96 protein-coding genes and 6 pseudogenes (2 of these 102 cut by a window edge) are annotated in these 114,448 nt (G+C 70.2%); 48 read left to right on the top strand and 54 right to left on the bottom strand.

The features are described from left to right. Window positions 1-1,541, bottom strand: partial view of a thiamine pyrophosphate-binding protein gene (locus ABD932_RS19015; RefSeq protein WP_345014188.1) — the 5' portion only. It extends 100 nt beyond the left edge of the window; 1,541 of the gene's 1,641 nt are visible here — the first part of the coding sequence; it begins with the start codon at window positions 1,539-1,541; its stop codon lies off the left edge, out of view. Beyond that, window positions 1,538-2,323, bottom strand: a complete 786-nt coding sequence (locus ABD932_RS19010) for a cyclase family protein (RefSeq protein ID WP_345014187.1) — start codon at window positions 2,321-2,323, stop codon at window positions 1,538-1,540. Before ABD932_RS19010 ends, ABD932_RS19015 begins: the two co-directional genes overlap by 4 nt. Window positions 2,324-2,481: 158 nt before the next feature. Between ABD932_RS19010 and ABD932_RS19005 the strand changes: the two genes are divergently transcribed. The 11 genes from ABD932_RS19005 (at window position 2,482) to ABD932_RS18955 (ending at window position 15,909) form a co-directional block, all read left to right on the top strand. Next, the gene (locus ABD932_RS19005) at window positions 2,482-3,597 is read left to right on the top strand and encodes a GDSL-type esterase/lipase family protein (RefSeq protein ID WP_345014186.1); all 1,116 of its coding nucleotides are present in this window, start codon (window positions 2,482-2,484) and stop codon (window positions 3,595-3,597) included. A gap of 35 nt (window positions 3,598-3,632) precedes the next feature. Then, on the top strand, window positions 3,633-5,264 hold the full coding sequence (locus tag ABD932_RS19000; protein WP_345014185.1) for a cellulase family glycosylhydrolase: 1,632 nt from the start codon (window positions 3,633-3,635) through the stop codon (window positions 5,262-5,264). Between the two features lie 177 nt (window positions 5,265-5,441). Continuing rightward, complete coding sequence (locus tag ABD932_RS18995; protein WP_345014183.1) at window positions 5,442-6,485, top strand: ABC transporter substrate-binding protein; 1,044 nt, start codon at window positions 5,442-5,444, stop codon at window positions 6,483-6,485. Between the two features lie 88 nt (window positions 6,486-6,573). Further along, window positions 6,574-7,578, top strand: coding sequence for a FecCD family ABC transporter permease (locus ABD932_RS18990; RefSeq protein ID WP_345014181.1), 1,005 nt, complete (start codon window positions 6,574-6,576; stop codon window positions 7,576-7,578). Beyond that, window positions 7,575-8,660, top strand: a complete 1,086-nt coding sequence (locus tag ABD932_RS18985; protein WP_345014179.1) for a FecCD family ABC transporter permease — start codon at window positions 7,575-7,577, stop codon at window positions 8,658-8,660. Before ABD932_RS18990 ends, ABD932_RS18985 begins: the two co-directional genes overlap by 4 nt. 153 nt (window positions 8,661-8,813) lie before the next feature. Beyond that, window positions 8,814-9,068, top strand: coding sequence for an EF-hand domain-containing protein (locus ABD932_RS18980; protein WP_345014177.1), 255 nt, complete (start codon window positions 8,814-8,816; stop codon window positions 9,066-9,068). 606 nt (window positions 9,069-9,674) lie between these two features. After that, a complete protein-coding gene (locus ABD932_RS18975; RefSeq protein WP_345014175.1) occupies window positions 9,675-10,538 on the top strand; it encodes an alpha/beta hydrolase in 864 nt (287 codons plus the stop codon). Window positions 10,539-10,695: 157 nt separating this feature from the next. Continuing rightward, complete coding sequence (locus ABD932_RS18970) at window positions 10,696-12,504, top strand: methylmalonyl-CoA mutase family protein (protein ID WP_345014173.1); 1,809 nt, start codon at window positions 10,696-10,698, stop codon at window positions 12,502-12,504. Then, window positions 12,504-14,696, top strand: a complete 2,193-nt coding sequence (gene scpA, locus ABD932_RS18965; protein WP_345014171.1) for a methylmalonyl-CoA mutase — start codon at window positions 12,504-12,506, stop codon at window positions 14,694-14,696. The genes ABD932_RS18970 and scpA overlap by 1 nt, the downstream gene beginning before the upstream one ends. Then, a complete protein-coding gene (gene meaB / locus ABD932_RS18960; protein WP_345014169.1) occupies window positions 14,693-15,679 on the top strand; it encodes a methylmalonyl Co-A mutase-associated GTPase MeaB in 987 nt (328 codons plus the stop codon). The genes scpA and meaB overlap by 4 nt, the downstream gene beginning before the upstream one ends. 86 nt (window positions 15,680-15,765) lie before the next feature. Continuing rightward, on the top strand, window positions 15,766-15,909 hold the full coding sequence (locus ABD932_RS18955) for a hypothetical protein (protein WP_345014167.1): 144 nt from the start codon (window positions 15,766-15,768) through the stop codon (window positions 15,907-15,909). Between the two features lie 59 nt (window positions 15,910-15,968). On the opposite strand, the gene ABD932_RS18950 is transcribed toward ABD932_RS18955, so the two are convergent. Further along, complete coding sequence (locus tag ABD932_RS18950; RefSeq protein WP_345014165.1) at window positions 15,969-16,784, bottom strand: methyltransferase domain-containing protein; 816 nt, start codon at window positions 16,782-16,784, stop codon at window positions 15,969-15,971. Window positions 16,785-16,959: 175 nt separating this feature from the next. Here ABD932_RS18950 and ABD932_RS18945 point away from each other — a divergent pair, with 175 nt between their 5' ends. Both ABD932_RS18945 and ABD932_RS18940 read left to right on the top strand, forming a co-directional pair. Continuing rightward, entirely contained in the window at window positions 16,960-17,967 is a 1,008-nt protein-coding gene (locus ABD932_RS18945) for a pectate lyase family protein (protein ID WP_345014163.1), read from the top strand. 74 nt (window positions 17,968-18,041) lie between these two features. Continuing rightward, the gene (locus ABD932_RS18940; RefSeq protein WP_345014473.1) at window positions 18,042-18,668 is read left to right on the top strand and encodes a hypothetical protein; all 627 of its coding nucleotides are present in this window, start codon (window positions 18,042-18,044) and stop codon (window positions 18,666-18,668) included. Window positions 18,669-18,754: 86 nt separating this feature from the next. On the opposite strand, the gene ABD932_RS18935 is transcribed toward ABD932_RS18940, so the two are convergent. Then, window positions 18,755-19,636, bottom strand: coding sequence for a PhzF family phenazine biosynthesis protein (locus ABD932_RS18935; RefSeq protein ID WP_345014161.1), 882 nt, complete (start codon window positions 19,634-19,636; stop codon window positions 18,755-18,757). A 171-nt stretch (window positions 19,637-19,807) separates the two neighbouring features. On the opposite strand from ABD932_RS18935, the gene ABD932_RS18930 reads away from it, so the two are divergent. Continuing rightward, entirely contained in the window at window positions 19,808-20,164 is a 357-nt protein-coding gene (locus ABD932_RS18930; RefSeq protein ID WP_345014159.1) for a hypothetical protein, read from the top strand. Window positions 20,165-20,444: 280 nt separating this feature from the next. Here ABD932_RS18930 and ABD932_RS18925 read toward each other — a convergent pair whose 3' ends face one another. Further along, window positions 20,445-21,008, bottom strand: a complete 564-nt coding sequence (locus ABD932_RS18925) for a GlcG/HbpS family heme-binding protein (protein WP_345014157.1) — start codon at window positions 21,006-21,008, stop codon at window positions 20,445-20,447. Between the two features lie 244 nt (window positions 21,009-21,252). Here ABD932_RS18925 and ABD932_RS18920 point away from each other — a divergent pair, with 244 nt between their 5' ends. Then, the gene (locus ABD932_RS18920; RefSeq protein ID WP_345014155.1) at window positions 21,253-22,464 is read left to right on the top strand and encodes a sensor histidine kinase; all 1,212 of its coding nucleotides are present in this window, start codon (window positions 21,253-21,255) and stop codon (window positions 22,462-22,464) included. Beyond that, window positions 22,461-23,102 (top strand): response regulator, encoded by a 642-nt coding sequence (locus ABD932_RS18915; protein ID WP_345014153.1) that lies wholly within the window; start codon window positions 22,461-22,463, stop codon window positions 23,100-23,102. Before ABD932_RS18920 ends, ABD932_RS18915 begins: the two co-directional genes overlap by 4 nt. Window positions 23,103-23,104: 2 nt before the next feature. Here ABD932_RS18915 and ABD932_RS18910 read toward each other — a convergent pair whose 3' ends face one another. Next, the gene (locus ABD932_RS18910) at window positions 23,105-23,632 is read right to left on the bottom strand and encodes a hypothetical protein (RefSeq protein ID WP_345014151.1); all 528 of its coding nucleotides are present in this window, start codon (window positions 23,630-23,632) and stop codon (window positions 23,105-23,107) included. A gap of 281 nt (window positions 23,633-23,913) precedes the next feature. Between ABD932_RS18910 and ABD932_RS18905 the strand changes: the two genes are divergently transcribed. From ABD932_RS18905 to ABD932_RS18880, 6 genes are all read left to right on the top strand, one after another. Further along, window positions 23,914-25,203: an ABC transporter substrate-binding protein gene (locus tag ABD932_RS18905; protein ID WP_345014150.1), complete on the top strand. Its 1,290-nt coding sequence runs from the start codon at window positions 23,914-23,916 to the stop codon at window positions 25,201-25,203. A 6-nt stretch (window positions 25,204-25,209) separates the two neighbouring features. Continuing rightward, entirely contained in the window at window positions 25,210-26,190 is a 981-nt protein-coding gene (locus ABD932_RS18900; protein ID WP_345014148.1) for a carbohydrate ABC transporter permease, read from the top strand. Then, window positions 26,190-27,086 carry a carbohydrate ABC transporter permease gene (locus ABD932_RS18895; protein WP_345014146.1) on the top strand — a complete coding sequence of 299 codons (897 nt, stop codon included), beginning with the start codon at window positions 26,190-26,192 and terminating at the stop codon, window positions 27,084-27,086. The genes ABD932_RS18900 and ABD932_RS18895 overlap by 1 nt, the downstream gene beginning before the upstream one ends. Further along, a complete protein-coding gene (locus ABD932_RS18890) occupies window positions 27,083-29,644 on the top strand; it encodes a beta-galactosidase (RefSeq protein WP_345014144.1) in 2,562 nt (853 codons plus the stop codon). The genes ABD932_RS18895 and ABD932_RS18890 overlap by 4 nt, the downstream gene beginning before the upstream one ends. A gap of 11 nt (window positions 29,645-29,655) precedes the next feature. Continuing rightward, window positions 29,656-30,909, top strand: coding sequence for an ROK family protein (locus ABD932_RS18885; protein ID WP_345014142.1), 1,254 nt, complete (start codon window positions 29,656-29,658; stop codon window positions 30,907-30,909). A gap of 64 nt (window positions 30,910-30,973) precedes the next feature. After that, window positions 30,974-31,567: a 2'-5' RNA ligase family protein gene (locus tag ABD932_RS18880; RefSeq protein ID WP_345014140.1), complete on the top strand. Its 594-nt coding sequence runs from the start codon at window positions 30,974-30,976 to the stop codon at window positions 31,565-31,567. 110 nt (window positions 31,568-31,677) lie between these two features. Here ABD932_RS18880 and ABD932_RS18875 read toward each other — a convergent pair whose 3' ends face one another. Together ABD932_RS18875 and ABD932_RS18870 are read right to left on the bottom strand one after the other, a co-directional pair. Beyond that, window positions 31,678-31,953, bottom strand: coding sequence for a DUF6355 family natural product biosynthesis protein (locus ABD932_RS18875; protein WP_425587489.1), 276 nt, complete (start codon window positions 31,951-31,953; stop codon window positions 31,678-31,680). A 237-nt stretch (window positions 31,954-32,190) separates the two neighbouring features. Then, the gene (locus tag ABD932_RS18870; protein WP_250084385.1) at window positions 32,191-32,571 is read right to left on the bottom strand and encodes a winged helix-turn-helix transcriptional regulator; all 381 of its coding nucleotides are present in this window, start codon (window positions 32,569-32,571) and stop codon (window positions 32,191-32,193) included. Window positions 32,572-32,690: 119 nt separating this feature from the next. On the opposite strand from ABD932_RS18870, the gene ABD932_RS18865 reads away from it, so the two are divergent. Next, the gene (locus ABD932_RS18865; protein WP_345014135.1) at window positions 32,691-33,098 is read left to right on the top strand and encodes a RidA family protein; all 408 of its coding nucleotides are present in this window, start codon (window positions 32,691-32,693) and stop codon (window positions 33,096-33,098) included. 24 nt (window positions 33,099-33,122) lie between these two features. On the opposite strand, the gene ABD932_RS18860 is transcribed toward ABD932_RS18865, so the two are convergent. Together ABD932_RS18860 and ABD932_RS18855 are read right to left on the bottom strand one after the other, a co-directional pair. Next, window positions 33,123-33,995: an NAD(P)H-binding protein gene (locus ABD932_RS18860; RefSeq protein ID WP_345014133.1), complete on the bottom strand. Its 873-nt coding sequence runs from the start codon at window positions 33,993-33,995 to the stop codon at window positions 33,123-33,125. After that, window positions 33,992-34,420, bottom strand: a complete 429-nt coding sequence (locus ABD932_RS18855; protein ID WP_345014130.1) for a nuclear transport factor 2 family protein — start codon at window positions 34,418-34,420, stop codon at window positions 33,992-33,994. Before ABD932_RS18855 ends, ABD932_RS18860 begins: the two co-directional genes overlap by 4 nt. Window positions 34,421-34,512: 92 nt before the next feature. On the opposite strand from ABD932_RS18855, the gene ABD932_RS18850 reads away from it, so the two are divergent. Beyond that, window positions 34,513-35,097 carry a TetR/AcrR family transcriptional regulator gene (locus tag ABD932_RS18850; RefSeq protein ID WP_345014128.1) on the top strand — a complete coding sequence of 195 codons (585 nt, stop codon included), beginning with the start codon at window positions 34,513-34,515 and terminating at the stop codon, window positions 35,095-35,097. Window positions 35,098-35,446: 349 nt separating this feature from the next. Here the strand turns inward: ABD932_RS18850 and ABD932_RS18845 are convergent, their stop codons facing one another. The 3 genes from ABD932_RS18845 to ABD932_RS18835 all read right to left on the bottom strand — a co-directional run bounded on the left by ABD932_RS18845 (window position 35,447) and on the right by ABD932_RS18835 (window position 40,783). Beyond that, window positions 35,447-36,367 (bottom strand): helix-turn-helix domain-containing protein, encoded by a 921-nt coding sequence (locus ABD932_RS18845; RefSeq protein ID WP_345014471.1) that lies wholly within the window; start codon window positions 36,365-36,367, stop codon window positions 35,447-35,449. Window positions 36,368-36,516: 149 nt separating this feature from the next. Continuing rightward, window positions 36,517-37,320: an aminoglycoside adenylyltransferase domain-containing protein gene (locus tag ABD932_RS18840; protein ID WP_345014126.1), complete on the bottom strand. Its 804-nt coding sequence runs from the start codon at window positions 37,318-37,320 to the stop codon at window positions 36,517-36,519. A gap of 88 nt (window positions 37,321-37,408) precedes the next feature. After that, window positions 37,409-40,783: a pyruvate carboxylase gene (locus ABD932_RS18835; RefSeq protein ID WP_345014124.1), complete on the bottom strand. Its 3,375-nt coding sequence runs from the start codon at window positions 40,781-40,783 to the stop codon at window positions 37,409-37,411. A gap of 176 nt (window positions 40,784-40,959) precedes the next feature. Between ABD932_RS18835 and ABD932_RS18830 the strand changes: the two genes are divergently transcribed. Beyond that, window positions 40,960-43,035 (top strand): SpoIIE family protein phosphatase, encoded by a 2,076-nt coding sequence (locus ABD932_RS18830; RefSeq protein ID WP_345014122.1) that lies wholly within the window; start codon window positions 40,960-40,962, stop codon window positions 43,033-43,035. Between the two features lie 182 nt (window positions 43,036-43,217). Next, entirely contained in the window at window positions 43,218-45,674 is a 2,457-nt protein-coding gene (locus tag ABD932_RS18825) for a SpoIIE family protein phosphatase (RefSeq protein ID WP_345014120.1), read from the top strand. A 50-nt stretch (window positions 45,675-45,724) separates the two neighbouring features. Here ABD932_RS18825 and ABD932_RS18820 read toward each other — a convergent pair. Continuing rightward, a pseudogene (locus tag ABD932_RS18820) lies at window positions 45,725-45,964 on the bottom strand (glycogen debranching protein); the annotation flags it as partial. Between the two features lie 102 nt (window positions 45,965-46,066). Continuing rightward, entirely contained in the window at window positions 46,067-48,154 is a 2,088-nt protein-coding gene (locus ABD932_RS18815; RefSeq protein WP_345014118.1) for a glycoside hydrolase, read from the bottom strand. A 215-nt stretch (window positions 48,155-48,369) separates the two neighbouring features. On the opposite strand from ABD932_RS18815, the gene ABD932_RS18810 reads away from it, so the two are divergent. Together ABD932_RS18810 and ABD932_RS18805 are read left to right on the top strand one after the other, a co-directional pair. Further along, window positions 48,370-49,506, top strand: coding sequence for a LacI family DNA-binding transcriptional regulator (locus ABD932_RS18810; RefSeq protein WP_345014116.1), 1,137 nt, complete (start codon window positions 48,370-48,372; stop codon window positions 49,504-49,506). A 160-nt stretch (window positions 49,507-49,666) separates the two neighbouring features. Next, on the top strand, window positions 49,667-50,524 hold the full coding sequence (locus ABD932_RS18805; protein WP_345014114.1) for an SDR family oxidoreductase: 858 nt from the start codon (window positions 49,667-49,669) through the stop codon (window positions 50,522-50,524). 1 nt (window position 50,525) lies between these two features. Here ABD932_RS18805 and ABD932_RS18800 read toward each other — a convergent pair. From ABD932_RS18800 to ABD932_RS18780, 5 genes and pseudogenes are all read right to left on the bottom strand, one after another. Continuing rightward, window positions 50,526-51,366 (bottom strand): annotated as a pseudogene (locus ABD932_RS18800) (IS5 family transposase). Window positions 51,367-51,476: 110 nt separating this feature from the next. Beyond that, entirely contained in the window at window positions 51,477-52,217 is a 741-nt protein-coding gene (locus ABD932_RS18795; RefSeq protein WP_345014112.1) for an alpha/beta hydrolase family protein, read from the bottom strand. A 222-nt stretch (window positions 52,218-52,439) separates the two neighbouring features. Continuing rightward, a complete protein-coding gene (locus tag ABD932_RS18790; protein WP_345014110.1) occupies window positions 52,440-53,195 on the bottom strand; it encodes a haloacid dehalogenase type II in 756 nt (251 codons plus the stop codon). Between the two features lie 151 nt (window positions 53,196-53,346). Further along, window positions 53,347-53,895, bottom strand: coding sequence for a DUF1062 domain-containing protein (locus tag ABD932_RS18785; RefSeq protein ID WP_345014108.1), 549 nt, complete (start codon window positions 53,893-53,895; stop codon window positions 53,347-53,349). 212 nt (window positions 53,896-54,107) lie between these two features. Continuing rightward, window positions 54,108-54,266, bottom strand: coding sequence for a hypothetical protein (locus ABD932_RS18780; RefSeq protein ID WP_425587477.1), 159 nt, complete (start codon window positions 54,264-54,266; stop codon window positions 54,108-54,110). A gap of 57 nt (window positions 54,267-54,323) precedes the next feature. On the opposite strand from ABD932_RS18780, the gene ABD932_RS18775 reads away from it, so the two are divergent. The 4 genes from ABD932_RS18775 to ABD932_RS18760 all read left to right on the top strand — a co-directional run bounded on the left by ABD932_RS18775 (window position 54,324) and on the right by ABD932_RS18760 (window position 60,118). Beyond that, the gene (locus tag ABD932_RS18775) at window positions 54,324-55,139 is read left to right on the top strand and encodes a hypothetical protein (RefSeq protein ID WP_345014106.1); all 816 of its coding nucleotides are present in this window, start codon (window positions 54,324-54,326) and stop codon (window positions 55,137-55,139) included. Window positions 55,140-55,422: 283 nt separating this feature from the next. After that, window positions 55,423-57,516: an NAD-dependent DNA ligase LigA gene (gene ligA / locus ABD932_RS18770; RefSeq protein WP_345014104.1), complete on the top strand. Its 2,094-nt coding sequence runs from the start codon at window positions 55,423-55,425 to the stop codon at window positions 57,514-57,516. Between the two features lie 442 nt (window positions 57,517-57,958). Next, window positions 57,959-58,681, top strand: coding sequence for a hypothetical protein (locus ABD932_RS18765; RefSeq protein WP_345014102.1), 723 nt, complete (start codon window positions 57,959-57,961; stop codon window positions 58,679-58,681). Between the two features lie 309 nt (window positions 58,682-58,990). Then, window positions 58,991-60,118, top strand: a complete 1,128-nt coding sequence (locus ABD932_RS18760) for a ligand-binding sensor domain-containing protein (protein ID WP_345014100.1) — start codon at window positions 58,991-58,993, stop codon at window positions 60,116-60,118. A gap of 296 nt (window positions 60,119-60,414) precedes the next feature. On the opposite strand, the gene ABD932_RS18755 is transcribed toward ABD932_RS18760, so the two are convergent. Next, complete coding sequence (locus ABD932_RS18755; RefSeq protein WP_345014098.1) at window positions 60,415-61,620, bottom strand: glycoside hydrolase family 64 protein; 1,206 nt, start codon at window positions 61,618-61,620, stop codon at window positions 60,415-60,417. A 255-nt stretch (window positions 61,621-61,875) separates the two neighbouring features. After that, window positions 61,876-62,130 (bottom strand): annotated as a pseudogene (locus ABD932_RS18750) (hypothetical protein); the annotation flags it as partial. A gap of 307 nt (window positions 62,131-62,437) precedes the next feature. Here ABD932_RS18750 and ABD932_RS18745 point away from each other — a divergent pair. After that, on the top strand, window positions 62,438-64,432 hold the full coding sequence (locus ABD932_RS18745; RefSeq protein ID WP_345014096.1) for a spermine/spermidine synthase domain-containing protein: 1,995 nt from the start codon (window positions 62,438-62,440) through the stop codon (window positions 64,430-64,432). A 188-nt stretch (window positions 64,433-64,620) separates the two neighbouring features. Here ABD932_RS18745 and ABD932_RS18740 read toward each other — a convergent pair whose 3' ends face one another. The 3 genes from ABD932_RS18740 to ABD932_RS18730 form a co-directional block, all read right to left on the bottom strand. Further along, entirely contained in the window at window positions 64,621-64,863 is a 243-nt protein-coding gene (locus tag ABD932_RS18740) for a hypothetical protein (protein WP_345014094.1), read from the bottom strand. Between the two features lie 88 nt (window positions 64,864-64,951). Beyond that, complete coding sequence (locus ABD932_RS18735) at window positions 64,952-65,488, bottom strand: hypothetical protein (protein WP_345014093.1); 537 nt, start codon at window positions 65,486-65,488, stop codon at window positions 64,952-64,954. 274 nt (window positions 65,489-65,762) lie between these two features. Further along, window positions 65,763-66,878 (bottom strand): PP2C family protein-serine/threonine phosphatase, encoded by a 1,116-nt coding sequence (locus ABD932_RS18730; RefSeq protein ID WP_345014091.1) that lies wholly within the window; start codon window positions 66,876-66,878, stop codon window positions 65,763-65,765. Between the two features lie 145 nt (window positions 66,879-67,023). Between ABD932_RS18730 and ABD932_RS18725 the strand changes: the two genes are divergently transcribed. Next, window positions 67,024-69,777, top strand: a complete 2,754-nt coding sequence (locus ABD932_RS18725) for a SpoIIE family protein phosphatase (RefSeq protein ID WP_345014089.1) — start codon at window positions 67,024-67,026, stop codon at window positions 69,775-69,777. 64 nt (window positions 69,778-69,841) lie between these two features. Here ABD932_RS18725 and ABD932_RS18720 read toward each other — a convergent pair whose 3' ends face one another. The 5 genes from ABD932_RS18720 to ABD932_RS18700 all read right to left on the bottom strand — a co-directional run bounded on the left by ABD932_RS18720 (window position 69,842) and on the right by ABD932_RS18700 (window position 77,765). Further along, window positions 69,842-71,011, bottom strand: coding sequence for a substrate-binding domain-containing protein (locus ABD932_RS18720; RefSeq protein WP_345014087.1), 1,170 nt, complete (start codon window positions 71,009-71,011; stop codon window positions 69,842-69,844). Window positions 71,012-71,076: 65 nt separating this feature from the next. Continuing rightward, a complete protein-coding gene (locus tag ABD932_RS18715) occupies window positions 71,077-72,144 on the bottom strand; it encodes an ABC transporter permease (RefSeq protein ID WP_345014085.1) in 1,068 nt (355 codons plus the stop codon). Further along, window positions 72,141-73,694, bottom strand: a complete 1,554-nt coding sequence (locus tag ABD932_RS18710; RefSeq protein ID WP_425587476.1) for a sugar ABC transporter ATP-binding protein — start codon at window positions 73,692-73,694, stop codon at window positions 72,141-72,143. Before ABD932_RS18710 ends, ABD932_RS18715 begins: the two co-directional genes overlap by 4 nt. A gap of 98 nt (window positions 73,695-73,792) precedes the next feature. Then, window positions 73,793-76,660, bottom strand: a complete 2,868-nt coding sequence (locus ABD932_RS18705) for a SpoIIE family protein phosphatase (protein ID WP_345014082.1) — start codon at window positions 76,658-76,660, stop codon at window positions 73,793-73,795. A gap of 127 nt (window positions 76,661-76,787) precedes the next feature. After that, complete coding sequence (locus tag ABD932_RS18700; RefSeq protein WP_345014081.1) at window positions 76,788-77,765, bottom strand: cyclase family protein; 978 nt, start codon at window positions 77,763-77,765, stop codon at window positions 76,788-76,790. A 237-nt stretch (window positions 77,766-78,002) separates the two neighbouring features. Between ABD932_RS18700 and ABD932_RS18690 the strand changes: the two genes are divergently transcribed. Continuing rightward, window positions 78,003-78,665, top strand: coding sequence for a pyridoxamine 5'-phosphate oxidase family protein (locus ABD932_RS18690; protein ID WP_345014079.1), 663 nt, complete (start codon window positions 78,003-78,005; stop codon window positions 78,663-78,665). Window positions 78,666-78,818: 153 nt separating this feature from the next. On the opposite strand, the gene ABD932_RS18685 is transcribed toward ABD932_RS18690, so the two are convergent. The 3 genes from ABD932_RS18685 to ABD932_RS18675 form a co-directional block, all read right to left on the bottom strand. Continuing rightward, window positions 78,819-80,537 (bottom strand): acyl-CoA dehydrogenase family protein, encoded by a 1,719-nt coding sequence (locus tag ABD932_RS18685; protein WP_345014077.1) that lies wholly within the window; start codon window positions 80,535-80,537, stop codon window positions 78,819-78,821. An 86-nt stretch (window positions 80,538-80,623) separates the two neighbouring features. Then, a complete protein-coding gene (locus tag ABD932_RS18680) occupies window positions 80,624-81,190 on the bottom strand; it encodes a PadR family transcriptional regulator (protein WP_345014075.1) in 567 nt (188 codons plus the stop codon). A gap of 347 nt (window positions 81,191-81,537) precedes the next feature. Continuing rightward, the gene (locus ABD932_RS18675; RefSeq protein WP_345014073.1) at window positions 81,538-81,951 is read right to left on the bottom strand and encodes an arsenate reductase ArsC; all 414 of its coding nucleotides are present in this window, start codon (window positions 81,949-81,951) and stop codon (window positions 81,538-81,540) included. Between the two features lie 91 nt (window positions 81,952-82,042). Here ABD932_RS18675 and ABD932_RS18670 point away from each other — a divergent pair, with 91 nt between their 5' ends. From ABD932_RS18670 to ABD932_RS18660, 3 genes and pseudogenes are all read left to right on the top strand, one after another. After that, entirely contained in the window at window positions 82,043-82,351 is a 309-nt protein-coding gene (locus ABD932_RS18670) for an ArsR/SmtB family transcription factor (protein WP_345014071.1), read from the top strand. After that, window positions 82,348-83,127: an aquaporin gene (locus tag ABD932_RS18665; protein ID WP_345014069.1), complete on the top strand. Its 780-nt coding sequence runs from the start codon at window positions 82,348-82,350 to the stop codon at window positions 83,125-83,127. The genes ABD932_RS18670 and ABD932_RS18665 overlap by 4 nt, the downstream gene beginning before the upstream one ends. Continuing rightward, window positions 83,124-83,273: pseudogene (locus tag ABD932_RS18660) on the top strand (FAD-dependent oxidoreductase); the annotation flags it as partial. The gene ABD932_RS18665 and the pseudogene ABD932_RS18660, both read left to right, overlap by 4 nt. A gap of 154 nt (window positions 83,274-83,427) precedes the next feature. Here the strand turns inward: ABD932_RS18660 and ABD932_RS18655 are convergent. Then, window positions 83,428-83,805, bottom strand: a complete 378-nt coding sequence (locus ABD932_RS18655; RefSeq protein ID WP_345014067.1) for an ArsR/SmtB family transcription factor — start codon at window positions 83,803-83,805, stop codon at window positions 83,428-83,430. A gap of 287 nt (window positions 83,806-84,092) precedes the next feature. Here ABD932_RS18655 and ABD932_RS18650 point away from each other — a divergent pair, with 287 nt between their 5' ends. Together ABD932_RS18650 and ABD932_RS18645 are read left to right on the top strand one after the other, a co-directional pair. Then, on the top strand, window positions 84,093-85,475 hold the full coding sequence (locus ABD932_RS18650; protein ID WP_345014065.1) for an NAD(P)-binding domain-containing protein: 1,383 nt from the start codon (window positions 84,093-84,095) through the stop codon (window positions 85,473-85,475). 28 nt (window positions 85,476-85,503) lie between these two features. After that, complete coding sequence (locus ABD932_RS18645) at window positions 85,504-85,971, top strand: ArsI/CadI family heavy metal resistance metalloenzyme (protein ID WP_345014063.1); 468 nt, start codon at window positions 85,504-85,506, stop codon at window positions 85,969-85,971. 163 nt (window positions 85,972-86,134) lie between these two features. Here the strand turns inward: ABD932_RS18645 and ABD932_RS18640 are convergent. The 7 genes and pseudogenes from ABD932_RS18640 to ABD932_RS18610 all read right to left on the bottom strand — a co-directional run. Continuing rightward, window positions 86,135-87,265: pseudogene (locus ABD932_RS18640) on the bottom strand (MATE family efflux transporter); the annotation flags it as partial. 204 nt (window positions 87,266-87,469) lie between these two features. After that, window positions 87,470-87,832, bottom strand: a complete 363-nt coding sequence (locus ABD932_RS18635) for a hypothetical protein (protein ID WP_345014061.1) — start codon at window positions 87,830-87,832, stop codon at window positions 87,470-87,472. 210 nt (window positions 87,833-88,042) lie between these two features. After that, window positions 88,043-88,309 (bottom strand): DUF4235 domain-containing protein, encoded by a 267-nt coding sequence (locus ABD932_RS18630; protein ID WP_345014059.1) that lies wholly within the window; start codon window positions 88,307-88,309, stop codon window positions 88,043-88,045. Beyond that, window positions 88,306-88,776, bottom strand: a complete 471-nt coding sequence (locus ABD932_RS18625) for a DUF3618 domain-containing protein (RefSeq protein ID WP_345014057.1) — start codon at window positions 88,774-88,776, stop codon at window positions 88,306-88,308. The genes ABD932_RS18630 and ABD932_RS18625 overlap by 4 nt, the downstream gene beginning before the upstream one ends. Then, window positions 88,773-89,195 carry a phage holin family protein gene (locus ABD932_RS18620; protein ID WP_345014056.1) on the bottom strand — a complete coding sequence of 141 codons (423 nt, stop codon included), beginning with the start codon at window positions 89,193-89,195 and terminating at the stop codon, window positions 88,773-88,775. The genes ABD932_RS18625 and ABD932_RS18620 overlap by 4 nt, the downstream gene beginning before the upstream one ends. A gap of 147 nt (window positions 89,196-89,342) precedes the next feature. Next, a complete protein-coding gene (locus tag ABD932_RS18615) occupies window positions 89,343-89,891 on the bottom strand; it encodes a phosphatase PAP2 family protein (protein WP_345014054.1) in 549 nt (182 codons plus the stop codon). 75 nt (window positions 89,892-89,966) lie between these two features. Beyond that, a complete protein-coding gene (locus ABD932_RS18610) occupies window positions 89,967-91,028 on the bottom strand; it encodes a YihY/virulence factor BrkB family protein (RefSeq protein ID WP_345014052.1) in 1,062 nt (353 codons plus the stop codon). A gap of 236 nt (window positions 91,029-91,264) precedes the next feature. Between ABD932_RS18610 and ABD932_RS18605 the strand changes: the two genes are divergently transcribed. From ABD932_RS18605 to ABD932_RS18595, 3 genes and pseudogenes are all read left to right on the top strand, one after another. Next, complete coding sequence (locus ABD932_RS18605) at window positions 91,265-92,155, top strand: SDR family oxidoreductase (protein WP_345014050.1); 891 nt, start codon at window positions 91,265-91,267, stop codon at window positions 92,153-92,155. 424 nt (window positions 92,156-92,579) lie between these two features. Next, window positions 92,580-92,762: pseudogene (locus ABD932_RS18600) on the top strand (hypothetical protein); the annotation flags it as partial. 161 nt (window positions 92,763-92,923) lie between these two features. Next, window positions 92,924-94,462 carry a glycoside hydrolase family 43 protein gene (locus ABD932_RS18595; protein WP_345014047.1) on the top strand — a complete coding sequence of 513 codons (1,539 nt, stop codon included), beginning with the start codon at window positions 92,924-92,926 and terminating at the stop codon, window positions 94,460-94,462. Between the two features lie 35 nt (window positions 94,463-94,497). Here ABD932_RS18595 and ABD932_RS18590 read toward each other — a convergent pair whose 3' ends face one another. Together ABD932_RS18590 and ABD932_RS18585 are read right to left on the bottom strand one after the other, a co-directional pair. Continuing rightward, entirely contained in the window at window positions 94,498-94,704 is a 207-nt protein-coding gene (locus tag ABD932_RS18590) for a hypothetical protein (RefSeq protein ID WP_345014045.1), read from the bottom strand. Window positions 94,705-94,881: 177 nt separating this feature from the next. Continuing rightward, window positions 94,882-95,796 carry a LysR family transcriptional regulator gene (locus tag ABD932_RS18585; protein WP_345014043.1) on the bottom strand — a complete coding sequence of 305 codons (915 nt, stop codon included), beginning with the start codon at window positions 95,794-95,796 and terminating at the stop codon, window positions 94,882-94,884. A 282-nt stretch (window positions 95,797-96,078) separates the two neighbouring features. Between ABD932_RS18585 and ABD932_RS18580 the strand changes: the two genes are divergently transcribed. Beyond that, the gene (locus tag ABD932_RS18580; protein ID WP_345014041.1) at window positions 96,079-98,379 is read left to right on the top strand and encodes an FdhF/YdeP family oxidoreductase; all 2,301 of its coding nucleotides are present in this window, start codon (window positions 96,079-96,081) and stop codon (window positions 98,377-98,379) included. A 294-nt stretch (window positions 98,380-98,673) separates the two neighbouring features. On the opposite strand, the gene ABD932_RS18575 is transcribed toward ABD932_RS18580, so the two are convergent. The 3 genes from ABD932_RS18575 to ABD932_RS18565 form a co-directional block, all read right to left on the bottom strand. Then, on the bottom strand, window positions 98,674-99,885 hold the full coding sequence (locus tag ABD932_RS18575) for a S8 family peptidase (protein ID WP_345014039.1): 1,212 nt from the start codon (window positions 99,883-99,885) through the stop codon (window positions 98,674-98,676). Window positions 99,886-100,281: 396 nt separating this feature from the next. Next, complete coding sequence (locus ABD932_RS18570; protein ID WP_345014037.1) at window positions 100,282-101,226, bottom strand: LLM class F420-dependent oxidoreductase; 945 nt, start codon at window positions 101,224-101,226, stop codon at window positions 100,282-100,284. Then, window positions 101,223-102,008, bottom strand: coding sequence for an ABC transporter ATP-binding protein (locus ABD932_RS18565; protein ID WP_345014035.1), 786 nt, complete (start codon window positions 102,006-102,008; stop codon window positions 101,223-101,225). Before ABD932_RS18565 ends, ABD932_RS18570 begins: the two co-directional genes overlap by 4 nt. A gap of 271 nt (window positions 102,009-102,279) precedes the next feature. Here ABD932_RS18565 and ABD932_RS18560 point away from each other — a divergent pair, with 271 nt between their 5' ends. Together ABD932_RS18560 and ABD932_RS18555 are read left to right on the top strand one after the other, a co-directional pair. Further along, window positions 102,280-103,305 (top strand): ABC transporter substrate-binding protein, encoded by a 1,026-nt coding sequence (locus tag ABD932_RS18560; protein ID WP_345014033.1) that lies wholly within the window; start codon window positions 102,280-102,282, stop codon window positions 103,303-103,305. A 40-nt stretch (window positions 103,306-103,345) separates the two neighbouring features. Beyond that, window positions 103,346-104,194: an ABC transporter permease gene (locus ABD932_RS18555; RefSeq protein WP_345014031.1), complete on the top strand. Its 849-nt coding sequence runs from the start codon at window positions 103,346-103,348 to the stop codon at window positions 104,192-104,194. 252 nt (window positions 104,195-104,446) lie between these two features. Here the strand turns inward: ABD932_RS18555 and ABD932_RS18550 are convergent, their stop codons facing one another. The 3 genes from ABD932_RS18550 to ABD932_RS18540 all read right to left on the bottom strand — a co-directional run bounded on the left by ABD932_RS18550 (window position 104,447) and on the right by ABD932_RS18540 (window position 108,017). Next, a complete protein-coding gene (locus ABD932_RS18550) occupies window positions 104,447-105,505 on the bottom strand; it encodes a vWA domain-containing protein (protein WP_345014029.1) in 1,059 nt (352 codons plus the stop codon). Between the two features lie 458 nt (window positions 105,506-105,963). Then, a complete protein-coding gene (locus tag ABD932_RS18545) occupies window positions 105,964-107,286 on the bottom strand; it encodes a cytochrome P450 (RefSeq protein WP_345014027.1) in 1,323 nt (440 codons plus the stop codon). Between the two features lie 332 nt (window positions 107,287-107,618). After that, window positions 107,619-108,017, bottom strand: a complete 399-nt coding sequence (locus tag ABD932_RS18540) for a hypothetical protein (RefSeq protein ID WP_345014025.1) — start codon at window positions 108,015-108,017, stop codon at window positions 107,619-107,621. Window positions 108,018-108,198: 181 nt separating this feature from the next. Between ABD932_RS18540 and ABD932_RS18535 the strand changes: the two genes are divergently transcribed. After that, entirely contained in the window at window positions 108,199-109,440 is a 1,242-nt protein-coding gene (locus ABD932_RS18535; protein WP_345014023.1) for a cytochrome P450 family protein, read from the top strand. Here the strand turns inward: ABD932_RS18535 and ABD932_RS18530 are convergent, their stop codons facing one another. From ABD932_RS18530 to ABD932_RS18510, 5 genes are read right to left on the bottom strand one after another with little or no spacing between them, the layout of a single operon-like run. Further along, window positions 109,441-110,799 (bottom strand): cytochrome P450, encoded by a 1,359-nt coding sequence (locus tag ABD932_RS18530; RefSeq protein ID WP_345014021.1) that lies wholly within the window; start codon window positions 110,797-110,799, stop codon window positions 109,441-109,443. Beyond that, window positions 110,796-111,398: a GTP-binding protein gene (locus tag ABD932_RS18525; RefSeq protein WP_345014019.1), complete on the bottom strand. Its 603-nt coding sequence runs from the start codon at window positions 111,396-111,398 to the stop codon at window positions 110,796-110,798. Before ABD932_RS18525 ends, ABD932_RS18530 begins: the two co-directional genes overlap by 4 nt. Next, window positions 111,376-111,735: a DUF742 domain-containing protein gene (locus ABD932_RS18520; protein ID WP_345014016.1), complete on the bottom strand. Its 360-nt coding sequence runs from the start codon at window positions 111,733-111,735 to the stop codon at window positions 111,376-111,378. The genes ABD932_RS18525 and ABD932_RS18520 overlap by 23 nt, the downstream gene beginning before the upstream one ends. Continuing rightward, window positions 111,732-112,145 carry a roadblock/LC7 domain-containing protein gene (locus tag ABD932_RS18515; RefSeq protein ID WP_093911285.1) on the bottom strand — a complete coding sequence of 138 codons (414 nt, stop codon included), beginning with the start codon at window positions 112,143-112,145 and terminating at the stop codon, window positions 111,732-111,734. Before ABD932_RS18515 ends, ABD932_RS18520 begins: the two co-directional genes overlap by 4 nt. Beyond that, entirely contained in the window at window positions 112,142-113,521 is a 1,380-nt protein-coding gene (locus ABD932_RS18510; protein WP_345014011.1) for an ATP-binding protein, read from the bottom strand. The genes ABD932_RS18515 and ABD932_RS18510 overlap by 4 nt, the downstream gene beginning before the upstream one ends. A gap of 284 nt (window positions 113,522-113,805) precedes the next feature. Between ABD932_RS18510 and ABD932_RS18505 the strand changes: the two genes are divergently transcribed. Further along, window positions 113,806-114,448, top strand: partial view of an AraC-like ligand-binding domain-containing protein gene (locus ABD932_RS18505; RefSeq protein WP_345014009.1) — the 5' portion only. 314 nt of this gene lie beyond the right edge of the window; the window shows 643 of its 957 coding nt (coding positions 1-643); its start codon is at window positions 113,806-113,808; its stop codon lies off the right edge, out of view.

Below are 114,448 nucleotides of genomic sequence, written 5' to 3'. Positions count from 1 at the left end.
TCCGCCACGGCCTTCAGATCGGCCTGCGTCCGCACGGTCACCGCCTCGAAGCCGTAGCCCCGCCCCACGGCGGCGATGTCCGTCGGCGGGAAGCGGACGGTGTCCAGCGGGTACCCGTCGGGGCCGAAGTGGTGCACCTCGGCGCCGTACGCCTCGTCGTCGTACACCACGACCACCATCGGCAGCCCGAGCCGCCGCACCGTGTCGAGCTCGACGGCCCCCATCAGCGCGCCGCCGTCCCCGAGCGCGGCCACCGGCAGCCGGTCCGGCTGGGCCAGCGCCGCCCCGATCGTGGTCGCCAGGCCCAGCCCGATCGACTGGAACGCCTGCGTGAAGCAGAAGCCCTTCTCGTCCGGCACCGACAGGTACGCGCTCGGGTAGCCCATGAAATTGCCCGAGTCCACGCCGACGACACGCTCCGTGGGCAGGATGTCGTCGAGCGCGATGCTCAACGTCCGCGGGTCGATCCGCTCCCGCGTGCTCGTGTCCTCGTACGGCACGTCGCGCAGGCGCACGCGTGCCGCGAGAGCCGCACCGGTCTCCGGGCTCCGGTAGCCCTGCCGCCGCTCACCGCCCGCCTCGAACACCTGCCGCGCGGTGAGCCGGACGTCACCGGTGACACCGAGGTGCACCGGCCGGTGCGCGCCGAGTGCGGACGGCTCGTCGTCGACCTGTACGACGGTCGCGTCGGCGCCGATCAGGCTGCCGTGCCGCATCGTCCACATGTTGAGGGCGCAGCCCCAGCCGACGATCAGGTCCGCTCCCCTGATCAGTTCGCAGGCCAGGGGCGAGGCGAAGCCGCCGGAGATGTCCAGCGACCAGGGGTTGCCGTGGAAGAGCCCGCGCGCGACGGCCGAGGTCGCGAGCAGCGCGCCGTGCTGGTCGGCGAGTGCCTCCAGTGCCGCCCGGCTGCCCGGTCCGCGCGATCCCCGGCCGGCCACGAAGACCGGCCGCCGGGACCGCCCGAGCAGTTCCGCCAGAGCCGTCACGCCTTCCGCGTCCGGCTCGACCGCGGCCCGTTCCGGCGGTGGCGCCGCCTGCGCCAGGGCGTCGTCCGGCACGTCCGACGCCTGCACCGGCAGGGGGAGGTTGAGCAGGACGGTACGCCGCTCGCGCACCGCCAGCCCCACCGCCGCGCACGTCTGCTCGACGGCCTCCTCCCCCGACGTCACCCGAACCGTGACCGCACCCACCGCGCGGGCCAACGCCTCTTGGTCGACATAGAAGTTGGAGCGGGGCTCGGTCACCTCGGCGGCGAGCACGACGAGCGGCGTACGGCTCTTGGCCGCCTCCGCGATCCCGGTCATCGCGTTCGTCAGCCCGGGACCCTGGTGCACGCTCACGACCGCGACCTCGCCGCTCGTGCGGGCGTACGCGTCGGCCATCGTCGCCGCGCCGCCCTCATGGCGAGCGGCGACGAACCGCGCCCCCGCCGCGACCATGGCGTTCGTGACGTGGAAGTTGCCCGATCCGACCACTCCGAAGACCTGGCCGATCCCGGCCGCGCACAGCGCCCGGCCGACCGCTTCCGCGACCTTCATGAGCGCTCCACCAGCGCCAGCACGCGCGCGGGAGCCCCGGAGCCGGTGACGATCGGCAGCGGACCCGCGATGACGACCGAGCCGGTCGGCGGCAGCGCGGCGAGGTTCCTCAACTGCGTCAGACCGTATTTGTCACTGCCCATGAGGTAGGAGTGGCAGGGATAGGCGGGGTCGAAGGAGTGCGCGCCCCCGGCGTCCGTACCCACCGTCTCGACGCCGAGGCCGATCACCGGCGCCTCCTCGGCGACCCAGCGGGCGGCTTCCGCCGACAGGCCGGGGGTGTGCGGGCCGTTCTCGTCGGCGTTGAGGAACGCCTCCTGGGACTCCGAACGGGCGTCCCAGCCGGTGCGCAGCAGCAGCCAACCGCCTTCGGGCAAGGGTCCGTTCTCGGCCTCCCACGCCTTCACGTGGTCGATCTCGACCAGGAAGTCGGGGTTCTCGGCGACCTCGGCGGTGAAGTCCAGCACCGCCGCCGGTGCGATCAGCCTGCGGGCCGGCACCGAGGCCACGTCGGTGAGGTCCTTGCCGGTGACCCAGTGGTTCGGGGCGTCGAAGTGGGTGCCGGTGTGCTCGCCGCTGCGGAAGTTGTTCCAGTACCAGGCCGGGCCCCGGTCGTCGTAGCGGCTGATCTCCTCCAGTTCGAAGACGGCCGTCTGCCCGAACTGGGGCGGTAGTTGGATCACCGGAGTCGAGGACGACAAGGGCGAGGTGAGGTCGACGACCTCGATCGCACCACTGCGCAGGCCGGATACCAGCGCGGCAAGGACGGACGGCTCGGGCATGGACGCCTCCTCGGTCGGTTCTCTCAACTCACAGCATCGCAGCCGTACTTCCCGCCTCTTGACGCGTCAATGACAACGATGGCTTGATGTTTTATGGGAGCGCTCCCACCCCACGCGCGCGGAGCGCGCCGACAAATGCGGCCAGGGAAGGGAACACCATGCGCGGCACCCGCCACTTATTCTCGCGGATCACCCCGCTGCTCGCCCTGCTCCTGCCCGTCGGCCTCACGCTCGCGCCACGAGCCGCGGCCGCCACGGAGGCGGCGACCTCCGTGCGCATCATGCCGCTGGGCGATTCGATCACCGGCTCGCCCGGCTGCTGGCGGGCGGCGCTGTGGAACCGGCTGCAGTCCGCCGGACACACGGACATCGACTTCGTCGGCACCCTCGGCCCGCAGGGCTGCGGACAGCCGTACGACGGTGACAACGAAGGCCACGGCGGCGAGTTGGTCACCAACGTGGCCGACCAGAACCTGCTGCCGGGCCGGCTGGCGGCCACGCTGCCGGACATCGTTGTCATGCACTTCGGCACGAACGACGTGTGGAGCGCCATCGCCCCCGACCGCATCCTCGGCGCCTACACGAAGCTCGTGGAGCAGATGCGGTCCTCCAACCCGGACATGAGGATCCTGGTCGCGCAGCTCATTCCGATGAACCCGAGCAGTTGCACGGGCTGCGCGCAGCGCGTCGTCGACTTCAACGCACGGATCCCCGAGTGGGCCCGCGCGACGAGCACCAGCCGCTCCCCCGTCACCGTGGTCGACCAGTGGACAGGCTTCGACACGACCACCGACACCTATGACGGTGTACACCCCAGCGCCTCCGGCGACGAGAAGATCGCCGCCCGGTGGTATCCGGCGCTGACGGCGCTGCTCGACGCGGAACCGGGGGATCCGGGAGACCCCGGAGATCCCGGCGATCCCGGTGACCCTGGCGATCCCGGTGAGCCTCCCGCCTGCACCGCGTCCTTCCGCGCTGTCTCCGTCTGGCAGAGCGGCTACCAGGGCGAGGTGACGGTGACCAACGCTTCCGCCACCGCCGTCTCGGGCTGGACCGCGACGGTCGTACCGGCCGACGGCGCACGCCTCACCCAGGTCTGGAACGGCACCTTCACCACGGCCGCCGACGGCACGGTCACCGTCACGCACGCGGGCTGGAACGGCGCCCTCGCGCCCGGTGCGAGCGCCGGCTTCGGATTCATCGCCAGTACCCCGGCAACGGCCAATGCCCCGTCGGCGACTGTCACTTGCACGGCGCGCACCGCGTCATCCTGACGCATCGTCACCCCACCTCACCCTTGGGAGCCGCCATGAGACCCCGCACCCGCACCACCCCACGAGTGGCCGCCGTCGTGGCCGCCCTCCTGGGGCTGCTCGCCCCGTTACTCTCCTTCGCCACCCCTGCCCAGGCGGCGACCACAGGCATCCACATCAGCAACGGCCGTCTACTGGAAGGCAACGGCAACGATTTCGTGATGCGGGGCGTCAACCACGCCCACACCTGGTATCCGAACCAGACGCAGTCGCTGGCCGACATCAAGGCACTGGGCGCCAACACCGTCCGGGTGGTCCTCGCCGACGGCCATCGCTGGACCGCGAACAGCGCCTCGGACGTGGCGAACGTCATCTCCCAGTGCAAGGCCAACCGGCTCATCTGTGTCCTGGAGGTGCACGACACCACCGGCTACGGGGAGGAGGCCGCGGCCGGGACCCTCGACCAGGCGGCCGACTACTGGATCGGTCTGAAGAGCGTCCTCGAGGGCCAGGAGAACTACGTCGTCATCAACATCGGCAACGAGCCCTGGGGCAACACCAATCCCGCCGGCTGGACCGATCCCACGATCGCCGCGATCAAGAAGCTGCGGAACGCCGGCTTCGCGCACACGATCATGGTGGACGCGCCCAACTGGGGCCAGGACTGGCAGGGCGTCATGCGGGACAACGCCAAGTCCGTCTACGCCGCCGACCCCACCGGCAACCTGATCTTCTCGATCCACATGTACAGCGTCTACGACACGGCCCAGGAGATCACCGACTACCTGAACACCTTCGTCAACGCCCAACTGCCCATCCTCATCGGCGAGTTCGGCGGCCCTCCCGACCAGTACGGCGACCCGGACGAGGACACCATGATGGCCGCCGCCCAGCAGCTCCGGCTCGGCTATCTGGCCTGGTCCTGGAGCGGCAACACCGACCCGATCCTCGACCTGGCGGTCAACTTCGATGCGAACCAGCTCAGTTCGTGGGGCCGGCGCGTCTTCAACGGCGCCAACGGCATCGCCGCCACCTCGAAGGAAGCCACCGTCTACTCCTCCGGCGGTGGCGACACCACTCCCCCGACCGCTCCCGGGACGCCCACCGCCTCGGAGGTGACCTCGTCGTCGGCGAAGCTGACCTGGGCCGCCGCCACCGACGCGACGGGCGTCACGGGCTATGACGTGGTGCGCGTCGACGGCACGAGCGAGGTCGCGGCCGTCAGCACGACCGCCGCCTCCGCCACGGTCACCGGCCTCGCGCCGTCGACCTCGTACACCTTCGCCGTCTACGCCCGTGACGCCGCCGGCAACCGCTCGCCGCGTTCCGGCGCGGTGACGGTCACCACCGCCTCCGCCGGATCGCCGGCGAACTGTGGTGTCGCCTACCGGGTGACGAACGAGTGGCCCGGCGGATTCCAGGGCGAGATCGTCCTGCGCAACACCGGCAGCTCGGCGATCAACGGCTGGACGCTGCGCTGGATCTTCCCGGTCAGCCAGCGCATCAGCCACCTGTGGGGCGGCACCGCGACGCAGAGCGGCGCCGAGGTGAGCGTGGCCTCCGTGTCGTACACGGCGTCGATCGCCCCGGCGGGTTCGGTCACCCTGGGCTTCACGGCCACGAAGGGCAGCACCAACCCCAGCCCGGCGGCCTTCACGCTCAACGGCTCCGCCTGCTCACCGACCTGACCCGCCCCTGCGCCGGCCTCCTTGGCGCCCTGTCGGCACAGGGCGCCAAGGCAGCGCACGTCGGCATCACAGGACCGTGACAGGGACCACACAGACTCACGTGTAAGGCACACGAAAGGCCCCGATAAGGTGAGGCTGGCCTAATGGCCGACCATGTACATCCAAGGGAGCCTTGCCATGCTTCACCGGCGCCGCGGCACTGCCGCCGTCGCTCTTGCCGTCGCCGCCGCCCTGTCCCTCGCGGCCTGCGGCGGCTCCAACGACGGCGCGGACAACGCGGGTTCCGGGGCCGGAGCCGGCGACAAGAAGGACGTGGCCAAGGGCGGCAAGGACTTCGCGTCCGCCGCGAAGAAGACCGCCGAGATGGGCACCGATGCCAAGGCGGGTCAGTGGCCGCGCACCATCGAGCACGCCATGGGCGAGACGGTCATCAAGTCGCAGCCCAAGCGTGTCGTGGTCCTGGACGTCGGCGAGCTCGACAACGTCGTCTCGCTCGGCATCAAGCCGGTCGGTCTCGCCCCCACCGAGGGCTCCCCCGAGCTGCCTTCCTACCTGAAGAAGGACGCCGGCACCCCGCAGAACGTCGGCACCATCAACAACCTCAACCTGGAGGCGATCGCCGGCCTCAAGCCGGACCTGATCCTCGGCAGCCAGCTGCGCGCCGCGGACAAGTACGACGAGCTGTCGAAGATCGCGCCCACCGTCTTCTCCATCCGCCCCGGCTTCACCTGGAAGGAGAACTACCTCCTGAACGCCTCGGCGCTGGACAAGACCGCCGAGGCCAAGGCGAAGCTCGCGGCGTACGACAAGAAGGTTGACGAACTCGACGCCGAGCTCGGCGCCGACAAGCCGACCGTGTCGATGGTCCGGTTCATGCCCGACGGGGTGATCCGGCTCTACGCCAACGCCTCGTTCATCGGCACCATCCTCAAGGACGCCGGCATCCCGCGCCCGAAGAACCAGGACATCGAGGACCTGGCCGCCGAGGTCAGCGCCGAGAACATCGACCAGGCCGACGCGGACTACATCTTCACCGGCGTGTACGGCGACCCGAAGGCCACCGACAAGTCGCGCGCCCAGGGCAACCCGCTGTGGAAGAACCTGAAGGCGGTCAAGGCCGGTCACGCGTACGACGTCCCGGACGAGACCTGGTACCTGGGCCTGGGCGTCACCGCGGCCGGCGAGGTCCTCACGGACCTGGAGAAGTACCTGGCCGAGTAAGGCACTTGACGCCCTCGCGCCAAGACACGGGCTCGCGTCCTCGCGCCCGGCGCAACAGCCAAGAACGAGCAACAGCAGAAGGAACCGCATGTCCCGTGCCACCCGGCGACGCCTCGCCTGGACGGTCACGGGCATGCTCATGCTGTTGCTGGCCGTTCTGCTCAGCCTCGCCCTCGGCAGCCGCCAGATCCCACCGGGCGAGGTGTTCGACGCCCTGCTGCACGGCGGCACCGGTGACAACGCGCAGGTCGTGCGCTCACTGCGGGTCCCCCGCACGGTCATCGGCGTGATGGTCGGGCTGGCCCTGGCGGTCGCCGGAGTGGTCATGCAGGGCATCACCCGCAATCCGATCGCCGAGCCCGGCGTCCTCGGCGTCAGCCAGGGCGCCTCGCTGGGTGTCGTCTGCGCGATCGCGTTCCTCGGGGTGCACACGCCCGCCGGCTACGTCTGGTTCGCGTTCGCCGGTGCGGGGCTCGCGGCGGTGGCCGCGTACGCCGTGGCGGGCAGCGGACGCGGCGGCGCCTCGCCGGTCAAGCTGGCGCTGGCCGGGGCCGCGATGAACGCGTTCATCGCCTCCGTGGTCTCCGCCATCGTCACGACCGACGCCCGCGCCCTGGACGAGTTCCGCTTCTGGGACGTCGGCTCGATCGGCGGGCGGGACGGTGCGGTCGTCGCGCAGACATGGCCGTTCCTGCTGGTGGGGCTGGTGCTGGTCGTCGTCGTGGCCCGGGGTCTGGACGCCCTCGCGCTCGGCGACGACGTGGCCAGGGGGCTAGGTCATCGGGTGGCCCTGACGCGGGCCCTCGGCGCGCTCGCCGCGACCGTGCTGACCGGTGTCGCCGTCGCGGTCGCCGGTCCGATCGCGTTCGTCGGGCTCGCCGTCCCGCACATCGCGCGGGCGCTGGTCGGCGCCGACCACCGGTGGGTCCTCGTCCTGTCCGCGCTGCTGGGCCCCACGGTGATCCTGGTGTCGGACGTACTCGGCCGTGTCGTCTTCGCGCCCTCGGAAGTGCCGGTGGCCGTGATGACCGCGTTGCTCGGCGTGCCGTTCCTGGTCGCGCTGGTACGGAGGAAGGCGACGGTGGCGGCGTGACACGGCCTCTTGAGCGAACGAGCCCGGCGCCCGGGCGGCTGCGCCCCGCCGGCTACACGGTCGTCCGCATCGGGGACCGCAGCTTCCTGCTGCACCGCCGGGCGAGTGCGGTCGCGCTGCTGCTGGCCGCCGTGGTGGCGGTGACGGCCGTCGTGTCCCTGTGCGTCGGCGAGTCGTACGTCTCCCCGACGGAGGTCGTTCGCGTGCTGCTCGGGCAGCCGAGCCCCGACGAGCTGGTCGTCGGCACGCTGCGTCTCCCCCGTCTGGTGACGGGTCTGCTGGTCGGTGCGGCCTTCGGTGTCTCCGGCGCGCTGATCCAGGCAGTCGCGCGCAACTCCCTGGCCAGTCCCGACGTCATCGGTGTCACGCATGGTGCGGGCGCGGCCACGGTGACGGCGATGACCTTCGGGCTCACGTCGTACGCCGTCCTGCCGTACGTCTCGGTCGTCGGTGGGCTCTCGGCCGCCGCGCTCGTCTATGCCTTCGCCTGGCGCGGCGGCCTGCATGCCACGCGTTTCGTGCTGGTCGGCATCGGTGTGTCGATCGCGCTGGGTTCGCTGACCCGGCTGTTCCTCACCAAGGGCGACTATCTGGTGGCCCAGCAGGCCAAGGTGTGGCTGACCGGCTCGCTCAACGGCAGGGGGTACGACCAGGCCGCGCCCCTCGCCTGGGTCCTTCTGGCGCTGGTCCCGGCCCTGCTGTGGGCGGCACACGCGCAGCGCATGGTGTCCCTGGACGACAGCACGGCGACCGCGCTGGGCGTACGGCTCGGTCCGGTCCGGCTGGGGCTCACCGCGATCGGGGTGGTGCTGGCGTCGGTGGCGACCGGTGCCGCGGGCCCGGTCGACTTCGTGGCGCTGCTCGCCCCGCAGATCGCCCACCGGCTGACCCGTACCGCCCAGATTCCGCTGCTCTCCTCCGCCCTCACCGGCGCCGGGATCGTCCTCGTCGCGGACCTGCTGGCCCGGCGTCTGTTCTCCCCGGTCGAGCTGCCGGTCGGCGTGCTCACGGCGGCGGTCGGGGCGCCGTATCTGATGTGGCTGATCGCCCGGACCCGGGCTCGCTCGGCCGGCGGCACCTGACCGACCGCGCGGACGGAGGCCGGGAATCGCCGCTGCGCACGGACGGCCTGCGGCGGAAGGCCCGCGGAGGCAACCTGGAGGGGTGCGCAGGCGTCTTCGTCTTGGAGCGGGGTGGGCAGGCCGCCTGCCGACATCAGGAACGAGGGTGGCACGATGAGCGAGAAGGCCCGCAAGCTGTTCGAGGCACTCGATCTCGACCACAACGGGACCCTGACCCGCGCAGAGGTGATCATCGCCCTGCGGACGAAGGGGCCGTCCCTGGCCGCGTCGGGCGACCTGCCGTTCTGGGCCGTGGGAGACGAGAACGCCTCCTCCGCGCTGTTCGACGCCGCCGACCAGAACGGGGACGAGGAACTGACCCTGGAGGAGTTCGCCGCGGTGGTCGACCGCCGGTTCGGCTGGAGCTGACGACTCGGTTCCGGCGGTCGCCGACCCACTTCGACCAGCAGGCGGTGCGCGGTCTGATCGCCACGACCAACAGCCCCGCCAAGGAGCGACGGCTACGTCCTGGCCGAAGCCCGTGCAGCCGCCGGCGTCGACCGCGTCCTGTTCTGAGTCCGCCCCGCCGACACCGCGAGCATGACCCGGACCGTCTCGCTGTTTTGAGCTGGCGCAGAGTGAGAGCGGTTTCCACGGAAATCGTGTCGAACGCGAGGCTCGAATTACCGGATCCGGACTCACCGGTGAATACGACGGGTGCGCCTCTCGGCGGTTCGACCGACACGTCTCGGAGTTTATGCTGACGGGCTCCTTAAACGACGAGGCAATTCCGTACTTTCTCGGCGGTAGCACCGCGTTACCGCTGGTGAATGCCCATACGATGGCCGGATTTCGACATTTGACCGGCACATCGAGACCCCACTTCGGCGGGACGGAGTGCAGCCCTATGCGGAATTACTCATTCATGTGGCGCGAATGATCTTCCCTTGACTAGGGTCGGACTCCGATACCGGGCAACCGCCCGCGTGCCGCCGATGCCGCCCATGCCGTTCAGGCCAGAGAGTGAGCAGACAGATGCAACCGACCTTCGTCCTGGTTCACGGGGCCTTCGCGAACTCCTTCTCCTTCGCGCCCCTCCAGGCCGAACTCGGCCTCCTCGGGCACCGTTCGGTCGCGGTGGACCTGCCCGGGCACGGATTCGCGGCGACCTATCCGCAGGCCTATCAGGCTCCGCAGGATCCCGAAGGGCTCGCCGCCGCGCCCGGCTCGATCAAGGGCGTGACGCTCGCCGACAACGCGGCGCACCTGATCGGGATCCTGGAGCGGGCGAAGCAGAACGGCCCCGTGATCCTCGTCGCGCACAGTCGCGGCGGCGTCACGGCCACCGCCGCGGCCAACGCGCGACCCGACCTCATCGACCGCATCGTCTACGTCTCGGCCTGGTGCCCGGTCAACCTCGACGTCGGCGACTACTACGCGGAGCCGGAGATGGCCACGGTCGACCCGACTTCCCTGGCGCTCGCGATGGCCGGGAACCCGGCCGACCTCGGTCTGCTCCGCGTCAACTTCCGCACCGCGGACCCGGCCGCCCTCGCCGCGTTCAGGGCGGCGTTCTTCGCCGACTGCACCGACGACGAGTTCCTGACCTTCCTCAACACCTTCCAGCCCGACGAGAACCTGGACGTCGGCACCTCCGCCGACCGGGCGCAGGCCGCGACCTGGGGCCGTATCCCGAAGACCTATGTGCGGCTGGCCGACGACGCGAGCCTGCCGCTGGCTCTCCAGGACCGGCTGATCCGCGAGGGCGACGCGCTCACCCCGGACAACCCGTACGACGTCCGCACCCTCGAGGGCAGCCACCTGAAGTGGCTGGTCCACCCGGCATCGGCAGCCCAGGTCCTGGGCGACCTCGCCGAGCTCGTGACGGCCGCGCGATGACGCCCCGCGCAGGCTCGGCGCGCGAGCGAACCGGCTGTCCGTGCCCGATCCGTCCGGGCTCCGCGGCGGGAAGAGGCCGAGGTCACAGCGGAGGAGAGGGCAAGGTCACAGCCGTGCCCTCTGCTGCTCCTTTGGGCCTCTGGCCTAGCATCCGAGCATGACGGTCCTGCCTGACGACGGGCTTGAGCTGGCCGCCGAGTTCCCTGACGTGTCCCATGATCAGTGGCAGCGCCTCGTTGCGGGCGTACTGCGCAAGTCGGGCAAGGACGTCGAGGGTGCTCAGGCCGAGGAAGCCCTGTCCACCGCGCTGGAGGACGGGCTGCGCACCCGGCCTCTGTACACCGCGCACGACGCCGCGCCCGACCCCGGCCTGCCCGGGTTCGCTCCCTTCGTGCGCGGCAGCCGCGCAGAGGGGAACACGGTCGGCGGCTGGGACGTACGCCAACGGCACACGACGGCCGACGGCGGCACCGTCCTCGCGGACCTGGAGAACGGCGTCACGTCCCTGTGGCTGGCCGTCGGCGAGGGCGGCATCCCGGTGGCGTCGCTCGGCGGAGCGCTGGAGAGCGTCTACCTCGACCTGGCCCCCGTCGTCCTCGACGCCGGGCGCGAAGTCGAGCCCGCCGCCCGTGAGTTGCTGCGGCTGTACGAGGAGCGGGGCGTCGCCAAGGACGTGGCGCGCGGCAACCTGGGCGCCGATCCGCTCGGCCACGAGGCCCGTACGGGGCAGTCGTACGACTTCTCACCGGTAGCCGCTCTGGCGCGGCTGTGCGCCGAGGAGTACCCGGGGCTGCGCGCCCTGACGGTGGACGCGCTGCCGTACCACGAGGCCGGCGGCTCGGCCGCCCAGGAGCTGGGCAGCTCGCTGGCGACCGGCGTCGCGTACCTGCGCGAGCTGACCGAGGCCGGGCTGAGCGTCGAACAGGCCTGTGCGCAGCTGGAGTTCCGGTACGCGGCGACCGCCGACCAGTTCCTGACGATCGCCAAGCTGCGAGCCGCGCGCAGGCTGTGGGCGCGGGTCGCCGAGGTCTGCGGGGCACCGGGCGCCGGGGCGCAGGTCCAGCACGTCGTGACCTCGCCGGTGATGATGACGCGCCGCGACCCGTGGGTGAACATGCTGCGCACGACCATCGCCACGCTGGCGGCCGGGGCGGGCGGCGCCGACTCCGTCACCGTGCTGCCCTTCGACCACGCCCTCGGTCTGCCGGACGCGTTCGCGCGGCGTATCGCCCGCAACACCTCGACGATCCTCATCGAGGAGTCGCATCTGGCCCGGGTCATCGACCCCGCGGGCGGCTCCTGGTACGTGGAGCGGCTCACCGACGAACTCGCGCAGGCGGGCTGGGAGTTCTTCCAGCGGATCGAGCGGAGCGGCGGCCTGGCGGCCTCCCTTCGCTCGGGGCAGCTCGAGCAGGACCTCACCGAGACCTGGCAGGCCCGCAGCGGCAAGCTCGCCAAGCGGCGCGAACCCATCACCGGTGTCAGCGAGTTCCCGCACCTGGGCGAGAAGGCCGTGGAGCGGGAGCCCGCGCCCGAGCAGCCGTCCGGCGGGCTGCCTCGCGTCCGCCGCGACGAGGCGTACGAGGAACTGCGCGCCCGCTCCGACGCCCACCTGGCCGCGACCGGCTCCCGCCCGCGGATCTTCCTCGCCGCCCTGGGCCCGGCGGCCGCCCACACCGCCCGCCTCACCTTCGCCTCGAACCTCTTCCAGGCGGGCGGCATCGAGGCCGTCACCGAGGGCACCTTCGAGGACAGCGGCGCCACGGAGGCCTGTCTGTGCTCCAGTGACGCCCTGTACGAGGAGCAGGCGGAGACCGTGGCCGCCGAGCTGAAGGCCTCCGGCGCCTCGCACGTGTTCCTGGCGGGCCGTCCCGGGCAGTACGCCGGTGTCGACGCGTACGTCTTCGCGGGCTGCGACGCCGTAGCCGTCCTGTCCGCCACCCTTGACCGCATGGGAGTGTCCTGATGACCGCCCCCCTTGGCCCTTCCATCCCCGACTTCTCCGGGATCGAGCTGGGGACTCCGGCTGTCGACGGCGGCACCGACGAATGGCGTACGGCCGTCAAGCGGGCGGCCGGCGGGGACGACCTGCTGTGGGAGACCCCGGAGGGCATCCCGGTCAAGCCGCTGTACACCGGGCAGGACCTGGAGGGCCTGGACTTCCTGGGCACCTACCCGGGCGCCACCCCGTATCTGCGGGGCCCGTACCCCACGATGTACGTCAACCAGCCGTGGACGATCCGCCAGTACGCGGGCTTCTCCACGGCCGAGGAGTCCAACGCCTTCTACCGGCGCAACCTGGCGGCCGGCCAGAAGGGCCTGTCCGTCGCCTTCGACCTGCCCACGCACCGCGGCTACGACAGCGACCACCCGCGGGTGACCGGTGACGTCGGCATGGCGGGCGTGGCAATCGACTCGATCTACGACATGCGGCAGCTCTTCGACGGCATCCCGCTGGACAAGATGACCGTGTCGATGACGATGAACGGCGCCGTGCTGCCGGTGCTGGCGCTCTACATCGTGGCGGCGGAGGAACAGGGCGTACCGCCCGAGAAGTTGGCCGGGACCATTCAGAACGACATCCTCAAGGAGTTCATGGTCCGCAACACCTACATCTATCCGCCGAAGCCGTCGATGCGGATCATCTCCGACATCTTCGCCTTCACCTCGCAGCGGATGCCCCGCTACAACTCCATCTCCATCTCCGGCTACCACATCCAGGAGGCCGGCGCGACGGCCGATCTGGAGCTGGCGTACACGCTCGCGGACGGCGTGGAGTACATCCGGGCGGGCCGTGAGGCCGGTCTGGACGTGGACGCGTTCGCGCCCCGGCTGTCGTTCTTCTGGGCGATCGGCATGAACTTCTTCATGGAGGTCGCCAAGCTGCGCGCGGCGCGCCTGCTGTGGGCGAAGCTGGTGAAGCAGTTCGACCCGAAGAACACCAAGTCCCTTTCCCTGCGCACCCATTCGCAGACCTCGGGCTGGTCGCTGACCGCGCAGGACGTGTTCAACAACGTCACGCGCACCTGCGTCGAGGCCATGGCGGCCACGCAGGGCCACACCCAGTCGCTGCACACCAACGCCCTCGACGAGGCGCTCGCGCTGCCCACCGACTTCTCCGCGCGCATCGCCCGCAACACGCAGCTGCTGATCCAGCAGGAGTCCGGCACCACCCGGGTCATCGACCCGTGGGGCGGCAGCGCGTATGTGGAGAAGCTGACCTACGACCTCGCGCGCCGGGCCCGGCAGCACATCCAGGAGGTCGAGCAGGCGGGCGGCATGGCCAAGGCCATCGACGCGGGCATCCCGAAGCTGCGCATCGAGGAGGCCGCGGCCCGCACCCAGGCCCGCATCGACTCCGGGCGCCAGCCGGTCATCGGCGTCAACAAGTACCGCGTCGAGTCCGACGAGCAGATCGACGTCCTCAAGGTCGACAACTCCTCCGTGCGCGCCCAGCAGATCGCCAAGCTGCGGCGGCTGCGCGCGGAACGGGACGAGCAGGCGTGCCAGGACTCGCTGGACGCGCTCACCCGGGCCGCCGGCGGCGAGGGCAACCTGCTGGAGCTGGCGGTGAACGCGGCCCGCGCCAAGGCGACCGTCGGGGAGATCTCCGACGCCCTGGAGAAGGTGTACGGCCGGCACGCGAGCCAGATCCGTACGATCTCCGGCGTGTACCGCAACGAAGCAGGAGAGTCCCCGTCCGTGGACCGCACCCGCGCCCTGGTGGACGCCTTCGACGAGGCCGAGGGCCGCCGCCCGCGCATCCTGGTCGCCAAGATGGGCCAGGACGGCCACGACCGCGGCCAGAAGGTGATCGCGACCGCCTTCGCCGACCTCGGCTTCGACGTCGACGTCGGCCCGCTGTTCCAGACCCCGGCCGAGGTGGCCCGCCAGGCCGTCGAGGCGGACGTGCACATCGTCGGGGTGTCGTCGCTGGCCGCCGGACACCTCACCCTCGTACCGGCGTTGAAGGAGCAGCTCGCCGAGGAGGGCCGCGAGGACATCATGATCGTGGTCGGCGGGGTGATCCCGCCGCAGGACGTCCCGACCCTGCTGGAGATGGGCGCGGCGGCCGTGTTCCCGCCCGGGACGGTGATCCCGGACGCGGCGTACGACCTGGTCAAGCGACTGTCGGACGACCTCGGGCACGACCTGTGATCGATGTCGACGCGTATGTGAAGGGCGTACTCGACGGGAAGCGGGCGATCATCGCGCGCGCCATCACCCTCGTCGAGTCCACCCGCCCCCAACACCGGTCGCTGGCACAGGAGTTGCTCACCGAGCTGCTCCCGCACAGCGGCCGGGCGCGGCGGATCGGCGTCAGCGGGGTGCCGGGCGTGGGCAAGTCGACGTTCATCGACGCGTTCGGCTCGATGCTGACGGGGCTCGGACACCGGGTGGCGGTGCTCGCCGTCGACCCCTCCTCCAGCCGCACCGGCGGCTCGATCCTCGGCGACAAGACGCGCATGGAGCGCCTGGCCGTGGACCCGGCGGCCTTCGTGCGACCCTCCCCCACGGCGGGCACCCTGGGCGGGGTCGCCAAGGCCACGCGCGAGTCGATCGTGGTGATGGAAGCGGCCGGCTACGACGTGATCCTGGTGGAGACGGTCGGCGTCGGCCAGTCCGAGACCGCGGTCGCGAACATGGTCGACACCTTTCTGCTGCTCACCCTCGCCCGCACCGGCGACCAGTTGCAGGGCATCAAGAAGGGCGTCCTGGAACTGGCCGACGTGCTCGCCGTCAACAAGGCGGACGGCCCGCACGAGCGCGACGCCCGGGCGGCGGCACGGGAGCTGGCGGGCGCGCTGCGGCTGATGCACGGCAAGGATCCCGTCTGGACGCCGCCGGTGCTCAGTTGCAGCGCCCGCGAATCGACCGGTCTGGACACGGTCTGGGAGCGCCTGGAGCAGCACCGCACCCTGCTCGACTCGACGGGCCGACTGGCCACCAAGCGCCGCGACCAGCAGGTCGACTGGACGTGGAGCATGGTCCGCGACGAACTCCTCGGCCGGCTGCACGCCGACCCGGCGGTACGGGCCCTCGCACCGGGTCTCGAACAGCAGGTCAGGGACGGCGCGTTGACGCCGACACTGGCGGCCGAGCGCATTCTGGGGGCGCTCGGGAGCTCCGGGGCTGCCTGAACCTCCGGACCTCTGGGGGGTGGCTGAGGCTGCGGTAGCTTGCCGCGTCGCGGTCGTCGAGCAACAGGCCAGGCACCCAGCTCGCGTTGACCGTCCTGGACGTCGTACGCCTCGGCTACGGCGTACGCGCCACGATCACCGTCGCCGAGGGCCCACACGACAGCCTTCACATCCGCTTCCTGGACACCTTTCCGACCGGCTCGAACAGCAAGCGGCAGCAGGCAGGTTGAGCCCTGCATGGAAAGGGCTTCGGCACCCCACCCACCGTGATCCCGGCTCGGGGCGGACCTCAACCCACCGGGCGGCGCCCCCAGGCGGAGATCATCGGCGATGTCGCCAGATCGAGGCCGCCCGCACCAACGTTGGCCAGGTGGCGGTCGATCTCCTCGTCCGTGGCAAGTCCCGCGGCGACGAGCTTGCCGCGGATCTGACGGACGGTGGCCTCCTCCAGCTCGGTGCACGCGGGTGACGTCATCGGGAAGTAGGCGTCGGCCTCGACATCGGCCAGGCCGGCCTCGCGCAGCAGCCGCGGCAGTCGGCGCCCGTACGCCAAGTCGGCGCCGCGCTGTCGAAGCAGCTCGCGGAAGCCGTGACGCAGCCTGTTGGCCAACTCCTGTTCGGGGCCGTACTCGTCGGGGCAGATCAGCGGCTGCAGCGCCGGGTCGGCGTCCTCCAGCACCAGCCATCCGCCGGGGCGAAGCGCCTGGACCATCGATCGCAGGGCCTTGTCGCGGTCGGCGACGTGGACGAGCACGAGCCGGGCGTGGATGAGGTCGAACGGTCCCCCGGCCGGGGGCGCCTCGGCCGCAACGTCGTGGCGCAGCACCTCGAAGCCCGACGCCTCCCGCATCCAGGAGGTGTCGATGTCGGTGGCCACCACGTGCCCGCTCGGGCCGACTCGCTCGGCCAGCCAGGCCGGCACGGTGGCCCCACCGGCGCCGACCTCCCAGCATCGCCAGCCCTCGCCGACCCCGACCGTCTCGAAGTGCCGGAACGTCGACGGGTCGAAGAGCGCCGACAGCGCGGTGAACCGCTCCCCGGCCTCGGCCTGGCGATTGTCCAGAAGGTAGTCCTTGCCGGAAGTGTCGCGCCCGTCCCGTGCCATGGGCCGATCATCGCACGCGGGCCATGGCTCGGTTGTGCGAGGGATCGGGCGGCGACTTCGTTGACATGCCCAAAACATCTGATTAGCATCCGGGCAACTTGGAAAGCGCTTTCCCTCTTCTCGAGCGTCTCCGCACGACCCGATCAGATCCGCCCACCCCCACGGGAGGACCCGCATGAGGTCGTCGTCACGCGCCGCACGCGGCGTTCCCGCTCTCGCGCTCGCCCTGTTGCTCGGCGCGGTGGCGGTGCCGGCCGGCACCGCCGCCGAGAACGCGCCGACGCCACGGGCGGAGACATCCCCCACCGGCTTCGCCGCCGTGGCCGCGCTGGGCCAGAACGGCACGACCGGCGGAGCGGGCGGCCCGACCGTGACCGCCACCACCACCGAGCAGTTCCTGGAGTACATCGACACCACGGGCCCGCTGGTCATCCGGGTCCAGGGCACGATCGACATCACCAGCAAGCAGGGCGTACGCCCGAACAAGACGATCGTCGGCGTCGGATCCTCGGCCGTCGTCAACGGCGGCGGCCTGGACTTCTACCGCTCCTACAACGTCATCGTGCGGAACCTCCGATTCACGAACGCCGAGGACGACGCCGTCAACATCGGCCAGGAGTCCCACCACATCTGGATCGACCACAACGAGTTCGTCGCCCCGGTCGACGGAGCGGTCGACATCGTCCGCGGCTCCCAGTACGTCACCGTGTCGTGGAACTGGTTCAACAAGACCGACAAGAGCATGCTGCTGGGCCACTCCGACGCCAACGGCAGCCAGGACGCCGGGAAGTTGAAGGTGTCCGTCCACCACAACTTCTTCGACGGCTCACGGCAGCGGCACCCGCGGGTGCGGTTCGGCGAACCGGTGCACGTCTACAACAACTACTACAAGGGCAACGCGATCTACGGTGTCGCGTCGACCATGGACGCGGGCGTGCTGGTCGAGGGCAACTACTTCGACGCCGTCCCCCACCCCTGCTACTCCGCCGGCGGCTACGACGAGTCAGGACCGGGCCGACTGGTCCAGCGCGACAACGTCTTCGCGGGTGCCGGTGTCGGTGCCTGCGAGACCAACGGCACCGTGACCGAGCCGCGCACCTACTACTCGTACGCGCTGGACCCGGCAGCCGACGTGCCCGCTCTGGTCCGGGCCGGGGCGGGAGTAGGGAAGATCGGCACCTGAACCACCGTCGCCCCCCCACACGCGACGGCCAACCCCCCACAGGAGGAACCCCGATGAGTGCACGACGAGTCCCGATGCCCCCTCGGCACACGCCCATACCCTGGCGCAGCAAGGCGGTCGTCGCCGCCCTCGCGGCCGCCCTGCTGACCGGCCCGGGCATCGCGCAGGCCACCCCGCAGACCGCGCCGGCATCGGCGTCCCAGGATCAGGTGACGGCTGCCGCCACCATCACCTGGACCCTCGAACGGGCAAGCAACCCCACCCAGGACCAGCTGACGGCCTACGACCTCATCACGAAGGCCATGAACGCCGCGGTCGCCCGCTACAACAACCTCAGCGACCTGGGCAAGACCATCACCGTCCGCTACGACCCGGGCGTGCCCACCGCCGACGGCAACATCAACGGCACCATCCGCTTCGGCAACCGCAGTTACATGAACGAGCGGACCGCGCTGCACGAGATCGCCCACACCATCGGCGTGGGAACGAGTTCGGGCTGGTCCCGCCTCGGTGGCAGCGGCACCTGGACGGGTGCGCAGGCCACGGCACTGGTCCGGCAGTTCGACGGTTCGAGCGCCAAACTGTCCACGGGCGGCGGCCACTTCTGGCCGTACGGCCTGAACTACGACAACGAGTACTCGAACACGGCGGCCGACCGCCATGTCCAGATCGTCGCCGCCATGGTGCGCGACGGGCTGTGAGCCGAGGCTCGGTTCGCCGAGCCGGTGCGCTCACCTCCTGCCCGGCACCGGGCAGGAGGTGGGCCACGGCCGGCCGCGCCGCACGCCTAACGAGGAATGCGCGTGCCCGTGCCGCTGACGCGGACCTTCGGGTCACCGGCGTGCAGGGTCACGGTGAGCAGGCCCGGCCTGCCCATGTCCTCGCCCTGGTGCAGGGTGAGCACCGACTCCGCGGGCACCAGGGCGAGTTCGCGGGCGTAGGCGCCGAAGGCGGCGGCCGCGGCACCGGTGGCCGGGTCCTCCACGACGCCGCCGATCGGGAAGGGGTCACGAACGTGGAAGACGGTGTCCGTGGCACGCCACACCAGTTGCACGGTCGTCAGGTCCAGCTTCCGCATCAGCGTGGCGAGGCGCTCGAAGTCGTACGAGAGGTCCGCGAGCCGTTCCCGGGTTCCGGCGCCGAGCACCAGGTGCCGGTTTCCGGCGAAGGCGATGCGGGGCGGCAGCAGCGGGTCGAGGTCGGCCGGCGGCCAGCCCAGCGCCGCCAGTGCCTCGGCCAGTTCCTCCGGGGCGATCTCCTCGATCCGGGGATCCACACTCGTCAGCGTCGCCCGGAGCGTGCCGTCCGCGCCGTCGGTGACGGTCACCGGCACCGTGCCCGCGCGGGTGGCGAAGACCAGGTCTCCCGGCCCGATCCGCTCGGCCAGCGCCACGGCGGCGGCGATGGTGGCGTGTCCGCAGAAGGGCACCTCGGCGCGCGGACTGAAGTACCGGACGGTGAAGGCCCGACCGGCCTCCCCGGCCAGCCCCTCGGGCGGGCCGGTCAGGAACGCGGACTCGCTGTATCCCAGCCGGGCGGCGATCGCCAGCATCGCGGCGTCGTCGAGCCCGGAGGCGTCGAGGACCACGCCCGCCGGGTTGCCGCCGTCCGGGTGGGACGAGAACGCGGTGTAGTGCAGCACATCCGTGACCTGCTCATCGATCTTCATGCCGTACGACAACCAGCGCACCCGATCACGAATTCCCGGCCGCGTGCCGTCCCGTGCGAGAAGCACGGGCGGCGTTTCCGCCCAGCAGTTCGGCAACCCCCTCGACAACCGTTTCGAGGCAACCCCCCTCCGGCGCACCGAGCGCCCGGACCCGAGAATTCGGAGTTCTTCATGGGGCTTCGTCCCGCTCTCCGCCGTACCCGCGCCACCCGCGTCTCCGCCCTGGCCGCAGGGCTCGCAGCGGCAGGCACGCTGACCCTCGCGACCTCCGCGTCGGCCGCGGCCCAGGCCGATGTCACCGCCACCCTGCGCGTCACGATCACCGACGGCGACTCGGTCATGACCCAGACGGCGGGCGTCTACACCTGCCACAGCGACTTCACCGTCGGCCGGGCGAAGGACATCTCCGTCACCGTGCCCGCCGGCCAGTGGGTCCAGGTCTTCAGCAGCCACGGCTGCTACGACTCCCTCACCATCAGCGGCGCCACCATCGAGACCGACGGACAGGTCATCAACTTCACGTTGTGACACGATCCGTGGCTTCCGCATCGAGCTGGACGAGATCCGCGCGGTGCTGTTGGAGGACCCGGACGTGCGGGCAGCGGCCGTGGCGGTCCCCCGGGACGACCACCCGGGCGGCTGAGGCCCCACGCCGATCTCCCGTCCCGTGGGGCGTCGGCTACGGCAACGGCCGGCACCGCGCTGAGCCGGTTCCGCAGCCGACGCTCGGGTTGCCTCCAGACGCGGGCAGGCGCCGCCGCGTGTCAGGCGCCGGCGCGGAGTCCGCCTCCCGACCGCACCCCCACGGTCAGCGAGCCACCGCGTCCGCCCCCGCCTGCGCGAACTTCTCGTCCAGCGCGCCGGACGGGGCGCCCGCGACGCCGATGCCGGCGATCGGGGCGTTGCCGGCGGTGACGGGGACGCCGCCCGCGAGGAAGAGGGTGCCGGGGATGTCCTTCAGGTTCGGGGCCTGCTGCAGGCGCTCGACCAGCTGGGAGGTGGGGGCGTTCCAGGAGACGGCGGTGAACGCCTTGCGTTCGGCGGACTCGTAGGACTGCGGACCGGCGCCGTCGCCGCGCAGGGTGACGATCGTGTTGCCGTTGCGGTCGACGACGGCGACCGTGACGCGCTGGTTCTCCTTCTCGGCGGCGTCGAGCGCGGCCTGCGCCGCCTTGGTGGCGGCGTCGATCGTCAGGTGGGTGGAGGTCGTGGTGGCCCCGGCCGAAGCGGCAGCGGTGGCGGCAGGCTTCGCGGCGGGCGCCGAGGCGTTCGCGGACACCGCGCCGAAGCCCGCCAGGGCGACGACGGCGAGCACGGCACCGCCGGTGGCGACGCGAGCGCGGCGGGAGAACTTCTTGTGCACGGGGTTCATGGGTCGGTCGACTCCTTCGGTGGGCGGGCGGCCCGGTTGCCGCCCCGCTTCGTCCGCTCTCCACCCTCGGCCCGGAACGGGGCCCGCGAGGTCGACGTTCCGGCTCTCCCGGGGCCGCGCGACGGACGACACCGGGGTCATCCGATCGGTTGACCTGCCCATCCCCCGCACCGGGTCACAATGGAGGTGTTTGCCCAGTTCAGCGCCTACGAGCGAGACAGAGCGAGAAGGGAGGCTGCCCCGGATGGCGAACCGGTCGTACGAACCGAGCACCGTGGACACCCGGTGGCTCGGCGTCGTGATGCACGCGGCGTTCTTCCTGCTGCTCGGCGGGGCGCTCGCCCGATTCGTGCTGCGCCATCCCGGCGAACCGCGTACTCCGTGGATCATCGCGCTGTGCGTCGTACTCGCCGTCCTGCATCTGCTGGGGCCCAGGACCGGCGACGCGGGCTCCCGTCCCGCCCGGCCCACCCGGCGGCACTCGGCCTGGCTGGCGCTGGTCGTCGTGGTGTGGATGGTCCTGGTCGTGCTCGCGCCCAGCTTCGCCTGGTGCGCGGTGCCCCTCTTCTACACCGGTCTGCGCACGCTGCCGGCCCGCGCGGCCCTCGTTCTCGTCGCGGTCCTGACCGCGTTCGTGGTCGCCGCGCAGCTGGAGCTCGCGGGCCGCTTCGACCCGAACCTGGTCCTCGCGCCGCCCGCGGTCGCCGCCCTCGCCACCGCCGTCTTCCTGCAGATGGAACGGCACACCGCGCGCCAGCGTGTCCTGATCGACGACCTGATCCGCACCCGCCACGAACTCGCCGCCTCGGAACGCCGCGAGGGCACCCTCGCCGAACGCCAGCGCCTCTCCATGGAGATCCACGACACCCTCGCCCAGGGCCTGTCCAGCCAGCAGATGCTGCTGCAGGCGGCCGACCGGGTGTGGGACACCGAACCGGACAAGGCCCGCGCCCATGTACGCACCGCCACGTCCGTCGCCGCACACAACCTCGCCGAGACCCGGCGCTTCGTGCACGACCTGGCCCCCGCGGACCTGGTCGACGGCGGCCTCGACCAGGCACTGCGCGCCCTGGCCGCGCGCGAGTCCGGCGCGGATCTCACGGTACGGGTCCACATCGACGACGACGGCCGCCTCCCCCGGCTGCCCGACCGCGTCCAGTCCGCCCTGCTGCGCATCGCCCAGGGCGCCCTGGCCAACGTCCGCGAGCACGCGGCCGCCGGCCACGCCGCCCTCACCCTCACCCTTGTCGACGACGAGGTCGTCCTGGACGTCTCCGACGACGGCCACGGCTTCGACCCCGCCGCGCCGTCGGACTCCCCCGGGGCGGAACGCGGGCACGGACTGCCCGCCATGCGGGCCCGGCTGCGCGCGCTCGGCGGGACCCTGACCGTCGACTCCACGCCCGGCGAGGGCACCGTCCTGTCCGCCGCCGTCCCCCTGGAGGCGCCCCGATGACCCCCGACCGCGCTCCCGTGCGCATTCTGGTCTGCGACGACCACGCCGTCGTACGGGCCGGGCTGCTCGCCCTGCTCGACAGCGCCCCGGACATCGAGGTCGTCGCAGAGGCCGGCACCGGCGAGGAGGCGCTCGCGCTGGCCGCGAAGCTCACGCCGGACGTGGTGCTGATGGATCTGCAACTGGGCGAGGGCATCGACGGCGTGGAGACCACCCGTCGCCTCACCTCCGCTTCCGGCACGTCCCCTCACGTCCTGGTCCTGACCACGTACGACACCGACGCCGACATCACCCGCGCCGTCGAGGCGGGCGCCACCGGCTATCTGCTCAAGGCCGAACGCCCCGACGAACTCTTCGCCGCCATCCACGCCGCCGCCGAGGGACGACCCGTCCTGTCCGCGCCGGTCGCCGGCCGCGTCATGGCCAATCTGCGCCGGCCCCGGCCCACCCTCACCGACCGCGAGCGCGACATCCTCGCCCAACTCGCCCGGGGCATCGGCAACCGCGACATCGCCCGGACCCTGTACATCAGCGAGGCCACCGTCAAGACCCACCTGCGCCGCATCTACGGCAAGCTCGGCGTCGACACCCGCGCGGGCGCGGTGGCGGTCGCGAAGGAGCAACGTTTGCTGCCCTGATCTCAGGGCTCGACGGTGCCGAGGAAGATCCCGTACTCGACCTTGAAGATGTCGGCGGCCTCGGCGCAGATGCTCTCGGCCTCCGCGCGCAGCGGCGGCGGGGGCTGGGGTTCGTCGCTGAGCCCATAGCAGGGAATCGGGTGCCGCAGCCGTTCGAGATCGCCCTGGACGGCGCTGGTGGTGAGGAACACCGCGCTGTACAACTCGTCGGCGTACTCGGGTTCTTCGCGCCGCAGCCGTCGTTCCGTGTCGGCGGCCACCTTCGCGGCCGCGCTGAGCGCCGCCCCGCAGTCCTTGTCGTCGAGCGACGTGCCCGTCGTGCAGTTGTCCAGGTCAGCGCCCGGGTGCGCGTCCACCGCGGCCTGGTAGGCATCCTGGATGTCCTGCGTCAGGGGAGATGTCGTTGCAGGTGCGGACGAGGACGGGACGGCTGCGGCAGAGGTGGTCGCCGGCGACTTCGACGGCGCGGCAGGTGCCGGATCGCCGCTGCACCCGGTGAGCAGAACTCCGGCGGCCACGGCTGCCGGCAACGGACGAATCCGTCGGATCGCTCCTGGTCCTGTGAACATGCCGGGATCGTAGGGACCCACCTCCGGGAGGGGTCCCGACCCGCGCCACCGATGCCATCCGCTCTGTGCTGCCGCAAGCGGCTCGCTCCGTCGTGTGCGAGTCGTGCAGGTTGAAACTCGTAGGAATCAAGGGCTTGTAGCACCGATTTAACGAGGGTTAGTTTAACCGTCACTCGAAGCCGGGTCCCGGCTGCTGAGAGCCGCTCCCTGCGCATTCGCGCACTTCAACCAGGGGTACAGCCATGCCAGTTGACAAGCTTCAGATGTCCCGCAGAGGTTTCCTCGGCCTGGGTGCCGCGGCGGGAGTCATCACCCTCACCGCCTGCGGAACCTCCAGCGGCGGCTCCAGTGCCGGCCCGCTCGTGATGACGGTCTGGGGCGGCGACCCCGACCGCAAGACGTACCAGGCCCGCATCGACCTGCTGGTGAAGAAGTACCCGGACCTCAAGGTCAAGCTCCAGCTGATCCCCAACGACTCGTATCCGCAGAAGGTCCAGACGATGATCGCCGGCGGCTCCGGGCCGGACATCATGCAGGTCGCCGAGAGCGTCAACACGTACTCCAGCAAGAACCAGCTGCTGCCCCTCGACGACCTCGCCAAGGCGGCGAAACTCGACACCGAGCAGCGCTTCGGCCCGGTCGGCTCGCTGTACTCGTACGAGGACAAGCTGTACGCGATCCCGGACCGCTCCGGCGCGGTGACCGTGTTCTACAACAAGGACCTGTTCGACAAGAAGGGCATCAAGGCCCCCACCGCTGACTGGACCTGGGACGACGCCCTCGACGCGTTCAAGGAGCTGACGGTCCCCGGCAAGCAGTGGGGATACAGCGGTGCCGAGTGGTGGCCGCAGTGGTGGAGCCTCGCCTACCAGAACGGCGGCACCATCATCGACGAGAGCGGCCGGCCCGCCGTCGACAGCGACGCGGTGGTCGAGGCGCTCCAGTGGGCGGGCGACCTGGTCTTCAAGCACAAGGTCGTACCCAGCAAGGCGGACTACGCCGACATGGGTCCCGACATCGGCGGCGACCAGGCCTTCCCCAACCAGAAGGTCGCCACCCACGCCAACGGCTTCTGGGTCATGTCGGGTCTGACGGACGCGAAGTTCGCCTGGGACATCGCGCCGATGTGGCGCGGCGAGAAGCAGGCCGTGTCGGCGTTCGGCAGTGGCCTCGCGATCTCCCGCACCTCCAAGCAGCGCGACAACGCCTTCAAGGCGATCGACTTCCTCACCTCCCCCGAGGCACAGCAGCAAATCATCTCCTCCGGCCAGGACGTGCCGGCCAATCTGGAGGTGCAGAAGAGCCAGGCGTTCCTCAAGCCGTCGTGGATGAAGACGGACGTCGACATGGGTGTGTTCGCCGAGTCGAGCGAGTTCGTCTTCCGGGCGCCGTTCATCCCCGAGTGGAACGAGATGATCGACACCATCTCGAACGGCCTAGCCGACTTCTGGCTCGGCAAGGAGCGCAGCGCCAAGAAGGCACTGACCGCCGTGCAGAAGGACCTTGAGGCACTCATCAAGTCCGGGGCATGACCGGCGATGGCAACCACGACCGCACCGACCCCGCCGCCTGAAGCCCCGGCGGCCACCAAGAGCCCCACCTCACCGAAGAAGCCGAAGCTCTCCAAGCGGCGGCGCCGTGAGGCACTCTCCTTCTACCTGTTCGTCTCGCCGTGGGTGATCGGCTTCCTGGTCTTCCTGCTCGGGCCGATGATCGCGTCGATCTACTACTCCCTGACCGACTGGGACTCCTTCACCCCGCCCCAGTGGGTCGGCTTCCAGAACTACGTCACGCTCCTCACGGACGACCCGGTGTTCTGGAAAGCCCTGTGGAACACCCTCTTCTACGCGGCGATCTCGGTCCCGCTCGGCCTGGTCCTCGGCCTGTGGCTGGCGAACCTGCTCAACAAGCAGGTCCGCGCCCGCAAGCTGCTGCGCACCCTGATCTACCTGCCGACGCTGATCCCGCTGGTCGCCACCGCGATGATCTTCCGGATGGTGCTCGCGCCGAACGGCCCGCTCAACGACTTCCTCGGCCTGTTCGGCATCTCCGGCCCCAACTGGCTGTTCGACGGCCCCTGGGTCAAGCCCGCCCTGATCCTGATGTCGACGTGGGGCGCGGGTGCCGCGACCGTGCTGCTGCTCGCCGCGATGAAGGGCATCCCGCGTGAGCTGTACGAGGCGGCCGAGGTGGACGGCGCGAGTGCGATACGGCAGTTCTGGAGCATCACGCTGCCGCATCTGACGCCCATCATCTTCTTCAACCTGATCATGGGCCTGATCGGCGCGTTCCAGGTGTTCTCGCAGGTCTACATCCTCGTCTCGAAGGCCAAGAACCCCGCGGGCTACGACGCGGCCCAGACCATGGTGCCGTTCCTGTTCGACCAGGCATTCAGCTACTACCACATGGGCTACGCCTCGGCGATCTCCTGGCTGCTGTTCCTGGTGATCCTGGTGTTCACGGTGATCGCCTTCCGCACCACCCGGCGCTGGGTGTTCTACGAGACCGAGGTGAAGTGATGGCGACCCTGGCGACCCCCCTGAGCGAGAAACGCCAAGAGGCCCCTGCCGTACGGGCGTTCCGCGCGACCCCGTTCACCTACGGCACCCTGCTGATCGTCGCGGCGATCCTGACCACCCCGCTGGTCTTCGTCGGCTCGATCGCCCTGTCGAGCGACGCCACCGTGAACGCCGGCTCGTACACGGTCATCCCGCGCGAGTTCCACTGGGACAACTTCTCCCGGGTGTTCGGCACCGAGCTGCCGGTGGGCACCTTCCTGCTCAACTCGGTGCTGATCTCGCTGTTCTCGGTGGTGGGGCAGGTCCTCTCCAGCGGCCTGGTCGGCTACGCCTTCGCCCGGCTGCGGGCGCCCGGCAAGGGCACGATGTTCCTCGTGGTCATCGCGACGATGATGATCCCGACGCAGATCACGATGATCCCCCAGTTCATCCTCTTCCGGGACCTGGGCTGGGTGAACACCTTCCTGCCGCTGATCGTGCCGAACTTCTTCTCCAACGCCTTCAACGTCTTCCTGGTACGGCAGTTCGTCTCCCGGCTGCCCAGCGAGCTCGACGAGGCCGCCATGATGGACGGCCTCGGCTTCTTCGGCATCTACCGGCGGATCATGTTCCCGATGCTCAGGCCGGTCCTGATCGCCATCGGCATCTTCACCCTCACCCACACCTGGGGCGACTTCATGGGCCCCCTGATCTACCTCAACGACGAGTCGAAGATGCCGCTCGCGCTGGGCGTGCAGTACATCACCGCGACCTCGCAGGCGGGCCAGGCACCGCCCTGGAACCTGGTGATGGTCGGCTCGATCCTGCTCGCGGTGCCGATGATCATCGTCTACTACCTGGGCCAGAAGTACCTGTACGAAATGGACATCAGCGGCGGAAGCGCGGGAGTGAAGTGAACCGTACGGAGACCATCGAAGCCGTCCGCCTCGACGGCCGGGGCGTGTGGATCGACGGCCGCCCGCGCACGCTGCTGTGCGCCTCGCTGTTCTACTTCCGCCTGCCTGTCGAGCAGTGGCGCGAACGGCTCGCCCAGGTGCGGGCCTCCGGATACACCTGCGTCGACGTCTATCTCCCGTGGAACTTCCACGAGTTGGCGCCAGGAAGGTGGTCCTTCGAGGGCCGCCGGGACGTCGCGGCCTTCCTGGACCTCGCGCACGAGGAGGGCCTGTACGTCATCGCGCGGCCGGGGCCGTACATCTGCTCCGAGTGGGACGGCGGGGCGCTGCCCGCCTGGCTGGGCCTGGACCCGGAGTTGAGGGTCCGTCAGAACGAGCCTCGCTATCTGGAACAGGTCATTGCCTGGTTCGACCAGGTGCTGCCGCTGCTCGCGGAACGCCAGTATCCGGCGAACGGGCCGGTGATCATGGTGCAGTTGGAGAACGAGCTGGACTTCTTCGACTGCGCCGACCGCACGGGCTATCTGACCGCCCTGCGCGAGGCGGCCCTCGGTCACGGCATCACCGTCCCGCTGATCGCCTGCTCCGGCCAGGGCGACCTCGCGGGCGCCACCGGCGATGCCGACGGTGTCGTACCGGCCTGCAACTTCTACCCGGACGACGACTCCCCGGACATCGAGGCCGAGGTTCGACGCTATGCCGGGCTCGTCGCCGACCGCGGGGTGCCGCTGCTGGTCACCGAGACCAACCGTCGCCATCGGACGCTGCGCCGCCTGCTGGCGAGCGGCGCCAAGCTGATCGCGCCGTATCTCCAGTCGTCCGGCTGGAACTTCGGGTACACCCCGTCGAGCGGCAACTGGGGTCGCCCCGGCAACTTCATGAGCCACGGCTACGACTTCGGCGGCTATGTCACGTCGACCGGCGTGGAGCGGCCGGAGTACGCCGAGGCGCAGGTGTTCGCGCGGGTCGTCGAGGTGTGGGGCGACCGACTGGCGCTCGCCGTGCCGGGCGCCCCGGACACCGAGGTGGCCTGCGGCTTTCCGACGAGCTCGGCACCCGGGGTGCTGGACCTTCCCGAGGGCGGTCGGCTGGTGGCCGTACCGCATTTCGGAACGGACCCCGGTACGGCCGTCGTTCGGGGTGTGCCGGTCGCGGTCGCGCCGGGTTCGTGCCCCCTGATGGCGGTGGACGTACCGCTGCGGCTCTGGGGCATGGACGCCACCCTGACGCTCGCCTCGGCGGACCTCGTGGCGGTGGCGGACGGGGTGCTGGTGTTCTCCGCCGACGTGCCGGTCACCGCCGTACTGGAGGGGCAGCGCACCGAGATCCCGGTGTCCGAGCGGAGGACCGTGGCGGGAGTGACGCTCGTCGTGCTGCCCTCGGCGGACGCGGCCCGGCTGCGCTCGGTAGGCCCCGACGGCACGGTGCGCCTGGCCGACGCCCCGCACCGCCCCGCCAAGCCCGCACCGACCGCCGTCCTCGAGGCACGGCGACGGACCGACACCCCGCCCGAGCAGCCCGCGGGCCGGCACGACCTGCCGCCGACCCTGGAGTCGCTCGGGGTGTACCGGGGACGCGGTGCCTACCGGACCACCACGGATCTGACGGGCGTGGACGAGCTGCTGCTCACCGACGCGGCGGACATCGTCGACCTGTCCGTCGCGGGCCGGACGCACCCGCCGATCGCCGGGTTCGGCGCGACGCGGCGCATCGACGTACGGGAGGTGACGGGGAACGCCGCGATCGAGGGCGTGGTGGAGATCTGGGGCCACGCCAACTTCGACGACTCCCGCCTGCCCGCGCTCCGCCTGGGCGCGCTGCGCGGCCTGGGCACCCTGTGGAAGGTCCGGGACACCACCGACGTCTCGGCGCTGTGGACGGTCCACGGCCACTGGGCGGGCGCCCCCGCTCCCATCCGGGTGCTCGGCGGCTGGAGCAGCACGCGCGTGGCGGTTCCGGTCACCTACACCCGTACCGTCCACTCCCCCGCCCCGTCGGCGCTGCACCTGCGCGGCGTCGTCGAACCGCTGCGGGTGAGCGTCGACGACGGCGAACCGGTGACCGTCCACACCGAGAACCCCTGGGTGCTGCTGCCCGCCGGAACCCACCAGGTCTCGATCACGGTGCCGCACCATCCGAGCGGTCCCGGCCTGCGCGCCGAACTGCTCACGCTGGACGCCGTACGGGACTGGTCGTGCGCCGCGCAGGACGACGAGCTGCTCACCGCCTTCGCCGGCCGGCCGGGCCGCACGGAGGAGGTGCGGCTCCCGCTGGCGCTGAAACCGGGAGAGGAGGCGTGGCTCGACGTCGACCTGCCGGCGTCCCCGGAGGGATATCTGGTCCGGCTGGACGCGACGCAGGTCCGGGTGACCGGATGGGCCGGCGGCGAGTGCGTGGGACGCGTCTGGGCGGGCGACCGGCCCGACTTCTCGGGCGGGGACCCCGACGCGCTCTGGGTGCCGCCGGGATGGCCGGGCCTCACCCTGTTCGTGCAGGGTATTGAGGGGCGGGACACTCCGGAGATCCGTACGCTGTGGCTGGGGGTACCGACCGACTGAGGGGGAAACCGGTGGCCCGGCACACGGTCCGTGACGTTCGCAGCGAGAACCGCTTCGAGGTGCTGCACGCGCTGTTCGACCTCGGGCCCTCCTCCCGCCAGGAACTCGCCCGGCACACGGGGCTCAGCCTGGCCACCGTGACGACGCTGGCCGGCGAGTTCCTGGCGGAGGGCGTGCTGCGCATCGCCGCCGTGGAGCGCAACGCGGTGGGGCGGCCCTACGAACGGCTCACGATCAACCCGGACCGCGGCCGCATCGTCGGCGTCGACGTCGCCGAGACCTACGTCGACGCCACGGTGTACGACCTCGCGCTCGACGTCCTGGGCCGCCACGAGGCCGCCCTCGACGAGGACCAGAACGACCAGGTGTACGTCGTCGACGGCATCGTCGGCGCGATCGAGGCGGCCCTCAAGGCGAGCGGCACCGGGCGGGAGGGGATCGTGGGCGTCGGGGTCAGCATGCCGGGCCACGTCCAGCACGACTCCGGAGTCTCCGTCTTCGCGCCCAACTGGGACTGGCACGACGTCCACATCGAGGAACTGCTGGCCGAACGGCTGCGGTTGCCGGTGTACGTCGACAATCCGCTCAAGGCGGCGATCCTGTCCGAGATGTGGTTCGGCGTCGGACGGGTCGTCGACAGCATGGCCGTGGTCAATATCGGCACCGGGGCAGGGGCGGGCATCGCCCTCGAGGGCACCCTGATCCGGGGCATGACCAACAACGCCGGCGAGTGGGGACACACCCTGCTGGTACTGGACGGCCGCCCGTGCCGGTGCGGTCGGCGCGGCTGCGTGGAGGCGTATGTCGGCGCCCCTGGCCTGGAGACGACGCTGGCCGAGATCGACCCGTCCCATCCCGCGCTGGGCCGGCTTGGGCAGCGGGACTTCGTCGAGGCCGTCGCCGTCGGCCTGGCCGCCGGGGACCCGGTGCTGCGCGAGCTCGTCCGGCGTACGGGCCGCTGTCTCGCCGCGGCCCTCGGCGACCTCGTCAACCTGCTCAACGTCCCGAAGGTGACCCTCACCGGCTGGCTGCCCACGGCCCTGGCCGAGTGGCTCGTCCCCGCCGTACGGGACGAACTCCCCCACCATGTGCTGCCGGGCTCCCTCCCCGGTCTCACCGTCGGCGTGTCCGAGGTCCCCGGCAACGCCGTTTCCCTGGGCATGGCGACGTTCACCCTGGAGCGGTTCCTCACCCGACTCGGCCTGGCCGGCACCGCCCGGACCCGGCCGCAGCCGGGGGCCGAGGCCGCGCAGACGATCGGATGACCCCGCTCACCCCTGAGCGGACCGCCGCCCGCCTGTCAGCCGACCGATTTGGGACGATGGCCCTGTGGACGGACACCCGGTCTTCGGCGGGGCCGAGCCGCTGGACACGCTCGAGGTCGCGCCGACGGCCCGGACGGCGGTGGCGTGGCTGCCTCCGCGCCGGCTCTGGCCGGCCATCCAGGACATCCGCCGGGAGCACGATCCGCAGATACGACGCTGGCCGCCGCATGTGAATCTGCTGTTCGGCTTCGTGCCGGAGGAGCAGTTCGCGCGGGCCGTGCCGCTGCTCTCCGCGGGGGCGGCACAGAGCACGGCCTTCACGGCCCGCCTGACCGGCGTGCGGTACTTCCGGCACCGGCACTACGCGACGGTGTGGCTCGATCCGGCCGCGGCGGACCCGGCGCCATGGGCCCGTCTCCACCGGGAGCTGCAGCTGCGGTTCCCGCTCTGCCGCGGGCGCGGCGACCGCTTCACGCCGCATCTCTCCCTCGGCCGCTCCCAGCACCCCAAGCACCTGGCCGCCGAATGTGCCGTCCGGCTCGGCACGCTGTCGGCGGAGGTGGAGGAGATCGTCCTGCTCTCCCGACGTGGCGAGGAGCCCATGCGGCCCCGGGCCGTGATCACCCTGGGCACAGGAGAGGTCCGCCGCCCGCGCTGACCACGACGTCGTAGGGACCGGACGCAGTGTGGCCTCGGCGGTCACACGACCGGCCGAGGCCACACGACAAGCGGAAGGACGGGTCCGCCGGCCCCTGGGGTGACTGGTTGTCAGCAGGTGCGGCCGACGTAGTAGGCACCCTGGATCTTGCTCGCAGAGCCCAGCCAGGTCTTGCCGGGCGCGACGCACCGCTCGTAGTCCGGCGCCAGGGCGACCTCCACCTTGATGACCACCCTTGAGCCGTCGGACGTGCAGTGGTTGTAGTAGGCGTCGGAACCGGTCTCGTAGAAGCCGCACGGGTCGGCCGCCGCGGGGGTGGCCTGTGCGGTCAGGGCGCCGAAGGACGTGAGCACGAGGGCGGCGGAACCGAGGGCGCCGGTCACCATACGACGAACACGCAAGGGGAACTCCTTGGGCTGGGGAGGACGACATGCCTGAACAGGCAGTTGTCCACCGGTCAGTTGGATACCGGAACCAGGATCGCCGCGTCGCCCGGCACGGTTGACCGACTGTCGGGCCGTTCACCTGGCGAATCGTTTGACCGCTACCTCGATGAGGTGATCATGCGCGGTTCTCACATCCGGTCCGCACAAGGCCGCACACCGGCCCCTCCGGCTGACGCGTCAGCTCCCGAAGCGGCGCCGCGACTCCTCGATGTGGCCCAGGTATGCGTGGGTCCAGTCGCACATGCCGTCGATCGTCACCCGCAGCGCCCGGCCCGGCTCGGTGAGGGTGTACTCGACCTTGGCCGGGACCGTGGGGTACACCGTGCGGTCGACGAGGCCGTTGCGCTCCAGCATGCGCAGGTTCTGGGTGAGCATCTTGTGGCTGATGCCCTCGATCCCGTCCCGCAGCTCGCTGAAGCGCAGCGTGCGGTCGGCGATGCACTCGATGATCAGCAGCGCCCACTTGTTGGCGATGTCCGAGAAGATCTCCCGCGCCAAGGAGTCCGCGCGCGTCACGTCCGCTTCGTCCACCGAGCCCTTGAGCTGCTTGGTTCCCATCTGGTTCCCCAGTCACCGAAAAGTGCGTTCTTCCACGTCAGCGCACACTCTCCTACGGTTTCCGAGTAACCACAAGTGACCAGGAGAGCGTCCTGGTCCGAGACAAGGAGGCGGCCCGCATGGCCATCACTCTGGTGAACCCCACTGGACTGCCGGAGATCGACGCCTACCGACAGGTGTCGGTCGCGTCCGGTTCGAGGCTCGTCTTCCTGGCCGGGCAGGTCGCCTGGGACGCCGACGGCGTCACGGTCGGCGAGGGCGACCTCGCCGCCCAGGTCGAGCAGTGCTACGTCAACGTCGCCACCGCCCTGGCCGGTGTCGGCGCCTCCTTGGGCGACGTGGCGAAGCTGACCGTCTACGTCGTCGACTGGACCCCCGACAAGATGCCCCTGCTCATGGACGGCATCGCCCGCGCGGGCAAGCGTCTGGGAGTCACGTCGGCACCGCCCGCCACGCTGATCGGCGTCGCGGCACTGGACGTACCGGAGCATCTGGTCGAGGTGGAGGCCACCGCGGTGCTGGACTGACGTGGGACCGACCGCGGCCCTCGCCTACCGCGTCGGGCTCGTCGCGGGGGCCGCCCGAGGGGACAACTCCCGTTCCGCGACCGCCCGGAAGCCGTTGGGCGGGCGGCCGGTCACGCGTCGGACGGTATCGGTCGTGCGGTCTTCGGCCCCCTCGGCGATGGCGCGGTCCATGTCGGCCAGCATGGTGGCGAACTCCAGCGGTATCACTGCGGCGAGCCGGTCGCGCATGGCGTCGTAGGTCAGCCGATGGTGGGTCACAGGACGGCCGGTGACCTGTGTGAGAATCGCGGCGATGTCGTCGTGGCCGAGGGGCTCGGGACCGGTCAGGACCAGGTCCGCGTTGGGGGCACGGCCGTCGGTCAGGGCATGCACGGCGACGGCGGCGATGTCGTCGGCGTCGACGAATCCGACCCGTCCGGACCCGGCGGCGGTCCTGATGACGCCGTGCTCGCGAATGCTGTCGGCGTGGGTGTGCGTGCCGGTGAAGTTCTGCATGAACCACGAGGGCCGCAGCACCGCCCACTGATCGAACAGGCCCGGCAGGATCTGGTGCACCGCCCCGACCGCCGGGCCGCCCTCGGGTATTGCCGAGGAGCTGAGCAGTACCGCGCGCTCCACTCCGGCGGCACGGGCCTGCCGGAGGAAGGGCACCATGACCGCAGCCGGATCCGGATCACCCACAGGGGGAACGAGGTACAGACGGTCGACATCGGCGAGGGCGTCGCTGAAGGTGGCGGAGTCGTACCAGTCGAAGCGCACCGGTTCCGCGCCCGGTAGCTGAGTGGCTCGCCGGCCGGCGGCCTTGACCGGGTGTCCGGCGGCGATCAGCTGTCGGGCGGTGCGGCTGCCCGTGGTGCCGGAGGCGCCGATGACCAGTGTGGTGCCGGTGAGGGTCATCGGGCGTTGCTCGCGATGAAGTTCACGCCGGGTTCGTGGACGGCGAGGGGATTCCAGTAGTCGCGGTAGGAGGTGAAGCGCCCGTCCTGGACGGTCACGACGGCAATGTACGTCATCTCGAAGGGTCCCCCTGTCTCGACCATACGGCCCACACCGCGCATCTCGACCACGATGGTCCCGGGCTCGGTCGTCCGGTGGATCCGCAGGTCGGGGAAGTCTTGCAGGTCGATGTGGTCGGGGTAGTCGCGCATATAGGCGGCGATGGCGTCCCGGCCCTCCAACCGCTCGGGCCATGCTGGCGGCGCGAAGGGGAACTCCATGACGCCGTCGTCGGCCCAGAGGCCGACCCAGGCGGGAATGTCCTTGTCCAGCAGCAACCGCAGGCTGTGGCGGTACAGATCCGCCGGTGAGGTGGTCGCGGGCATGAGTCTCTCCGTCCCGTACGATACGGACCAGCGGTCCGCTTCTTCTGGGAAGAATACGGACCGCCGGTCCGCATCGCAACCGGAGGAGCCCCATGCCCGAACGCAAGCCCCGCAAGGACGCGGTCCGCAACCGTGCAGCCGTGTTCGAGGCGGCCGACGCCCTTTTCGCCGCATGCCGGAGCCCCGAGGAGGTCACGATGGCCGACATCGCGGCGGGTGCCGGCGTCGGCAAAGGAACCCTCTTCCGCGCCTTCGGCGACCGCACCGGCCTGATCCGGGCGCTCTGCGCCGCCCGACTCGAGCCCCTGAGGAAAGCCGTCGAAGAGGGGCCCGAGCCGCTGGGCCCCGCCACACCGCCGCTGCAGCGCGTTCCGGCGCTGCTCGACGCCGTTCTGTGCTTCAAGCTCGACAACCGTCATCTCGCGCTGGCCCTGGAGACCACGGGCTCGGGCAGCCCTTACCGGACGGAGCACTACGAGCGCTGGCACGCCCTGCTTCGGGACCTCCTGGACCGCACCCCAGGCGCGACCGACAGCGACTTCGCCGCCCACGCACTGCTCGCCGCCACCCGGGCGGATCTCGTCGAGTACCTGGCCGGGGAGAAGGGGGTGCCCCGCGAGGAACTGCGCGCACGGTTGGCGAAGTTCACTGCTGGAGTTCTTGGCACCAGCACGTGAAGCGGGTGGTCGACCCGTCCGCGTCCGGCCACGGCCGGCTCGCCAGTTGCGTCATGGCACGTGAGGCCGCGGTCATGGCCCCATCATCGGCCGCTCACCGTCCAGTTACCAAGACATGAGCAAGCCGTACCGGTCCTCTCGGGCGGTGCCCGGGGCCAGCAGACACTCGGGGAACGCCCGTCTTTGCAAAGGCTGCGACAGGCAGCGGGAGGACGCCGTGCACCTGCTCGGCACCGAATGCCGGGCCTCAACTCCGCGAGCCCGGCAGCCGACCGGGACGCGCTGGACGCCGGCCGGCCGGACGGTCCCCCGCGCCGCCCGACCGGCCATCGGTTGTACGGCGGGGACGCTACCGTCCGGCGGACGGTTCGGTCTTGGACGAATTTGCACTCGCCGAGAGAGCCATTGCTCCTTCGACCCGGCGAGAGGCGACCATCTGTCCGGGTGTGGTGCCGGCGATGGCCCGGAACTCGCGGTTGAGGTGCGACTGGTCGTAGAAGCCGCAGGCCTCCGAGATGTCGGTCAGGCTCGAGGCCCCGCGACTGAGCAGCGCCACGGCGTGACGGAAGCGCAGCACCCGCGCGGACGCCTTGGGCGTCAGCCCGATCTGCTGGGTGAACCGCCGGATCAAGTACCCCTGGCTCCACCCCACTTCGGCGGCGATACGGGCGATCGGGATCGCCCCCGCGCTGCCGGAGAGCAGGTGCCAGGCGTAGCCGACCTCGGGCGCGGGCTCCGGGCCGTACCCGAGCCGGTCGAGCAACGCCGCGTCCAGCAGGTCGAACCTCGCCGCCCAGTCCCGGGTGGACGCCAGCCGCTCCACCAGCGTTCCGGCCTCGGGCCCCAGAACGTCCCGGATCTCGATGGCCAGGTTCGTCAACTCGCTCATCGGCATGCCGAACAGCCGGTAGGCGCCCAGCGGCGTGAACTCGACCCGGATCGCCTCCTGGCCGCCGGGATGCACACAGATCGCGGGCCGGTCCTCCAGCCCCACCACCAACGACCCGATCCTCCCGCTGCCGCCGCCCGGTACGCCCAACCGCCGGACCTGGGAGAACGGCTCCGCAAGGCTGATCAACAGGGTCGCGCACCCGGTCGGCACCAACCGCGCCTCATACGGCGTGGTCACGGCTTCCCAGTAGCCGACATAACTGCGCAGGAAGGGCTTGAGCCCCGGATGCCAGGGGCGCGTGACCCGCCACAGACCACCGAGCCGCGCGACCTCGACCGCACCTGCACCATCCCGGCCACGAAGCGCACCATGAACCACCAAGAAGGCTCACCTCACCCCAGGGACGCCCACTTCACAGTATCCAAGTCCGTTCCCGGCGGTTGGCGGCCTAATCGGCCCGAGGAGCATCATGGTCGCCCGCGGACGCGGGCCGGACGCGGGTGAGCCGGGTCACCAACAGCGTGGCGTCACCCTGCCCGATCCGTGGCGGCCGTCTCGTCGACCCGTTCGGCCACCCACACCAAGAAGGCCCGTACCTCGGCGGTGGGCAGTGCGGTCGCCTCGGTGCGTGGGCGTTCGTAGCTGCGCAGTGCGGCTTTCAGGAGCGGCCGGAAGCGTTCCTCGGACGCGGCGACCGCCTCCGCCGCCCGGCGCTTGGCCTGCCAGCGGCCCGTACGGCAGAAGTGCACCGAGCGGCAGCCGTTGAGGACCCGATTGTCCGCGAGGTGCCCCTCGCCGCCGCTGTGCTCACGGACCGAGGCGCGGATCGCCGTGAGCAGGTCGGCGCGGGCGGGCTCGGCGATCACCGCCCGCGCCGGACTGCCATACAGCACCAGTCCGGCCTGATGAGCGACGGAACGGTCGATGACGTACCAGAAGGCAGGGGATTGCGTCGGGTCGAGGCTGATCCGGTCGGGCAGCAGGGGCCCGGTGTTGAGGTCCAGCAGGTATCCGGCGTCTCCGGACGGCCGGGCCGCGAAGGCCTCGTCGTAGACCACCAGTTCCAGTCCCGCCGCCGGGCAGGGCAGTGCGGGGTGCGCGAGTGCGGCGGCCAGGTCGGACCGCGTTCGCCCGGGCAGGGGCGCGTCCACGACCACCGTCACGTCGGTGTCGCTGCGCCCGTGCCGGTAGTCGCCGAGGGCGACTGAGCCGACCGCGAGGACGCTCACCAGGTGAGATCCGCACACGGTGCGGGTGCGGTGGACGACCTCCCGGAGGTAGGGACGAAGTTCGGCGGGGACGGCGTGCGGGTCCGCGAGAGTCCGGGTCATAGGCTCAGTGTCCGCCCAGGGTGGACCGGTCAGGCCCGCCGGAGCCCCGCGCAGCTGTCCACCTGCGCGGGGTTCAACGACAGGCGACTCAGGCGAGTTCGACCAGGAGATCGCCGCCCTCGACCTGCTGGACGGGATTGATGGCCAGTCGCGCTACCCTGCCGGACTTCGCGGCGGTGATGGACGCTTCCATCTTCATCGCCTCGATGGTGGCCACCGTGGCACCGGCCGCCACCTCGTCCCCCTCGGCGACGGTCAGGGTGACCACGCCGGCGAACGGCGCCGCGACGTGACCGGGGTTGGCCCGGTCGGCCTTCTCCGTCACCGGGACGTCCGAGGCCGCCGCCCGGTCGCGGACCTGGATCGGCCGCAACTGGCCGTTCAGGGTGGACATCACGGTGCGCATGCCGCGCTCGTCCGCGTCGCCGACGGCCTGCAACTCGATCAGCAGCCGCACACCGCGCTCGAGGTCGACGGAGTACTCCTTGCCCGGGCGCAACCCGTAGAAGAAGTCCTTGCTGTCCAGCACGCTGGTGTCGCCGTAGGTGTCACGGTGCGTGTCGAACTCGCGCGTCGGTCCCGGGAACAGCAGCCGGTTGAGTGTCGCCCGCCGGTCCTTCGCCAGCCCCTCGCGGTCGTCCGCGCTCAGCTCCTGCACCGGCTTGGCCTCGGCCCGGCCCTGCAGCGCCTTGCTGCGGAACGGCTCGGGCCAGCCGCCGGGCGGGGTGCCCAGCTCGCCGCGCAGGAAGCCGATGACGGAGTCGGGGATGTCGAACCTGTCGGGGTCCGTCTCGAAGTCCGCCGGGGCCACGCCGGCGCCCACCAGGTGCAGCGCCAGGTCGCCGACCACCTTCGACGAGGGGGTGACCTTCACCAGGCGGCCGAGCATCCGGTCGGCGGCGGCGTACATCGCCTCGATCTCCTCGAAGCGGTCGCCCAGGCCCAACGCGACCGCCTGGGTGCGCAGGTTGGAGAGCTGCCCGCCGGGGATCTCGTGGTGGTAGACGCGTCCGGTCGGCGAGGCCAGACCCGCCTCGAAGGGGGCGTAGACCTTGCGGACGCTCTCCCAGTACGGCTCCAGGTCGCCGACGGCCTGGAGGTCGAGGCCGGTGGGCCGCTCGGAGTGGTCGGTCGCGGCCACGATCGCCGACAGGGAGGGCTGCGAGGTCGTACCGGCCATGGACGCCACCGCGCCGTCCACCGCGTCCGCGCCGGCCTGGATCGCGGCGAGGTAGGTGGCGAGCTGGCCGCCCGCGGTGTCGTGGGTGTGGATGTGGACCGGCAGGTCGAACTCCCGGCGCAGGGCCGACACCAGCTTCGCCGCGGCCGGTGCCCTCAGCAGGCCCGCCATGTCCTTGACGGCCAGCACATGGGCGCCCGCGTCCACGATCTGCTCGGCGAGCCGCAGGTAGTAGTCCAGGGTGTACAGGCGCTCCGACGGGTCGGACAGGTCGGAGGTGTAGCACAGGGCCACCTCGGCGACGGCCGTTCCCGTCTCCCGTACGGCCTGGATGGCGGGCCGCATCTGGTCGACGTCGTTGAGGGCGTCGAAGATGCGGAAGATGTCGATGCCGGTGGCCGCCGCCTCCTGCACGAAGGCGTCGGTCACCTCGGTGGGATACGGCGTGTAGCCCACGGTGTTGCGGCCGCGCAGCAGCATCTGCAGGCAGATGTTCGGCGCGGCCTCCCGCAGGGCCGCCAGGCGCTCCCACGGGTCCTCGGCGAGGAAGCGCAGGGCGACGTCGTAGGTCGCGCCGCCCCAGCACTCCAGCGACAGCAGCTGGGGCAGGGTGCGGGCCACCACCGGGGCGATGGCGAGCATGTCCTTGGTGCGTACGCGCGTGGCGAGCAGCGACTGGTGGGCGTCGCGGAACGTGGTGTCGGTGACGCCGATGGTCGGCGACGCGCGCAGCCAGCTCGCGAAGCCCTCGGGGCCGAGCTCGGCGAGCCGCTGCCGGGACCCGGCGGGCGGCTCACCGGCGGGCAGCGCGGGCAGCTTGGTCAGCGGTTCGAGCAGGTCGGGCCGTTCGCCGTGCGGCTTGTTCACGGTGACGTCGGCCAGGAAGGTGAGCAGCTTCGTGCCGCGGTCGGCTGAGTGGCGGGCGGTGAGCAGGTGCGGGCGCTGCTCGATGAACGACGTGGTGACCCGGCCGGCCTGGAAGTCGGCGTCGTCCAGCACCGCCTGCAGGAAGGGGATGTTGGTGGCCACGCCGCGGATGCGGAACTCGGCCACGGCACGCCGGGCACGGCCCACGGCGGCGGTGAAGTCCCGGCCCCGGCAGGTGAGTTTCACCAGCATGGAGTCGAAGTGCGCGCTGATCTCCGTACCGGCGTGGGTGGTTCCGCCGTCGAGGCGGATGCCCGAGCCACCGGGCGAGCGGTAGGCGCTGATGCGGCCGGTGTCCGGGCGGAAGCCGTTGGCCGGGTCCTCGGTGGTGATACGGCACTGCAGCGCGGCGCCGCGCAGCGTGACGGTCTCCTGGGCGAGGCCGAGGTCGGCGAGGGTCTCGCCGGCGGCGATGCGCAGCTGTGACTGCACCAGATCGACGTCGGTGACCTCTTCGGTCACCGTGTGCTCGACCTGGATGCGCGGGTTCATCTCGATGAAGACGTGGTTGCCCTCGCGGTCGAGCAGGAACTCCACGGTGCCGGCGTTGCGGTAGCCGATCTGCCGGGCGAACCGCACGGCGTCGGCGCAGATCCGGTCGCGCAGCTCCGGGTCGAGGTTCGGCGCGGGCGCCAGCTCGATCACCTTCTGGTGGCGGCGCTGCACCGAACAGTCCCGCTCGAAAAGGTGGATGACGTTGCCCTGCCCGTCGGCGAGGATCTGCACCTCGATGTGGCGGGGCTCCACCACCGCCTTCTCCAGGAAGACCGTCGGATCGCCGAACGCGGAGGCCGCCTCGCGGGACGCCGCCTCGATGGACTCCCGCAGCTGGGCGGGCTCCTCGACACGGCGCATGCCGCGCCCGCCGCCGCCCGCGACCGCCTTGACGAACACGGGGAAGCCGATGTCCTCGGCGGCACGGACGAGCTCGTCCACGTCGGTGGACGGCTCCGAGGACCCCAGGACCGGCACGTCGGCCGCGCGGGCCGCGGCCACCGCGCGTGCCTTGTTCCCGGTCAGTTCCAGGATGTCCGCGCTCGGTCCGACGAACGTGATGCCCGCCTCCTCGCACGCCCGGGCCAGCTCGGGGTTCTCGGACAGGAATCCGTACCCCGGATAGACGGCGTCTGCTCCCGCGCGGCGGGCCGCGCGGACGATCTCCTCCACGGAGAGATAGGCCCGCACCGGGTGACCCGGCTGGCCGATCTCATAGGCCTCGTCGGCCTTCAGCCGATGCAGGGAGTTGCGGTCCTCGTGCGGGAAGACGGCGACGGTGCGCGCGCCCAGCTCGTAGCCTGCGCGGAACGCGCGAATCGCGATCTCGCCGCGGTTGGCGACCAGCACCTTGCGGAACATCCTTGATCCCTTCGGCCTGCCGGTGACTGAGCACCCATGGTGTCGGCGACTCCTCACCTACGCCATGTGAGCCGGACCACTTATCGATGATCGATCACCGACCCGCGTGCGGCCGGACGGGCCTAGGCTGTCCTTGAGCCTCTTGTGGTCAAGGGCGGTGTGAGCGAGGTGCCCCTATGACCAGCGCGAGTCACCGCGATGCGGATGTGCACGACGCGATCGGCGAAATGCCGGATCGGCGCCCGTCCGCGGCCGGCCATGCCGGGGTGTTCCAGGACCTGCTCCCGCTGGCCCTCTGGGTGGTCGATGCCGACGGGCTTCTGGTGCAGTGGTCGCTCGCCGCGCAGGACCTGCTCGGTCACACGCCGGAACAGATCGTGGGCCAGGACGCCAGGCGCGTCCTCGTACCGGACGACAACCGGGAGCTCGCCGACCGTCTGGGCCGGGCGGTGCGGACGGGTGCGGCGGTGGTGGCACGGCTGCCGGTCCGGCATCGTGACGGGACCCTGGTCGACATGGAGATGTGGCACTGTCCCATCGCCGATGCGCAGGGGCGTACAGGTGTCCTGGCCATCGCGGCGGAGACCTCCGCCGTGGAGCGGATGCGGGATGCGCTGGCCGCGCTGGAGGGTCTCTTCACGCAGTCCCCGATCGGCCTGGCCATGCTCGGCCCCGACCTGCGCTTCCTCCGGGTCAACGAGGCTCTGGCCCGGATGGACGGCGTCCCGGTGGCCGAGCACGTCGGCAGAACGGTGACCGAGGTCGCCCCTGGCGCCGGCTCGTTGGAGTCGGTCATGCGGCAGGTCCTCGACCGAGGTGAGGCGGTGGTGGACTTCCGCCACACCTCCAGCACGGCGGACCCGGAACGACAGCGGACGTGGTCCTGCTCCTACGCCCCCTTGCTCGGCGGGTCCGGCCAACGGATGGGAGTGATCGCCTCGCTGATCGACGTCACGGAGGGGCAGCGGGCCCATCTGGAGGCGGAGCGGGCACGCCAGCGCCTCGCCCTGCTGGCGGAGGCGGGTACACAGATGGGTTCCACCCTGGACCTGACGCAGACGGCGCAGGAGGTGGTCCGCGTCCTGGTGCCCCGGCTGGCCGACTCCGCCGACGTCCAGCTGCTGGAGGAGGCGATGGCACCGGACGAGACCGCCGCGTCGGCACACGGAGTGGTCCGGCGCGTCGCGGCGACCTTCACGGATCCGGCCGCGCCTGCCGACTACCTCGCGGTCGGCATGACCCTTCAGGTCCCTCCCAGCTCGATGTACGAGCGGCTGATCAGTGCCGGGCGCCCCATGAACCTTTACCTGAGCGACATCGGCCCGCTGGTCACCACCCCCGGCGCCGACCGGCTGCGCGAGTACCTGCGCGCCCGCGTGGGCTCGGCGCGCCTGATCCCGCTCGTGGCCCGGGGCACCGTGCTGGGCGCGGTCGCGGTGACCCGGACCCGCGACCGGGAGCCGTTCGACGACCAGGACACGCTGCTGATCGACGAGCTGGTCGCCCGAGCGGCGCTGAACATCGACAACGCGCGCATGTACAGCCGGGAACGCGACGCGGCACTCACCCTCCAGCGCAGCCTGATGAACCCCTCACTGCCCACCGTCAGCGGGCTGGAGCTCACCGGGCGCTATCTGCCGGCCGGTGACCACGAGGTCGGCGGCGACTGGTTCGACGCCATCGCCCTGTCGGGCGGCCGGACCGCGCTGGTGATCGGGGACGTGATGGGCCACGGCATCCACGCCGCGGCGGTCATGGGCCAACTGCGCACCGCCGTACGGACCCTGGCACGCCGGGACACCGCGCCCGACGACGTGCTGCACGCCCTGGACGCCGCCGTGGCGGACCTGGGCGACAACGAGATGGCCACCTGCCTGTACGCCGTGCACGATCCGGACACCGGCCACTGCCTGATCGCCAGGGCCGGCCACCCGCCCCCCGTGGTCGCCGACGAGCGGGGAACGGTCGCCTTCCTGGACGGCCCCGCGGGCCCGCCCCTCGGCGTGGGCAGGCAGGACTTCGAGGTCCAGCAGATGGACCTTCCGCCAGGCAGCCTTCTGGTGATCTACACCGACGGTCTCATCGAGACCCGTGGCACGGACCTCGACCAGGGCATGCGCCGGCTGGCGCAGGCGCTCCGGCATCCCGGGCGGCCGCTGGAACAGGTCTGCGACGACCTCCTGGCCCACGTCATGCCCGAGGCGGCGGACGACGACGTGGCGGTGCTCCTCGCCCGGGCACTCCCCCGGTGAACCGGTACGTCGGACCCTCACGCGCGTCCCCGACCGACTGTCCCGGACGCGACGACGAAGCACTCGGTGCCCGTGCAACGGATACTGGGGGGTGAGCCGCTGCAAACCAGGCACTCGGATCGGGAGGAGCGCCCCGGGGCACCGCTCCGCGGGCCCCGTCAACGGCGCGAGATGGGTGGGCGATGCGCAACACATCTCCGAAGACGCTCAGCGAGAGTCCGGAGGACCCGTTTTCGATCCACCAGTCCGCGTCCGCCGTTCTGGACGGTCGCGGAAGGATCGTCGCCTGGAGCGAACAGGCCACCACGCTCCTCGGGTACCGGCCCGACGAGGTGCTGGGCCGGCAGATCCGCGAGGTCATGATCGTGAGCGGGGACGAGGCCCTGATCGCCGAAGCCACCGCGGCATGCCTGCGGGAGCGCGGCTGGTTCGGTCTGCTGCCGGTCCGCAACCGCGCGGGCGACCGCGTGTACGTGGGGTTCAGGGCCCGGAGGGTGCAACGCGTGGACTCCACCGTCGAGTGGCTCCTCGTCGGCGCGCTCGCCGAGGACATCGTCCAGTGGGAGATCGACCGGTCCGTCCTGGACGGCTTCTTCCGCCGGTCCCCGGTGGGTGTCGCGGTGCTCGGCCCGGACCTGCGCATCCTGCGGGTGAACCGGGCGATCGCGCGGTTCGGCGGGCTGCCGGCCGATGCGTACCGCGGGCTTCGCACCTCGGACTTCCTGCTCGGCCCGGACTCGGAACTGATCGAGGAACGGATCCGGGGGGTTCTGGAGACGGGCCGGCCCCTGATCTTCGCCGAGCAGACGTGCCGGTTGCTGCCGGACCCCCAGCAGGCCCAGCAGGAACTGATCGTCTCCGTGTCCGCCTTCCGGATGCAGGACCCGTCCGGCAGGGTGCTGGGCGTCACCGAGATCGTCGAGGACGTCACCGACCGCCATCGGGCCCGTCGGCGGCTCCAGCTGCTCAACGAGGCCGGCGCCCGGATCGGCAGCACCCTGGACGTGGCCAGGACGGCGCGCGAGCTGGCCGAGGCGGCGGTTCCCACGCTCGCCGACGCCCTCTCGGTGGATCTGCTGGAACCCGTGCCGCGCGGGGAGGAGCCGGCCGCCGACGCCATGGGCCCGCTGCGCAGGATGGCGGCACACAGCGTCCAGCCCGAGGCCCGGCAGGTCATGTATCCCGTCGGCCATCTGTTCTCCTTCCCCGAGGACACGGCGCCGTCACGTTGCCTGGCCGAACGGCGTCCGGTCCTCGAGCCCCTTCTGGAGGGCAATCGCGGATGGTTCGCCGCCGAGCCGGAACGGGCCGCGAGGGCACTCGCGATGGGGGTCCACTCGCTGATGGTGGTGCCGCTGGCCGCGCGCGGTGTGGTCCTCGGCCTGGTGTGCCTGTGGCGCTCGCGGCGGCCGGAGCCGTTCGAGGAGGACGACCTCACCCTGGCGGAGGAGTTCGCCGCCAGGGCCGCGGTCTGCATCGACAACGCCCGCCGCTACACCCAGCAGCACAACGCGGCCGAGGCCCTCCAGCGCAGCCTGCTGCCGAGTGAGGTGCCCGAGCACCCGGCCGTCGCGACGGCGCACCGCTATCTGCCCGCGCAGGCCTCCACCGGTGTCGGCGGCGACTGGTTCGACGTCATCCCCCTGTCGGGAATGCGCGTCGCCCTGGTCGTCGGCGACGTCGTCGGCCACGGCATGCACGCCTCGGCGACCATGGGCCGGCTGCGCGCCGCCGTGCACACACTGGCGCACCTGGACCTGGCGCCGGACGAGGTCCTCGCCCGGCTCGACGACCTGGTGGACCACTTGGACACCGAACAGCGGGCGGCCGACAGGAGCACGCCCCGGATCGTGGGCGCGACCTGTCTGTACGCGATCTACGATCCGGTCTCCCGGAACTGCGCCATGGCCCGCGCGGGGCACCCGCCCCCGACCGTGCTGGGCCCGGACGGGCAGGTGCGCCCGATAGACCTCCCTGCCGGACCACCGCTCGGCGTAGGCGGGCTGCCGTTCGAGACGGCCGAGCTCGAACTGGACGAGGGCAGCCTGATCGCCCTGTACAGCGACGGCCTCCTCCTGGCCGACCACCGCGACGTCGACCAGGGCCTGGATCTGCTGCGCTCCACGCTGGCCGGTCCGTGCCACTCGCTGGAGGGCATCTGCAAGGCGGTGGAGGACCAGATGCTGCCCGACCGGCCCGCCGATGACGTCACGCTGCTGCTGGGCCGGACCCGGGTGCTGGCGGCTCAGAACGTGGCCACCTGGAAGCTGTCGGCCGAGCCCGCCGCGGCCGGCCGGGCCCGGACGCTGGTGAGGGACCGGCTGACCGAGTGGGGGCTGGAGGAGTTCGCCTTCACCACCGAACTGATCGTGAGCGAACTGGTCACGAACGCCTACCGGTACGCCGGCGGCCCGGTGCTGCTGCGGCTGATCCGCGACGGCCATCTCATCTGCGAGGTCTCCGACACCAGCAGCACCTCCCCCCATCTGCGCCAGGCCCGCAGCACCGACGAGGGCGGGCGTGGCCTGTTCCTGGTGGCCCAGCTGTCCGAGCGGTGGGGCACGCGCTACGGCCGCAACCGAAAGACCATCTGGGCCGAGCAGTCGCTGACGGCACCTCAGGAAAACTCCCTCGCCTGACTCTCCGGCCGACGCGCCACCAGCCGCGCCGGATGCGCGTATGGCCGCCCGTCCGTGGCCAGGCCGTACCGGGTCAGATGGGTGTCGATACGGCCGGCCAGCACGCCCCTGATGTCGTCCGGCAGATGCTCACCCAGCACGATGGGCATCAGGCCGAGCAGGCTGGAACTGTGCCAGGTGTCCCCGCTGTCGACCGCCCGGGCGATGAACCGGTCACCGGCCCAGAGTTGGTCGAGCAGCGCAGCCCGGGTCTCCTCGGCGACTCGCAGCCATCGGCGGGCCTCGTCGGGTCAACGCGACGTCACCGGCCCGGCCGCAGGAGCTGCGCGGCCGGGCCGGTGACGTCGAAGGCGAGGACTCGGGACGAGCCGCTCCGCTGTGGGGCCGAGGCGTTATCCGGCCTGTGCGGCGTCGACGTCCGACGCGGCGGCGGCCGCCACCTCGGTCACCTTCCAGCGTTGGTTGGCGCCGGAGTTGGGCTGCCACACGCCGACGGCGGCACCCTCGTTCGTGGACTGGCCGCCGACGTCGGGGAGTTGGCCGGTGGCGGCGTTGACGAGGGTCCAGGTGCCGTCGCCGGTGGTCGACATGATCCACTGGGCGGCTGCGTCTCGACTGCCCTCGTCGGGCTCGGCCACCAGCTTGCCGTCACGGACGGCCAGCCGCTTGTCCTGCGTCGCCTCGGCGAAGACGTACCGCTTGCGGTTGTCGTTGCCGCGGCTGGTCTCCTCCAGCCGCCACTGCTGACCGCTCGGGTCGGCGGCGTTGGCGCTCTTGATGACGAGGCCGGTGCCGTTGTCGGCGATCGTGAGGTCCTTGCCGCTCTGGACGCCGGTCAGCCGGTAGGTGTGGCCCTTCTGGAGCTCGGCCGCGTCCTCGGCCACGCCGGACACGCCCTTGACGAGGAAGGACGTCACGGACTGGGCGGGCACGGTGATCGTGGCCTGCTTGCCGGTGACCCGGACCGGCTTCTGCCGCTCCAGCTTGCCGTCGGCGCTGGTCACCACCGGGGTGACGGTGGCGTGGGAGGACACTCGCCCGAACTTCGACAGGTCGAGGGTGACGTCACGGGCCTCGGTGGTGCTGTTGACGTGGACGACGGTCGCCGCGTCGCCCTTGCGGGAGAGCGCGGCCGTGCTGGAGGTGTCGTTCGTCTTGATCAGCCGGTCGCCGGGCTTGATGTAGTGGGTGAAGTTGCGGGCGGTGTCGAACTTGGTGTTCGTGTAGATCGGGCAGCTTTCGAGGGTGTCCTTCGAGGTGCAGCTGAAGGAGAGCTGGATCGAGCCCCAGTTGCCGCCCTTCGCGGACTCGCCGCCGGGCTTCATGTTGTCGTAGTCCTCGACGGGCTGCCAGAACACCCAGGCCTTGGGCTCCAGTTCACGCAGGTCGTCGACGATGCGCTGGGCGAGGCCCAGGCCCGGCCGCATGTCCGTGAAGCTCTGGCCGTCGCCCCAGTCGCCCTCGACCTCGCTCATCCACAGCGGCTTGTCCGCGGCCTTGGCCAGGTCGCGCACGGTGGTGCGCTGGCCGGTGCCGTAGGTGTGGACGTTCATCTGGCCGACGAGGTCGCGCACCTCCTGCGGGTAGGAATTCCAGTTGGTGGCGAAGGTGCCGGGGTTGGTCTCGTCCATGGCGGAGATCTCCGCGTCGGACCGGGACTTGTCCAGGGTGGGACCGAGCGCGCGGAGCACCTTCTGCTGGAGCTCGGGGCCGATGTGGGCGCCTTCCTGCCGGCCGCCGACGGGCTCACCGTCCGCGCCGAGCTTGGTGCCCCAGTAGTTGGTGTTCGGCTCGTTGAAGGGGTCCAGGGTGTCGACCCTGATGCCGTGCGCCTTCTCCAGCCGCTCGGTGGCACCCACCAGGTACTTGGCGAAGTCGTCGACGGACTCCGTCTTGAGCTGGTCCTTGCCCGCGTCGAAGTTGCCGGAGACGTAGCCGCTCTCGGTCATGAACCACGGCGGCGAGTTGCTGAACGTCTCCCAGTGGGTGATGTCCTTCTTGATCCGGTCGACCCACCAGCGCTGCGTCTTGTCGGCCTTGTTGTTCCAGTCGGCGGGGTCGTCCGCGTCCCACCAGTCGACGTCCTCGCGGGTGGTTCCCGCCGGGGCCTTCCACCAGCCCTCGACCGCCCCGCCGGCCCGCAGGTAGTCCTTGACGTCCGGGGCGTTGCCGCCGCCGATGTTGTAGCGGGCGATGTTCAGGGCGAGGCCGTCGTCCCCGAAGAGGAGCTTGGCCAGCTTCTCCCGTATCGCGGGCGGGTAGTCGCCGGTGGCGTTGGCGAACCAGACCAGGCTGGTGCCCCAGCCCTCGAACTTCTCCTGCTGGTAGGAGGGGTCGGGCCGGACGGTGACCGCGGCGGCGGCCACGGCCGTGTCGGCGTGCGCGGCGGGAAGAGTGGTGGCGGCCAGGACGGTCCCGGTCGCCAGGGCGGTGACGCCGAGGGCCCCGAGGAGCCTTCTCTTACGGGTGCGGTGTGCCATGTCGAGTACTCCAGCTCTTCTGCGTGCCGCGCGTCCCGGCGGAACGCAGAGATCGGGGCCCGCACGGGGCGGTCTGGTGCGTTTCGGTGCGTTCTCGTATGGTTTCGACTAGCCAATGTTTACGTAAACATTCACTGGCGCGATGTCTACACTGTCGGAATCTCGGCGGTCAAGGAGTCGGCCGGGACCGAAAGTTGCGTGGCTGGGGGAACGGGATGGACACGACTGACGACGGTGGCAGCACACCCACAGGAACGCGCAGCTCGGGAAGCCGTACGAGACGGCGCACGACGACCCGCCCCCGGCAGGGCGCCTCGATGGCCGACGTCGCCCGCGTCGCCGGCGTCTCCTCTCAGACGGTCTCCCGCGTCTCCAACGGCTTCCCCGGCGTCACCGAGGAGACCCGTCGACAGGTCCTGGCCGCCATGCGGGAGCTGGGCTACCGGCCGAACAGTGCCGCGCGGGCGCTCAAACGCGGCGAGTTCCGCACCCTCGGCGTGATCACCTTCTCCCTCTCCACCATGGGGAACATCCGTACCCTCGAGGCGATCGCCACGTCCGCCGCACAGCAGGGCTACGCCGTCACACTCCTTCCCGTCGCCGTGCCGACGCAGGACGAGGTCAACGGGGCCTTCTCCCGCCTGGGCGAACTCGCCGTGGACGCCGTCATCGTCATCATGGAGATCCACCTGCTCGACGCGGCGACCGTCTCGCTGCCGCCCGGCGTCCAGGTCGTGGTGGCCGACTCGGACGCCGGCGACCGCTACACCGTGGTCGACACCGACCAGGTGGGCGGGGCCCGCGACGCCGTACGGCATCTGCTGGACCTCGGCCATGACACGGTGTGGCACCTGGCCGGCCCCGAAGACTCGTTCGCCGCCCAGCGCCGCGCCAACGCGTGGCGCACCACCCTCACCGACGCGGGCCGCGGCACACCGCCCCTGGTGCGCGGGGACTGGTCGGCCGAGTCCGGGTACCGGGCCGGTCTCCGGCTCGCCGACCAGCGGGACTGCACGGCCGTGTTCGCCGCCAACGACCAGATGGCCCTGGGCCTGCTGCGCGCCCTGCACGAACGCGGGCGGAAGGTACCCGAGGACATCAGCGTCGTCGGCTTCGACGACATCGCCGAAGCCGCGTCCTTCCTGCCTCCCCTCACCACCATCCACCAGGACTTCGCCGAGGTGGGACGGCTCTGCGTCGAAGGGGTCCTCAGCAAGATCCGCCGCCCCGCACAGGACCCGGCCGGCCAGGGCACCACACTCGTCCCGACGCGGCTCGTGCTGCGCAGCAGCACGGCACCGCCGCCGCCCGGAGGGGCCGCACGGGCCGGCCGCGGGGTACGACCGCGATAGCCGACGACGTCGGGAAAGCGAAGCCGGTCGGGTTCGAGGGGCCGGGCTGGTGGGCGAGCCTGAGCTGCGCATGCATGCGTCCGTGCGTGCATGCGTGCGTGCGTGCGTGCGGCGATGATCAGCCGCCTTCAGACAGCAGGCTCAACTACTGTGTCGCGCCATGACGGTCATGATCATCGGCGGTAGCGGGTTCCTGGGCACTGAGCTGGTGCGCCAGGCGACAGCGGCCGGGCTCCCGACGGCTGCGACGTTCGCGACCAGGCCCGGCAGCGCTCCGGGGGTCGCGTGGCACGCCCTCGACCTGCGGGACCCCGAGCGCGTCGAAGCAGTCGTGGCTGAGGTCGGCCCGCGCTGGGTCGTCAACGCGACGAGCGGCGAATCCGACTGGGCGGTTACGGCCGAGGGCCCTGTCCGTCTGGCGCTGGCCGCGGCGAAGTACGGCTGCCGCCTGGTCCACGTCTCCAGCGACGCGGTGTTCTCCGGCGCCCGCGTCCACTACGACGAGAGCTGCCTCCCCGACCCTGTCACCCCGTACGGCGCGGCCAAGGCCGCAGCGGAGACAGGGGTTCGCCTCGTGCACCCGGATGCCGTTGTCGCCCGCACCTCACTGATCATCGGCGACCTGCAGTCCGTCCACGTACGCCTGGTGCACGACCTCGCGACCGGCACCCGAAACGGCGTCCTGTTCACCGACGACATCCGCTGCCCCGTCCACGTCACCGACCTGGCCGCCGCCCTGCTGGAACTCGCCGCCGGCGACGCAAGCGGCGTTCACCATCTGGCAGGACCCGATGCCGTGAGCCGTCACGAACTCGGAACCCTCGTCGCCGGACGTGACGGACTGGACGTCACCCGACTTCCCGCGGGCCTGCGGGCCAACAGCACACTTCCCGGGGCCCTCGACGTCCGCCTGGACAGCCGCGCCACCCAGCGCAAGCTGCACACCACGTTGCGGGGCGCGCGCGAGTTCCTCGCGATGGGAGCTTTAGGACTTAGAGGTCGCGCAGACAGGCCGTAGTTCAGGGGCGCCGTCGGGGGCGTTTGCTCCAGCGGTGAGTCGTCCAGGCCCGGCGGATCAGACTGCGGATGGTGATGATGGCATCGGCGAGGTCAAAGAAGGCGTCGATCACGCTGCCACGGCGCTCGTAGCAGCGAGCAAGCCGGTGGAAGGCGTTCTGCCGGGCATGGGTTCGCTCAACGTGCCAGCGTCGGCTGGCCTGGATGGGAGCCTTCTCGCCCTTGTACGCGATCTGGCCGAGAAGGCCACGGGCGTCGAGTTGGGCGCAGGTCTGGGCGGAGTCGTAGCCCGCGTCGAGGTGCACGGTGACCTCGTCGGGTAACGGGCCAAGGTCTTTCCAGGTCGAGAGTTGGCGCCAGCAGTGGTGAGTCGTGGCAGTTCGCCCCGGCCAGGACGCGGCCGAGCGGAATGCCATAGCCGTCGGTCATGCCCGAGCGTTTGAGGCCCTGCTTGCCTCGGTCCACCGGGGAACGTCCGGCTGCTTCGCCACCGCCCGGGGCCTTGGTGATGGCGCTGTCGACAGCTATCTGGTCGAGGGCGAGGCCGACGGCACGGTCGTAGGCGTCGAGCGCGATGTGTTTCAGGCGCACGAAGACGCCCAGGCGTATCCATTCATCACGACGGTTGCGGATCGTCGTCGCAGAACAGCCGGAGTCGGCGATCGCCTCATAGGAGCAGCCGAACCGGAGGACCTGCAGCAGCTTGTCGAAGATAATCCGGTCGCTGATCCGGCGCCGGTGGCAGCCCAGCGGGTGGGACGGATCGAACGTCGCACGCTTCGGCAGCAGGGCGATGAACTGTTCCCACAGCGGCTCGGTCAGCCATGCAGGCAGAACAGGCACGGATACCCCCGATGATCACTGAGTACAGCATCTCGCTGATCATTCACCAGGGCTCACTCCTGCCGCGCGCCCAGCTCCACTGGTGCCGGATCTGTGGGCCTTGGAGATTCCTATTTCCCGTGTCCGGCCCGGAGCTGAGCACGGAAGAAGTCCACCACCTCCCCAGCCACTTGCCGACGGGCTTCCGTACCGTCTGCGTTGTCGCCGAGGAAGTGGTAGTGCTCCACGTCCACGCCCACCGAACGGCCGCCAGCGGCAGGGATGAGGCCGAGGTAGCGCAGCGCGTTCCCCTTCGGAGGTGTGATGGTGTCGGCGTCGCCCCACCGGATCTCCACCGGGCACTCGACTGCCCTCAGGCTCTCCTCGGTGATCAATTCGCCGATTGCCGGGCAGATGAGGAACGCGGCACGTACCCGGGCGTCCGAGTAATCCCGGCCTGCTTGCGCAAAAGCCTGCGCCAGGCGTTCACCAGGAACGGATTGGGTGAGGGCATCCAACAGGCCCGGAAACTCCGGTAGTTCCGGCACCGGGGCCCGCCCGTCCAAGATGGCCTGCAACGCACCGCTGTCGATCCGGGCGCCCGCCAGGGCCGCGCCAGTGTACCCGCCGGAAGAAAACCCTGCCGTTCCGACCATGCCCAGCGGCTGCTCTGCTGCGAGCGCGTCCAGGACGAACGACAAATCCCGGGGCCGTTCCCACTCGAAGGCGAAGCCCTGCGGGAGATAGCCGTCCACGAAATTGTTGCCGTGATGGTCCACCGAGACAGCGAGGAACCCGGCTGCCGCCAGCGGCTCGGCCAGCCACCCCATCTGCCCTGCCGACCCACCCGTGCCGTGTGAGATCAGCACCACCGGCGGAGCCGTGTCCCCGGACGTAGGCGGGTGCCATAAATACGTCCGGACAGGACGCGGGCGTCCGTCATCTCGGTAGTCGCGCCGACTCTCATCGAGCAGGTTCCGTATCTGAGGCTCCATCACGATCGAGCAGCCTAACCGGCCTGAGGGTGTCCCACGGAGACAAGCGAACAGACATCCGCACGGCCGACCAAGGCCCGTGCCTATCCGCGCGGTCCCTTACGCCGAACCCTTCCTACGGCGCGCAGCCGATTCTGGCTCCGCCGATGTCCTGCCGAACGCGCCCTGGACCTGGTCCAGTTGGTCGGCCAGGTCGGCCAAGTCGTCGGCGTGCAGGTCGAACCCGTCGGAGGAGGTGGGCGGGTCCCCGACCGGGCGGGCGACGTAGGCGGTGCGCAGGCCGAGGCGCTGTGCTCCGCGCAGGTCCCAGGCGTGGGCGGCGACCATGAGGAGCCGCTCCGGCGGTCGTCCGGAGACGGTGACGGCCAGCTGGTAGACCGCTGGGTCCGGCTTGTAGGTCCGGGCGTCTTCGGCGGACAGGGCCTGGTGCCAGCGCAGTCCGGCGTGGGCGTTCAGTCCGAGCAACGCCGTGCGGCTCGCGTTGGAGAGTCCGATCAGCGGAAACCGTTCGGCGAGTCTGGCGAGCCCTGCCACGGTGTCGGGCCACGGCGGGAGCCTGCGACCCGACAGGGCCAGCGACGCCACGGCGTTCGGGTCGTCGACTCCGACGGCATCGGCGACGAGCCGGGCGGCTTCCAGGGCGAGGTGGTCGCTGGTGAGGTAGGGCCGGACACCGTCGAGGATGCGACGTTGCTCGCGCTCGATGTGCTGCTGCCACAGCGACAGGAGTTGCTCGGCCCTGAGATCGTCGAGAGTTGGGTCGAGTTCACGAATGCCGGCACGGATACCGGCGGGTTCGTCGACGAGCGTGCCGAGCACGTCGACCACGAGGGCATCGATCGGTGGCAGTGACATGGACAAGGTCTCCTGGACGAAGCAGGGGCGCACGAGGGGCTGTTGGCGGAACGCAGCGCGAAGCCACCCAAATTCCCGAACCGCACGCCCGCCGGGCGCAGGAGCGAGTGCGACACCGCATCAAATTCGCCACCCCTGCGCCCGGGAGGGCTCAGCGCTTGAGCGTGAAGGTGAAGTCGCCGGAGAGCTTGCCGCTCAGCCGGACTGCCGACACGAGTTTCCCTTCCGTGATCAGTCTCTCGACCTCGGCCCGCGACAGACCGCAGCCTTCAGCGATCAGCCGCACCGGCCGGACAGGTATCCGCGCCGCAAAGCGCACCGAGACGTCGATCACCTCGCGGTCCAGGTGATCCGATCCGCCGGTGTCGAGGCGCCAGGCGTTGTCCCAGTCGAGGGCGATGCGATTACGGCGCCGGACGACCGGATCCTGGAGCAGCTCGGCTGTCAGGCCAAGGTCGTTGTCATGCAGCCGGTCCAGCAGCTCAGGCCGTACGGAACGGACATTCATCCGCTCCAGAACCGTGAGCTTCGCCGTTTCCCCGCAGGCACCGCAGAGCACGAGGAGCCAGGCGTCGATGAGCTTGTGGTTCGCGTTGACACGAAACTTACCGCTCGCCCGGAAACGCTCGGACGCACACGCGTGGCAACGCCGGACGACGAGCGGCAGGCAGGTGGGCACGACCACCCAGTTATTGAGCACAGAAATACACCGGTTTCAGTGAGAAGTCCGCAGCAAAAAGCAGCGCGGCGCACATGCGCGACGCGCGACAAGTCAGCGCTTGGGAGGTCTCACAGGGTGTACAACGGCACGTCCTTGATCAGACGACTGGGTTCGGCAGCACGCTAGTGACACACAGCGGCGCTGCTCCACTGATTTTCCGGGCGCCTCACCGCCAGGTTCTGTCCGGCGGATCATGGACGAAGCAGGAGCCGGATTTCGGCGACGGTGACTGTGCCGTAGAGGACGTAGGCGCGCTCGTCGTACCTCCTGACCGTAGCCCGGAAGTTCTTGAACTTGTTGGTCGTTCGCTCGACCTGGCTCCTACCCTTGTGGCTCGCCTCGGGCGACACGGACGCCTTCCATGGTCGGCGAACGGCACGGGGGGACACCTCAGGAGGTTGATCGGGATGGGACAGCAAGGGATCGACGAGTTCACGCCTTGGGACGCCGACCGCTACGGATCACCCTTCCTGACGAGATGTGCAGCCAGACTGCGTGCGCTCAAGCGAGACACGGACGCCGAAGCGATCAAACTGCTGAGCCAGGGCACTTTGGCAGACGCTGAGACGTGGTTCCGTGCTGCTGCCGAACAGGAACCGGAGAACGAGAGCCCGTGCAAGTTCATGTTGGCCGAGTTCCTGGCCCGTCACGGCAGGGATGACGAAGCGGAAGGCTGGTACCGCCGGGCCGCGCTGGCGACCGACGGCGGCTACGACGTGCAGCCTGCGGCGGAGCGTGTGGGTGACCTCCTCTCAGCGCGTCATGCGTACGAGGAGGCCGATACCTGGTATTTCCGGGCCTATTACGGGGACGACCGACCCGGTTCCGCTGAGAGGCGACCCCTCAACACGCCGCTGCGACCGATCGACTTTGCGGGCAGGCAGCTCAGCGTTGCTCACAAACGGGCAGCCACCCTGCTGGCCATGGGAAAGATGGCTGAAGCCGATGCCTTCCTCGCCGAAGCCGAGGACTACCAACGTCAGAACCCGCACCGTGGGCTGTCGGAAGTCGTGACGACGGCGGTACTCACCGGTGCACTGGTTCCCTTTCTCCAGCGCATGGTGAGCAAAGCGGGAGAAGACAGCTACGAGGCGGCGCGAGCCATGATCCAGCGATGGGCCCCAATGCTCCGCCGATCCCCGCCTCCACCCCCCCGAAAATCAACCGGAACATGGAGGCATGGAAGGGGTGGTCGTGCGGATATCTGCAGACACCTCCAATGAGGCGCTGCGCCAACTGACCGCTCTGGACTTGCCCGCGGTCCGACAGACCATGGGGGGTGCTCTCGAGGTGTCCTGGGACGAGTACTTGCGCGAGTGGAAGATCACCCCACTCAGGTCCGGTTGAGAGCTGCCCCCTGGCGTCATGCACGGGCATGAGGTGCCAGTGAACGCTGGTCCGCAGTGAACGCCGGCGTGCCGCACCGCGCTGCCTGCAGCGGATCACGGGGGCCACGAACGACCTGCCACAGGGGCGTTGTCAGTGGTGGCAGGCAGGATGACAGGCATGACGACACCAGTTGCAGAGATCGTGGATGCCGCCGCCTACACGCAGGCGGTCGAAGACGCGGTGAAGGCCGCGGCCGCCTACTACGCCGGCGGCACGTCGCCTCTGGACGACGAGACCTACGACCGGCTGGTGCGCGGCATAGCCGCCTGGGAGCACGATCACCCCGATGAGGTCTTGCCCGACTCGCCGACGGGGAAGGTGGCCGGCGGGGCTGTGGAGGGCGATGTCCCGCATACGGTGGCGATGCTGAGCCTGGACAACGTGTTCTCGCCCGAGGAGTTCACCGCCTGGACCACGTCCCTGTGCCGGCGCATCGGCCGAGACGTCACCCGCTTCAGTGTCGAGCCGAAACTCGACGGACTCGCGATCGCCGCCCGCTACACGGACGGCCACCTGAGACAACTGATCACGCGCGGCGACGGGACGGCCGGGGAGGACGTCTCGCACGCGATCGGCACCATCGAGGGCCTGCCCGAGAAACTCACCGAGCCGGTCACCGTGGAGGTGCGCGGCGAAGTCCTGATGACGACAGCTCAGTTCGAGCACGCCAATGAGGTGCGCACCGCCCACGGCGGCCAACCGTTCGCCAATCCGCGCAATGCCGCGGCTGGCACCCTGCGCGCCAAGGACCGCGAGTACACCGTGCCGATGACGTTCTTCGGCTACGGCCTGCTGCCCTTTGCCGGCACCGAGACGGCGCTGGCGGCCCGGCTGGGCGAGCTCCCGCACAGCGATCTCATGGCGCAGACGGGCGCGTACGGGGTGAACACCACCGCCACCACCGCCGTGCCCGGCATCACCGCCGACACCACCGAGCAGGTGCTGACCCGGATACAGGAGATCGCGGCGCTGCGCGCACAGTTGCCGTTCGGCATCGACGGGATCGTCATCAAGGCCGACCTGGCCGCCGACCAGCAGGCGGCCGGTTCCGGTACGCGCGCCCCGCGCTGGGCGATCGCCTACAAGCTGGCAGCCGTCGAGAAGATCACCCGGCTGCTCGAGGTGGAGTGGAACGTGGGCCGCACCGGCATCATCGCCCCACGCGCGGTCCTTGAGCCGGTCGAGATCGACGGCTCCACCATCACCTACGCGACCTTGCACAACCCGGCCGACATCACCCGCCGCGACCTGCGCCTGGGCGACCACGTCATGGTGTACCGCGCCGGTGACGTCATCCCCCGCGTCGAAGCCCCCGTCGCCCACCTGCGCACCGGAGACGAACAGCCCATCGTCTTCCCCGAGGCATGCCCGCGGTGCGGCTCCGGCATCGACGCCAGCCAGCAGCGCTGGCGCTGCGAGAACGGCCGCAACTGCCATCTGGTGGCCTCCCTCTCCTACGCCGCAGGCCGCGACCAGCTCGACATCGAAGGCCTCGGCCACACCCGCGTCGTCCAACTCGTGGACGCCGGCCTGGTCGCCGACCTGGCCGACCTGTTCACCCTCACCCGCGAGCAGCTCCTCGGTCTGGAACGGATGGGTGAGACCAGCACCGACAACCTCCTCGCCGCCCTCGCCACCGCCAGGACCCAGCCTCTGTCACGAGTACTGTGCGCGCTCGGCGTGCGCGGCACCGGCCGGTCCATGTCCCGCCGCATCGCCCGCTACTTCGCCACCATGGACGCCATCCGCGCCGCCGACGCCGAAACGATGCAACAGGTCGACGGCATCGGCACCGAGAAAGCCCCGTCCATCGTCACCGAACTCGCCGAACTCGGCCCGCTCATCGACAAACTCGCCGCAGCCGGAGTGAACATGACCGAACCCGGCGCCACCCCGCCCTCCCCCACGACCGGCGACACTCCCGCCGCCGACAGCCCGGCGGCCACCGACGCGCCGGAGATGCCCCTGGCCGGGATGACGGTGGTGGTGACCGGCGCGATGACCGGAGCGCTGGAAAAGCTCAGCCGCAACGAGATGAACGAACTCATCGAGCGCGCCGGCGGCCGCTCCTCCTCCGGTGTCTCCAAGAAGACCACCCTGGTCGTAGCCGGCGAGGGCGCCGGATCCAAACGCGCCAAGGCCGAAACCCTCGGCATCCGCCTGGCCACACCGGACGAATTCGCCGCCCTCATAGCCGACTTCGTCGACTGAACCCCGCGGCGGATGTGCCCCAGCTCACCACAGCAACAGCGGCGGGCCGGGAACACTCCAGGTCGGTGGACCGTTCACCTGTATGTGGCTGGTGGAGGGGACAGTGTCCCCGGGCCTCACCTACAGCCCATGGGGACGATCGTCCGGCTGAAGCCCCATGGAGCCCTCCGCCGAGAGGCGACCACCCTCCGCCCGTCACCACTCACGGCCCCGGCTGGTCTCCCCCGTCCAGCCGGGGCTTTCCCATGGGCAGGCTGTCGTGAACCACGGCGGGGCAACTGGGGTCCGGCTGCGCTGCACCGCTGCCCCCCTGCAGCCAGCACCGCAGATCAGGACTGAGCGGCCGCGCGGTGGCCGACACCCCCGCGCTCGCCCGGTCCGGGCGGACTGGGTACAGCCAGTCACCATGAGCGCAGTCCCAGGGTGTGGTGAAGTGGGGATCATGACGACGAGTGACGCGATCGTGGTGCCGGAGCTGTACGTCGGCTACCCCAAGGTGGCCTTCGGCGGCTACATCGCCGGCATGCTGGCGGAGAGGTCCGGGGCGCAGACGGTACGGGTGGACTTCCGTGGGCCGGTGCCGGTGGAGGTGCCCGTGCGAATCGCCGAAACGGCGGGCGGCGGCGTGGAGTTGGGCGAGGCCGAGCGGCCCCTCGCCTCGGCGCGACCCGCCGAGTTGCTGTTCGACGTGCCGGCCGCGCCCTCCTGGGACGACGCGGTCGCCGCGGCCGAGAGGTTCCGGGCGGCGCCGCCGCCGGGTGTGGTCGACTGCTTCGGCTGCGGATTGCGCGCCGCTGACCGCGGTCTGCGTGTGCACCCCTCCCGCGTGCCGGGTCTCGACCTCGTGGCCTCCGCCTTTGTCCCGTCCCGCACTTTCGCCGATCCGGACGGCCTGCTCCCGAACCGACTGGTCTGGGGCGCCCTGGACTGCCCGGGAAACTGGGCGGGCCACTTCCTCGGTACCCAGCGCCCGGGCGCGGTCACCGCAACTCTCACGGGCACGATCCTGCGGCCGGTCGCCGCGGGCGAGCCGCACATCGCGTATGCGTGGCTGCTGTCGGAGTCCGGCCGCAAGCACATGCCGGCCGTGGCGATCGCGACGGCCGAGGGCGAACTGTGCGCCGTCTCCGAGGCGTTGTGGATCGACCCCAGACCTGCCCCCTGAGTCCGCCACAGGGCCCCTCGCCCGCCCGGGCCAAGAGCAAGACGCATTGCGATCTTGTACGTGGACCCCTCCCACATGCAGGAGGGATACGCGGCCAACTCAGAAGCACACTCGGGGAGTTGGGCCCTGAAGCCCGGCACCGCGGTCGTCACCCCACCACCGACCAGGTCCTCGCCGCGCACGCCGCTCACCCTGGCCCGCCGTATGGGATTTTCACGGGGCTTTGTCACATAAGCATCTAGACCTCTGCGGCTCGCTGGTTCACGGTGGTCCCTCCAATCCGCCCAATCCTCATGGAGGGACCCCGCGGTGAGACGAAGGCGATTTGTGGCAGGGGCGATCGGCACACTCTCGGGGATCGCGCTCGGCCCGGCTCAGGCCCGGGCCGACGAACCGACGCCGCGGACGCAGAGCTGGCAGGCCGTTCCGGCACCCGGCAGCACTCCGGCCGCGCAACTGCGCCGTATCGCCGCCGTCGGACCCCAACTGGCCTGGGCGGTAGGCGAGGAGGGCCGCGCCGGGCCGTCGCAAGGGCGGGGGCTGGCCATGGTGTGGAACGGCAGCGCCTGGACGAAGACCGACCTGTCGCACCTGAACCACACCCGGTTGAGCGACGTCTCCGGTACCTGCGCCACCGCGGCGTGGAGTGTGGCCCAGCCTGCCGGCAGCGGCAGCCCGCTGTTGCGCTGGGACGGAACCACTTGGCGCGAGTCCACGTTCCCGGGCCACGGCGAGCCGGACGTTCGCCTGCACGCGGTGGCGGTCGGACCCGACCGGCAGGTGTGGATCTGCGGCAGCCGAGGCGGTGCCGCCCGTCTGCTGCAAGGGGATGGGGAACGGTGGCGATGGCTGGACCCGCTGCCCGTCGCGAGCGCGAATCTGTACCGCGTCGTCGTGCGCTCTCCGGGCGAGGTCTGGGTGTGCGGTGACCAGTCGAACGGCGGAGGCTGGTCAGGGCTTGTGGCCCGCTGGGACGGGTCGTGGACGGTCCTGCCTCCGATTGCGGGCCTGCGTCTGGGCATAGCCGATGTCCACTCGGCCGGTCCGGACGATGTATGGGCGGTGGGCACCGAGGCCGGCATCGGCGGCCCGCCGGGCCGCCCCGGCAACCCCGCCCTGAGCCACTGGGACGGCACGTCCTGGACGCGGGTGGAAGCCGGCTTCTCAGTCGGGTCGTTGAGTGGAATCGCGGGCGACGCGCAGGGCCGCGCCGCATGGATATCGGGCTGGAACTACCAGGACCAGAGCCGCAGTACGTACCTGCACCGCGACGGCAGCACCTGGACCGTCGTTCGAGGCCCGGTCAACGCGGCGCCGGCACCGTACCTCAACGACGTGACGTCCATACCCGGCACCACAGGGTTCTGGTCGGTGGGCATGACGAGCCCCACACCGGCTCCCCCGACCGAGGCCTACACGGAACGTCTCGAAGCCTGACGCGCTGGTACGGGCACTGCCCGTGAGCCTGCCGCAGACCACACCGAAACGCGGAGCTCGCAGCACAAGAACCGAAGGCCACCAGCACCGCGATCAGCTCGGTTCCGGTGACCTTCGGCAGGGCCGACACAGTCCCCGGCGACGCGGCGAGAGCGGGGCACCGGCCGCGGCGGTGGAGGAACCATGTCAGGAGGCAAGCGGGTGCGGTGCACACCGGACGGAGTGCAAGCAGGGCTCGGGGACACCGGCCCTACTCCGCCCGCCCCCGTGGCACAGCGCTCATCGGTGACTGGCACTCAGTTGAAGGGGTCGAGTGTGAGGTAGGCCTGGCGCGGACTGCCGTCGTGGACGAGTGACTCGTGATGGCCCACGTCGTCGAAGGCGAACGCGTACGCCTTGCCGTCGGCCATCTGCGCGTGGATCTTGCGGGCGTAGTGGTTGGTGACGGCGTCCTGGTAGAAGGCGGCGGCACTGGAGTCGGGTTGGTTGGGGTTGACCAGGAGCGTGGAGCGGTTGAACCCTGCGCACAGCGTGCGCGAGATCGGGCCGCGGACGAGGTCGTTCGGTGCGTCGAGCCTCCTGTGGCACCCGAAGACGGAACTGGCGTCCGGCTTCTCGAAGCTGGTGACGACGGCGCCGGCGCTGTTGGTGAAGTTCATGACGCCGCCGGAGACCCGGCCGTAGTACTTGGTGTTGGGCTGATCGGCGAATGGAGTGACCGTCAGTGTCGAGGTGGCGTACTTCTGCCAGACACGGTTGATGTAGTCGTCCAGGACCGAAGTCGGCAGTGCACCGGTCTCCAGTCCGTACAGCGGCGACAGCGCGCGCAGCACGGTGCCGTCGGGACGGGTCTGAATCAGGTTGGCCCAGCCTCCGGGTTGCCCCCTGAGGGCGTTGAAGAAGCCGTTGTATCCGCCGGGCTTGAGCCGACCGGTGCTTGCCGTGCTGCCGTCCGCTCGCTGCACTCCCACCGCGTACGGCGCGGAGAACATGTCGACCTGTGTGCTGTTGATCCACAGTCCCGAGTCGTTCAATGTGTACTCCGACCAGTTGAACAGGATGTTCCGGTTCGGGTCGGTCGGGTTCTGCACGGCGGGCTGGACCAAGCCTCCAGTGGTGAGCTTGAACACCAGTTTCTGACCGTAGGAGAAGTACACGCGGCCGGACAGCTTCGGCATCCGGATCGTCGCCGACTGCCCCGCCGCCGGGCCCGGTATCGCGGCGTCCGGCGCGGGAGTCGGCGGGTTCCCGCCCACCGGCCAGGGGTGGAACGTGCCGTTGGCGTCGGCCCAGCCCTGCCGTCCGGTCGACAGTTCCGTGCCCAGGTTGTAGATGTACACCTGGTCGCCGCGGGCCGAGTTGTTGGTGATCTGCAACGGGATCGTCGCCGGGACGGCGGCGTGGGCCGGTGCACCCGCTCCGGTCGCAAGCAGTGATCCGGCGAGGGCCGTGGCGAGGGACAACCCCACAGCTGTGGCCCGGCGTCTGAGTGTCCGTAACATGCTCTGTCTCCGTTCGACAATGGCCGATTCAGGAAGTTCTGAGAGCGCTCTCAGCGTTGCGCTTTGGTACGTACCTGTCAATGAGTCGGAATGAAAGTCGAGTTGCCGCGTCGGACACGACCGGCCGGACCGCTGCAACCCTTCCCACCCAACCCAGCAGCTCAGGCGCCGGCCCGGCGCCCTCTTCGCGATGCCCCGCGACGGCGCCCTCTACGAACCCCAGCCGTCGGCCTCAGTCACCTGATCAGCGGATCCTCGAAGGAAGCCGCAGAACGCATCGAGTCGCTCCTGGCCTTGCAACTCACGCAGGTCAACGTCGAAGTCGATTTCGTCGGTTCGGGCACTCGGCATCTGCCGGACGGGTGAGCACGGACTCCGCCCGGGGCACCGGGAGCACCGCGCCCCCTTCGGAGTACTGGCACTTCCAGCCCTTCTCCGCGACAAGCTCGAGGACCGCCTGCCAGTCCCCCACCGAGCACCAGGGACACGCACGTCCGGCAGGGACCCCATCAAGTCCGGGTCGAAGAAACAACTCACGTCATCCCACAGCAGATCAGCCGCCCCGCCATGCTGCCCGGCTCCCTGACCCGACGCACCGCCGTTTCCCGTGGCCAAGGACATAGGGGCACCCTCCGAGCCGAGAGCGCTCTCACCGCCACGCCGCCCTCACCGATCCACCGGCAAGCACCCCCCTTGACCAATGTCCTCGATGCAAACCGGCAAGGCATCTCGACTCATCGACCGGAAACTGGCACCGTAAACCAACGTGAATCTGAACAAAACCGGTCAAACGGCAGGGTCGGTGCGCTGGAGGCTCGTGCTGGCCAGCACCACCATGCTCTTCGTGGAGCTGGCGCTGATCAGATGGGCGGGCGCCAACGTCGTCCACCTCAGCTACTTTTCGAACTTCATCCTGCTGGGATCGTTCCTCGGCATCGGCATCGGGTTCCTGATCCCCGCCGCGCGCGGGCAGTGGCTCAAACGCTGGACACCGATCCCCCTCGCGCTTCTCGTCATCTTCGTCCGCGCGTACCCGGTGCAGGTACGCCAGAGCAGCAGCGAAGTCATCTACTTCACCGCCGTGAAGACCACCGGCCTGCCCCAGTGGGTGACGCTGCCGGCCATCTTCCTGCTGACCGCGGTGATCATGGCCGGGATCGGCAAGATCACCGCCGACCTCTTCCGCCAACTCCCCTCGCTCGATGCCTACCGCTACGACCTGCTCGGCAGCATCACCGGCTCGGTCGCCTTCGCCGTACTGTCCTGGCTCCGCGCCCCCTCGGTCGTGTGGGGCGTACTCGCCGCCGTAGCCCTGCTGATCCTCGGCGGACGCCGCAACACCCTGCTGTACGGCATCCCCCTCACGGCGATGGTCGCCGCGCTGTTCGTGGAGACGACGACCGCCGGCATCTCCTGGTCGCCCTATTACAAGATCGAGCTCAAGGCCTCGCCGACCACAACACGGACCTACTACATCTCCGCCAACGGCGTCCCGCACCAGAGCACCGCACCGCTTCCCGTGCTGATGCAGGAGAACTCGCCCTATCGGCAGGCGTACGAGCAGACGCCCCGCAACCCGCACAAGCGCGTGCTGATCATCGGAGCCGGCAACGGCAATGACGTCGCCGTCGCACTGGCGCACGGAGCACAGCGCGTGGACGCGGTCGAAATCGATCCCCGCCTGCAGGAGATCGGCGCAGAGCTGCACCCCGCCAGGCCGTACGACGACCCCAGGGTGCACGTCTACATCAACGACGGACGGGCATTCCTGGAGCGGACGAACGCCAAGTACGACCTCATCGTCCTGGCGCTCCCGGACTCCCTGACGCTGGTGTCAGGCGCGAGCAATCTACGGCTGGAGAGCTACCTCTTCACCCGGCAGGCGTTCGAGGCAGCGCGCGATCACCTGACGCCGAACGGCGCGTTCGCCATGTACAACTACTACCGCAAGAGCTGGTTGGTCGACCGTTTCGCCGGCGACCTCGACGACCTCTACGGCCACGCCCCGTGCATGACGACGTTCAAACGGAACGCGGCCGTGCTGGTGGCCGGAATGACCCCCGCCGACCAGTCCTGCAAGCAGATCTGGCAGCCCAGCGGCCCGGTCCCGGCTGCCGCGACCGATGACCATCCCTTCCCGTATCTGCTGCACCGGAACATCCCCACGCTGTATCTCGGCGCGCTGGGCGCGATCCTGCTGGTCACGCTGCTGTCGGTACGCCTGACCGGGGTCCGTGTCCGAAGCACGTTCCGCTACGCCGACATGTTCCTGCTGGGCGCGGCCTTCATGCTGCTGGAGACGAAGAACGTGATCGGCTTCGCGCTCTACTTCGGCACGACCTGGCTGGTCAACGCCCTCGTCTTCTTCGGTGTTCTGGTCTCTGTCCTTGCCGCGGTCGAGGTCCGACGCAGGTTGCGGCGGGTCAACCAGCTGGTGCTTCAGCTCATGCTCTTCGCCTCCCTCGCAGTGGCCTGGCTCGTCCCGGCGCAGGCCGTGCTCTCGCTGCCCTTCGCCGGCCGGCTCGCCGCCGCGATCGCCCTGGCCTTCGCACCCATCTTCTGTGCCAACCTCATCTTCTCCGACCGCCTCGCACTGGCCCCCGACCCGACCTCCGCGTTCGGTGCGAACCTGCTGGGCGCGCTGACCGGGGGCGCGCTCGAGTATCTGGCCCTGATGACGGGCTATCAGACGCTGCTGCTGGTCGTCGCCATGCTGTACCTGGCGGCATGCATCGCCATGCGCTTCACCGGCCGCGGACCGGGCCGACAGACAACACGGATGCCGGACGAGACGGTCACCATCAAGACATAGCCATCAGTTGCCATCGGCTGCCGGGCGGATCCCGCCCGGCAGCTGAGGTCCGCGTGACCTGACTCCGAATGGCTGAACATCGACGACGGCTCCGACGGGCCGGTCAGCGGCTCGTCGATGCACTTCGGGACCACCCTGAACGACGAAGGCCGGCGGCCATTCTTGACTCTGGGCGCTCCGGCCTCCGGTCACTGTTGGCCGGGCAACGTCAGATTGTCCACCAGCATCCCCAGGGCCGACTTCGGGGCGGTTTCGCTCGTCCCGCTGTCCGCCTGCCCCCAGGTCGGACTCGAGTCCGTCGAACCTGAGCCCTTGCTGTCGTTGACCCCCTGAAAGATGCCGAAGTCAATGGGCCCGTCGTCCGCCGGGGCGGGGGTGGCGGCCATGAGGAGAGCTACTCCAGCGAACGCGGCGGCAGTGATGATCTTCATGTCCGGCCCAACGATGAGCCTGGCCTCAGGATGTCCCGCGCTATCCCTTTGGCGGAGCGCTGCGGCTACCCAGGGGGCATGTTGATGGTCAATCCCGGGCGGACTGGGAGAGAGCCTCTGTGATCAAGCGGGTGGCGAAGTCGTGGTCGCCGGTGATTTGGTTGATGCGCTCCGCGAGCAGGACGGCCGTGGCTTCCAGGGGATTCATCTCGGCGTCCGTCCATCCTCCGTACTGCGCGCGCCACAAATTGGGGCTCAGGCCGGTGCCTGCGGCGATGAGCAGGCCGGCCATGGTGGGGATGGTCTCGGGGCGGAAGGTCTTGGGCATCATCCGCATCGTGGCCACGAGCGTGGGGACCATGTACTCGATGACGTCCTTGTCGTGGTCCTCGCAGGCCGCCCGCAGCCACTGCATGAACATGTAAATGAGCGTGCACGCCCCATCCAGCAGTGCGTTGAATCCCGCGGGACCGAACGAGGCGGCGAACTGGTCGACCATCTGCTGCTGTTCGGGGTCGTTCTCCGTCTTGCTGTCGTAGATGGCCTTGAGTCGAGAGTCGATCATCATGAGCGCTGCGCCCACATCGCCGACGGGAGCGTACTCGGGGTCACAGGGCGATGACACAGAACTCCTCCTCGTGCGATCGCAGCGGGTGACGCTGCATGTCCGTACGGTAGCGGGCCGCTCGGGCGGGGGTCTGGCGAATCCCGATGAAGGGCGTTCCAGCGGGTGGTGTCACCGACGGAGTGCGCTGAGGGCGTGCTGCCGCCGGGGCCGGCGCCAGCGCCACGAAGCACCTCGAGGAGCAACACATCCGCGCGACGCCGCTCGGCACGCCCGCTGCGCTTCTCCGCCGCTCTACGCCCCTCTACGCCCCTCTACGCCCCTCTACGCCCCTCTACGCCAACGATCCCCGGTCCTCCACGCTGGAGCACCTCACCGCGAGCGCCGCGATGTCGTCGTCGAGCCTTCCGCCGCTGTGCTGGAGCAGATCCCGGTGCAGCTGGTCGAGCAGCTCGCGGGGCTGCTCCAGGTGCTGCGCCCGCCGCATCCAGTCCGGCAGCGGGAAGAACTGGCCGGCGTGGTCCCGGGCCTCCGATACGCCGTCCGTGTAGAGCAGCAACTGGTCACCCGGGACGAAGGCGACGGTGTCGACCCAGTAGCGGTCACCGATGAGCGCTGCGAGGTTGAGGGGCGGGGACGGGATGGCGGGCTCCAGGACCCGGACCTTCCCGCAGTGCGCGATCAGCGGCGGGGGATGCCCGCAGTTGAGAAGTCGCATCCGGCCGCCGCCGTGCGGGATCTCGGCGAGGAGGGCGGTGGCAAAGTGCTCGGGCTGGTCATGGGCCGGAATCGCGGCGCTGTGGCGCGTGACGGTGGTCTCCAGGCGGTGGATGATGCCCTGCAGGTCGGGCTCGTCGTACGCGGCCTCCCTGAAGCAACTGATCACCGCCGAGGCCGCCCCCACCGCGGACAGACCTTTGCCCCGTACGTCGCCTATGAGCAGCCGGACGCCGTGCGGTGTACCGATCGCCTCATAGAAGTCGCCGCCGATCCGGGCCTGTTCCTGGGCCGCCAGATACAGCGACTCGATCTCGATGTCCCCGATGCGGCCCGGCAGCGGGCGCAGCAGCACCTTCTGGGCCGCGTCGGCGACGAGCCGGACCTGGAAGAGGGTCTCCTCTCGCTGAAGTCGGACGTGACTTCCGTATGCGGCCGCCAAGGTGACCGCGATGATCGCGGCCGATGTGTACTGCGTCCCCAGATCGGTGTGGAAGAAGCTGAGGACGATCATGAGCAGCAGGCAGAACGCGCCCAACAGGATCGTGGGGATCACTGGCCACATCGCGGCGGCAAGGGCGGGTGCGGCAGGCAGGAGGCGGCTGAAGGCGATCTCCCTGGGCGTGGAGAACGCCAGAGCGGCGATGAGGACGGTCAGGACCACGGGTGACAGCCGGGCAGCTTCCCATCGGCCGCTGTAGGCGGGGCGACGGCGCCACAGCCGTGCAGACATGATCACAAAATGCATCATATCGACCTAAACGGGCATCGAGCGCGGAAGGATCATGCGGCGCACGGCGGCACAGGCGCCCGAGGTCGACCGAGCGCGGATCGCGCGGACCCTGGCCACTTGGGATCACCGATGCTAAAAAGGTCGCATGGCGAACCGTTTCGCCCGTTTTCGACGCCTATCGGTCAAGCGCCTGATCAACAAGGGCACGCGGAGCGTAGCCGGGCAGGTGTTGGTGTTCCAGGTGGCTCTGGTAGTGCTGCTCGTGACCTGCGGCGTCTTCGCTCTCATCCTGCAGTCGGAGCGGGACACCAGCGCCGAGGCCCGGCGCCGCTCCACGGCCGTGGCCCAGACCTTCGCGCATGCGCCAGGCATCCTGGCGGCATTGCAGACCCCGGATCCGAGCAAGATTCTCCAGCCGCTCACCGAGGAGGCACGCCGGGCCGCCGGCGTCGACTTCATCGTCGTCATGGACACCGAGGGCATCCGGTACACGCACCCCTTGCCGGACCGCATCGGAAAGCGGTTCGTGGGCGAGATCGGGCCGTCGCTGGCGGGCAAGGTCTACGTGGAGAGCGTCAACGGCCCGCTCGGACGCGAGGTACAGGCCACGGTCCCGATCGAGAACGCCGAGAAAGAGGTGGTGGCCCTCGTCTCGGCCGGGATGAAGGTCAAGAACGTCGAAAGCCAGCTGGCCCGGCAACTACCGATCATCCTGGGCGCCGGGGCCGGAGCGCTCGCGTTGTCCACCGGTGTGACGGCGCTGGTGGGCAGACGGCTGCGACGGCAGACGCACAGCCTGGCCCCGGACGAGATGACCCTGATGTACCAGCACCACGACACGGTGCTCCACTCCGTGCGGGAAGGGGTGCTGATCGTGGCCGCCGACGGGCGGCTGATGCTGGCGAACGACGAGGCCAGACGGCTGCTGGAGCTGCCCCCGGACGTCGAGGGACGGCTCGTGTCGGACCTGCCGCGCCTCGATCCCGAGACGAAGTCGCTGCTCACCTCCGGGCGCGAGGCCACCGACGAGGTGCACCTCGCGGGAGAGCGGCTGCTCGCGGTCAACCAGCGGCCCACGGATCGCGAGGGAGGCCCCAAGGGAACGGTGGTGACGCTGCGCGACTCGACCGAGCTGCAGGCGGTGACCGGGAGGGCGGAGGTGGCACGGGAGCGGCTCAGGCTGCTGTACGACGCCGGACTCCACATCGGTACCACGCTGGACGTGCTGCGCACCGCCGACGAGCTGGCGCGGGTCCCCATTCCCCGCTTCGCGGACTTCGTCACCGTGGACCTGGCAGACGCCGTCCTGCACGGCGAGGAGCCGGCCCTCACGGCGACCGACATGCGACGCGCGGCCGTGGCCGGCATCCGGGACGACCATCCGCTCTCCGAACAGGGCCGGCTCTTCGACTACCTTCCCTCCACGCCCCAGGCGCGCGGCTACGGCAGCGGCCGCTCCCAGCTGGTGAGCGACCTGCCGACCGCCACGGGCTGGCGTGTGCAGGACACGGAGCGCTCCAAGGCGATCATTGACTACGGCATCCATTCCCTCATCACCGCCCCCATCCAGGCCCGTGGCGTGGTGCTGGGCATGGCCAACTTCTGGCGTGCGCAACCGCATGAGCGCTTCGACGAGGAGGACCTGTCGCTGGCGGAGGAACTGGTGGCCCGTGCCGCGATCAGCATCGACAACGCCCGCCGCTACACCCGCGAGCACACCCTGGCAGTCACGCTCCAGCGCAGCCTGCTGCCTCAGGCCATGCCCGAGCAGAACGCCCTCGACGTCGCCTACCGTTACCTCCCCGCCCAGTCGGGCGTGGGCGGAGACTGGTTCGACGTGATTCCCCTGCCGGGAAGCCGGGTGGCACTGGCCGTCGGCGATGTGGTCGGCCACGGCCTCCACGCAGCCGCCACGATGGGACGGCTGCGGACCGCGGTGCACAACTTCTCCGCCCTCGATCTGCCACCCGACGAGCTGCTGAGCCATCTGGACGACCTGGTCGGAGGCATCGACCAGAACGAGACGGCGGAGAGCGCGGCGGGCGTCGTGGGCGCCACCTGCCTGTACGGGATCTACGACCCCGTGACGCGCCGCTACGTCATGGCGCGTGCGGGGCATCTGGCGCCCGCGCTGGTCGAGCCTGACGGAACCGTCACCTTCCCGGACGTTCCGGCCGGTCCGCCCCTGGGCCTCGGCGGCATGCCGTTCCAGACCGCGGAGCTGTGCCTCGCGGAGGGAACCCAGCTCGTCCTGTACACCGACGGTCTCATCGAGGACCGCAGGCGCGACCTGGACGTGGGAATGGAACTGCTGCGCGACGCGCTGGCGGGCCACCCCGGCCGACCGCCCGAGGAGACCTGTCAGGACGTGCTGGCCAGCCTGCTCCCCGAGCGTCCCAAGGACGACGTCGCCCTGCTCGTCGCCCGCACGCGGGAACTGCCGCGCGAACGGATCGCCGACTGGGACGTACCACCCGACCCGGCGGCCGTCGCGGGCATGCGCGACGCCGTGTCCCAGAGGCTCGAAGCGTGGGGCCTGTCAGAGTTCGGCTTCACCATGGAGCTCATCCTGAGCGAGCTCATCACCAACGCCATCCGCTACGGCGCCGGGCCGATCCACGTACGGCTGATCCGCGACCGTACGCTGATCTGCGAGGTGGCCGACGGCAGCAGCACCTCACCGCATCTGCGGTACGCCGCGACGACGGACGAGGGCGGCCGGGGTCTGTTCCTGGTGTCGCAGATGGCTGACCGCTGGGGCACCCGGTACACCCCGCAGGGCAAGGTCATCTGGGCAGAACAAGCCCTGCCCGAGACCGTCCAGCAGCCCGTCCCGACACCGGCCGACACGGACACGGCCCAGGACGAAGAGGCAGCCGACCCGAAAACCCCGAGGTGAGGGCGGTGGCCATCAGCCGGATCACGTCGACGGCGCCGCGCGCAGGCCGTGCCCGACGCCGTCGTCACTTGCCCCAGATCTTCCGGTACGCCTCCCGGTAGCCCGATGGATCCCAGGTCGTTGCACCGTCGCTGTTGTCGGCCGTGGTGATGTGAACGGGGGCCACATAGCCACTGGCGGGTCGACCGGCGAAGGCGCGGTTGAACTCGTCGACGATCTGCCAGCCCTGCTGGGACAGCGGCTCGGGCACCGTGGCCGCCTGGTACTGCCTGCTGTTGATCCGCTGGAAGGCGGAGGGGTCGCCGTCGCCGGCGCCGATGTTGAACGGTGGGCCGGAGCCCTTCTCGCCGGCCGCGCGGAACGCGGGCGCAGCGTCGGCGAAGTACAGGTCGTTGATGGCGACGGAGTGGGTCCACCTGCTCTGGAAGCGGGAGAGGAGGGAGGCGATCACCCGAGGGGTGCGGCTGCTCGCGTCCGGGATCGGGATGTTCTCGTACGACAACAGCTTCACGCCCGGGCAGGTGGCGAGCTCCTTCCTGATCAGGTCGGACTTGTTCTTGGCGAAGGGGATCGAGGCGTCGGTGATGAGCACGGCGCCGGCCCGGCCGCCCGAGTCGGCGATGATCCATTGGGCGCTGATGGCGGCCACGTCCTCGACCCGGGTGGTGACGTTGCTGAAGAGCTCGGGCCGCCGACTGGGGCCGGGAGTGGCGACGGCGTGCCAGCCGATGAGCGGGATGCCTGCCGCGTTGGCCCTCGAGACCTGCTGCAAGGTCGAGTTGGGGTCGAAGCCGCCGATGACGATGCCCGAGGGTCTGACGGCCACGGCCTGGCTCATGGCCGCCTGGATGCCGGCCGGGGTGCCCCCTCCGTCGATCACCCTGACGTTCCAGCCGATGACCCGCGCCGCTTCCTTCACCCCGTTCGCGGCGCCGGCGACTCCGGGGTTGGTCATGGTCTGGGCGACGTAGACAATGGTCTTGCCGGGCTCCGCCGCGGGGCCGGTGGTCGGCCCGTTCCAGGAGACGTCGGTCTCCTCCGCCCGGCTGACAGCGGCCTCGGCCCGGGCGTGGACCTCAGGACAGCCGCTCGGGCCCGCGGTGGACTCGTCCGGCCCGCTCTCCGAGCCGCGTTCGCAGCCGGCCAGGACGGTTGCCGTCGCCAGCAGGGCACAGGCGGCGAGGCGAACCTGGTGGACGCCGGTGCCGGCCTTGCGATTGCCGTTGCGGTGCACGAGAGCTCCTCACGGAGTCATGGGCGGGAATGCGACCGGGCACGGAGGGGTGCCTGTGGCCTGGGTCAGGGAGTGGTGCCCCTAGGGCCACCGTCCTGCGTCGGGGAGGGCGGTGGCTCCGGCGGCGCGGCGGGCGAATCGCGGGCGGATACGGCACCGGTACGCAGTCGGCGGCGGGCCGCGTAGCCTGCCAGGCCGACGGCGAGGAGCAGGGTGCCGCCGTGGAACAGCGGGACCGTCCAGAAGTCGGCGCCCATCTGTCCGATGCCCGTGAGGCCCACGGCCAGGACGGCGACGGCGACGACGGTGCCCAGGGCGTTGGGCCGGCCGGGTTTGATCGCGGTGGCACCGAGCAGGGCGCCGACGAACGCGGGCAACAGGTAGTCGAGGCCGACGCTGGGATTGCCGATCTGCTGCTGGGCCGCGAGCAGTACACCGGCGAAGCCGACGATCAGCCCCGACGCGGTGAACGCGTAGACGGTGTACCTGCGGGTCGGGATGCCGACCAGGTCGGCGGCGCGCGGGTTCGACCCGATGACGTACAGGTATCGGCCGAGCGGCAGCCGTTCCAGCACCAGCCAGAGGGCGGCCGCGAGCGCGAGCACGTAGAACGCGGGGACCGGCAGGCCCAGGAACGTGGAGTCGTAGAGGTCGGTGAAGGCCGCCGGGAGGCCCTGCGGTCCGGGGACGATCCGGCCGCCGTCGGTGACCCAGCCGGTGACGGCGTACAGCATGCTGCCGGTCCCGAGCGTGGCGATGAACGAGTCGATCCTGCCGAACACGACGATGACACCGTTGAGGACGCCGACGACCGCCCCTCCGACGATCACCGCGACACAGGCGAGCGGCCAGGGCCACCCGGCGTTGACGATGAGCTGCATCACCATGACGTGGGCGAGGCCGAGGCCGTAGCCGATCGAGAGATCGAACGCGCCGGTGACGACGGGGACCATGGCGGCGAGCGCGAGGACGGCCGGGATCGACTGGTTGGACAGGATCGAGTCGACGGTGTCCAGCGTGGGAAACGTACGCGGCAGGGCGAGGGAGAAGATCAGGAAGAGCAGGCCGGTGAGGGCCGGCAGGCCGTAAGCGCCGATGAGGTGCCCGGCCGGGCGGCGCAGCGAGGGGGTCATGGGTTCGTCGCGGTTCCGGAAGGTGGCATGGCCGAAGCCGACCGGGTGAGCCCGGCGGCGGTGAGGGCCGGGCCGCTCAGCTCGGCCGTCACGGACCCGCCGACGAAGACCAGGGCGCGCCGGCACGCGCCGACGACCTCCTCGAAGTCCGTGGAGATGAGCAGGACGGCGAGGCCGGCGGCCAGGGCCTCGTCGAGCAGCCGGTAGACCGCGGCCTTGGCACCTACGTCCACACTCGCGGTCGGCTCCTCCAGGATCAGCAGGCGCAGGCCCGCTCGCAGCCACCGGCTGATCATCACCTTCTGCTGGTTTCCACCGGACAGGGTGGTGATGGGGGCCTCGCTGTCGTGGGGCCGCACCGAGAACCGTTCGATGAGAGTGGTGGCCTCGGCGCGTTCGCGGCGGGGGCTGATCCAGCGCGGCACCGGCGGACCTCCCACGCGGGGGTTGGCGAGGAGGTTCTCCCGTACGGTCAGCTCGGCGAGGCAGCCCTCCCGCTGTCGATCCCCGGGCACCAGGCCGACGCCGAGACGCACGGCGTCCGCGACCCCGCGCGGGCGGTACGGCCGGCCGCCGAGGAGCACCCTCCCGGCGACGATGGGCCGGGCGCCGGCCAAGGCCCGTCCCAGGCCCAGGTGTCCGGCGCCCGAGAGGCCGACCAGGCCCAGGACCTCTCCGGCCTTGAGTTCCAGGGTGACTGGTCCCACGTCCGCGGTCCGTACGCCGTCGAGTGTCAGGACGGCGGGGCCTTGGGCGGGGATCCGGGCGGGGTGGCGGTGGGTCAGCTCCTCGCCGACGATGTCGTGCACCAGGCGGGCGGGGCTGTGGCCCGCGAGCGGGCCGTGGCTGACGAGGTGTCCGTCGCGCAGGACCGCGAAGGTGTCGGCCACCTCGTACACCTCGTCCAGGCGGTGGCTGACGTAGAGGATGCCGTGCCCCCGGTCGCGCAGGGCGTGCAGGACGCGGAAGAGCCGGGCGCAGTCCGCGGCCGGGAGCCGGGCGGTCGGCTCGTCGAGGACGATGAGCTTCGCCCGCGCCGCCAGGGCTCGGGCGATGGCGACCAGGGAGCGTTCGGTGGGGGCGAGGTGGGCGATCGGTGTCTCGGGGTCGAGATGTGCGGCGACGAGCCGCAGGGCGTCGGTGCTGTCCTCGCGGGTCCGCCGCCAGGAGATCAGTCCGGCGCGGCGGGCATACCCGGTGCTCAGGGCGATGTTCTCGGCGACCGTCATCCATTCCACGAGACCGAGGTCCTGGTGGATGAAGGACATGCTGCGGGCTGCGGCATGGCTTCCGAGTGGGTGCCCGTCCACCGTGATCTGCCCGGCGTCGGCGTGGTGGACCCCGGAGAGCACCTTGATGAGCGTGGACTTTCCGGCGCCGTTGGGGCCCAGGAGGGCGAGGACGCTGCCGGCGTGGACGTCGAGGTCGACCCCGGCCAGCGCGACGGTCCCCCCGAACCTCTTGCGGAGCCCGCGGATGCGGACCAGAGGTTCCGCTCCGAAGGGCGGGATCGCCTCGTCAGCGGTGTCGGGAGCGTCGTACACGGACATCTCCCCGGGGTCGGCCTGGCACGTTCTTCGCGACTTTCATGAGGGACACCAACGGATCAGATCATGACATTTCAGGCATTGCATGTGAGGCATTGCCGTCAAACACCGGCGAGCCCGCACTCGGCCCAGATGACCTTGCCCTGCGGGAGGTAGCGCGTACCCCAGCTCTGTGCCAGCTGCGCGACGAGGAACAGGCCACGACCGCCCTCGTCGGTGCTGGCCGCCCGGCGCAGGTGCGGGGCGGTGTTGCTGGTGTCGGAGACCTCACAGATCAGGGTGCGGTCGTGGAGCAGCCGTACCCGGATGGGCCCGGCACCATGGCGGATGGCGTTGGTGACCAGCTCGCTGAGCATGAGTTCCGCGGCGAACGCGGCCTCGTCGAGACCCCAGTCGGCCAGCTGCCGGACGGCGGAGGCGCGGACATCGCTGACCAGGGCCGGGTCGGCGGGCAGGTCCCAGGTGGCGATGCGGCTGGGATCCAGGGCGTGGGTGCGGGCGACGAGCAGGGCTATGTCGTCGCAGGGATGAGCGGGCGCCACGGTGTCCAGGACGGCCTGACAGGCCTCCTCGGGCGTGCGCTCCGGGTGGGCCAGGGCTCCTCGCAGCTGGTCGAGGACCATGTCGACGTCGCGTTGCCGGTCCTCTATGAGTCCGTCCGTGTAGAGGACGAGCTGACTGCCCTCGGGGAGGTGGATCTCGGTGGCCTCGAAGGGCAGGCCGCCGAGACCGAGAGGAGGCCCGGCGGGCAGATCCGGGAAGGACACCGCGCCGTCGGGGTGGACCACCGCGGGCGGCGGATGGCCTGCGCGGGCCATGGTGCACTGCTGCGTGGTCGGGTCGTAGATCGCATACAGGCAGGTGGCGCCGATGATGCCGCCGCCGTCGGAGACGGGGTCCTCCCGGTCCAGGCGTCCCACGAGGTTGTCGAGGTGGGTGAGGACGTCGTCCGGAGGGAAGTCGAGTTCGGCGAAGCTGCGTGCGGCGGTGCGCAGGCGTCCCATGGTGGCGGCGGAGAGCATGCCGTGTCCGACGACGTCGCCGACGAACAGGCCGACACGGGTCCCCGAGAGGGGAACGACGTCGTACCAGTCTCCGCCGACGTCGGATTCGGCGGGCAGATAGCGATGCGCGACCTCGACCGAGTCCTGATCGGGCAGACCGTGCGGCAGCAGGCTGTGCTGCAGGGCCAGGACCATGGTGCGTTCGCGCGTGTAGCGGCGTGCGTTGTCGATGGACAGCGCGGCTCGGGTGGCCAGTTCCTGGGCCAGCGAGCGGTCGTCGTCACCGAAGGGTGCCGGGTCCTGCCCCCGGTAGAAGCCGGCGATGCCCAGCGCCACGCCGCGGGCGACCAAGGGCACCGCGATGAGGGAGTGGACATGGCTCAGCAGCTGCTCGGTGTGCTCGGGGTCCTGCGCGAGCCAGCCCGCGGCGGCCTTCAGATCCGGTTCCAGCACAGCCTGCCCGCTGGTCAGACACCGCAGGTGGGGTGTGGTCGGGCCGTAGTCGACCCGCTTGCCCACCGGCCTGAAGGGAAGGTCGTCGCGAATGCCGTGAACCACCGTACGGCGCAGGTCACCGCCGGGGTCGGCGGCCTCCTCGCCGCGCAGCACGGCCTCGGGCAGGTCGATGGTGACGAAGTCGGCCAGTCGCGGCACCGCCGTCTCGGCGAGTTCCTCGGCGGTACGGCGTATGTCCAGGGTGGTGCCGATGCGGGTGCTGGTCTCGGAGAGCAGCTCCAGGCGGCGGCGCGCGGCCAGGGCGTACGTCCCCACGTGCGGCTCCCCCACCAGCACGAGCCCTCTCGCCGGCGGCGGGGAGTCGGGGCGGTGATCCGTCACGTCGTCGGAGTCGGTGATCGTGACGCCCTGGCCGGATTCGGCAACGGGCAGGAGCCCGGACGACGCGGTGACGGAGCGAAGCTCGGGCACCGGGGCTGCGTGAACAGCCCCCAGGAGCGGGCCGCCGCTGATGTCGGCAAGATCGGCGGGGAGGCCCAGCGGCTCGTCGGCCTGATGCGGGACGGAGAGGGACTTTCCCGGCGAGAGGGCGGGGAGGAAGGCCTCGATGGCGATACCTGCCACCCCGGAGGCACTCCTCACCGGACGGCTCACGAGCGTGACCCGCCGGCCGTCGGACAGGTGCACGTCGACGGCGGCTCGATCCCCTCGGGAGATCAGCTCGGTGGCCTTCCCCACGAGGACGGAGCGGTCCCGGGGGTGCAGTTCAAGGGCCAGTTCGTCCACCCCGACACCGTGGTGGAGACCGGCCGCGGTTCTGGCTCCCGCGTCCAGGTACGCCCGCAGCAGGGCGCGCCCTCGCGCGGAGCTCTGCCCGAGCAGCCGGCGCTCGATGGCCTTCGCCGCCTTGCGTATCACGGCGTCCAGCGCCGGGTCCTCGGCACTGCGCGGATATCCGAAGCACAGGACGCCCTCGATACGGCCGCTGAGCGGGTCCCGGACGGGGAGTGCGCGGCAGGCGCTGCCCTGAGAACGCTCGGCGAAGTGCTCGGCGCCGTAAACGCGGATGAGTCGACGCTCCGCGAGGGCGAGACCGATGCCGTTGGTACCGGCGACCCGCTCGGCGAACACGAATCCCGGGACGCGTTGGATCGCCGGGAGAGCTCTGGCCAGGGACGCCTCTCCGAAACGGCGCAGAAGGACTGTCCCGTTCGCGTCCGCGACGGAGATGTTCATCGCGCTGCCGGCGAACCGGGACTGCAGCCGGTCGAGGACGGGCACGGCCGCGCGCACGATCCGGCCGTCCGGATCGAAATCATCGCGGAAGGGAAGGTCGTCCTGGTCCGGCGAGAGGCCCAGGGAGCCACAGCGCTGCCATGAATTCAAGATCGATGCTCGTACGCCCGTCTCGACCGGCTCACCCTGCAGAAACCGCTCACGCGAACGAGCGGGCCCTGTGCCGTCCGTCGCAGGCCCCGTCGGCTTCGGTTCCCCGCCGGGCAGAACCACGCTTCGCCTCACTCACGCCTTCAACGATCCACTCTTCGGAAATATCCGGCATTGACGAGAATACGGGACATCAAGGGCGAGAGTCACGGTTCGTTCCCTACGCACGGTAACCGGACCGGGGTCGTGGTCACAGGACCGCGACCGGGGTGACGGGTGAGCCGGTCCCGCCCGGAACGTTCAACGGCGCCACGACGAACATGAATTCATGCCGCCCCGCCTCGGCGGTCGCGGCGGAGAGCGCCTCCAGGTCGAGGTTGTCCAGCAGGGGCACCCCCATCGCGGTAATGGCCAGGGCGTGGACCGGCGAGTGCACGCCGTCCACCGGCGAGGGCCGCACATCGCTGTCGCCGTCCCCACCCAGCAGCGCGATACCGCGCTCGGCCAGCAGCGGTACTGCGTCCACGTGGAAGCCCGCGCTCGCCGTGTCGGGGTCCCAGGCACCGAGTTCCGCGCGGCGGCGGACGTGTCCGGAGCGCAGCAGCACCGCGTCGCCCTCGCGGATCGTCACACCGAGCGCCTTCTCCGCCGCGACGATGTCCTTCGCGTGCACCGCTCGTCCCGGCTCCAGCCAGCGGATCCCCAGGACGGCCGGGAGGTCGAGGAGCACACCCTTCGTGACGAGAGGGCCGAGCGTCGACACCGCGCCGAAGCGGGCGCCCGCGGAGTCGACGGCCTCGTTCGCCGTCCGGCCGTCGTAGAGCTGCCCCCGGTAGGCGATGTGACACAGGGCGTCGAGATGGGTGACACCCTTGCCGTGGTAGTCGGCGGCGATGAAATCCTTGTGGGTGCGGGGTTCGGGGGCTTCGGGGGCTTCCACATCGCCCAGATCTGTCATGTGGTGCAGGGCCGGTTTGCGGTTGTCGGGGCCGGGCCGGGTGTTCCAGGGCAGCGCCGTCGGGACGACGGTCCCGGACCGCACCGCGGCTGTGGCCCGCCGTACATGGTCCGCGGTCACACGGTTCCAGGCACCACGGTCAGCCGGGGCCCACTGCCCCCATGTCCGGACCGCTTCGAAGAGGGCGTCGAACTCCCGACGGGATACGGCAGGACCGTTGCCGATATCGGCCGACAGGGGATCCGGGGCCTGGGCGGAACTCGAGCTCATCTGTCCTCACCAGCCAAGCGTGCGCATCGTCGCGTAGTTGCCGATTGTCGGCGAACGTGCAGGTCATCGCGAACTCCGACACCCGCCTGGCAGTGGTCGCGGCTCGCCCGGCGCCGAGCACCGCAGTGCCTGTCGCTGCCGGTGTGCTCTGCCGATCAAGACACCGTGCTCCGTCCAGCGTTAGAGTGCCGTCGCTCCCCACGCCCAGCTGAAGGCCAAAGGAAGGCAGCTCGTTCCGTGAACCACACCCACGAGTCCACCGGCTCCGTCGGCGAGCGCCGCCTGCAGCACCTTCTCGGCACGGCCGACCAGGCCGCCACCTTCTACGACCGCCAGGTGCAGACCCGTCTGACTCCGCAGATGGCGGAATTCATAGGGCGGCAGACCATGGCGTTCCTGTCCACGTCGGACGCCGGCGGAGCCTGTGACGTCACGTTCCGTGCCGGTCCGCCGGGCTTCGTCACCGTGCTGGACGACGGCACCCTCACCTACCCCGAGTACCGAGGGAACGGGGTCCTCGCCAGTGCGGGAAACATCACCGAGAACCCGCATATCGGTCTGCTCTTCGTCGACTTCGCCCATGACCACATCGGCCTGCACGTCAATGGCGCAGCTCGGCTCCACCGGGACGAGGAGCAGCGGCGGGCCTACCCCCGCCTTCCTGTGGACACCGCTCCGGGACGCAGGCCCGAGTTCTGGGTGCACATCACGGTGGAGGAGGCGTATGTGCACTGCTCCAAGCACATCCCCCATCTCGTGCCGGCGCCGCGTCCACGCCCGGGGGCCCAGCGGCCGAAGGATGCCGATTACTTCGTCCCCCGCGCCGAGCACCAGTCCCCGCCGCACGAGGGCGAGCAGACTGCGAGAACGCACACTGGATCGCTGCCGGGCAGGGATTGACCCAGTCCGCGATGGCTACGGCGGGGTAATCAGCGAAGTCGGCACCACGTACCGTGGCCTCGGCGCGGCAAGTCGCGCCGAGGCCACGGTACGTTCGTCACCGCTCCCGGGGAGCATGACCGTCATGTGTCGACGAGTCCCCCGGGCGCGCTGTCAGGGCGCCATCTCGTACGCCCCGGACAGTGCCTCGACACGCTCCCAGACGCGCCCCGAACGCGCTTCGTCGACGACGGGACGCCGGACCGCGCCGAGCGCCCAGCGCTGCTGATCCGCCGTGGCGGAGTCCTTGCCATGCAGTTCGACGGCGTAGGCGGAGAAGTCGCGGACGAGTACGGAGAACAGCTCGTCGAGCACGTCCTCGTCCAGGTCCGTCAGACGGGCCTGCTCAAGGATCAGCTGGCCGTGCACCACCAGCGCGAACAGCTGGCCGACGGCGAGAAGAAGATCGAGGTCGCGGCTCTGCTCCTCGTCGGGGGCTGCGGTGGTGACGAACTCGCACAGGGCGTCGGCCTGCTCCCGGAAACGGGCGACGTTCGGCACCCCGGCGTATGCGTCGTAGGCGGGACGCCAGTCGTGGAAGCGCACGGAGCCGAGGCCACGCGCCGGTCCCTGCTCGAAGAGGAACGTGTCGTCGGCCGCGTCGAGTCGGGTCGGTACGGCAGCGAACTCGGCCGGGTTCAGGAGGTGGTTGCGCATGAACTTGAGGATCAGCGCGAGGTTGACGTGGACCGTGCCCTCGAGCTTGGGCAGCCCCCGGATCTCGACGGCGGCCTGTGCGAAGTAGGTGTCCTTCTCGAAGCCCTTGGCGGCGATCACGTCCCACATCAGGTCGATGACCTTCTCGCCCTCCGTGGTCACCTTCATCTTCGTCATCGGGTTGAAGAGCAGGTAGCGGCGGTCGTCCGGCGAGGCGGAGCGGAAGTAGTCGACCGCGCGGTCGCTGAACAGCTTCATGCCGACGAGGCGGACGTACGCGTCGGCCAGCTCGCGGCGCACGTGCGGGAAGGCGGTGACGGGGCGGCCGTACAGGATGCGGTTGTGCGCGTGGGTGACCGCCTCGTACATCGCGTGCTCGCAGATGCCGATCGAGGCGGTGCAGAGGTTGAACTTGCCGACGTTGACGGTGTTGAGGGCGGCGTCGAAGGCGGCGCGGCCCGTGTGCAGGACGTCGTCCGGGCCCACGGGGTAGTCCTCGAGGCGGAACTCACTGACGTACTTCGAGGAGTCGACGACGTTCTTCACGAGGTGGTAGGCCGGGTGACGGCTGTCGGCGGCGAAGAAGACGTAGCCGTCCGGGCCCTCGATGTCGGTGCGGCGGCCGAAGACGGAGACGAGCCCGGCGGCGTTGCCGTTGCCGATGTAGTACTTGGAACCCGTCGCCCTGAAGCCGCCGCTGCCGTCCGGCGTCAGCAGCATGTCGGTGGAGTAGATGTCGGCGCCGTGGGTCTTCTCGGAGAGGCCGAAGGCGAACACCTCACCCTGGGCGAGGAGTTCCGCCGCGCGGGCGCGAGCCGCGGTGTTGTCGCTCTGCCAGACCGGTCCGAGACCGAGGATGGTCACCTGCCATGCGTACCAGTAGTCGAGACCGTAGAACCCGAAGATCTCGTTGAGGGCGGCGATCCGGGCCGTGTCCCAGCGCTGGTCCTCGTGTCCGGCCGCGGACGCCGGGGTGAGGAAGGTGGCGAACAGCCCTTCCTTGGCGGCGAACGCAAGGAAATCGGCCAGCCAGGCGCGGGAACGGTAGTCCTCGATCAGCCTGCGCTTGCCACGCTCCTCGAACCAGTCGACGGTGGCCCGCAGCAACCTGCGGGTCTCGGGGTCGAACTGCGCCGGGTCGTACGTGCGCGGGTTGAAGAGGAGGGAGTCGGCCATGGAGGTCCGCCTTCCGAGGGTTGAGGGTCGAGGGTGAGAGGTGCGGGATCGAAGGTCGCGGAGCGCGGGCGGTGGTGGCAGGCAGCTCAGCTATGCGGGTGTGGCGCGCCGAGCCGGTGGAGGGTGGCGAGTACGTCGTCGAGCCAGGCGATCGTCATCCGCTCGTACGCGATGCCGCCGCGCAGCACGACATGCTGCAGCTCCTGGCCGGCGTCGAGCGCGGTGGGGGCCGTCGGGCCGGTGAAGTCACGCAGCTCTCCGGCGAGATAGTGCGCGAGCCGGTCGCTGTGCACCTGGCGGTGCCGTTCGACCTCACGGATCAGCACGGACGGGTCGTCGAAGGCCGCGCCGCGGATCTTCACGGCGAGCTCGTGCCGGATGCTCTCGGGTTCGATCGGTTCGTGCAGCCACTGAGAGAGGGCGGCGCGCCCGGGGCCCACGACGGAGTACTCCTTCTTGTCCGGCCGACTCTGCTGCGGCAACCCGCGGACGGTGAGCAGGCCATCGCTCTCCATGCGCTTGAGAACGCGGTAGATCTGCTGGTGCGTGGCGGTCCAGAAGTATCCGATGGACCGGTCGAACCGCCGGGCCAGCTCATAGCCGGAGCCCGGCTTCTCCAGCAGGGAGACGAGGATCGCGTGCTCGAGCGCCATACCTCGATCTTCATATGCAACTCGTTGCATAGCCAAGGGGTGCTGCCCGGGTGAGACAGGGGTCACGCGGTGCCCTGTTCAGCGTCGGCCGCCACGGCACCCGCCGGCACGGGCGGCACGGGCGGCACGGACAGGTCAGGCGCACGGGCAGACAGCGAGCAGGCGGCGGAACTGCTGAGCTGGGAGCGGCGGCGTGAGCAAACAGAGCGCTGCCACCGTATGGGCCCCGCTCACCCGAGTCCCCGCGGCCCGGGTGATGCGCCACCCCGACCGGACCGTTGCCGCCTGCAGGCACCCAGCGGCAGCCAGGTGTTGCCGAGCAGACGGTGGTGGGTGACGGATCGTGCTCATGCCTGGGGCTGCGGCGCGATCTCCTTGATCAGACCCTCGACCAGCCCCTTGATCTCGTCCCGGATCGGGCGCACGGAATCGACGCCCTGGCCCGCCGGGTCCTCCAGCTGCCAGTCCAGGTACCGCTTGCCGGGGAAGACCGGGCAGGTGTCGCCGCAGCCCATCGTGATGCAGACGTCCGACTCCTTCACCGCGTCCACGGTGAGCATCTTCGGCACCTCGGCGGAGATGTCGATGCCGACCTCGGCCATGGCCTCGACGGCGGCCGGGTTGACATTGGCGCCCGGGTTGGAGCCGGCGGAGCGGACCTCGACGCGGTCCCCGGCCAGGTGGGTCAGCCACGCGGCGGCCATCTGGGAACGGCCGGCGTTGTGGACACAGACGAACAGCACGGAGGGCTTGTCGGACATCGGAGGTCTCTCTTGTCTCACGACGACATCAGGCGCAGATGACATCAGCACCCGGTGGTATCAGCCACCACTGATGTGACAGTATCAGCCCATGATGACGTCAGTCGACACTGATCTGATCCGGGTTCTGGCCGACCCGCTCAGGCTCCAGATCGTGACCCTGCTCGCCAAAGAGACGCTGTGCACCACCCACCTCATGGAGGAGACCGGTGCCCGGCAGACCAATCTCTCCAACCATCTGAGAGTGCTGCGCGAGGCTGGGGTCGTCGAGACGGAGCCGTGCGGCCGTTTCACCTACTACAGGCTCAAGCCGGACGTCATCGCCTCGCTCGCCGGCCAGTTCGCCGACCTGGCCGAGTCCGCTCGCACCGCCGCCGAGAACAAGAGGGCCTGCCCATGACCCCCGCCGAAGCCGCCTCGACCGCGGAGTCCGCGCCGGCCATTGCCGTATCCGGGTCCGTCGAGCCTGCCCCGGGTGCCACTCCGCCGCGCACCCCGCTGGTCGCGCGGGCCTCCGCCGAACTCATAGGCACCGCGCTGCTGGTGGCGGTCGTGGTCGGCTCCGGCATCCAGGCCACCGAACTGACCAAGGACGTCGGCGTACAGCTGCTGGCCAACTCCACGGCCACCGTCTTCGGCCTCGGCATCCTGATCCTGCTGCTCGGTCCGGTCTCCGGCGCGCACTTCAACCCGGTCGTCACGCTGGCCGAGTGGTGGACCGCCCGCCGCGGCGGACCCGGGGTCACACCACGCGAGGTGGCCGTCTACGTCCCCGCGCAGATCGTGGGCGCGATCGCGGGCGCCATCCTGGCGGATGCGATGTTCGGCGAGCCCCTCGTGAAGTGGTCCACCCACGACCGCTCGGCAGGTCACCTGCTGCTCGGTGAAGTCGTCGCGACTGCAGGACTGATCCTGCTGATCTTCGGCCTGGCCCGCGCCAACCGCCTCCAGTTCGCCCCCATGGCCGTCGCCTCCTACATCGGAGCCGCGTACTGGTTCACCTCGTCGACGTCCTTCGCCAACCCGGCGGTGACCATCGGTCGTGCCTTCACCGACACCTTCGCGGGCATCGCCCCCGGCTCGCTCGCCGGGTTCATCGGTATGCAACTCGTCGGCGGCGTGGTCGGACTGGCCCTGGTGGCCCTCATCTTCATGCCCGGACGACCGGCCGAATGAGCCGCGGCACGCAGGTGGTGGTGATCGGCGGCGGCCAGGCCGGGCTCGCCGTCGGCCATCACCTGCGCCGTCTCGGCGTGGACATCGTCGTCCTCGACGCCCGGACCGCGCCGGGCGGCGCCTGGCAGCACGCCTGGGACTCGCTACGGAGGGCGCCGAGGTAGCCGCCGATTCAGTGGCGTCATCAAGGAGCTGGCGGAACATCGCCCGGGCGCGCTCAGTCCGTCGTGGATTGCCTGACGGTCCACGGACGGCTCATCCAACGGGCTCACTTTTGCCTGCGCGATCCGCGCTGCCGGCTCAGCCGAGGGTGCCGAGCATCTGCCCCATGGCAGCGACCACCGACGGCTCCACCCGGTAGTACACCCAGGTGCCGCGGCGCTCGGAGGTGAGCAGGCCGGCCTCCTTGAGCTTCTTCAGGTGGTGGGAGACGGTCGGCTGCGAGACGCCGACGTCGGAGATGTCGCACACGCACGCCTCGCCGCCCTCGTGCGAGGCGACCGCGGAGAACAACCGCAGCCGCACCGGGTCGCCCAGCGCCTTGAACATCCGCGCCGTCTTCTCGGCTTCATCGGCGGTCAGCGGCCGTTCGGTGAGCGGGGGGCAGCACGGCGCCACGGCCTCGGGGACCACGGGGACCTGGGGCTCCAGCAGCGGCAGCACCTTCGTATTCGACATGCATCTATGTTGACATATGTCGAACCAGCGAGCGAGGGGCAGCCTATGCCCGGCTGCCGGCGCCGGGCGCGCTGGACGCGGCAGCGTACGGCCCGAATTGCGCCGCATGTCGGCGCAGGGCATGCGCCGCGGCCAGTCCGGACTGGCCGCTCCCGATCACCTCTACGTCCGCCCGCCCCACAACCCGACTCCAGATTAGACGAATGTCTATGTTGACGTCTATCGATGCAGGGGTCATGCTGGAACAGCACAAGACATCGACAGGCATCGAAACAAAGGGGAACCTCGTGGCTGCGTCCGTTGACCGCGTGCCCACCACCGACCAGCTGCCCGTAGTGGTCATCGGCGCCGGCCCCATCGGGCTGGCCGCCGCCGCGCACCTCGTCGAGCACGGCATCGAACACCTGGTCCTCGAAGCCGGCCCCGCCGCGGGCAGCGCCGTACGCGACTGGTCGCACGTCCGGCTGTTCTCACCGTGGGGCGAGGTCATCGACCCGGCTGCCGAGAAGCTCCTCGCCCCGACCGGCTGGGTCCGCCCCGACACCTCCGCCTACCCGACCGGCGGCGACTGGGCCGAGCGCTACCTGCAGCCCCTCGCCGATGTCCTCGGAGACAAGGTCCGCTACGGCATCGCGGTCACCGGTGTCGCCCGCGCCGGCCGCGACCGCATCGTCGACTCCGGCCGCGACGAGCAGCCCTTCACCGTGCACCTCCAGTCCGCCGACGGCCACGAGGAGCGGATCACCGCCCGCGCCGTCATCGACGCCTCGGGCACCTGGTCCGTCCCGAGCCCGATGGGAGCCGACGGCCTGCCCGCCCTCGGTGAGAAGACCGCCATCGACCACATCGCCTACCGCGTCCCCGACCTGGGCGACGCAGCCGTACGGGCCCGGTACGCAGGCAAGCGCACCGCCGTCATCGGCTCAGGCGCCTCCGCCTTCACCGCCCTCGCCCTCCTCGCGGACCTCGCGAAGGAGAACGACGGCACGCACGCGGTATGGATCCTGCGGCGCGGAATCAGCGACAACACCTACGGCGGCGGCGAGGCCGACCAGCTCCCCGCCCGAGGCGCCCTGGGCCTGCGCGCCAAGGCCGCCGTCGAGGCCGGCCACGCGAGCGCGGTCACCGGCTTCCGCACCCGCGCCGTAGAACACGACGGCGACCGGCTCGCCCTTGTCGCGGAGGATGGCCGCCGCCTCGACCCGGTCGACGAGGTCATCGTCCTGACCGGCTTCCGCCCCGACCTGTCCTTCCTCTCCGAACTCCGCCTCGGCCTCGACGAGCGCCTCCAGGCTCCGACCTCGCTCGCCCCGCTGATCGACCCCAACGTCCACTCCTGCGGCACTGTCTACCCGCACGGCGTGAACGAGCTCTCCCACCCCGAACAGGGCGTCTACCTGGTCGGCATGAAGTCCTACGGCCGCGCCCCGACCTTCCTCGCCATGACCGGCTACGAGCAGGTCCGCTCCATCGCCGCCGCCATCGCAGGCGACCAGGAGGCCGCCGAGCGCGTCGAACTCACCCTCCCGGAAACGGGCGTGTGCGGCGGCGCGGGTCTCTTCGACGAACCGGAGAACGCCGAACAGTCCGGCGGCGGATGCTGCGCCGCCCCCGCCACCCTCCAGATCGGCATCGGCAGCCCGGCAACCGTTACCTCCGGCGGCTGCTGAACACCCCACCCACCCAAGGAGGTTCGCCATGTCATCCCGCGTACAGCTCGCCCTCCGCGTCCCCGACCTCGCCGCATCCGTGGCCTTCTACACGAAGCTCTTCGGCACCGAGGCCGCCAAACTCCGTGACGGCTATGCCAACTTCGCCATCACCGAGCCCCCGCTCAAGCTCGTCCTCATCGAGGACACCGCAGGCGAGGCGACCCGCCTGGACCACCTCGGCGTAGAGGTCGAAAGCACCGAGGCAGTCCAGGCCGCCACCACTCGCCTGGCCGAATCCGGACTGACCACGGCCACGGAGAACGACACCACCTGTTGCTACGCCCTCCAGGACAAGGTCTGGGTCCACGGTCCCGGCCAGGAACCCTGGGAGGTGTACGTCGTCAAGGCCGACGCCGACTCCCTGGCCAAGCAGCAGGGCAGCACCTGCTGCGCCAATCCTGCCGAGGCCGACACCGTCTCGAAGGAACCGGCCGTCGCGGGCGGCTGCTGCTGATCCGCCGATGACCAACATCGACACCAGCGAGGCCGCGACCGGAACGGGAGACCGGTCACGGCCTCGCGCCGCCCGGCGCGCCACCCAGGTCGCCGGCTGGGGAATCGTCTTCACACACCACGGCGGCCGGCGTTCCTACTCGGACGCCTCGGTCCGACAGCCGTCACGCGGCAGCCGGCTGTTCGGCCACCCGGAGGCTCAGCGCCTGGTGGTAGCGGCGCAGCAGGAGCAGGGCCGTGGCGGCCAGGCCGGTCAGGAGGCCGAGCCAGACTCCCTCGGTCTCCCATCCGGCGAGTTGGCCGAAGAGCCAGGCGGCGGGCAGGCCGATCAGCCAGTAGCCGACGAGGGTGATACGGAATCCGCTCTCGGTGTCGTCCAGGCCGCGCAGCAGGCCGACGCCGATGTTCTGCGCGCAGTCGAAGAACTGCAGGACGGCCGCGATGAGAAGAAGGTTGGTGGCGATGCCCGTGGCGCTGTGCCCGTCGGCCGCCGAAGGGTCGAGGAACGGACGCAGTACCAGGCCGGGGACGGCGAGGTAGACGACGCCGACCACGGCCATCACCGCCGCCGCACACGCCAGCGCCGTGTTCTTGATGCGCCGGGCGGCGGCGATCCGGTCCAGGGCGAGTTCCCGGCTGACGTTGAGGGACGCGGCGTGGGACAGGCCGACGGCGATCTGGAAGACGATGTAGATGAGCTGGTTGACGGCGGTGTGCGCGGCGAGGGCGGCACTGCCGAACGTTCCGATCAACAGGGCGACGACGGAGAAGAAGCCCGCCTCGGAGCCGTAGGTCGCGGCGATGGGCACGCCCAGGCCGGTCAGGCGGCGCAGGGTGGCCGGGCGGGCCTTCCAGATCCGTATGTCCAGCAGCGGGGCGAGCCGGGGGTCGCGGCGCGCGGAGGCGTACAGGGCCAGGCAGGTCAGCGCGTACACCAGGGAGGTGGAGACGCCGATGCCGGGCAGACCCAGCTCGGGCAGGATCCAAGTGCCGTGGATGAGCGCCCAGTTGAGCGCCACGTTCACGGCCACCGACGCGATCGTGATCCGCAGCAGGGCCCTGGGCGACGCAGCCCCACGGTGAACTGGCGTATCGCCTGGAACCACAGGCAGGGGATGAGGGGCGAGGGCGAGCAGGACCGGCCAGGCCGTGTCCACGACCTCGGGGTCCTGGCCGAGGTAGGCGACGGCTCGCCCGATCAGCAGGATGACGAGCGCGCCGACGACTCCGGCCAGGGTGGCCAGCGCCAGGGCGGCGCGGACCACGTCCCGGACCTCCTCCGCCGCCGCGTCGGAGAGCGCCCACCCACCCGGTGACCGCCGCGCTGGCGACGGGAGTGGCCTCTGGCGCGTGACCGCGGCGTCCGGCCCGCCCACCTGGCCCGCCGCCTCAGTGGTCCACTACCGCCACTCGCGCACATTCGGAGTCGGGGCGACTTCGCTGCTCCAACCGAGGTGATCGAGGTGCAGACGGGTGTGCACCACACCGTCGAGGGGGGATCAGGAGCGTGGCTGCAGCCAGTAGTGCGCGGCGGCCAGTGTCACCTCGATGTCGTCGCTCCATGAACAGACTTCCAGCCACGACAGGTAGCCGCCCTGCGCGAAGACCAGAACCTCACCGGGGCACACACCATCCTCGGTGACGAGCTGCGCTTCTGCCGCCACGACGGTGCCGGGGCCGGTGGGCGCGGGCTCCACCTCGCTGGTGTCGAGTTCGAAGTAGGCGGTACCGCACCCGCATGTGCAGCGCGCTCGCACGCTCAGGTGCGGAACCTGCCTTCGGAGCGCGGCATGAACCGGATTGTCCGTGTCCAGGACTGCCGCAAGCACGTCGGCTACGTCGGCAGGCAGGCTCTCGGTCATCCCGTCACCGTATCTGACCAGCGGCTTTCGACTCCGGCCGCGCTCGGCGCATCGCCGTTCGGCCGGCCGGCGTCACGCGTCCAGGACCAGCTCCCCGCCGGCGAGGCAGCCGGCGATGACCTCCGGTCGGTACTGCTGCACGGGGAGGCGAGCACCTTGTACGCCGCCAGCCTGCGCAGCTCATCGCGTAGCGGTGATGAGACGGAAGCGTCAGCCGGGCCAGGTGCCGGTCAGGCGGCGGGTCGCGACGGCGCCGCCTCGGTCGACCACGGCCTTGACGCCGGCGAAGATCGCGCCTTGCAGGACGGCCGCCGACAGCACCTCGCGCCAGGTGCGCTCCTCGTCGGTGGCGTCGGGGGCGTCCTGTTCGTGTCCGAGTTTCTTCCAGATCTGCTTGAACAGTCCGCCGGCGAGCATGCCGCTGGCTGCCCCCAACGCCAGGCCGACCGGCTTGTAGGCGATCTTCGACGCTTTCATGGCCGCCTCCTGGCGCGACGTACGAGCAGCAGCACGATCAGCGCGCCTGCCGCGGCGAACAATGGGGCGCGGTTGGCCTGTGCCATCCGCCTGCCCTGATCCGCCTTCTCACGCAGCGGTTCGGGAGCCTTCTCGCGGGCCAGTTCTCCGAGGTGCGCGGCCTTGTCTCGGACCTGCCCGCCGGCCGCGGCGGCCTTGGCGCGCACCGGCTCCGGTGTCCTGTCCTGGACCATGTGAGCGGCGTGTGTCGCCTTGTCCCGGAGTCGGGAAGTGACCAGGTCGGTCTTCTCCGCGAGCTGCTGCTTGACGGCGGTCGTCTTCTCATGAGCGCGGGCCTTCACGTCGGTCTTCGCCGCGAGGACCTCGACCGTCTGGCCGAGTTCCTCGCGGGTCGCCTCGACGCGCTCGCGCAGGTCCTGCGAGGAGGGTGCCGGCTCATCGCCCGCGGGCGGCTTGTCCTGGGTCATCGCTGTGCCTTCTCCTTGATCTCGGCCACGTCGGCCTTCACGCTGTCCACCGTCTGCTGCGGTGTCGGCGGGGACGCCCTGCTGAACTGCTGCTTGCCGAGAGCTGCCATCAGGGCGGTCACGGCGGCCAGGACAGCGGTGACGATCAGCGCCGCCAGCCACACATCCATGACGAGCGAAAGCGCGGCGATCACGGTGGCCACCAGTGCCTGCAGGGTCAGGACGCCCACCAGGCCGGCGCCGCCGAACAGACCGCCGCCCTTGCCGAATCGCTTGCCCTTCTCGGTCATCTCGGCCTGTGCCAGGCGCATCTCGTCACGGACCAACTGCGAGAGCTGCTGTGTCGCACGCTGGACCAGCTCGCCCACCGGTTCATCCCTCGCTTCGCCGGTGCGCGGGGAGCCGCTGTCAGCGGTCATCGGTGCTCACCTGTCCTTCGTCAGTGTTTCTGGCATGCGCGGGGACTTCGTCGGGGGTTCGCCCAGTCGGCGGCGTCCCTTGGGCGTTCCTTCCTTCCGTCGTCCGACCGGGCGCCCGAGTACCCACGTAACGACGCATCACCGCTTTCAGAGCACAAGTCGCCGCAGCAGGCGCGGCACGGCGCGTGCGAGTGCGGCCGCGGCCAGTCCGATCACGGCGCCGGCGGCCACGTCGGTGGGGTAGTGCGCACCGCTGTGCACCCGCTGCGCGGCCACCACCAGCGCCGAGGCCCCGCACGCGGCCCCGGCGGCCGGCCACACCGGTGCGGCGGCCGCGGCGAACCCGAAGGCGGCAGCGGTGTGACCGGAGGGAAAGGAAGAGCTGTCCGGCCGGTCCCGGAGATCGTCCGGCGGCACCCATTCGGGCGGCGGGCGGCGCCGCCCGTACAGCTGCTTGACGACGCAGCTGGACAGCACCTCGGCCGTCGCCATCGCGGCCACCCCGGCCGCAGCCGCCGTCCGGCCGCGCCACCCGCCGACGGCGGCCATCGCCCCTGCCACCGCCCACCACAGCTTGGTGTGCTCGGCCGCTTCCTCGACTGCGGGCGAGATCTGCCGAACCCAACGCGGTCCCGACGCGATCGCCCGCCTCGCCAGCCGACGATCCCTGTCCCGCAGGCCCGCCATCACTCCCATGGCCGGCCGACTTCCCTTCGATCCCCCCTCACACCGATACCGGGGCAGACGGTGATCCGCCGTGATCTGCCGCCTTCAGGATTCGAGGCGGCGGCGGTCCTCCTCGTCCCACTTGCGGGTGTCGCGCGGCTGGACATACGGCTCGTCGTCGGCCGGGTGACCGCCCGCGACAGCCCGCTGCCGGGCAAGCTCAGCATCGAACTCCAGGCCCAGCAGGACCGCGAGGTTGGTGATCCACAGCCACACCAGGAAAATGACCACGCCGGCGAGGGTGCCGTAGGTCTTGTTGTACGAGGCGAAGTTCGCCACGTACACCGCGAACCCGACGGAGGCGATCATCCAGATCAGCAGGGCCAGGAAACTGCCCGGCGTGATCCAGCGGAGGCCGCGGACCTTCGCATTCGGGGTCGCCCAGTACAGGACCGCGATCATGATCGTGACCAGGAGCACCAGCACCGGCCACTTCGCGATCGACCACACCGTGAGCGCCGTGTCGCCGACCCCGAGCGCTGTGCCCGCCTCCCGCGCGAGAGCCCCGGTGAACACGACGATCAGCGCGCTGATCACGGCCATGACCATCAGCACCACGGTCACGCCGACCCGTACCGGCAGCACCTTCCACACAGGGCGGCCCTCGGGGACGTCGTAGACCGCGTTGGCGCTGCGGATGAACGCGGCGACATAGCCGGAGGCCGACCACACCGCCAGCACCAGACCCACGATGGCCATGAGGGAGCCGAGCCCGGCATTGCCCTGCATCTGCTGCACCGCATTGCGCAGGATGTCCTGCGCGGCGCCCGGGGCGAGCTTCTGGATGTTGTCCAGCACCGCCTGCGTCGCAGACTGGCCTACGATTCCGAGCAGGGACACGAGTGCCAGCAGCGCGGGGAACAGCGCCAGGATCCCGTAGTACGTCAGCGCCGCCGCACGGTCGGCCAGCTCATCCTTCTTGAACTCCTTCAAGGTGCCTTTCAGCACCACGCCCCAGGAGCGCTTGGGCAGGTCCGTCGGACTGTCCGGAGCCCGCCGCTCCACCCGCTCGTCCGGTCCGGCGTCCGGGGTCTGCTCTGTCTCGTTCGTACGGCCACCAGCGGCATGCCCGCCGTGCCGTCCATGCCGTTTCACTGTCCGCACCATTGCGCCCGGGTATCCGGTCCAGCGACCCATACACAATTTTTGGACATTCAGGACTTTCTGAGGATGGCGTCGTCGCTGGTGCGTCCGCCCGTTCCCTCTTCAGCGTGTGGGAGAGCCGACGCAGATCCGCCCGCCGCCGCGGACATCGACGGACCTCGTTGGTTGCGATCAACTTTTCGGTCGGGTGCAGGAGGGAACCCGGCCACCGTCCGTGTCCGTGCGGTGAGGAGGCCGTCGTGACTGATCCGCAGCACACCCAGCAGGACCCGGCCACCCAGCACCCGCAGCCGGACTTCCCGGCGCAGGAGCAGTCCCACCCTGGATGGACCGGGCCGATGGATCCGCCGCCCGATCACGGCGAGGAGAGCTACCGTGGCGCCGGCCGGCTGGAGGGCCGCGTGACCGTCATCACCGGCGGCGACTCAGGCATCGGGCGCGCGGTGGCCTTGGCCTTTGCCCGGGAGGGCGCCGACGTGGTGTTCACCTACCTCCAGGAGGAGGCTGAGGAGGCACGGGAGACGTCCCGGCTCGTCGAGGACGCCGGTCGCAAGGCGGTCGCCGTCGCCTGCGACATCCGTGAGGAGGACAACTGCCGAGCCCTGATCGAACATGCGGTCTCGGAGTTCGGGCGCATCGATGTCCTGGTGAACAACGCCGCCTACCAGATGTCCCAGCCGGACGGCATCGAGGCGATCACGACCGAGCAGTTCGACCGGGTCATGCGCACCAACCTCTACGGCATGTTCTGGCTGACGAAGTTCGCCGTACCGCACATCCCCGAGGGCGGCAGCGTCATCAACTCCACGTCGGTACAGGCATACAAGCCCAGTCCGCATCTGCTGGACTACGCGACGACCAAGGGCGCGATCGTGACCTTCACCCAGGGGCTGGCGCAGATGCTCGTCGACCGCGGCATCCGCGTCAACGCGGTCGCGCCGGGGCCGGTGTGGACGCCATTGATCCCCGCGACGATGCCGGACACGGTCGAGTTCGGCAAGCAGAGCCCTCTCGGCCGCCCGGCCCAACCCGCCGAACTGGCCCCCGCGTACGTGTATCTCGCCTCCCAGGAGGCCAGCTTCGTCACTGCGGAGATCCTCAATGCGACGGGCGGAACACCGCTGCCGTAGTCGAGGTGCAGAACGCGACCACGGACGGATCTCAGGACTGGGAGCTTCTCCAGTAGGCCCCCTGCCCGCAGAAGAACCTGACAGGGCCGGCGGTCGGGGCCCGGCGCTCAAGCCCGGCCCCGACTCCGGCGTCTTCAGGAGCGGTCCGCTACTACTCGCCCGCCGGTCACCACGCGGCCGGTGGTCGCCTTTTTCCGCAGTCGAAGCGCTTCGATATTTGCCGCGACCATGCGATGGGCAACGCTACCTAAAACAGGTTGGGGCAAGGCGTTGACAGGCAACAGCCGCACGTGCGAGCTTCGAAGCGCTTCAACGATTCCGACCGGTGCGGCGGCGGGGTCCCCGCACTGCCACCCGCCCGAAGGGTTGCCCACTGTGAGTACCGCTTCCGTGCCTGCGGGCCTGCCCTGCGGGCTCCGCGCTCCAGTACGCCCCGGCCGTCCCCCAGCCGGGCGTTGCCGCGTTCCGCACGTGCTCGGAGGCCCTGCACGGCGTCGCCTGGCTGGGTGAGGCGACCGTCTTCCCGCAACCCCTGGCCCTGGGCGCGTCCTGGGACGAGGAGCTGGTGTGCGAGGTCGCCACGGCCACCTCGGTCGAGTTGCGGGCCTTCCACCACCACCGACGCCCGGAGACCGGCGACGGGCCCATCACCGCGAACTCCGGCTGGCGGCCTTCGGCTTCACGGCCTGACAGGCGCCATACGGACACCCAGCCCCCGCGCAGAAGGTTCCCCACGGCGCTCCCCCGACCGCATACCTCAGGACGGACATGACGTTCTTCGACAATCCCGTGATCCCCGGCTTCAGTCCGGACCCGAGCATCTGCCGGGCCGGGGACGACTACTACGTGGCGACGTCCAGCTTCGAGTACGTACCCGGCGTGCCCATCTGGCACAGTCGTGATCTGGTGAACTGGCGGCTCATCGGTCATGCACTGGACCGGCCCTCACAGATGGAACTGCCGTCCACGGCCCCGGCCTCCACCGGGGTGTACGCGCCCACCATGCGCTACCACGACGGCCTGTTCTGGCTGATCACCACAGTGGTCGCCGGGGCGGGCAACGTCCTGGTCACCGCCGAGGACCCCGCGGGGCCGTGGTCGGACCCGGTGCCGATCGACATCCCCGGGATCGACCCCTCCCTCTCCTGGGAGGAGGACGGCACCTGCTGGTGTGTGTTCTCCGCGGGCGGGATCCGCGCCGTGTGCATCGACCCGAAGTCCGGTGAACTGCTGGGCGAACCGGTGCCCATGTGGTCGGGCAGCGGGTTGCAGTATCCCGAGGGGCCGCACCTCTACCGTGTCGGCGACTGGTGGTACCTGCTGCTGTCGGAGGGCGGCACCGAGCGCGGGCACGCGCTGTCGCTGGCCCGGGCCCGCACGCTGCCGGGACCGTTCGAGGCGCACCCGGCCAACCCCGTGCTGTCCCACCGCAGCACCAACCACCCGGTGCAGAACACCGGCCACGCCGATCTGGTGCAGGCACACGACGGCACGTGGTGGATGGTGCTGCTGGGCACCCGGCCCCGCGGTGACACACCGCTGTACCACGGCATGGGCCGGGAGACGTTCCTGGTACCGGTGCGCTGGGAGGACGAGTGGCCGCTGCCCGGCCCGCTGGAGCTGCGCGCGCCGGCCCCGGCGCTCGCGCCGCATCCCTGGCCCGAGGAGCCGGACCGTGACGACTTCGACTCCGCCACGCTCGCCCCGTGCTGGGTGTCGCTGCGCCGACTGGACCCGGAGGCCGTACGTCTCGACGAGCGGCCGGGCCACCTGGTGCTGCATGCTCGCGGCGACAGCCTGGACAGGCCCGGCGCCGTGTTCGTGGGGCGGCGCCAGCGCGACCCCGACTGCACCGCTCGCACCCTGGTCGACGCCTCCGAGGGCGGCCGGGGCGGGCTCACGGTGCGGCTGGACGAGGCGCATCACTACGAGGTCGAGGTGGGTGACGGCATGGTCAGCGCGGTCGCCAGGATCGGCCCGCTGCGTCACACCATCGCCGAACGGTCCGTGCCGGACGGCCGGTTGACCCTGCGGATCGACATCTCGACCTCCGACATCCTGCCGCCCACGGTCACCACGCGCAGCACGGACCCGAACGAGGATCAGACCTCCGGCCTCCGCGTCGGCGGCCCCGACACCCTCCGTCTGGGCTACCAGACGGACAGTGGCGACTTCTCGATCCTCGCCGAACTCGACGGCCGCTACCTCACCACCGAGGTCGCCGGCGGCTTCACCGGCCGCGTCTTCGGCATGTACGCCACCCACGGCAGCGCGGCCTTCGACTGGTTCGAGCTGCGAGCCGCCTGACGCACACCCGGTCGACGCGGCCCCGGCAACCGCGCTCATCCGGCGGTACGGGGCCGCAGTCGCACGACCGCGATCGAGTACGCCGGCACGGTCTGGCTCGTCGCGCTGCCGGTCGCGGCCGAGCCGGTCGAGGTGGCGTTCTTGCGGTACGAGTACACGGTCGGTGCAGCGGTCGACGGGCTGAACCCGCTGTAGGACAAGGCCACCGTGGTGTCGTTGCTTGGATCCTTGTTGATCAGCATGACGTTCACGTCAACGCCCGCCCGCCCGCCGGCCGGACCGCGTGCACGGAAACCAGCGAGATCGAACTGCCGGTCTGGATCAGCCTGTCGCCCGGTGAACCCAGCTTGTCGGCGGCGAGGGCACCACACGGCAGCCGGGAGCACGATGTCCAGCACCGGCGACCTGCCACAGTGCCGTTACTCGGGCACCTCTTCCAGCGCGGCCGCGATGCCCGCCCGGTCGGCGGCGTCGACAAGCGCCTGGCCGATCACGGAGACCGGCTCACGCGCCGGCAGCACCAGTGCGATCCGCTCCGTGCGGACGGGCCGGACCAGGCGGACGGCCCGCATGCCCGTGGGTACGCCGAAGACATGCAGCCAGGCGTGGGGCACGATACTCGCCCACTGACCGGACCTGACCTGCGCGAACAGGGAGGCGATGGAGTCGGTCTCGACGCGCGGGGCCACGGAGACACCTACGGATTCGAGCACCGCGTCGAGAACCTGGCGCCCCTGCATCATCGGGTGCAGCAGACAGAGCGGGTACTGGGCAGCCTCCTCCCAGGTGACCTCGACGGGGCCGGTGTCGGTGGCGGGCCACTGGGTCAGGAACACGTAGCGCTCCTGGTACAGCGGGACGACCTTCAAGCCATGCGCCACGGCGGAGCTGTGGTAGGTCACGGCGGCGTCCAGCTCGTACGACCGAAGCCTGTTCACGATGTCCTCGGCCCGTAGATCGGCGAACACCTGGACGGTCGCCAATGGGTTGGAGGCGCAGAACCGCTGGGTCAGCAGGGCGACCGCCGTGGACGCGGTCGGGACGGTCCCGATGCGCAACCGGCCGCTCAGCCCCGACCGCAGTGCCTGGATCTCACCCTGCAACGCGTCCCGGTCGGCGAGGATGCGCTGCGCCCACAGAACGACCCGCTCGCCCTCCGGTGTGAGCCCGTCGAACCTGCGCCCCCGCTGGACCAGAGGGATGCCGAGTTCCTCCTCCAGTTTCCGGATCCCTTCGGACAGGGCCGGCTGGGAGACGTGGCAGGCCTGCGCGGCCTGCGCGAAATGGCGAGCGCGGGCGAGGGCGACAAGGTATTCGAGTTGGCGCAGCAGCACGTCTCAATGATCCACCCACGCCTCGATGATCCACCACTGACGGTCGGACTTCGTTTCCCGAGGTCACACCTCGCTGACGCCCACTGATCGGCGGTGCCTATCACGCGATAACACCTGCCACTTTGACATGCTTCGTTCCCTTGCCGAAGAGTCAGTGCGAACGGTCGGCGAGACCTGTTCCGCTCGCGTGCGCTTCGACCACACGCCGGCTGCCCCGTTCCCGGGAGCGACGGACAGCGCCGAGCGAGCTCGCCGCCCAGGACGGAAAGGGCATGAGGCTCGATGCGGGACTTCGACGAACCGGATGAGGACGAGCTGTCCGTGACGGCTCCCAAGACATGGGCCACGGGCGCTCCCGCGGTGGTGCACGCCCTCAAGTACGCGCTGGGCCAGACGTCACCGAAGCGCACCGCGCTGACCCTGCTCAACATCAACCAGGCGAAGGGCTTCGACTGCCCGGGCTGTGCCTGGCCCGAGCCCGCGCCGGGCAAACGGCACCTCAATGAGTACTGCGAGAACGGCGCGAAGCACATCAGCGACGAGGCCACCTCGCGGCGGGTCACCGCGGACTTCTTCCGGCAGTACTCGGTGGACGAGCTGAGCAGGAAGTCGGACTACTGGCTGAACCAGCAGGGCCGACTGACCGAGCCGATGGTGCTGCGCGAAGGCGCGACCCACTACGAGCCGATCGGTTGGGACGAGGCACTGGACCTGCTGGCCGACGAGCTCCATGCCCTGGACCGCCCGGACGAGGCCCTGTTCTACACCTCCGGGCGGCTGGCCAATGAGCCGGCCTTCCTGCTCCAACTGTTCGCGCGGGCCTTCGGCACCAACAACCTGCCGGACTGCTCCAACATGTGCCACGAGTCCAGCGGCTCCGCTCTGAACGAGACGCTGGGCATCGGCAAGGGCAGCGTCAGCCTGGACGACATCTACGACGCCGACCTCGTCTTCGTCGTCGGACAGAACCCGGGGACCAACCACCCGCGCATGCTGACCGCGCTGGAGGAGACCAAGCGCCGCGGCGGTCATGTCGTCGCCGTCAATCCGCTGCCCGAGGCGGGGCTGCTGCGCTTCAAGCACCCGCAGAAGGCGCGCGGCGTGATCGGCCGCGGCACACAGATCGCCGACGAGTTCCTGCAGATCCGCCCCGGCGGCGACCTCGCCCTGTTCCAGGCACTCAACCTGCTCCTGCTCGAGGCGGAGGACAAGGAGCCGGGCACCGTCCTGGACCGGGGGTTCATCGAGGAACACACCACCGGATACGACGCCTTCGCCGAGCACATACGCCGGACCGCCTGGGACGACGTCCTCGAGGCCACCGGGCTGGGCCGTGACCAGATCGAGCGAGTGCACGACCGGGTTCTGGAGAGCCGCAGCGTCATCGTCTGCTGGGCCATGGGTCTCACCCAGCACAAGCACGGCGTTCCCACCATCAGGGAAGTCGTCAACTTCCTTCTGCTGCGCGGGAACATCGGCCGTCCGGGGGCGGGGGTGTGCCCGGTCCGCGGGCACAGCAATGTGCAAGGCGACCGCACGATGGGCATCTGGGAGCGCATGCCCCAGCCGTTCCTGGACCGGTTGGGCCATGAGTTCCGCTTCACCGCGCCGACGGCACACGGCCTTGACTCCGTCGACTCGATCCGGGCCATGCGCGACGGACGGGCCAAGGTGTTCGTGGGCGTCGCGGGCAACTTCGTCCGGGCCACTCCGGACAGTGACGTCACCGAGCGCGCCCTGCGCAACTGCTCGCTGACCGCGCACATTTCCACCAAGCTCAACCGCTCCCACGCGGTCTGCGGGCGTACGGCCCTCATCCTGCCCACGCTCGGCCGCAGCGACCGCGACGTCCAAGCGAGCGGGGAGCAGTTCATGACGGTCGAGGACTCCATGAGCGAGGTCCATGCCACCCGGGGCCGCCTCGCCCCTGCCTCCCCGCACCTGCTGAGCGAGGTGTCCATCATCAGCCGCCTCGCCCGCAGGGTGCTGGGATCCGAACCGGACATCCCCTGGGAGGACTTCGAGGCCGACTACGACCTCGTCCGGGACCGCATCTCCCGGGTCGTCGAGGGGTTCGACGACTTCAACGAGCGCGTGCGGCGCCCCGGCGGCTTCCGCCTGCCCAACCCGGTCAACAGCCGAGTGTTCCGTACACCCACCTCAAGGGCCGTCTTCACCGTCAACGACTTCACCATGCTCCAGGCACCCAAGGGGCATCTGGTCCTGCAGACCCTGCGGTCGCACGACCAGTGGAACACGATTCCCTACGCGATGGACGACCGCTACCGCGGCATCAAGGGTGGCCGGCGCGTCGTATTGGTGAACAAGGCCGATCTCGCCGACCTGGGCCTCGAGGACGGCTCCGTCGTCGACCTGGTCAGTGTCTGGTCCGACGGTTCGGAGCGCCGCGCGGCCGACTTCCGTATCGTCGCCTATCCCACTCCCCCGGGTTCGGCCGCCGCCTACTACCCGGAGACCAATGTCCTGGTACCGCTCGACAGCGTCGCGGACATCAGCAACACCCCGACGTCGAAGGCCGTGATCGTCCGTCTGGAGCGCCCTGAGGAGCGGGGACCGGCGTGAGCCGCCACGGGAGGGGCTTCGGGGCGCGCCTGGGGCCCGTGCGGCGGCCACGGGAGCGCCGGCACGAGGGGAGGTCGCTTTCCTGCGCCTCGCCCGACCGCGGATTGGGCGGGAGCCCGGGCTTACGCCGTACTACCCCCGGTCGGCGCCTGCGCGGCCGGGCCGGATGCCGTCAGCCCCCGAATCGACCGTGCGATGCCCCGCCCCCGAGTACCGCCCCTTGCCACGACGCGGCCCGGCGGTGCCGCTGCGCACGCGCTGGCGGCACCGCCGGGCCCGGTGTCCTGTGTGGGTCTACTCGGTCACCTTCAGCAGCTTGTTGGGCGTTCCGCTGCTCGGGTTCGTGATCTTGTCACCGGTTGCCGCACCGGTGAGCGCGGTGGCGACCTGATCGGGAGTGGCGTCCGGGTGACCGGCCAGGTAGACGGCGACGGCTCCCGCGACGTGGGGGGTGGCCATGGAGGTGCCGGAGATCGTCTTGGTCCCCTGGTCGCTGTCGTTCCAGTCGGAGGTGATGTCCGAGCCCGGCGCGTACAAGTCCACGATCGAGCCGAAGTTGGAGAAGTCCGACTGGGCGTCGTCCTTGGTGCTGGACGCGACCGTGATGGCCTCGGGGACCCGGGCCGGTGAACCCTGCCCCGCGTCCGCCGACTCGTTGCCGGCGGCGACCGCGAAGGTGACACCCGAGGCGATGGCCTTCTTGACCGCCTCGTCGAGAGCGGGGTCCGCCCCGCCGCCGAGGCTCATGTTGGCCACCGAGGGACCCTGGTGGTTCTTGGTCACCCAGTCGATGCCGGCGACGACCTGCTCGGTGGTGCCCGAGCCGTTGTCGTCGAGCACGCGGACCGCGACGATCTTGGCCTTCTTGGCCACCCCATGGGAGGCACCGGCGATGGTTCCGGCCACGTGCGTGCCGTGGCCGTTGCCGTCGTCGGCCGTGTCGTCATTGTCGACGGCGTCGAACCCGGAGGCGGCGCGGCCCTCGAAGTCCTTGTGGCTGATGCGTACGCCGGTGTCGATGACGTACGCGGTCACTCCTTCCCCGGCCTTGTCCGGGTAGGTGTACTTGCCGTCGGCGGCCGTGTCCTTCTGGTCTATGCGGTCCAGGCCCCAGGACGGTGGGTTGTCCTGAGTGGCATTGATGTGGAACTTCTTGTTCTGGACCACCTTGGACACCGCGGGGTCGGCCGCGAGGCGCTTGGCCTCCGTCTCGGTCAGGCTGCCGGCGGAGAAGCCGTTGACCGCCGAGCCGTAGGTCCGGCTGACCTTGCCACCGTACTCGGCGGCCAGGTCTCGCTTCTCGGCCGTGGACGCCTTCTGGTCCAGAAGGACGATGTAGCTGCCGGCCACGGCTCCTTCGGCATTCAGGCCGTAGACCGTGCCCTCCACGGGCTGTCCCGCCTGAGCAAGCGGGGACACGTAAAGGCCGGTGCCGACGACGGTTGCGACGGCCGCGATCGCGGTGACGATCTTGGCCTTGCCTGAGCGTTTGTGATGCGCCGTCAAGAGGGGTCTCCTCGTGAAGTGGGGGGATTTGCGTTCGAACGGCAGCGCTGCGCGTCTCAGGAGAGTGCCTACTTGTCGCGAGCAGATCAATCTCTTGATGTGACCCCGACGTCCGCCGAATGGTCGACCTCCACGGGATTCACGCACATTCGAAGCAACCCGAGCGCAAATGTGCAGCACTGAACGCTGGTTGAATCACCAAGGAACGGTCCAGGATTATCTGTGCCGATTTCTTCACCGTCTACTCACATGTGGTGGGTTGAGCGTCACCTTGCACGGGCAGCCGGGTGCGCTCGAGGCACTGTTGGGCCGACTCCTGACCCGGACGGGGCACGGCCAAGACGTAGCCGACGTCGGTCTCTTCCGACGCCCACAGCGTGCGTCGGCCTCCACGCTCTACAGCTGCGGGAGCACCTCACCGGCGATGAGTTCCAGGTGGTCGAGGTCATTGAAGTCGATCAGTCGCAGATGGATACGGCTTGAGCCGATCGCGGAGAACTCGCCGAGCCGCTCCACGAGCTGGGCTGGTGATCCGACCACCGGATCCTCCGGCGGCAGCGCGCTCTTGACATGCAGCGGCGCCGCCCGCCGTTGCGCCTCCGCGTCGGTCCGGCCGATGGCGACCACGACCCCGGCCGAGAGCACCAGGGGTGGCTGACCGGCGTCGGCCCGTCCGGTCCGGTCGCACGCCTCGGCAACCCGCTGGTACGCCCGGGCCGTCTCCGCCACCGACTTGAAGGGCATGTTGAATTCGTCGGCATACCGAGCGGCCAGCTCCGGGGTGCGCTTGGGGCCGCGGCCCCCGACGATGATCGGCGGCGCCGGCACCTGCACGGGCTTCGGCAGGGCGGGCGCGTCGGCCAGTTGGTAGTGGTCGCCGCGATGGCTGAAGGTCTCGCCGACCGGTGTCCGCCACAGGCCGGTGATCACCGCCAGCTGTTCCTCCAGCCGATCGAAGCGCTCCGGGGCGGGCGGGAACGGGATGCCGTACGAGGTGTGTTCCCGTTCGTACCAGCCCGCGCCGAGTCCCAGCTCGACCCGCCCCCCGCTCATCCGGTCTGCCTGCGCCACCATCACGGCGAGCGGGCCCGGCAGCCTGAAGGTGGCCGAGGTGACCAGGGTGCCCAGCCGGATCCGGGAGGTCTCCCGGGCGAGCGCGCCCAGCGTGAGCCACGCGTCGGTAGGGCCCGGCAGCCCTGGATCGGCGCCCATCGCCTGATAGTGATCGGCCCGGAAGAAGCCCTCGAACCCGCAGGCTTCGACGAGTCGCGCGAAGCGCAGCTGATCCTCGTAGTCGGCGCCGCGGTGCGGCTCGGTGAAGACACAGATCCGCAGGCTCATCGCCCCTCCGTCTCGGCCGGCGTGGATGTGTCCCGTTCCATCAGCAGCTCGTGCAGATCGGCGCTGCACCGGGCCACCTCGCCCAGGTACGCGGTTCGGCCCAGCGTCCTCGGCCGCGGAATGGCGACGTCGACGATCTTGCGGATCCGACCCGGGCGCGGGCTGAGCACCACCACCCGGTCGGCGAGCAGTACGGCCTCGTCTATGGAGTGGGTGACGAAGACGACTGTTGACGAGTTTTCGATGTGGATGCGCTGCAGCTCCACCGCGAGATCCGCGCGGGTCAGCGCGTCGAGTGCGGAGAACGGTTCGTCCATGAGCAGCACCCGGGGCTCGCCCATCAGCGACCGGCACAGTGCGACACGTTGCTGCATACCGCCGGAGAGCTCGTGCGGCCGGTGCTTCTCGAAGCCGCTCAGTCCCGCCGTCTCCAGCAACCGCTTCGCCCGGTCGCGGTACTCGGCCTTGTTCCAGCCGAAGATCTCCACGGGCAGCAGGACGTTGTCGAGGACCGATCGCCACGGCAGCAGTGCCGGCCGCTGGAACAACATGGCGACATCCCGCCGGGCTCCGGTGACTCGCTCGCCGCCGATGGTGATCTCGCCCTCGGTGACCGGCAGCAGCCCGGCGATCAGCCGGAGCAGTGTGGACTTGCCGCACCCGGACCGGCCCACCACCGCCACGAACTCACCCTCGGCGATGTGAAGGCCGATGTCCTGGAGCGCCACCGTCGAACCGGAGCGGCTGGTGAAGCTCCGGGACACACCGGTGAGTCTGATCATCCGGCGGTCTCCCCATCCACTGGCGATCGCCATGCCGGCCGGTTCGTGACGCCCAGTCAGGCTACCCGCAGCAGGCCGCTCGGCGGTACCTGTCGTCCTGTCGCTGCATGCCCCAAGCCCCCACACCTGGCCCACAACTACCCATCGCTCGTACGCTGTTGACCGCACCAAGTGTCATGCCCGCGGCGGTTCCGTCACGCCGTTCCGTCTCGTCTGTCTCGACGCCCCTCCGCCGGCCCGGTCGGCGGTCGGAAAGGACAACACTGTGCGCATGATCAGGTTCGCCCGTACGGTCGCCGCGGTGGCCCTGACCACGGCGCTGGCGCTGGTTGCGGGATGTGGCGGCTCGGATTCCGACGAAGGTGCCGGTGAAGACGGCAAGGCGCTGAAGAAGGTGACCTACCTGACCTCGTTCGGCAACTTCGGCCGGGACGCGTACGCCTGGGTCGCGAAGGACAAGGGGTTCTTCGAAGAGGCCGGCTTCGACGTGGAGATCAAGCCGGGCCAGGGCACCGGCGGTGTGATTCCGGCCGTCGTGAGTGGCCAGGCGCAGTTCGGCCCGATCGACCTGACGGGAGGTCTGCTGCACATGGGCAGCGGTCAGGCGAAGGACTTCGTCGCCGTGGCCGCCATCCAACAGCGCACCATGGCCGCGATCGCCACCACCGAGGGCAACGGCATCGCCACACCGAAGGACCTCGAGGGCAAACGGCTCGCCGACACGCCCGGCTCCGTCGTACGCAACCTCTTCCCGACGTACGCCCGACTGGCCGGCGTGGACGCCGACAAGGTGACCTGGGTCAACGGCGAGGCACAGACCCTGATGGGCACGCTCGCAGGCGGTTCGGTGGACGGCATCGGCCAGTTCGTGGTGGGTAAGCCGACGATCGAGGCGGTGACCAAGAAGAAGGCCGTCCTGCTGCCGTACAGCGACGTGATGCCCGACCTCTACGGAAACGTGCTGATCACGTCGGAGAAGATCGCCGAGCAGGATCCGGAGATGGTGAAGCGGTTCACCGGTGCGCTGCTCAAGGGCTTGGAGTACAGCCTCGCCCACTCAAAGGAGGCCGCCGAGATCCTTGAGCGGAACGTGGACGCCACGAACCCGACCGCCGCGGCCGCCGAGTTGGCGTTGATGGCCGAGTACGTCACGCCGGGCGGTTCCGGCACGGCACTCGGGACGCTGGACTCCGCGCGTGTGGCGAGGAGCATCGCGATCCTGGAGCGAGCGGGCGCGCTGCGGCAGGGAATGACCCCTGAGCGGATCATCGACTTCGACCTGGTGCCGAAAGCCTGATCGCGCCGCGCCGGAGAAGGCTCGCGGGGAGAAGGATGGGATGACCGAACTCTCGAAGCCGCAGCAGGCCTCGGCGGCGGGCCCGGAGCCGGTGCCCGTGCCGCGAGTCGGTCCACGGCGCAGGACGGGCCTCGGCGTCCTGCTGCTGCCCTTGGCCGGGCTGCTGGTCGCGCTCGGCATGTGGTGGCTTCTCACCTCGGTGCTGGAGGCGATCCACCCGGCTGTACTGCCTCCGCCGGGTGCCGTGCTCTCGGCGTTCGCCGCGGCCCCGGGCCAGTTCCTGGAACATGCCGGCGACACCACGGTCGAGACGGTTGTCGGGTTCGTTCTCTCCAGCGCCTGCGGTGTCCTGATCGGACTGTCACTGGCGGGCTCGCGGGTACTGGAGCGCATGTTCATGCCGCTGCTGGTCGCCGTCAACGCGGTTCCGAAGATCGCGCTCGGGCCGCTGTTGGTGGGAGCGCTCGGCTGGGGGCAGAAGCCGGTCCTGACCATGGTCTTCCTGCTCTGCTTCTTCCCGATCGTGCTGTCCACCGCAGCCGGCCTCACCTCGACCCCGTCGGACCTGGCCGAGTTGGCGCGCTCGCTGGACGCCTCGCGCTGGCAGGCTTTCCGGAAGGTACGGTTGCCCGCCGCCTTGCCGCAGATCTTCGTCGGCCTGAAGGTGGCCATGCCTCTCGCCGCGATCGGCGCGGTCATCGGCGAGTTCCAGGCCGGTGAGAGCGGGCTGGGCTATCTGATCGTGCAGGCGGGTGGGGTCGGCGACACCGCCACCGCCTGGGCCGCGATCATCCTGATCGGATTGATGAGTATCCTGCTCTACTTCGCTTTGGTGTTGTTGGAACGGTTGGCGCTGCCCTGGGTCAGGGACACCACCTCGCGCGGCTGAACCGGCTGGGGTCGTGGCTGGGTCTGATGGGCCAGAGCCACGCCGACCAGGGGCCGGAGCGCGCCGGATCGCGCGGCTGGCAGCGCCGACCGACGCCTTACCTCGCAGATCGCCCCGCACCGGCGCCGGTTCCCGGTTTTCGTGCCGCCCCGTGCCGCCGGTGGCCGCACGGGGCGAACATCTGTTACTCAGGCGATCTCCAGCAACGGGAGTGAGTTGCTCCCGGACCACCCCGCTCTTCACTCATCGATTTCAGAGCATGATGAGCAGACGTGTATTCGGCTTGAGCTTCCTGTTCACCGAACGACTCTGCACGTATACCTCCAACTTGGGGTTGTTCCCCGCTTTCACGGAGACGGTCCCCTGGACGCCCGTGCCGAAAAGAAGGCTGCGTGCCGCGTCGCCCGTATAGGCTCGGTCGGTGTCCTTTTCGACCACGATAACTTCCTTGTTCTGCTGAACCTGGGCCCGGGCGCCCAGCTGGTAGTAACACGAACCACGTTCGTACGTCACGCCTGGATGCGAGTTGACGAAGGGGCGTATCTCGACCTCCTTGTCGACTTTCAGGAGCCGGTACTTGTCGGCCGGAATCGGTTCGAGGTTCGCCCGCACCTCGTCAACCGATATGTCCTGACCGACGGCGAACAGGTTCTTCGTGCCGCGCACCCCGTGCTCGCGCCCGCGGAGGAAGCTCGTGGCGGCAGCACGCACGGTGCCGATCGCCTCCTCGACGCCCTTCTGGGAATCCGCATCCCAGATGGCGATGTTGCCGGCCGGGAAGCCGTAGTTCTGGGCGGTCCGCTTGGCCAGGGAGTTCGGTACGAGGATCGCGGAAGTCCAATGGCCCGGAAGCCCGCCCATCTTCGCCGTGATCCTGTCGAGCCAGGGGCCAAGGATGGCCATGTCGCCGTCGTGCCGCCGGTCGCCGCCGGAGGCGTTCTCCTCGCCGTCCGTCACGACGATCTGGAGGAAGCTGTGCTCGCCGTATTCCTCCCAGATGTGGCCCAGGTCGTCGAGGGACTTCAGAGAAGCCTCGATGAGGGCCGTAGCTCCGTTGTTGACCTGGTACAGCCCCCGCATGGACGGCAGATGCTTGACGTCCATGTCCCAGACCAGATTCTCCACCCTGTGGTCGAAGGAATAGAGGCTGATCCTGGTCTCGTGGCCGAGGCTGTCCGACTCGGCCTTCAAACCTGCCACGAACTCGTCCACAACTCGAATGAGTTGACTTTCGTGCGGGCGCATTGAACCCGAACAGTCCACCACCAGCGCGACGTGATTCACCTTGTGCTGGATCTTGTTTGCGGACATGTTTGTGCTCCCCCTCTGAGGCTTTCCCCAAGTGATGTCTCCACTCTATGGGGAGGCACTGACAACGGCCTTTGACGCTCAATCACCTGCCTGCAGCCGGCGCTGCGTCCGGCATCCAGGAGGCGCCCGGCGATCACCCATGGCAGCTCACCGGAGGCGGACCGTCGCGCTGCTTCCAAGCCTGATGGCACCGACATGACCAAGATTGGGACCAGGCGCGCAGCAACTCGGTTTCGCATGCGGCGTTTCCACCCCGTTGCCGCAGGTCGGAAGCGGGGACGATGCGTACCGCAAGGAGACGAAGAACCTGCTGGGCCGACCGGGCTGCGATGACGTGGGACTCATGCGTGCTGGAACTGGCGGCCGAGCCGCGTGCCCACACGTACCCGTCCCCACCGCACACAAGGGAGTGGCGTCCCGGGCTGAGGAACGCCGAAAGGTCGTCGCTGTCGCGCCGCCTATGCCCGTTCCACTGCCACCATCGATGGTGCTCTGAACGACAGCAGGCCGAGAATGGGTGGCTCCCCCGTCCCGGCGGCCGGTCGGATGTCCGGAAGTCTGCGTGCTGCTGCCCGCAGGGCCACCGCCGCCTCTGTGCGCGCCAAGGATGCACCCGGGCAGCGGTGGCGACCGACGCCGAATGCCAGGTGGTGGCGGATGTTCGCCCGGTTCGGGCACATCCGTTCCGGTCTCGGGAAGACCTCCGGGTCGGATCCGCTGCCCATGAGCATCAGCAGCAACTGCGCACCGGCCGGCAGTCCGACTCCGCCCAGTCGAGTGGCCTGCGGGGTCACCCGGCGCCAGGTGGTCACCGGCGGCTCACGTCGCAGGACCTCTTCCACCCAGGCCTCGGCCAGGCCCGCTGCCCCGGCCACGCGCGGCCACCTGCCGGGCTCGTCCAGTGCCCGGCGCAGCACGGTGGCGATGAGTTGCCCGGTGGTGGACTGGCCGGCGATGAAGACGAAGAAGCACGCGGCGACCGCGGTCTCGGCGTCCAGTGACGTGCCGTCGGGCAGGCGGTGGCGGGCGAGTGCCCCGATGAACGAGCTGGAAGGGACCGTGCCGCTGCGCACGGTCACGGTGAGCCACTGATGGAATTCCGCGACGAGCTCTGCCAATTCCAGTTGCCGTTCGAGTGGAGGCCTGCCCCAGAACAGCTCCAGCGAGGCGTCACTCCAGCGGATCAGAGTGGCCGGTTCGACGCCCTGGATGCCGAGGACCTCCATCAGCACCCTGCACGGAAGGACCTGCGCGAATGAGGTGAACAGGTCGCAGCCGTCAGTGGAGTCGAGTTGGGACCGTACCCCGTCGAGCAGTTCGTCGGCGATGCGCTCGATCACCGGCACGGCCGCTGCGACACGCTGTGCGTTGAAGAACCGTGTGACCACGCGGCGCAGTCCGGAGTGGCTCAGGGTGCCGTTGTTCGCCAGGGCGGGCGGGAGCGTGAAGCCGACGCGAGCCAGGACCCGCAGCACGGCGACAGGCAGCGGGGTGACAGCGTGCTGGGCGTTGTCCGGGTGGAACCGCTCCGGGTCGAGAAGGACCCGGCGTACGTCCTGGTGGCGGCTGACCAGCCACAGCCCGGTAGCAGGGTCATGGTGGACGGGAGACTCGGACCGCAGGCGGTCCAGCCAGGGGTAGGGATCGCGGACGAAAGGGTCACCGAACAGGTCGAGCAGACCCAGCGGAGCACGGATGTCGGTGGATTCGGGGCCGGCCGCCGGGCCGCACCCGGCTGCTCCAGTACCGGGTGCGAAGGAATCCAGAGCCGGGGAAGTCACGGCCGGAAGTTAACACGCACGAGGCATGACCCCAGGCCGTGTGTGCGCGGCATCACTTGCTGCTCTCGGCTTCACCTCGTGGACCTCCCCTACGCCGCAGTGTGCTCCTGCTCGCCGTCCGGCACACCGCCGCGCCAGGGCAGGACCTTGCCGAACTGGATCACCTCTCCGTGGTGGGCGGGGGTCACGCCTTGGACTGGGCGCCGTGAGCGGATTGATCCTCGCCTTGGCGGGCCATGACCGAGAGGGGGTGCCGCGGGCACCGCCGAGCGACGGCATGACACCCCCGCGGATCCCACCCCGGCCGGGCTCAGGTTCGGCCGGGGCGGGTGTCAGAGGGTGCGGGACTTCACGCGGAGGAGGGCCGTGCGAAGGGCGGAGTGCAGGCGGGGTGTGTTCGTCCACTCGTGGTCGCGCGACGGGGAGACCTGCCAGTACAGACCCGGGCGCGTGACGCGGTGCAGCGGGGGGATCGCCACGTGGCAGCCCCGGCCCAGGACACGCACCTGCGGCAGCTCCCAGTCGGCGGCGGAGCCAGGAGGAGTCAGCCAGTACAGGCGTCCGCCGAAGCCGTCCCCGATCACGGCCCCCGTCTCGTCTCCGAGGTTGCGGAGTGCGTCGATCCCGAGGTCGAGCGGTACGCGTACGGCGTCCCACCAGCCGCCCGCGGCCACGATCCGCACCTCGACACTGCCCGGTTGCAGCCACCACGGGGTCCTGAAGACTGTCATCGCACTCACCGGCTCTCCGATCCGACACCCCGGACCGTAGGGCGAAGACGAACCGCCGACTTGCGTCCGCGCGCAGGGAAGTTTTCCCCGTGCGCAGCGTGCGGGAACGGCTCTCACCCGGGCACGCTACGTTCAAGTAGCTTTACGGGTCGTATTGATGTGCGAGCGTCAGGAGGCCTCTGTGGGACACCCCCGCCCCTTAGTGATCGACCCGACCGGCCGCGACATCCACGGCGAGGCCGCCCGGATACGCGAGCGCGGACCGGTGACCCTCGTCGAACTGCCCGACGGTGTACGGGCCTGGGCCGTCAGCAGTCCCGACCTCCTCAAGCGCCTGCTCACCGACCCACGCGTCTCCAAGGACCCGCGCCGGCACTGGCCCCGGTGGATCAACGGCGAGATCTCCCCGGAATGGCCGCTGTTCACCTGGGTCGCGGTGCAGAACATGTTCACCGCATACGGAGGTGAACACAAACGGCTGCGCGCCCTGGTCTCCAAGGCGTTCACCGCACGCCGCACCATGGCGCTCCGACCCCGCGTCGAGGAGATCACCACCGCCCTGCTGGAGCGGGTCGAGATAGCCGGACGGCACGGCCAAGTCGTCGATCTGCGCGAAGAGTTCTGCTATCCGCTGCCCATCCAGGTGATCAGCGAACTCTTCGGCCTGCCCGAGGAACAGGGCGCGGAGCTACGGGCCGTCGTGGACGGCGTCTTCCACACCTCCGCCACCCCGGAGGAAGTAACCGACATCTACGTACGGTTCTACGCGGCGATGGGCGAACTCGTCGCCCTCAAGCGGCGGTCGCCGGGCGACGACCTGACCTCGGCGCTCATCGCGGCCCGCGACGACGGCGACACCGGGCTGAGCGAGCAGGAGCTGCTCGACACCCTGGTGCTCATGGTCAGCGCCGGCCACGAGACCACGGTCAACCTGATCGACAACGCCATTCACCTCCTGCTGACCCATCCGGACCAGCTCGTCCACGTCCGCTCCGGCCTCGTCTCCTGGGAGGACGTGGTCGAGGAGGCGCTACGCGTGGAGGCGCCCGTCGCCAGCCTGCCGCTGCGGTATGCCGTCGAGGACCTCGTGATGAGCGAGTTCGGCGGCCCGGACGGGGTGGTGATCGGCAAGGGTGAGGCCATCCTCGCCGCCTACGCGGCCGCCGGACGTCACCCCGGGAAGTACGGCGAGGACGCCGACCGCTTCGACGTCGCCCGCGCCGACAAGGAGCACCTCGCCTTCGGCCACGGCGTGCACTTCTGCCTGGGCGCCCCGCTGGGGCGGCTGGAGGCCCGCATCGCGCTCCGGGCGCTCTTCGACCGCTTCCCCGGACTCCGACTCGCCGTATCCCAGCACGAGTTGGAGCCGGTCGACTCGTTCATCTCCAACGGCCACCGCTCCCTCCCGGTACTCCTGACCTGATCACTCGCCCCGCCACCACGCCAGCAGCCGGGCGCCCCATCCTCGCCCCACACGGACTGCCTCGGGCACCGCGGACGGCCCGGTCGTCGGCGCGGTGCCCTGCACGGGCGACTCGTCGCCGACGGTGGACGGGGTGACGGCGGCCGGCGGGAACGTCACCGGCAGCGCGGCCAGCGCGCGGTGGAAGGGGCCCGGCCGCCAGACCAGTTCCTCCACGGGTACGGCGAGTTCGACGTCCGGAAGGCGGTCGAGCAGCTTCTCCACCGCGACCGCCGCGATCAGCCGGGCCGGACCCTGCGCCGGGCAGTTGTGCGGGCCCGCGCTCCACGCCAGGTGGGCGCGGTTGCCCGCGCGCTGATCCGACGTCAGGGACGGGTCGGTGTTCGCCGCGGCGAGACTGACCATGAGCGGATGCCCCGCCCGCAGCAGCACCCCTTCGTACACGACGTCATGGATCGGGTAGTGCACGGCGTAGTTGGCCATGGGCGGGTCGGTCCACAGCACCTCGTCGAGGGCGTCCTCCACCGGCAGGCTGCCGCCAGAGAGACTGCCCGCGAACCGGTCGTCGGACAGCAGCAGCCGCAGGCCGTTGGCGATCAGGTTCTGCTGGGGCTCGGTACCCGCGCCCATGAGCAGGACGAGGGTGTGCACCATCTCCTCGTCCGTGAGCTCGGCGGGATGGGCCATGAGCCAGGACGTCACATCAGGCCCGGGCCGTCGGCGCTTCAGCGTGACGAGGTCCAGCAGCGTCGTCGCGAGCAGTTCGTTCGCCTTCTCGGCGTCCACTCCGTCGAAGATCCCGGACATCCCCTGCACCAGCCGCTCGCCGTAGTCGGCCGGGCAGCCGAACAGGCGGTTGAACACCAGCAGGGGAAGCACCTGGGCGTACTCGCCGAGCAGATCGGCCCGCCCGGCCGGGGCGATGCGGTCGATGAGCGTGTCCGCGCTCGCCTCGACGTAGCCGCGCAGGGTGGCAGGGGGCACCCGGGCCACGCTGTCCGTGATCGCGCCGCGCAGCCTGCGGTGCTCCGCGCCGTCGGCCCACAGCGCGTTCGGCCGGTACATCATCATCGGCACGACCGGGCTGTCCGGGGGTACGGTGCCGTCCGCGAGGTCCTTCCAGCGGCGGGCGTCCTTGGAGAACGTCTCGGTGCTGCGCAGCACGTGCAGGGCGGCGTCGTATCCGACGACGAGCGAGGCCCGCACGCCGGGCGCCAGTTCGACCGGTGCGATCGGGCCGACGTCGCGCAGCCGCCGATAGACGGCTGCCGGGTCGGTGGCGAACTCGGGCCCGTGCAGGGACTCGTGCGCGGGGTGCGCGGGGCAGCCCGGCGGCGGGTAGGGCGGTACGGAGGTCACGCATGCTCCAGGTGGCCGGTGCGGGTGAGGAGGTACTCGACGAGGCGGATGAGTGCCCGCGTGGCCGAGATCCGATCACGGGCGTCGCAGCGGACGAGGGGAGTTTCGGGCAGCAGGTCGAGGGCCTCGCGCACCTCGTCGAGCTCGTACGCGGGGGCGTCGTGGAACTGGTTCAGGGCGACCGCGTACGGCAGTCCGTGCTCCTCCAGTACGCCCATGACCTCGAAGGACTGGCTGAGGCGGCGGCTGTCGGCGAGGACGAGCGCGCCGAGCGCGCCCCGGGTCATGTCCTGCCACAGCCGGGTGAAGCGCTGCTGACCCGGGGTGCCGAAGAGGTAGAGCACCAGGCGGTCGTTGAGGGTGAGCCGGCCGAAGTCGAGGGCGACCGTGGTGGTCGTCTTGTCCCGCATGCCCGCGAGGTCGTCGACGAGGGCGCCGGCCTCGGTCATGACCTCCTCGGTGCACAGGGGCCGGATCTCGGAGAGCGTGCCGACGAACGTGGTCTTGCCGACCGCGAAGTGGCCCACGATCAGCAGCTTGACCGCCGTCTGCACGCTGGGCCGCAGGTAGACGTCGTCAGAGGCGGGCGCGGAGTCCATCGAGCACCTCCTGGAGGATGTTGGCGTCGGTCGGCCGGGCTGCGGGGATCGGGGCGCGGGTGAGGATGTGGCCGCTGTCCATGAGATCGGCGATCAGCACTTTGGCCACGCCGACCGGCAGCGACAGGTGGCCGGCCACCTCGGCGACCGACAGGGCTCCGGGCCGGCACAGTTCCATGAGCCTGCGCTTTTCCGGGTTGAGTCCGGTCAGCGGCAGATCGTCGGTGGCGATCAGCAGCGTGACCAGGTCCAGGGTGTTGCGGGTCGGGTGGGCGCGGCCGTCCGTGACGACGTACGACCGCACCAGCCTGTCTGCGGGGCGGCGCCGGGGTGTCATGCCGGGCTGCCGGTGTCCTGCCGGGCGGGGCTGGTCAGCTCCTTGCCGAGCCGGTCGACGAGTTTGTGCATGCGGTAGGTGACCGCCTCCATGTCGACGTCCTCGCCGGTGGAGACGGCGAGGTAGGCGCCCTCGCCGGCGGCGACCAGGAAGACGTAGCCGTGCGCGAACTCGATCATGGTCTGCCGCCACGGGGTGTGCGCGGAGCCGCAGAACTCGGCCGTGCTGCGGCTGATCGACTGGACGCCGGACAGACCCGCGGCCAGCCGTTCGGCGTCGTCGCGGTCGATGTCCTTGGAGAAGGCGCGGAGCATGCCGTCGGCGGAGAGCAGGATCGCGTGGCGCGCCTGTGGCACCTTCAGCACCTCGTCCAGCATCCAGCCCAACGTGTTGTTGGTGGGCCCGGTCATTCGTGGCTGTTCCCTTCTTCGTCGTGGAGCGTGTGCCGGGCGTCCCTGCCGGAGCGGGTGCCGCGTGCGAAGGCACCCATGCGGCGGGCGTTCTCCTCGGCCGAGCGGCCACCGACCTCATCGGCCGCTACGGGCTGCGGGGCCGGTTGCCGTGGGGAGCGGCGACGGCGCCTGGGCAGGCCGCCCGGCGTCGTCGCCTCCGCGGCTTCGGGTGCGGGGTCAGGGGCGGGTGCGGCATGGGGATCCGGGGCGGGGGTGGCCGGATCGGCGGTGGGGGCCGTGTCGGTCGAGTGCGTATGCGCAGGGGGGTGCGCGGGCGCGACGGCGGACGTGGGCGCGGGCCGTTCGGTTGGCAGCACGGGCGCCTGGACGGCTTCGTCCAGGTGTGTGAGCAGGGCGGCCGGCAGGAACACCACCGCGCGTACACCGCCGTACGGGGAGAGCGTGTCCACGGAGACGGTGAACCCGTAGCGCTCGGTGAGCGCCCCGATGACGGCGAAGCCGAAGCGGGGCGGGTCACCGAGCCGGACGATGTCCACGTCGTGTGTGCGGGCGAGCAGTTCGGCAGCGTGCTCGGCCGCCTGGCCGTCCATGCCGACCCCGGCGTCGTCGATCACCACGCAGGCGCCGTTGTGCACCGTCTGGACGGTGACCTCGACGGTCGTGCCCGGCTGCGAGTGACGCGCCGCGTTGTCGAGCAGTTCGGCGACCGCCAGCACCACCGGTTCGACGGCCCGGCTCCGCACGGCGATGTCGACCTCGCCGTTGATACGGATGCGCCGGTAGTCGCGGATACGGGAGGTGGCGCCACGTACGACCTCCACGAGTGCGGAGGTGGCACGCTGACGGCCCGGCCACGAGCCGCACAGCACGGCGATGACCTGGGCACGGCGGCCGAACTGGGCGTTGGCGTGGTCGATTTCGAGCAGGTCGCTCAGCACGCCGGGGTTGTCGTGCCGATCCTGCATCTCGGAGATGGACACCTGTTGTTCGTTGGCCAAGGCCTGCAGGGAGCGCATCGACGCCTTCAAGGCGGCCTTCGCCGACTGGTCGGCGCTCGACCGGGCGTGCTCGACCGCGCCGGCGAAGCGCTCCACGACACCGTCGAGGCACTTCGCGAACTCCGTGTCGGCGAGCCGGGTGTCGAGCAGACCGACGGCCGGGACCTGCTGGTGGGGCGCGTCCTCCAGGGCCGGCAGCCGGGCCGAGACGAGGTGCCGCAGTTCCTCGTCCCGTGCCCGAAGGCCGTCCCCCAGTTCGGCGTTCCGTCTGCGCTGCCGTGCGGTGATGCCGCGTTCACGCACCAGCAGCACGGCGACGGCGAGCAGGCCCACGGCCAGGCACCAGAACACCGCCTCCGGTATCTGTTCCGTCATCAAGTCCTCACAGCGGGTGGCGGTCGACGAGCGCACGACGGTAGTTGCGCGTCCGCATCCGCACTTGTCCGTGCGCGCATGGAAGTTGCCGCCGGACGCACGAGCGTTCGTGGGACGTGCCGATCGCGACCGGCTCGGCTCCGGCGTAGGCCAATGAGGCCGATACGAGTTCCGGAAACCGATTGCTGGTCCCTAGGCTGCGCCCCGAACAACAGTCCTCGAACACAGGGGCGTTCGGGGCCGCTCTCGAGGCCGTCGGGAGACGGCGCAGCAAAGGGGATGCGTTGCCCACGGGAAGCTACGTCGTGGAGACGACGAGGACCGCCGAGGTCGGAGCCCGCGAGCAGACCGATCTGTGGAGTGAGCGCGTCGCGGCGTACCAGACCAGGATGGACTACAAGTACGCCCGCGCCGAGGGCTTCCGCGGCGAGATGATCCGGCAGGGCAGCGACAGCTACCAGCTCGTCACCTGGTACAGCGACCAGATCGAGTACGCCCGCACACCGGGCCTGATCCGTCAGATGCCCGACCCCGACTACCGGCTCCTCTTCCCCCTCGCCGGCGAACTGCTGCTGCGACAGGACGACCAGGAGGTGCGGCTGACGCCGGGCACGGGCAGCCTGATCACACTCGGTGAGCCCTTCGAGATCCTGCACGGCGCGTCCCTGCGCGGTGTCATCATGTCGATCCCGGCCCAGGAGATCGACGGCCCGCTGAACCGGAAGGCGCCGCTGGCCACCGGGCTCGATCTGACCAAGGGGCTGGGCCGCGTGGTGCACTCCATGGTGCGCGGCCTGAACGACGAACGTGGCCATCTCACCACCCCGCAGTTCGACGCCGTCTGCGACCGCGTCGTCGAGCTGGTGTGCATGCTCGCCTGCGGGGACGACCGCCCCGACGTCCCGGGGCAGCTGACCGAGGTGGAGG

This window comes from Streptomyces shaanxiensis, assembly GCF_039537145.1.
Classification (GTDB): domain Bacteria; phylum Actinomycetota; class Actinomycetes; order Streptomycetales; family Streptomycetaceae; genus Streptomyces; species Streptomyces shaanxiensis.
This window is presented reverse-complemented; position numbering and strand designations above follow the sequence as displayed.

Excerpts from the sequence above, each read along its gene's own strand:
- ABD932_RS18580 (WP_345014041.1), top strand. The coding sequence starts at position 96,079 with ATGCGGGACTTCGACGAACCGGATGAGGACGAGCTGTCCGTGACGGCT.
- ABD932_RS18930 (WP_345014159.1), top strand. The coding sequence starts at position 19,808 with ATGGGGCTTCGTCCCGCTCTCCGCCGTACCCGCGCCACCCGCGTCTCC.
- ABD932_RS18680 (WP_345014075.1), bottom strand. The coding sequence starts at position 81,190 with ATGGCGCTCGAGCACGCGATCCTCGTCTCCCTGCTGGAGAAGCCGGGC.
- ABD932_RS18555 (WP_345014031.1), top strand. The coding sequence starts at position 103,346 with ATGACCGAACTCTCGAAGCCGCAGCAGGCCTCGGCGGCGGGCCCGGAG.
- ABD932_RS18975 (WP_345014175.1), top strand. The coding sequence starts at position 9,675 with ATGCAACCGACCTTCGTCCTGGTTCACGGGGCCTTCGCGAACTCCTTC.
- ABD932_RS19010 (WP_345014187.1), bottom strand. The coding sequence starts at position 2,323 with ATGCCCGAGCCGTCCGTCCTTGCCGCGCTGGTATCCGGCCTGCGCAGT.
- ABD932_RS18715 (WP_345014085.1), bottom strand. The coding sequence starts at position 72,144 with ATGACCCCCTCGCTGCGCCGCCCGGCCGGGCACCTCATCGGCGCTTAC.
- ABD932_RS19005 (WP_345014186.1), top strand. The coding sequence starts at position 2,482 with ATGCGCGGCACCCGCCACTTATTCTCGCGGATCACCCCGCTGCTCGCC.
- ABD932_RS18840 (WP_345014126.1), bottom strand. The coding sequence starts at position 37,320 with ATGACCCGGACTCTCGCGGACCCGCACGCCGTCCCCGCCGAACTTCGT.
- ABD932_RS18560 (WP_345014033.1), top strand. The coding sequence starts at position 102,280 with ATGATCAGGTTCGCCCGTACGGTCGCCGCGGTGGCCCTGACCACGGCG.
- ABD932_RS18755 (WP_345014098.1), bottom strand. The coding sequence starts at position 61,620 with ATGTTACGGACACTCAGACGCCGGGCCACAGCTGTGGGGTTGTCCCTC.
- ABD932_RS18970 (WP_345014173.1), top strand. The coding sequence starts at position 10,696 with ATGACGGTCCTGCCTGACGACGGGCTTGAGCTGGCCGCCGAGTTCCCT.
- ABD932_RS18610 (WP_345014052.1), bottom strand. The coding sequence starts at position 91,028 with ATGGTGCGGACAGTGAAACGGCATGGACGGCACGGCGGGCATGCCGCT.
- ABD932_RS18920 (WP_345014155.1), top strand. The coding sequence starts at position 21,253 with ATGGCGAACCGGTCGTACGAACCGAGCACCGTGGACACCCGGTGGCTC.
- ABD932_RS18775 (WP_345014106.1), top strand. The coding sequence starts at position 54,324 with ATGGGACAGCAAGGGATCGACGAGTTCACGCCTTGGGACGCCGACCGC.
- ABD932_RS18630 (WP_345014059.1), bottom strand. The coding sequence starts at position 88,309 with ATGAAAGCGTCGAAGATCGCCTACAAGCCGGTCGGCCTGGCGTTGGGG.
- ABD932_RS18995 (WP_345014183.1), top strand. The coding sequence starts at position 5,442 with ATGCTTCACCGGCGCCGCGGCACTGCCGCCGTCGCTCTTGCCGTCGCC.
- ABD932_RS18625 (WP_345014057.1), bottom strand. The coding sequence starts at position 88,776 with ATGACCCAGGACAAGCCGCCCGCGGGCGATGAGCCGGCACCCTCCTCG.
- ABD932_RS18815 (WP_345014118.1), bottom strand. The coding sequence starts at position 48,154 with ATGGCACACCGCACCCGTAAGAGAAGGCTCCTCGGGGCCCTCGGCGTC.
- ABD932_RS18925 (WP_345014157.1), bottom strand. The coding sequence starts at position 21,008 with ATGAACCCCGTGCACAAGAAGTTCTCCCGCCGCGCTCGCGTCGCCACC.
- ABD932_RS18860 (WP_345014133.1), bottom strand. The coding sequence starts at position 33,995 with ATGACCCTCACCGGCACCACACTGGTCATCGGCGCCTCCGGCACCACG.
- ligA (WP_345014104.1), top strand. The coding sequence starts at position 55,423 with ATGACGACACCAGTTGCAGAGATCGTGGATGCCGCCGCCTACACGCAG.
- ABD932_RS18870 (WP_250084385.1), bottom strand. The coding sequence starts at position 32,571 with ATGGGAACCAAGCAGCTCAAGGGCTCGGTGGACGAAGCGGACGTGACG.
- ABD932_RS18915 (WP_345014153.1), top strand. The coding sequence starts at position 22,461 with ATGACCCCCGACCGCGCTCCCGTGCGCATTCTGGTCTGCGACGACCAC.
- ABD932_RS18740 (WP_345014094.1), bottom strand. The coding sequence starts at position 64,863 with ATGAAGATCATCACTGCCGCCGCGTTCGCTGGAGTAGCTCTCCTCATG.
- ABD932_RS18615 (WP_345014054.1), bottom strand. The coding sequence starts at position 89,891 with ATGGGAGTGATGGCGGGCCTGCGGGACAGGGATCGTCGGCTGGCGAGG.
- ABD932_RS18635 (WP_345014061.1), bottom strand. The coding sequence starts at position 87,832 with ATGACCGAGAGCCTGCCTGCCGACGTAGCCGACGTGCTTGCGGCAGTC.
- ABD932_RS18565 (WP_345014035.1), bottom strand. The coding sequence starts at position 102,008 with ATGATCAGACTCACCGGTGTGTCCCGGAGCTTCACCAGCCGCTCCGGT.
- ABD932_RS18855 (WP_345014130.1), bottom strand. The coding sequence starts at position 34,420 with ATGCCCGCGACCACCTCACCGGCGGATCTGTACCGCCACAGCCTGCGG.
- ABD932_RS18595 (WP_345014047.1), top strand. The coding sequence starts at position 92,924 with ATGACGTTCTTCGACAATCCCGTGATCCCCGGCTTCAGTCCGGACCCG.
- ABD932_RS18850 (WP_345014128.1), top strand. The coding sequence starts at position 34,513 with ATGCCCGAACGCAAGCCCCGCAAGGACGCGGTCCGCAACCGTGCAGCC.
- ABD932_RS18525 (WP_345014019.1), bottom strand. The coding sequence starts at position 111,398 with ATGGACTCCGCGCCCGCCTCTGACGACGTCTACCTGCGGCCCAGCGTG.
- ABD932_RS18945 (WP_345014163.1), top strand. The coding sequence starts at position 16,960 with ATGAGGTCGTCGTCACGCGCCGCACGCGGCGTTCCCGCTCTCGCGCTC.
- scpA (WP_345014171.1), top strand. The coding sequence starts at position 12,504 with ATGACCGCCCCCCTTGGCCCTTCCATCCCCGACTTCTCCGGGATCGAG.
- ABD932_RS18725 (WP_345014089.1), top strand. The coding sequence starts at position 67,024 with ATGGCGAACCGTTTCGCCCGTTTTCGACGCCTATCGGTCAAGCGCCTG.
- ABD932_RS18810 (WP_345014116.1), top strand. The coding sequence starts at position 48,370 with ATGGACACGACTGACGACGGTGGCAGCACACCCACAGGAACGCGCAGC.
- ABD932_RS18550 (WP_345014029.1), bottom strand. The coding sequence starts at position 105,505 with ATGTCCGCAAACAAGATCCAGCACAAGGTGAATCACGTCGCGCTGGTG.
- ABD932_RS18590 (WP_345014045.1), bottom strand. The coding sequence starts at position 94,704 with ATGCTGATCAACAAGGATCCAAGCAACGACACCACGGTGGCCTTGTCC.
- ABD932_RS18675 (WP_345014073.1), bottom strand. The coding sequence starts at position 81,951 with ATGTCCGACAAGCCCTCCGTGCTGTTCGTCTGTGTCCACAACGCCGGC.
- ABD932_RS18905 (WP_345014150.1), top strand. The coding sequence starts at position 23,914 with ATGCCAGTTGACAAGCTTCAGATGTCCCGCAGAGGTTTCCTCGGCCTG.
- ABD932_RS18685 (WP_345014077.1), bottom strand. The coding sequence starts at position 80,537 with ATGGCCGACTCCCTCCTCTTCAACCCGCGCACGTACGACCCGGCGCAG.
- ABD932_RS18700 (WP_345014081.1), bottom strand. The coding sequence starts at position 77,765 with ATGAGCTCGAGTTCCGCCCAGGCCCCGGATCCCCTGTCGGCCGATATC.
- ABD932_RS18935 (WP_345014161.1), bottom strand. The coding sequence starts at position 19,636 with ATGAAGATCGATGAGCAGGTCACGGATGTGCTGCACTACACCGCGTTC.
- ABD932_RS18665 (WP_345014069.1), top strand. The coding sequence starts at position 82,348 with ATGACCCCCGCCGAAGCCGCCTCGACCGCGGAGTCCGCGCCGGCCATT.
- ABD932_RS18895 (WP_345014146.1), top strand. The coding sequence starts at position 26,190 with ATGGCGACCCTGGCGACCCCCCTGAGCGAGAAACGCCAAGAGGCCCCT.
- ABD932_RS18835 (WP_345014124.1), bottom strand. The coding sequence starts at position 40,783 with ATGTTCCGCAAGGTGCTGGTCGCCAACCGCGGCGAGATCGCGATTCGC.
- ABD932_RS18520 (WP_345014016.1), bottom strand. The coding sequence starts at position 111,735 with ATGACACCCCGGCGCCGCCCCGCAGACAGGCTGGTGCGGTCGTACGTC.
- ABD932_RS18645 (WP_345014063.1), top strand. The coding sequence starts at position 85,504 with ATGTCATCCCGCGTACAGCTCGCCCTCCGCGTCCCCGACCTCGCCGCA.
- ABD932_RS18875 (WP_425587489.1), bottom strand. The coding sequence starts at position 31,953 with ATGGTGACCGGCGCCCTCGGTTCCGCCGCCCTCGTGCTCACGTCCTTC.
- ABD932_RS18515 (WP_093911285.1), bottom strand. The coding sequence starts at position 112,145 with ATGACCGGGCCCACCAACAACACGTTGGGCTGGATGCTGGACGAGGTG.
- ABD932_RS19000 (WP_345014185.1), top strand. The coding sequence starts at position 3,633 with ATGAGACCCCGCACCCGCACCACCCCACGAGTGGCCGCCGTCGTGGCC.
- ABD932_RS18865 (WP_345014135.1), top strand. The coding sequence starts at position 32,691 with ATGGCCATCACTCTGGTGAACCCCACTGGACTGCCGGAGATCGACGCC.
- ABD932_RS18790 (WP_345014110.1), bottom strand. The coding sequence starts at position 53,195 with ATGTCACTGCCACCGATCGATGCCCTCGTGGTCGACGTGCTCGGCACG.
- ABD932_RS18825 (WP_345014120.1), top strand. The coding sequence starts at position 43,218 with ATGCGCAACACATCTCCGAAGACGCTCAGCGAGAGTCCGGAGGACCCG.
- ABD932_RS18940 (WP_345014473.1), top strand. The coding sequence starts at position 18,042 with ATGCCCCCTCGGCACACGCCCATACCCTGGCGCAGCAAGGCGGTCGTC.
- ABD932_RS18620 (WP_345014056.1), bottom strand. The coding sequence starts at position 89,195 with ATGACCGCTGACAGCGGCTCCCCGCGCACCGGCGAAGCGAGGGATGAA.
- ABD932_RS18900 (WP_345014148.1), top strand. The coding sequence starts at position 25,210 with ATGGCAACCACGACCGCACCGACCCCGCCGCCTGAAGCCCCGGCGGCC.
- ABD932_RS18655 (WP_345014067.1), bottom strand. The coding sequence starts at position 83,805 with ATGTCGAATACGAAGGTGCTGCCGCTGCTGGAGCCCCAGGTCCCCGTG.
- ABD932_RS18765 (WP_345014102.1), top strand. The coding sequence starts at position 57,959 with ATGACGACGAGTGACGCGATCGTGGTGCCGGAGCTGTACGTCGGCTAC.
- ABD932_RS18570 (WP_345014037.1), bottom strand. The coding sequence starts at position 101,226 with ATGAGCCTGCGGATCTGTGTCTTCACCGAGCCGCACCGCGGCGCCGAC.
- ABD932_RS18540 (WP_345014025.1), bottom strand. The coding sequence starts at position 108,017 with ATGACAGTCTTCAGGACCCCGTGGTGGCTGCAACCGGGCAGTGTCGAG.
- ABD932_RS18950 (WP_345014165.1), bottom strand. The coding sequence starts at position 16,784 with ATGGCACGGGACGGGCGCGACACTTCCGGCAAGGACTACCTTCTGGAC.
- ABD932_RS18980 (WP_345014177.1), top strand. The coding sequence starts at position 8,814 with ATGAGCGAGAAGGCCCGCAAGCTGTTCGAGGCACTCGATCTCGACCAC.
- ABD932_RS18805 (WP_345014114.1), top strand. The coding sequence starts at position 49,667 with ATGACGGTCATGATCATCGGCGGTAGCGGGTTCCTGGGCACTGAGCTG.
- ABD932_RS18510 (WP_345014011.1), bottom strand. The coding sequence starts at position 113,521 with ATGACGGAACAGATACCGGAGGCGGTGTTCTGGTGCCTGGCCGTGGGC.
- ABD932_RS18990 (WP_345014181.1), top strand. The coding sequence starts at position 6,574 with ATGTCCCGTGCCACCCGGCGACGCCTCGCCTGGACGGTCACGGGCATG.
- ABD932_RS18710 (WP_425587476.1), bottom strand. The coding sequence starts at position 73,694 with ATGTCCGTGTACGACGCTCCCGACACCGCTGACGAGGCGATCCCGCCC.
- ABD932_RS18830 (WP_345014122.1), top strand. The coding sequence starts at position 40,960 with ATGACCAGCGCGAGTCACCGCGATGCGGATGTGCACGACGCGATCGGC.
- ABD932_RS18670 (WP_345014071.1), top strand. The coding sequence starts at position 82,043 with ATGATGACGTCAGTCGACACTGATCTGATCCGGGTTCTGGCCGACCCG.
- ABD932_RS18730 (WP_345014091.1), bottom strand. The coding sequence starts at position 66,878 with ATGTCTGCACGGCTGTGGCGCCGTCGCCCCGCCTACAGCGGCCGATGG.